Below are 115343 nucleotides of genomic sequence, written 5' to 3'. Positions count from 1 at the left end.
GGGAGATGACGTCATACTCCTATTGTGCCGCGCTCAGGGCGTTGCGACCGGGGTTTTACCCGGTGTTCAGGGAACAATCAGGGTGTTCCCCGAGCGTTGTGGCAGTGGTCGGGCGGTGTAATGGAATCATGAGCAATCCAAACGCGAATCCGTATCAGCCACAGCCGCAGCCTGGTCCGCAAAAAAACAAGACATCGCGACGCTTCTTCACTTGGGTGCGATCCAGTGGACTGGTTCGCGGCGACGACCGGTGGATCGGCGGCGTATGCAGCGGCATCGCTTTACGGCTTGGCTGGAGCCCCACACTAGTACGTGCTTTGGTGATTGTATGTACATTGTTCTTCGGTTTTGGCGCAGCTCTGTACGCACTCGGCTGGTTTCTGATTCCGGATGTACGCGATGGGCACATCTTGGCCGAGGACCTCATTGCCGGCCAATGGGACTGGAATTGTCTTGGATGCTTCCTGTTCCTCGCCGTGGCAATCGTGATTCCAGGTGCGGGGTGGGTTTGTATTGCGCTCGCCGCCTTAGCGCTTTGGCTGTTAGCCAAAAGCGGCATTCGCCAGCAGGAAGGGTACGGATTCAGGGCATCTGCGACGCGACCGGTTTCACAGCCTGTGTCATATCCAGCTCCACAGCCTGTCTCATATCCAGCCGCGCAACCGGTCCCTCAATCTCCTTTGTATTCAGCTCCGCAACCTGTTTCACAACCTGTTTCACGAACCGAGACTAGTGTTTCACAGCCTGTTTCACAGCCTTTCTATCAGTCGGTGCCCGGCGCGGTGCCCGGCGCGGTTCCCAGCGTGATGCCCAGCACAGTACCCAACGGGCCGCTTGCCCCCGACCGTATGAACGCGACGGCCTATGCCCCCACCGAGTCCAAGCGCCGCAAGCCGGCGGGCCCAATCGTGGTCTTGAGCATACTGGGCCTTACCTTCCTCTCCTTTGCCGGTCTGATGGGACTGATTTGGGTAAACGACATGGGCATTATCGGCATTATGCGTCTGAGCACCATCTGGATTGCCGCAGTATGCATAGTGATGGGGCTGGTGGTCATCATTCTCGGATTCAAAGGACGGCGTACCGGTGGTCTGATTCCTCTCGGACTGGTTGCCGGTGGATGCGCGCTCTGCATGACCATCGTTTCAGGCACGTCTGGCGTGTACTACCGTGATTTTGGTGCCAGCGGCATCAATACTGTTGTTTCACTGAGCCAATCTGTCAGTGCGAGAAACAGCGATGGCATGAACGATGTGCAAAAGGATGGCATCTTCGTTGCCGATGCCAGCGATGCCACGTTCGAAACATTGCAGCAAGGTGTGGCGTTCAGCGGTGAAAACTACAACACCGATCAGGCGATCATTGATTGGTCCGATTGGGGCAAGATACATGGGCCGCACACGGTGAAGATGCTGGATGGCAAAATTTCCATCAGTAATTGCCCGGTCGGTACCATCACCATAGCCGCAACACAGGCGCAAGTGCATATCGTTCTGCCGGATTCCTGCACTTACGCCTTCGGCACCGCCGACTCCTACTCCACTTCGAGTGACGTTGGCGGCAAATACGAGATGGTATACAACAACTACATGGGTCTAATAAGCTTTGGCTTCTTCGGAGCTGAAAGCGCCACCAATCCCATGAATGGGCCTGATTACGAATGGTTGGATAAGGGATCCGCCATGCCGGACAACGGCCCAGAACTAAAAATCAATATTCCCTATGCGGTGGAAGCACGTGTCAACGTGGTGTACGCCTCCGATTGGAAAGGCTCCACGTTCCAGCCGCTTGCCGATATATACGATGGCAACAGCACAAGCAAGAACACAACCGAACAATCGGAATGATCAAGCCGTTACAACCAGGAGATGGAATCATGACTGATGAAACCAAGGAATTCGCCTCCATCGAGGATGCGACACCGACCACGGCCATACCTTCCGAAACCGACGCGACCACCGCGACAACAACCATGGTGACCGTCGATGACCGAACCGATACCACGGTGCTGCCATCCGCAGCTGATGATGACGAAACGGCTGTGCTGCCCGTCGCCGACAATCATGCGGATGCGTCGGTCTCGGATGTGGATACGCAGGCGACAACTGCCTCTCCATCGCCCATCGAACCGACCACAGATCGGATTGCCCTGGAAACAGTTGCCGATGCCGTGGAGGGGGATGGTGGGCCGATTCCATCTGCCGATGATGTACCGATGTACGCAGCATCTTCAGCGCAACCTTCCTATGAGCAGTCTCAGACCGCCGGCAAACCATGCCAGCCTGGGGGGAGCGCCAAGAACGTCCAGAATGCTAAGGATGTCAAGAGTGCCAAGAACATCCAGAAACAGAGCATCAGCGCGCCTACTGTGGTATTCGGACTATTAGGCGTGATTATCGGCGTGATCGCGCTGGTTTTCGGGTACATATCTCCGGATCGGATGATTTCGCTGTTCTCGCCGAATCCGCAATTGCTGACGGCTATTATCTGCGCCGTAGTGGGACTTATTCTGGTAATAGTGGCCGTTGTATGGGCCATAGTCGGTGCCGTCAAGAAGAGAAAATAGCGTTACAACCATTGCATTACGGTCCCAGTAGAAGCACATTATGACGGGAGCCGGCCGTTCTATGCTGATGGGGGAGGCATAGTAACTATGAAGCGGATTTCGGCGCGGCGGGTAGCGAGCGTCATCGCCACCGCGATGGCGATGACGCTGGTATTCGCCACACTTGGCTGGGCGATGATGCCGCAATGGAACACACGGCCCTACACCAAGCACATCGTTATCGCTTCTGCCGACACCACCATCACCCCTGCCCATGCGAACATTCCCCACGAGGGGCGATATCGTACGCGTGAAACCCGACTATCCATCAAGACCGGCGATGGCGTCACGCTACCCGCCGTACTACGTGAACCGGTCGACGCTCCCGGGCCACGCCCGGCTTGTCTGTTCATTCACGGGTCCGGTACCAGCGGTGCCGAGGATTTCGGCGATATCGCCAACGCCATGGCCTCTGCCGGTATCGTGACCTTGGTGCCGGCCAAGCGCAACGACAACTACACCGTGCTGCATCGCGACTACCCGCGTTTTGCTCGCGACTACGGGCGTTCGCTCGACGTGTTGCGTGGCATAAGCGGCGTGGACCCCGCCAAAACCGGCATCTACGCCGAATCCGAAGGCACCTGGATTGCCACGATTCTAACCTCGAAACGGCAAGACATTGCCTTTGCCATACTTACATCCGCACCGGTGTTCAATGGACGTGAGCAAATGGCCATGGCTGTCAGCGCCTATACGCATGAGGCCGGCGCGCCCAAGCCCGTGGTCAAAGACATGGCCAAATTGATGTCGCTGGACTACGCGCCATTCGATCTAGCCTATGCCGACTTTGATGCCGACCGGTATCTGAAATCCCTCACCATGCCGGTGCTGGTGAACTACGGCACCTACGATACGGCCATGCCCATCGAACAGGGGGCGCAGCGGATCATCGCCACGGCCAACAAGTCCGGCAACGAGAACGTCACCGTACGCTATTTTGCCGGCAACCATCAGATGCGGGCTGGTGAGGGCTTATTCACCCCGAACCTGCCATTGGCCGAAGGCTATACGCAAGCGCTGGAAAATTGGGTGAACGGTGTGACCGCCGGAACCAAAGCCGATGGATGGGCAACGCCCCAAGTCGCCGGTGCAACGCCTCACCAGCGCTTCGCAGCGCCGCAACGTACCAGATCCGGTATCGTCGGCTCGCTCGGCGTGCTGGCCGGTCTGATGGTGGCAGGGCCCGTGCTGATCGTGCTGGCGGCGATATTGGGTATTGGCTTGACTGTGTTTTCTTGGCTACAGACGTTGCTGGCCGGGCGACGTAGTGTGGCGACTGTGCGTGCCATGCATGCGACGCCGAGTGAGCTGGGGGTCGCCCCGCGGCTCATGTTGCACGGCATTGCCGGCTTATCTGCCGGTACCGGCACAGCGGTGATGGTGATTACTGGGCTGTTGTACGGCTATATGAGCGCCGTAGGCGTATCGGCTGTATTGGTTATGCCTCAACCGCGGCTGTTTGCCGTCGGATGGGTGGTGCTGCAAATAGCGACCATGCTGTTGGTGGTGCTGTTTGCTTGGGAAATGGAACGTGTCTGGTATTGCCGCGCCGATATCGTCGGTGTACGGCGCGTCATATGCGTGATGGTAGCGCTCGGCACTCTCACCACACTGATGACACTGGCATTCTGGGGCCTATTCTCGCTGTAATTCTGCCGATGTGCGCCGGTCAATGGGGCCTGGCGGGCAAGCTGCGTTGGTGGTCTGGGTGTGGGGCGATCGGCAGATTGCGTTGGCCTGGGTGTGGCCGGCCGGCGTACATCAGTCGGGGTGTCCGGTACACAGTGAATGGCTGAGTATTACGCTTGGGAGGCTTCGGCCTCCTCCAAGGTGTCGAAACCGCCGAGCTGGACCGTGTGCAACAAGGTTTCCTCAGTGATATTGCGTTGCAGGCTGGCTGCGGCCCGCTCGCCAATCATCGCTTCGTAACGTTCGAAGGTCTGGTCGGAATACGTACCAAGCTCGCCGCGCAGATAGGTTTCGAATGAGGTGGCAGATGGTGTGTCGTCGGTGGTGGTGAGTACGCGCATCGCCTCGCCGAGCTTGGGGTAGCGTTCGCGGAAATCCTTGGCCCAGGCGACCTGCTGGGCGATGACCTGTTCCTGACGGGCCACGCGTTCTTCAGAGAGACGCGGAATATACGGCTCTATGTTCTTCGTGAAATCTTCCGGCGCGGTGGAGGCCATCATGCGGCCGTATTTTTCGGTCACGAGGTTGCGGCCCACGTGGTCGGCCGCGTCAAGATCAGCGGCATAGCTGGTGAGTAATGGCCGTTCCCATGTGAGGAACTGGGCCAACCGCATCTGGTGGAACACCGGCCAGTTGCCTTGGCATGCCGCGCGTCCACCCTCATTGTTGGTGCGCTGGAACTGATCCCATTCATGGCGCACAATAGCCTCGCGCAGTTCATCATCAGTCAGTTCGTTGGTCATCGACGTTCCTTTCACTAATCCTCTGATGAGGGAGATGGCACGGCGAAGCCGTGACAGAGGGAGCTTGAATCTACAAACTCTTAAGCACCGGATCATCAGAGGCGATGTGGTCCTCGACATACGGGCGCTGCCATTCGAGGAAGGTCTCGCCGGACGTGGTCAGGTGTTCGCGTTTGAGTTCCTTGACGATATCCGCCGCAATCTGCTCCACGATATCGTTGATTTTCTCGATTGCTGTAGCCGCGCCCTTGCCGCCTTCGCCGAATCCGGCCCCGCCATAGCAGGCTGCCGAACTCAATCGCATCACGGTTTCCAACTGTTCGCCCACGTTCGGCAACAGCGCGAACATCGAGCCAGACAGCTTGCGCAATGCTGCGAACTGCCACTTGTAATACGGCATATAGCCCACCACCATCGGCACGTTAACCAGGAACACCAACGAGGCGGTGGCCTGCACGAACTCGTGGATGGACAGCCATGCGGCCGCGCCGTCGCCGCGTTTCAACGAACGCGGCAGATTATATTGACCGGCCTGGGCGATCATGCCCAATCGCTTGGAAATCAAGGCAAGCCGCACGTCGTCGGGCATATCCTTGAACCCTTGGCGTGTTTTGGAGAACTGCCCAGTGGGGTCTGCGAATACTTCGCCATTGGTGGCTGCGGCCAGAGTCGATTCAGCCAGCATCAGCCACTCGTGCGGCGCGGTTTGCGCGGGCGCAGTGCGATACCCGGTGATCGACTCAAAGAAGTCACCGATGCGGAATACGCCGTCACGGCGATTCGCGCCCTGTGCGCGCGGCGTGACGGGGGAGAGCGGTGCATCAATCGGAGTCATCATCGCTTCCGCCACATCAGAGGACGCCGCGCCTGACTCGGCAGTAGCGGCATCGTCCGTAGCGGTGCCGGGGGTGGGTGCGTTTGTCGCATCGGGTATGACGGTGGAGCCTGCACCTGCGGAGGGGAATGTCCCGGAAGCATCGGATCTGGCATGTGCCTCGAACTTCACGCGGCCTTGCGCATCCACGCTGAACTTGCGCGGCAGTGCCTCGTAATCGGCCTCAAGTTGCTCGCCGATGGCCGCGTAATCCTCATCCGTAAGCCACAGGCAGAAGCGCGGGCCGAAATCGTGGTCCTGCGAATACGTATCATCGAATCCGTAGCATTCCGAGCCATGGCCCACCAGACCGGCGGCGATACGCCCGGCATACTGCGGATACTTCGCCGCAATCATCGGCTTGCCCATCTGCGTCCAGAACGCGCGGGCCAGCTTCAGTCCGGACACCGGGCATGCGGAAACGGCCTCGGCCGCGCCCGCAGAACCGGTCGACACCGAAACGGTGGATGGGGAAGATGTCGCGTCCGCACCGGTCTTGTCCTGTGCCGGGCTGTCCGGCAGCCGCGATCCGGACTGGGGCAGCGCGCCTGCATCGCCGGCAACACCCGCATTGTCAACCGTCACCCCGGCCTGCGCCGCCGTTTCCTCGGCCTGCCGCAGATTGTCGGCGGTGATACGCCAGTAATCGGTGTCCTTGCCGTAACATTCCTCGATCACGGCCAGCGCATGCCGGTATCCAGTAACCGCATCCGCATACCGTCTCTCGGCAAAGCACACCTGCGCGAAGCCCGCCAGTGCGGAGGCATAATGCGCGGAATGTTCCAGATGGCCGGTGCGATAGATTTCCAGCGCTCTGGCTGCATGCCAATGCGCACCCTCCAACTTGTGTTCGGGCAGCAGGGTCAACGCCAGATTCGTGTGCGAGCTGGCCACGTCGATATCCGCGTCCGGGTTCACGCTCGAGGCTTCGATAATGCGCAGCGCTTCACGCAACTCCAGTTCCGCCTTGTCGGGCCGATGCGTCTCGCTGTAGAGCATCGACAGATTATTGTGCAGTGCTGCGAGCCTACGGTCGGTGGGTGCCAGCGAATGCCGGCAGACACTCTGCGCCTGATGATACAAATCCTCGGCCTGATCGTATTGCTTGGCCGCGCGCATCGCGGTGGCACAATTGATTAGCGTGGTGGCCCACGCCTCGGATGTGCCGGTGGTCAAGCCCATACGAGCGGCCAGTTCCAGCGCTCGCTGCACGATCCACTGATTCTCCTTGTGCCGGCCCTGTGAGCGATAGAAACCCATCGTTTCGTTGAGCACGGTGAGCAGTCCGGCGTCGTCGCCGGCGTTTTCCGCGTCCACCATTGCCTGTTCCAAGTACGGACCGGCTTCGGTGGCGGCCGCGTGGCGATCGAAAATCGCGTCCAGTCCGTTCAGGAATTGTTGGGTATCAAAGGTTGCGGGCGATTGATCGGCACCGTCCATGGCCTGGTTCGCCGTGGAATCGGCACCTTGTGCTGCGGCCGCCGCATCGGTGTCGTCGGCATCGTCTGGACCATGCGCGAATTGCGCGGCGAATTGTTTGAGCAGTGCTTCCTCGTCCATACCGCCAGACCTCCCTGAATCGTGTCTGATTTCAGTCTATTAATACTGTGAACAAACACGTCAGGGAGTTTGCTGTGAGCTTGGTCTCAGTGTTTTCCTCGTCGAAAGGATTCGAGCTGGCTGTTACTCCCCTTAGTCCGCTGCGCGGCCAGCTCCCCTCAACCGAGGGGAGCTGAGATATGGGGTCTCAGCCCACCTTGATTTCGCGCATGCGGTGAATGGCGTCGGTATCGGTTTCGCAGCGCCACGAGTAGAAGGCCAGCAGCCCTACGGCAAGCAGAGCCAGCGGCATACCGCCCAGACCGGTATAGCGATAGTTCATCGAGAAGGTGGTGAGCATCGCGCCGCCGACAATCGAGCCGATGGCATTGCCGAAGTTGAAGGCCACCTGCACGGCTGCGCCGGCGATGAGCTCGCCGCCGCCTTGGCCGGCTTCGGTCATCAACAGCTGTTGCGGAGCGGAGATGAAGAACAGTCCGAAGGCGATCCAGAAGGTCAGCAAAGCAGTAGTGCCCTGGTTTCCCGGCAGTAGCAAAACCATCAGCAAGCCGATGCAGGAAATCGTCTGACCCAGCGCGGCAGTGCCGGCGTGGCGCCATTTATCTGTGATGCGACCGCCGATAAGACCGCCTATCACCATGCCGAAGCCGGCAAGCATCATCAATAGCGGTACCAGGTTAGACGACCAGCCACCGGTCTTCTGCAGCCAAGGGGAGACGTAGCTCCACCAGCAGAACACGCCTGCGTTGCCGGTGAATACGGCGGCCAGAATCACCCACGGTCCACGACGAGTAAGGAATTTGAACTGACCGGCGATGCCGGCGTCCTTAATCGGCGCAACGAAGGGGATCCATGCCAGAACTAGCACGATGGTCATTGCCGCCCATGCAGCCAGAATACCGAATGCGAGGCGCCAGGATAGGAACTCAGCCATCAAGGTGCCCGCCGGTACGCCGAGCATATTGGCTACGGTTTGGCCGGTGACCATTACCGATACGGCTTGTGCTTCTTTGCCCTTGTCGGCCAAGGTTTTGGCGATGAGTGTGGCGGTGCCGAAAAATGCGCCGTGCGGCAGGCCGGCAATGAAGCGCGCGACAATCAGCGTGGCGGCATTGACCGAGAACGCGGAGGCCAGATTACCGATAAGCGCAATCACCATAAACAATATGATGAGGTTCTTCGGCGGCACCTTGCGGCCGAATACCAGAATCAGTGTGCCGAAGCACACGCCGATCGCATACGCGGAAATGTAATGGCCTGCGGTGGGGATGTCCACGCCGGTGGCGGCCGCGGCCTGCGGCAGAATGCCCATCATCACGAACTCGGCGGCACCGAGAATGAACGCGCCCGAAGCCAGTGCAAGCAGACTCTTCTTCATGGTTCCTCTAACTACTTCAGTATTACTTACAAAAACAGTGCGGCAATCGATTGATTCGAGCGATATATTACGGTGGTCCGCCAACAAATACGGGGCTTGCCGCGCCGGTTTGTCGCTGTGTGCGGCGGGTTGTTTACCGCTGTTCGATCGCTTGGTTTGATTGTTGGGACAGGAAACGAAAAACCGGATTGCTGATTCCTCAACAATCCGGTCCAGTTGTCGGGCTGGCGGGATTTGAACCCGCGGCCTCTTCGTCCCGAACGAAGCGCGCTACCAAGCTGCGCTACAGCCCGTTTGGCAACAGACGTAGATATTACATTGTGGTGGTGGACAATGCAAATCGGCATGTCGCGAGTGTTGCGTGATGATGGATTCGCCATGTGTACAGATCTCTCAAGCCTTGTGCAGAGCCGGTTTTGCGTCATGTGAGCGGGTGTTCAGATGGCCGTGCGGTCTGCCGGGCTCATAATCGCCGGCCTTGCGTACACTGATGAATCATGGCTGAAGTTGTCGAAAATACCGAAAACACTGAGAACGAAACCCCGGCCGTCCCGCAGATGAGCACCGTCGAACGTGCGGAAATGCTGCTCAAGCAGGACGCCACCATCCGCGAGAAGATCAAGTCCGGTGCCACGCTGGACGAAGCCGTGGACCCCTCCAACAAGGAGTTCGGCCCGCTGGCTCACCCCGAGCAGGTGCAGATGCGCGTGGCCAAGCGCGCGATGATGCTTGAGGCCGGCCTCGCCCCCTACCCGGTGCACTTGGACGTCACCGACACCATCGAGGCGGTCCGCGCCAAGTATGACGGCAAGCTCGAGGCTGGCGAAGAGACCGAAGACATGGTCGGCATCGCGGGCCGCGTGCTGTTCCTGCGTAACGCGGGCGGCCTGTGCTTCGTGCAGCTTTCCGCCGGCGACGGCACCAAAATCCAGGGCATGATCTCCAAGAAGGAGATCGGCGCCGACTCCCTGAAACAGTTCAAGCAGCTGGTCGACCTTGGCGATCACCTGTACCTCAAGGGCCGCGTCATCGCCTCCAAGACCGGCGAGCTGTCCGTATTCGCCACTGAGTGGGCTATCGCCTCTAAGGCCCTGCAGCCGCTGCCGGCCCTGCACAAGGACCTGAACGAAGACACCCGTACCCGCAAGCCATACATTGGCATGATCGCGGACGAGAACATCCGCAACATGGTGCGCAACCGTTCCAAGGCGGTGGCCTCCCTGCGCCGCACCTTTGACGACCACGACTTCCTCGAGGTCGAAACCCCGATGCTGCAGACCCTGCACGGTGGCGCGGCCGCCCGCCCGTTCACCACGCACATGAACGCCTTCGACCTTGACCTGTACCTTCGCATCGCCCCGGAACTGTTCCTCAAGCGCTGCCTGGTCGGCGGCATCGATCGCGTGTTCGAGATCAACCGCGATTTCCGCAATGAGGGCGTCGACGCCACGCACGCCCCCGAATTCACCATGGTCGAGGCCTATCAGGCGTATGGCACCTATGATTCCATCGGCCAGCTGGTCAAGGAGCTTGTGCAGAAAACCGCCATGGACGTGTTCGGCAGCCACAAGGTGACGTTGCTGGACGGCACCGAATACGACTTCGGCGGCGAATGGAAGACCATCAGCATGTACGACTCCCTGTCCGAAGCGTTGGGCGAGCAGATCGTACCGAACGGCGGCCCGGACAACCCCGGCACCTCCGTGGAGCACCTGGGCGAGATCGCCGACAAGCTCGGCGTGGAACGCGACGACGTGGAGAACCACGGCAAGCTCGTCGAGCACCTATGGGAGCACTTCTACGAGGACAAGCTGTACGAGCCGACCTTCGTGCGCGACTTCCCGGTCGAGACCTCCCCGCTGGTCAAGGGCCACCGTACCAAGCCCGGCGTGGTCGAGAAGTGGGATCTGTACGTGCGTGGCTTTGAGCTGGCCACCGGCTATTCCGAGCTCAACGATCCGGTCGTGCAGCGTGAACGCTTCGTGGCCCAGGCCAAGGACGCGCTCGCTGGCGACGAGGAGGCCTGCGACATCGATGAGGACTTCCTGGAGGCCCTCGGCGTGGGCATGCCCCCGGCTGGCGGCATGGGCATGGGCATCGACCGTCTGCTGATCGCCCTGACCGGCGCCACCATTCGCGAAACCATCACCTTCCCGCTGGTCAAGCCGCTGAACTGAGACGCGTATGCCAAAAGAGCGGGGCCTTCGAATCATAACGATTCCGATGGCCCCGCTCTTGTTTGACGGTACTGGCTCAGGGGACTGGCCCATGCATCACCGTTCGGGATTGAGAAACCACGTGGCTTCTCCGTCGTGGGTCTTCTCGAAGCGATGGCCGTACCACAGGCTGAGTATCGGGGCGAGTGCGAGATTGACGATGATCGCCGGTGCCGCTCCCAACGCGACGGACAGCGTCGCCGTGTTTCCCGTTGCCTTATACGCGATCACCGATGCCGTCCATGTCAACGCGCACGCGATGAGCGTGATTCTGCTTATCTGGCGATACATCCTCTGTTCCACCCACGCATCGTAGCGTGAGCGTGCTTCGCGATATGCGCGGCTTGTACCCGAATGTGCGGAATCGTGATATTCGGCCCAAGCGAATCCCAACAGCACGATGGCGGCCATTCCTTCTCCCGCCGCGGATGCCCATTCGGCTTGAGACAGGTCGACGATGCACAGCGGAATGGAGGAAAGCGCCAGGAAAAGCAACATGATCGTCCATACGGACTTTGTGCGCGATCGTTTGGTATTGGGTTTAAGCATTATCATCATCTCTTTCGGAACCCGAATCATCCATGTTCTCTGAAGCGGCTGCATTGCTCTTGTCTGCGGGAGGGAACGCCCGAACGAAGTATCCAAGCAATACTATGGTCGCTATCGCGGAGGTGACGGCTCGCCGAAGCCAGCCGTTTTTGAGATCGAGAAAGAACAGCACGGCCGTTGCTATCGCTCCCAGCAGGCAGATACTACCCAGAACATACCGTTTCCAGGTATTTCTGGGGTCTTCCTGTGGCTGGTTCTTCGGTGGAGTCATTGGATGCCTGCCTTATGTCTATGACTGTTATAGGAACAGCATGATTGTCTTAGTGACGAAGTTGGCCCACCAATCATTCATCCCTACCGCCTTGCATGCACTGTAAATGATATGCTCAGTTGTGCCGGTGAAATGGTCGATGTAATCCAAGAATTTGCCGATTGGCCCAATGGCCTTGCGAACCGAAGCGGGGAGTTGGTTGAAGATCCTAAGAATCGCTCTTGCGAGCTTGGAATATGCTCCTCTTGTTGCGGGTGCATGTTCGTCAAGAGCATGATTGCCTGAGATAAGAGCCTCATACAATGTCGTAGCTTCATCATTGGTGATCTGGGTGAGTTCCTCGTCGGTAAAACCAGCATGTCTCAAGGCGTCACGTTGAATTTCAGAGTCGGCTGACGGAACGGCGCTCGATGCGGTTGATGGTTCATCGGCCATTGCCGTAGCCGTACCGGCGGCAAAACCTATTCCGGTGATTAGGGAGAGGGAAAGCAATGAAGCAACTGCTTTTCTGTTTGTGTCTAGATGCATGAAGTAACCTCCTGGATTGCTCAGTGACGCATCAGGCGATGCGTTGGTGACTAATGTAAAGCCAAGAGGTTTGCGTTGCGTAGCGTTGTCGCCCGGCTGGAGGACATGTCGCTCGAAAGGATGACGGAGGTTGCGTAGCGGGCAAGGTGCGGCAATGATTGAGATGACATCGAATATGCTTTTGAAGAGGCGTTATGGACGAAGATGAAGCCGCATCGATTGCGATACTCGACAATGATGATTTGACGTTGGCCGCGTTGCGTACATGGTTGCGCAATAATCTGTTGGGGGCTGAAGTGGCGTGGACTACCGATGACGCCGGACGCGCAGCGTCCGCAGCCTTGTCCGATCGCACGCGCCCCGACATTCTGATCACGGACATGTCGCTGAACGGGCTTTCCGGGGAATGGGTTATCCGCTCGATCAGGGAACGTACCGCCAAAACTCCTATCCTGGCAATTACTTCTTTCCCTTTGGAGGTGTATGCCGAATCGGCGGCCCGTGCCGGAGCGCAGGGCATCATCGCCAAACGTGATTTGAACGCAATCTGCAACGCCATCAGCGTCGTATTGCAGAACCGCACGTGGACTCATGGCGTTGAAAGCGATGTTGCCGAGCTGTTCCTTCCGGCTACGGAGGCCCATCGACGCGCCATGCACGGCGATGAGGGGCGGAAGCCTCGATTGACGGAGCGTGAAGAGGCCGTGATCGGATTGTTTACGCGGGGTCTTACTTCCAAGCAGGTTGCTGATCATCTGGGGTTGACGGAGAATACGGTCAAAACGTATTCCCATCGTATTTTTGCGAAACTTGGCGCTTCCAATCGAGGCCAGGCCATAGCCATATGGATGGCTGATGGAACGAGTGGAAATAATGCTTGAGCGGAAGTCCGAAGAGCATTCGTCGGAAACGGAACAGGGCGATGCATCATCCGACGAATTCGATGCCATCTGGTCCGATCTGATATCATCCGCACGCTCGTCCATGACCATGATGGCGGTAGCGGTGCCGTTGCTGCTGTGCGCGGCGGGCTGTCTGGTGCTATGGAATCTCACCCATAACGATATCTGGGTTGGTTACCTGTGGATCTGCGTTATGATGATGGTGACATATAGCGTATATGTTCAGTGGTCGTCGGCGCGAGGATTCTTGGCTGCGATGAGAAGGGAATCTCGCGGTGCGGCCAAGGCTCCTGGCGGCGTGGAGGACGCGCGTCCCCCACGTAACGATCGGTTGTTCGGCATTGTCGCCGTGATTGTCCCTCTTGTGCTGGTGATCGGCGCATCTTGCATCCACGTGATTGGTCTGGAACCCGAATTCGTCATCGGGGTCAATATCGCGGCGGCGGTGCTGTATGCCTTGTATATCGCGTGGTTCGCCCTGACTTTGGTTGTGCGTGAGGTGAGGCGGATCGTCGCCGATCGGAATCGACGTGTGGATGAGCTCGCCGAGCGTGTGAGGCTTGTCGAACGGGATAATCGCATTGCCAGTCGCATCCATGATTCCGTTACGGGAGAACTGTCGTACATCGCTTTTCTTGCGCAGAACAAACTGCAGGAATCCGCCGCCGATGGTTCGAGGCAGGCGGCTGATTGGAATCGCGTCAACGATACGGCGCAACGCGCGTTGGATGAGATGCATGCGGTGATTGATCTGCTGCGACATGAGGATACCGGTGCCACCGATGCCGGGAATGAAGGTGATGGGTGGACTGCCGGGCAAGTGGGTTCGAAGATTCGGAAGCGTACAACGGATTCTCCGGCTGAACGGATGCGGACCATGATGGCCCAGGGCGATGAGCGCATGAACAGTCTTCGTTTGTATGGGGAATCGAGATTGGATGGCGAGTTCCCTGCCGGCATGGGCTGTGAGGATCCTGCTTGCAAGGAGGTCTTCAATCTGATTGCCGAACTCTATGCCAATATCGCCAAGCATGCGGATCCTGCGCAGCCATATGGCGTATTCGTCACCGTTGCCGCCGAGTCGGTGACGGTCATGCAATACGATTCATGCAAGGAACGTGAAGGTCTGGAGCCTTCGCGGCGAGGGCTGAAGCTGCATCATTCGATCATCGAATCGATGGGCGGGGTGCTGAACGCCAGTTTTGAGGATGGACAATGGACCTTATATGCTCAAATCCCCTTCGGCTCCGTGCACCCGAGCGGGTGACGGCTCCATTGCGCTTGATGTCCGCCTGTGCTGTGATTCTCCGGGAACTCGGTCGGAACCCATACCGGGCGTGCCGTGGCGAAGTCCGACGTTGGAACGCGCAGCCGGGCGATCGCCATGTGGCTCACCCGACAATGGTGGTGTCAGGAAAGCGCAACCGCACGTAGAATGGCGCTCATGCACATATCGACTTGGATTCGCGGCGCTCGCCCGAAGACGTTGCCGTTGTCGGTCGCTCCGGTGATCATCGGGGCCTCGTTGTCATGGCCGGACGTGTCCGGATACTCGCGTGGCGGTGATGCATGGCATGATCCGTGCCCGTTCTTCGGTGGGCAGCATGATCTGGGGGAGATGCGATTCGGCTCGTTGGCCGGCGAATGCCAGCGCTCCGCAGGCTGGTTCGTGCTGGTGGCGGTGCTGTGCGGCTGCGTGGCGCTGTTCCTGCAAATCGCCGCGAATTTTGCGAACGACTATTCCGACGGCGTGCGTGGCACCGACGAGGGACGTGCCGTCGATACGGCGCGATCGTTTGCGGAAGCACCGTCCACGGAACCGGATTCGGCATCGGGAACGCTTCCGTCATCGCGGCGTCGGCAGGGTCCCGCCCGGCTTGTCGCATCCGGCGTGAGTCCCAAGAAGGTGCTGGCCGCGGCCGGAATCAACGCGCTGATCGCCTGCCTGTGCGGTCTGGCCGTCATCGCGTTGACCGGCTATTGGTGGTTCATTCTGGTCGGCATCGCATGTCTGGCGGCCGGCTGGTTCTATGTTGGTGGGAAACATCCCTACGGCTACCACTATTTTGGTGAGGTTTTCGTATACATTTTCTTTGGATTGGTTGCCACTTGTGGCACCATGTTCGCGTTGTCTGGCAATATTTCGGCGAGTGGACTGCTTGGCGGTTCAGCTGCGGGATTGGTCGCGGTTGCTGTGCTGTGCGTCAACAATCTGCGTGACATCGAATCTGACCGCAATCACGGAAAACATACGTGGATGACTGCAATGGGGCTGCGAAACGGCACTATCTTCACTATCGTAATCCTGATTATTTCGGCATTGCTTGCGTTGCACCATCTGTTGCAATCGTCGATATATGCAACCAGTAGCATTCCGCTGATCGTAATAATCGCAGTTATTGCCATACTGTGCGCGGCGCAAATTGCCGCATTATGCGCAATCGCAAGAAAAACCTACCGCAAAGCACTACCGCTCTGTACACTTGCCTCGCTGGCGCTCGCCCTGGTCTACGTGACTTCGTCGATATTGGTTTAGGCGGTGAAATGCCGGGGGCAGCGGATGGCGGGTCGGAAAACAACGATTCCAGCCCGCCGCCACTATTTGTTGTCATGCAGGAAGGCCAAGGTCTCCGAAGCGAGGAACGATATGATTGCAAAGTCGTATTGCCTGCTTATCGACAAAACGATCCCCAGCGCAAAGAGTGACCACACTGCAATCGTCTTCCAGATTCTCATATGTGCTTAATTAAGCGAAGCATTGTTTCTTGATGCCATCGATTCCGAGCAGTTCCGCAGCTAGGGCAGATGCGGCTCCGCCGAGAGCATGTAACTTCTCATAGCTGAAGGATGCTCCGGCTATAATTTTAACCGCTTCCACAACGCCTATTTTTGTAACAGTTTGTGCGGTTGCGTTATCCATTCCTACGTATCGACAGGCACTGTAGATGACTTGTTCTTCTGTACCCGTGAAATGATCGATGGCAGCAAGGAATCCGCTGAGCCCTGTGTATTTTCCAATTGCTTTTCGTGCCGAGGCTGGAAGTTTATTCCAGACCTTGAGCACGCTCTTTGCAACAGCAGAGAGTCCGATTCGGCTTTCTCCTGAGTAGGTTTCAGCATTTTGAGACTGGAGGTCTGAGTATGAAGAGGTCGTATGGGCCGTATAGATCGGCGCAATATCTTCAGCCATTGCAGATTCAGTCCCCACCAGGAGACTGCTGCCGCCGATGATAACAGTGATGAGAACTGCTGTTAATTTCTTTTTGTTATTTCCCATAATTTCTTTCCTTTCATGAACCAAGATAGATCGATGATCGGTGTCAGATATCGTTTTGTCACCTTTTTTCGCGACATGGCTGGCCTGAAAGGCGAAAAAGGTGTTGTATGGTAGCCATGGAAGACGTATTGAAGTTGGGAATCGTCGACAACGATGAATTGACGATTGGTGCGCTGACCGCGTATCTACGTAGACATGAACCCGCCATTCGGATTGCTTGGACCGTGACGGCGGGGAGGAAAGCGATCGAACTCTGTCTGAATGAAAAGAAACGTCCGGATGTGCTTCTTGCTGACATGTCTTTGTCTGATATGGAAGGTGTTGAAGTTGTGCGCCGGATTCGCTTGCGAACGCCATTGATGCCAATACTGGCTATTACGTCGTTTCCCATGGAAGTATATGCTCCGTCCGTTTCGAATGCCGGTGCGCAAGGCATCATCGCGAAGCGTGATCTGAAAAGTGTGGTCCGGGCCATTCATGCGATACATGAGGGAGGGATATGGAATAAAACCGGTCTGGAATGCGCGTTCCATACTTGCGAGCAGGCGCACGCTTTGCTGAATGATGCCACCGACGAGCCATGCGATGTTGCCTCGCTTACCGTCAGAGAAGCGCAGATTTTGCAGCTGTATGCTCAAGGTCACACTTCTGTGCATGTGTCTGAAGAGCTAGATATCTCCGTAAACACCGTTAAAACGCTGACGACCCGCATGCTTCGTAAATTAGGTGCGGCGAGTCGCGGTCAGGCCATTGCCATTTGGCTAGATGGGGGAACGAATTTTGCGTGACTTTGATAATGAGCTGGAGAAACTGTTGCATGAGACGCAGGGAGATGTTGCGTCCGTCAAGTCTTTTCTGATAAAGGCATTGCCGTTGGTGTCTGGTTTCTTTCTTGCAGCTTACATGTATCGGCAAGATGCTGATCCCTTCTGGTTAATGGTGTCGCTGCTGCTTCTTGTGGTGACCGTAGGGTATTTGATTCTTTCAATCATGCATGATGTGGTTCTTGCTTTACATAAGGGGAAGACGCATCGGGACGTATCCGCAAAAGTTTGGCACCGTATGATTATCTCCATGGAGAAAGTGGCTGATAACGACCTGCTCGCACTCTTTTTCGTAATTATCATTCCAGTGGCGATATTACTTCTGCTGAAGGTTGGGGACAGCTATTTACGAGATCAGGTGGTACTGCGATGGCTGCAAAGTTTTGTCTGCTTGATATATCTCACATATTTAGCGATAGTTGTATTCGTTCAGGCGCATCGTGCGCTATTACTTGTTATGAAGGCACGAAATGTGCAAATGCGCCAAATTGAAGAGCGAATGGCCATTATGCGCAAGAATGATGCGATTGCCAGCAGGACACATGACACGGTTAGTAGCGGATTGTCGTTCATTGCATTCACTGCGCAAAAAAACATTGAGGATGGCGCAGCTCCGCAGCGTGATTGGAATGATGTGAATGAAGCGGCGATGAACACATTGGATAATGTGCATAAGGTCATTAGGCTTCTTGCTGCAGGGCCGGTTCCCCAAACGGATGACTTGTCGAAATCGTCTTCGCCTGACGGATGGCATATGTTTGTGGATGCGTGTGCCTTAGGAGATGTTCGTTTGCGTAAACTCGGATTTGGCGGAACATCGAAAGTGGCAGCTGGAACAGCTTGTGTTTCAGCTGACGTGACAGCTCGGATATCGGGGTTGATTACCGAGATCTACACCAATATCAGTAGATATGCGGATAAAAACGTTCCGTATCTTCTGACTATCGAAGAAAAAAATGATGAGGTAATCATCACGCAGGCCAATGGCATTGCAAATCTGACGGTCGATAATTCCGAAGATCGTGGTTCAAGGGGATCCGGGAATGGTCTGCGGATGCATGCCCAATGGATTGACAGTATCGGAGGTGTGCTCAACACCAGCAAAGAGGATGGCGAATGGATTCTTTATGCGAGTATTCCAGTAAGTCGGGAATGATGAATGGGATACCGTTATGTTTGCCCTGATGGTCTTGTTTCCGTAGCTGAACGCAGATGGTTGTGCAACGGAATGTGAGATGTTGCATAAACATAACTCGAATAATCGAGAAAACACTCGTCTTTGGGTGTGCGAGGCGGTAGACTGAACCGTATGACCTACAAACTAGTACTGCTCCGTCATGGACAGAGCGCATGGAATAAAACCAATCAGTTCACCGGCTGGGTCGACGTTCCGCTGACCGAACAGGGTGAAGCCGAAGCCAAGCGTGGCGGCGAGCTGCTCAAGGAGAAGAACGTCCTTCCGGACATTGTGTTCACCTCCCTGCTGCGTCGCGCTATCAACACCGCCAACATCGCTCTGGATGCCGCAGATCGTCTGTGGATCCCGGTTCAGCGTGACTGGCGTCTCAACGAGCGTCACTACGGCGCTCTGCAGGGCAAGAACAAGACCGAGATCCGCGAAGAGTACGGCGATGAAAAGTTCATGCTGTGGCGCCGTTCTTACGCCACCCCGCCGCCCGAGATCGACCCGAACGACCAGTACGCCCAGAACAACGACCCGCGCTACGCCGGCGATCCGGTTCCGGAAGCCGAGTGCCTGGCCAACGTTGTTGAGCGTGTGAAGCCGTACTTCGAGTCCGCTATCGAGCCGGAGCTCAAGGCCGGAAAGACCGTGCTGATTGCTGCCCACGGCAACTCCCTCCGCGCCATCGTCAAGATGCTGGACAACCTGTCTGAGGAAGAGATCGCCAAGGTCAACATCCCGACCGCCATCCCGCTGCTTTATGAGCTGGACGAGAACTTCAAGCCGATCAAGCCGCGTGGCGAGTACCTGGACCCGGAGGCTGCTGCTGCCGGTGCCGCTGCTGTCGCCGCTCAGGGCCAGAAGTGAGCCTAAGCCGCTAACACGGTACAAGTTGTAAGGGGAGTCGCACATATCGTGCGGCTCCCCTTTGCTATGCCTGCCAAATCCCCATGGGGCGGTGATCACCCCATGGGGCGGTAAAACCCCCATGGGGCGGTAAAACCCTCATGGGGCGGTATGCCAGAATGGCTTAATTCCGCGGTTTCACATATCCTTCAAACCGCCCCATGGGCAAGTTACCGCCCTATGGGTGTTTTGCCGCCCCATGGATACGCCGGTGTACCGCCCAAAAGCAACAAAAAACGGCGTCCAGCCGTAGCCAGATCGCCGCTTTCGGGCATCCTCCTCAAACCATAGGAGGACAAGTGTTCAGTTATTCGCCCAATGTGAGGACAGGCCACCAATCAGTCGATGTCGGTGCCTTCATCGCGGGCCGGTTCCTTGGTGGGGTCGAAACCGGAGACGATGTACACCACACGGCGGGCGGCGGACACGGCGTGATCGCCGAGGCGCTCCAGGAAACGGCCCAGCAGCACGATGTCCACGGTCTGCTGGCGGGTGATGTCATCGGACAGCGCCAGATCGAAGGTCTGGTGGTGCAGGTTGTCCAGCTTGTCGTCGGCCAGGATGATGGCCTCGGCGGTCTTGGCATCGCGATCGGAGAGCATAGCCACCAGCTGGTCAGCGGTGTTGTCCAGGAAGTCGATCATCTCGGCGAACACCGGCTGAGCGGATTCAGGAATCGCGGCGGCGGGGTAGGTGCGGCGAGCGGCCTCGGCCACGTGGCGGGCAAGATCGCCCATACGCTCGAACGTGGAAGCCAGACGCATGGTGGAGACGACCACACGCAGATCGGTGGCCACCGGGTTCTGCTTGGCGAGAAGCTTGACGCACTGGTCGATCACGGAGGACTCCAGGGCGTCGATCTCGATGTCGCCGTCAATCACAGTCTGTGCAGCCTCAATGTCCTGGTTCAGCAGGGCTTCCCCGGCGCCGTTGATCGCCTTGCGCACGTCCTGCGCCATACGGTCGAGGTCATCGGCAACCTGCTTCAGCTCCTCGTTGAAAATAACGCGCATTTCTCTAGCCTTTCATGCTTGCTTACTGCAACCTGTACCAGTGTATTATTCCAGTACTTGCTCCCCACTTCAACGTAGGTAATGGCAACCTCAAGTTGTTCTACTGTTCATTGGGTTGTTCACCTGAAATTCATGTTACCGGCGTGCCGGGAAACCGCAATCCCAGCGTGTGGTGTGAAAGAATGGGGGCATGACACAGATGCCGCTCGTCGCCGCGATTGCTCTTATTGTCGCGGCTGTTTTATTTGTGGTGGGAATCATCACGCTCATCGTGGGATTTGCGACACATCGAGTGTACGTGGAATCGCCGCTGGCCGATGATGACGATAATGACGATCTGTCCGACGACACTGCCACGCTGCTGTCCATGCTGCCGGGTGCGTCCGTGGTGGTCGACGAGCACGACGAGGTGGTCCGCTGCAATCCCGCCGCCTACCGCCTGGGTGTGGTGTCGGATGACGCCATTGCCCAGCAGCAGGTGCTGGATGCCATTCACGAGGCGCGCAAGTCCGGTGGCAAGCGCCAGTTCGACTTGACCACCGATACTCCGGAGCGGTACGTCGTGGCCCAGAACAAGGGCGATCACGTCGCCACGCAGTCCGTCCACCGCCCCAACTGGCTGAAGGTGACTGTGGGGCGTATCAACGAGCAGTTCGTTATCGTGTTGATTACCGATGTCAGTGACGTGATTCGTTTCGCTCAAGTGCGTGACTCGTTTATTACCAATGTGTCCGAGCAATTGTTGGGCCCCACCGAAGCTTTGGCCAAACTCGCCGATTCGCTGGAGTCCGGCAATCTGGACGAACAGCAGGTGGCTGCCGATGCCCGCCAGGTGCGTTCCAGCTGCAGCAAGCTCAACCATATGGTGTCCGATTTGCTACTGCTCATACGCGCACAGGAGCCGATTACGCCGTCTTCCGCCAACCGACTGAACGTTATGGAACAGCTCAGGGCCACGGTGGCGCGACTGGAGCCGCAGGCGGCCGCGGCTGGCGTGCAGCTGAACATCAAGGGCGACGATGATCTAGTCATCAATGGTGAGGCGGACCAGATCGACGGTGCCGTGACCAAGCTCATCGAAAACGCCATCGGCTATTCCAAGGAAAATGGCGTGGTCAGCGTGTCCGCATCCAAAGACAAGGATGGCGACCGTGCGGTGATTCGCGTAATCGACCAAGGCACGGGCATCGCTAAGAAGGATCAGGCGCGCATCTTCGAGCGGTTCTATCGGGGTGCGGAACAGAGCAGTCACACGGCGGAGGGTGTGGGACTGGGCCTGGCCATCGTCAAGCATGTGGCGCTGACCCATCATGGCGATGTGACTGTATGGAGCGCGCCCGGGCAAGGCAGTACGTTCAGCCTGACGTTGCCGTTGGCGCAGTGAACTTTATTACTGTCCGAGGCGGCGGTAGTCCCAGCGGTCGAAGTATTCCCAAATCAGCAGTAGCAAGCCAATAATGACACCGGCCACGCACATAATCACCAACGGCATTACGCTGTAGCCCACGGCCAGCAGAATCAGCACGACAATCAACGCCACAATCCATAGACCGGTACCGATGGCAAACACCTTACGCAGGTCCACCCGTACGGGCTTGGGTGCGGGCTTGCGGACGGCAGGGTCAATGAGAGGCGCGAACTTCATACTCATGCACTGTAGTAAGAGTAGGGAGGGGCGTCAAACACCTCTCCCTACGATTTATTCAATCGGTATCAGTTGAGACCGATCAATGTGCATGGCATATATGGTCGGCCATGCGCGGCATAGACCTCCATCACAGGTGCTCGACCACATAGTCGACGCACTTGGTGAAGGCCATGACATCAGCCGGCTCCACCGAGGGGAACACGCCAACGCGCAGCTGATTGCGGCCCAGCTTGCGGTAGCCGGCGGCGTCCACGATGTCGTTCTCGCGCAGGATGGACAGTATCTGGGAGGCCTGGACGCGCTCGTCCAGATCAATGGTGACCACGGCGTTCGAGCGGGCGTCCGCATCGACGACGAACGGAGCGGCGTATTCGGAGCGCTCGGCCCACGAGTACAGGATGGATGCGGACTTGGCGCAACGCGTGGTGGCCCAGGCGAGGCCGCCGTTGTTGTTGAGCCAGCGAATCTGGTTTTCCATCATGATCAGGGTGGCCACGGCGGGCGTATTCAGGGTCTGATCCTTGCGGGAGTTGTTCAGTGCCGTGGTCAGCGAGAGGAACGGCGGCACCCAGCGATGTGCGCCTTCCAGATGAGCGCTTGATTCGACGCCTGCCGCACGATCGATAGCTTCGGGGGAGAGGATGGCGACCCACAGACCGCCATCGGCACCGAAGGCCTTCTGCGGTGAGAAGTAGTAGACGTCGGTCTGGCTGATGTCCACAGGCAAAGCGCCGGCTGCGCTGGTGCCGTCGATGACGGTCAAGGCACCGGCTTCACGACTTCCGGCCACGCGGCGAATCGGGGCGGCCACACCAGTGGAGGTCTCGTTGTGAGCCCAGCAATATGTGTCCACGCCCTCGGTGAGCTCAGGCAGACGGTAAGTGCCCGGCTCGCCGGGGAACAGCACCGGGTCTTCAAGGAAGGGTGCGTTCGCGGCGGACGCGGCGAACTTGGCACTGAACGAGCCATACGTGCCGAAGGCGGCGCGACGGGTGATCAGCGAAGCGCAGGCAATCTCCCAGAATGCGCTGGCGCCACCGTTGCCAAGCGCCACCTCATACCCTTCAGACAGGTGGAAGAACTCGCGCAGACCTTCACGAATCGAAGCGACCAGTTGCTTGACTGGTGCCTGGCGATGTGATGTGCCAAGCAGGGTGGTGGCGCCGGCATCGAGCGCGGCGATCTGTTCGGGGCGGATTTTGCTGGGACCGGAGCCGAAGCGACCATCTTCGGGCTTCAGCGACTCGGGAATACTCAGTGTGATAGTCATGGTTTCAAGGGTAGACCAGTGTTGGGGAATATCGCGGATAATGCTCGGTGTGCGGGATTACTGCGGGGCTACTGCGGAATTCCGGGGTGCCGGGCGGCAGTGGTGGCAATGCGGAATGCAATGCGGAATGCAGTGCAGAATGTACGCAGCACATCATGGCTACGGTGTGTCGGAATGACATGAGTTAGTGATTCTTCCGATAACCGGATAGTGAGGTTCGTGAACGGGCGGAAACAAGGCAGTCTTTCACCCTGCCGCACGGTTACGTAAATCGTTTGACACACCCAGATGGCGGGGAATCGCATTGAGGATTGACCTCTGTTTGTTGTACAGTACTCAATCGTGACGGTCATACGAGGTCATCGCAATGACCCCGCCGAACCCATCCAAGGAGTTAACGTAGTATGAAGCATGCTTCGCATAAAGCGACCACGGTCTCGCGCCAGAAGTTCAGCTTAGCGAAGGCACTGTTTGCCTCCGGCAAGGGTTCTCATTCCGTTCGTGCCGTGCGCGCGGTGCAATCCGCTGGCAGCGACGCCGTTGTTTTGGGGCTTGATCCGGCCATTGCCGAGAAGATCAATGAAATCGCTCCCCAGACTCGTCGTTCCATTCGTGAGGCCGCTCGTGCCGCTGAACACCGTAGCCATATTCTTGCCTCGGCCTCACTGGCCGCTCTGGTCGGCACGGCCGCAGGTGCTCTCGCATTTTCCAACAATAAAGACGCCACGAACTCGTTCGTGGCCGATCCGGCCACGACGACCACGCAGATTAAGCGCATCAGCGATGTGACTGCGGCTTCTCGTTCCGAAGCACGTACTGATCTGAGTTCATCCTCCGTTACCGCACAGTCCACCAATGAAGGCGGTTGGGGGCTGAGCAAATCAGACAGCACCTTGGACGCCAAGCTGATGAATCGCAATAATGCGAACAATCCTGTGGTGTCGGCTCTCATGGATGCCGATGGCGATGCTGTGCCGGCTGGCTTCAACCCGAACCATGCCGTTGGCACCAACTCCAACAACTATCCGTGGGGTCAGTGCACGTGGTACGCGTACCAGCGTCGTGCCGAACTGGGACTGCCTTCCAGCGGCAACTTCGGCAATGGTGGCGAGTGGGCGGCGTCAGCTTCCGCTCTGGGCTATTGGGTGGACAACACTCCTCGCCATGTCGGTGATGCTGTGGTGTTCGCTCCTGGCCAGGCCAATGCCGATGGCACGTACGGCCATGTTGCCGTTCTGGAAAAGATCAATGCCGACGGCTCCATTGAGATCTCCGAATCCAATGCCAAGGGATTGGGCGTGATTTCGACCCGTACGTTCAGCGCCGCCGAAGCCGGTAAGCTCCAGTACGTCCACTACTGATTCATTTCATTGGCTTACATTCGATGATTACTGTTCGGATGTGACGTCGCCCTATCGGCAATCGTTCGCGCGAAATGACATTTCAAGTGTTGCGGCCGCGTATTAGTCCGAACTGACCTATGCCGACACGCCGATATATCCCAATAGCTCCGGGGTGTTTTATTTCTTCCATCCTGTACGAGTTAATGCGCACCGTGTAGGGTGATGGTTCTATGAAGACTAAAACTGTAGCTTCTTCCATTGTTGCCGCGATTGTCTCCTGTGCCTGCTTGTTTATGTTTGTTCCTACAGCAACTGCAGCTGAGGGTGTTACTGTGACTTCCACCAAGTCCTTCCCCTCGTATACCCAGGTGCGCAAAGATCTGACGACTGAAGCCACTGCCACGAGCGTTGAGGACAATGCTGATTGGGGTGGCATTGAGAACCTCGATGTGCCGCAAACGGAATCTCAGGCGGAAAAGGATGCCGCAGCGGCCAAGAAGGTTGCCGAAGAGGAGGCCAAGAAGCAGGCGGAGGCCGAGGCTCAGGCGACTCGGGATCAGGCCAACGCCGCGAGCCGTAATGAGTCTCGCTCTTCTGTTACTTATTCCGATGCCAGTGGTTCGGTTTCCGCTGGTGCCGCTGCTTCCGTTGACCGTGCCTACTCGTTGATCGGACAGAGCATGGACTGCACCGCATTGGTCAGTCAAGCGTTGGCGGCCCGTGGCATTAACTTCCACGGTTGGCCTGAAGAGTACGTCAATGTTCCTGGTGGCCACGTAGTTACAGACGGGTCCCTGCAGCCGGGCGATATTCTGATTTATGCCAACACCGGTGGATGGAACGGTGGTGCACACTACGATCATGTGGCGTTGTATGTCGGCAACGGTCAGGCGGTCCATGGTGGATGGAATGGCCATAGCGTGGCTCTCGCTAGTGCCATGACCGAAAAGCTCACCATCGTGGTGCGTATCCCGTGATGTAGTCTTATTGATTGATATATTGCAGGCCTCGGATGCCAATCGGTACCCGAGGCCTGTTGCGTTCTCCTGCCGAGTGATACACCCGCGACATCATCTTCGAAATGATATTCCTGTTATAAAATCGACCCATGTGTGCTAAGGTAAGGCGCTGATGACGAACGTTAAGAATATTATTTCCACATCAGTGGCGGTTATCGCCACGGGTGCTATGTTTGCATGCGTAGCCCCGTTTGCCTCTGCCGATTCCGCGCAGACGAGTGCTGTGGTGTCCTCACGTTCTTTCCCGAAGGCGAGTTCGGTGAAGAAGAATCTGTTCGCCGAATCCACCTCCACTTCGGTTGACGAGAACTCTAAATGGGGTGGCATTGAGACTCTTGATGTGCCACAGACCGAGTCTCAGGCCGAGAAGGAAGCTGCTGCTGCGGCGGCGGCTCAGAAAGCCGCTGATGAAGCTGCTGCAGCCCAGTCCGCTGCTGCTGCGGCAGCCAGCCGCTCTGAACAGCGTGCGTCGATTCCACAGGTTGACTTGGGTAAGATGACTGGCACTGGCGCTGAGCTTGCTAGCTTCTCGCTGAAGTTCCAAGGCTATCCGTATGTTGCCGGCGGCAACACTCCGGCAGGATGGGATTGCTCTGGTTTTGTACAGTACGTCTTCTCCCAGTTTGGCATCTCCCTGCCGCGAACCTCTGGTGCTCAAGCCACTGTGGGTACTCCGATCGCAAGCTTGGCGGATGCCAAGCCGGGTGACATTCTTGCGAATGGTACTCATGCGGCCATTTACATCGGTAACGGACAGGTGATGAATGCTATGAACCCGGTGCAGGGAACGGCAGTAAGCGGCGTTTCCGTATTCGGTGGAGCTGGATATTCCATTCGCCGCGTGATGTGACAAGAATTATGCGGTAAGCGAATTCGTATTAAGGCACGTCCTTTGGGATGTGCCTTTTTTCGTATACACGAATATCTTTTTGAGCGGAGGATACCGGTCAAACCGAGTGTCGCGGGGTATTGTTGGAGATACGCGGTATTGGTGCCGCGGATACCTTCAAGGAGGTCGTCATGATTAACGACAAGGCCATTCTCGTCGGCGTGGACGGGTCGCATGCCAGTTACAAGGCAACATGGTGGGCCGCGAATTATGCAAAGCACGCGGGGCTGACGCTGCAGATTGTCTGCGCATATTCCCTGCCGAGCTATGCCGCCGTTTCGTTCGATGCCACCTATACGGCGATGGGGGACGATAACGCCGCACATTCCGATGCTCAGGAGATTCTGTCCAAGGCCAAGGCCATCGCAGACGAGCAGGGCGTCGAAGCCGCCACACTGATTGTTACCGGAGATCCGGCATCGGTGTTCGTCGAATTGTCGCGTAACTACAATCTGATCGTCATCGGCAACCGTGGCAAGGGCGGTCTGGCCGAGCGTCTGCTGGGCACCACGTCCTCGTCGCTGCCGGCATACGCCTACTGCCCGATTGTGGTGGTGCCGTACACCGATGATGACGGTAACCTGATGCACCTGAACAACACAATCACCAAGGTGGCTGTCGGCTCCGACGAATCCAAGTGGGGTCTGAAGGCACTGGATATTGCCGCCGACTTCGCCACGTGCTGGGGTGCGGAACTGGACGTGATTTCCGCTGTGCCGAACATGAAGGGCGTGGATGGCGAGGACGCCGTCATGGAGTCCTACAAGGACGATCTTGAGGTGCGTATCAAGCCGTTGCAGGAATCGCATCCTGATCTGAAGATCAACAAGCGGATCGTTTCCGGCCCGGCCGTCAGCGCACTGACCAAGGCCAGCTATGATCACGATGTGGTTGTTGTCGGTTCCCGTGGTCGTGGCGGCTTCACTGGCTTGCTGCTGGGCTCCACCAGCCAGGGACTGCTGCAGCATGCGGCCGGCCCGGTGTACGTGGTGCCGCGCAAGTACGTTGAGGCCGCGGAATCGCGTCTCGACACCGTGCCGAGCTCGCCCGCCGAGATACCCACCAAGTCCTTGGAGGATATCGCCGGCGTCGAAGAGGTACCGGTGCCTGCGGCCGAACCTGAGGTCGCGCGGCAAATCGAGAAGACCATCGATCCCGACAAGCACTAGACTCCGGACGCGATGGGTCCTGCGACGGGGCGTCGCCAAGACGGCCGGGGGAAGGGACGCGGTGCGGCCGCCGTCCCTTCCCCCGGCCTTGCTGTGTTTCCCTAGTGCTTGACAGTGACGTTCATGCGCACCGGGGTCTCCTGCACGTAGGTGTGCTTGACCGTGCACCCCTTGTCGATATGGCGGGTGACGCGCTCTTTGAGCTTGTCGGCATCCTCCTCGGACAGCCCGGCGTCGGAAGCATCAATCACCACCTGCTCCTCGAAACCGGTGTAGGCGTCGTTCTCAGGGTCGTACGTGCCATCCACCACAATCTTGGCACCCTTGCCCTCACCTAGCGTATGTTCGATGGCGAACTGGCTGGACAGCGCGGCGCAACCGGCCAGCGCGACCTTCATCAGATCGCCCGGCGTGAACTGGCCGCGATCCTTGCCGAACTTAATGTGCGCGCCATCGTCGCTGAACGCATCCCACGAACCGTCCTTGTTGCGTTCAACCCACAGTCGCTTACCCATAGCTGCTCCTTTATTTTCAGCCGCCGACGATCTGGCCCATCGCCATGCCAGCGGGGGAGCGCGGCACCTGGCCGCTCTCCCGCATCATTGGACTTCTCTATTATGCCCCTAAGCTACACTGGTGCACATGGCTTTGACCGAAGAACAACTCGCAGATATTCGCTCCCGTATCCCCGCACGTCCCGAAACGGACATTCCGATGCCCTATGAGGACCTGGTGCGCAAGATCCTGACTGAAGGCACGCTGAAGTCCGATCGCACCGGCACCGGCACGATTTCCCTGTTCGGCCAGCAGATGCGCTTTGACCTGTCGAAGTACTTCCCGTTGCTGACAACCAAGACCGTGTTCTTCAAAGGCCTGGCCTATGAGCTGCTGTGGTTTTTGAAGGGTTCCTCCAACATCAACTGGCTGCTGGAGCACAACGTGCATATTTGGGATGAGTGGGCGGACGAGAACGGCGATCTGGGCCCGGTCTATGGCGTGCAGTGGCGTTCCTGGCCCGCGCCGACCCCCGAGGACCCGAATCGCACCATCGACCAGATCTTCAATGTGCTCGACCTCATCAAGCATCATCCGGATTCGCGCCGCATGATCGTCTCCGCGTGGAATCCAGCCGAGGTGGAGAAGATGGCGTTGCCGCCCTGCCACGCGCTCTTCCAGTTCTACGTGGCCGACGGCAAGCTAAGCTGCCAGCTGTACCAGCGTTCCTGTGACATGTTCCTCGGCGTGCCATTCAACATCGCCTCCTACTCGCTGCTCACCATGATGATGGCGCAGCAGACCGGGCTCAAGCCGGGCGAATTCGTCTGGACCGGCGGCGACTGCCATGTTTACGACAACCACGTCGACCAGTTCCTTGAGCAGCTGGGCCGCAAGCCCTACCCGTACCCGACCATCGAGATCCGTAAGGCCGATTCTCTGTTCGACTACCAGTATGAGGACTTCAAGGTCGTCGGCTACCAGCATCACCCCACTATTAAGGCACCTGTTGCGGTCTGATGCCGATTACCATTTCGTGGACAGCGAAGACTGTGAAGGTGACGGACCCCGAGTCTTCGCTGTCCACTACACTAAGGCCCAGTTCCGCAATCCAGGAGGAGTAAGCGAAATGGAGCATGACAGTAGCCGTAGCGGCTATCACGAACCCGAGCCCGGATCTGCCGGGCTGTCTGCCACTGAAGAAGACTGGGGTGACGATTATCCCAAGACCTTCTCGGTGAATCTTATCTGGTCCGAAGCCCGCGACAAGGAAGGTCGCGCCGGTGCCATCGGCCTCAATGGCGGCATGCCTTGGCACTGTGCCGAGGATATGAAGCATTTCAAGGAGCTGACCGTCTCCCATCCGGTGATTATGGGTCGTAAGACTTGGGAATCGCTGGAGGTCAAGTACCGGCCGCTGCCCAACCGCGACAACATCGTCGTTTCCCACGATCCGATGTACCGTGCGCCGGGGGCCACTGTGGTCACCAGTCTTGACGACGCGCTCGATATGGCCCGTCAGGAGGCGATTCCGGACGACGGTCTGGACCGTTCGGAGATTTGGATCCTCGGCGGTGCCCAGCTGTTCGCCGAGGCTTTGCCGTTCGCGGACAAAGCCTATGTGACTGATCTGGCCGCCACCGTGGATGCCGACAGCTATGCGCCCGATATGGCGTCGCTGGTCGAGGCCGGGATGTGGCGGGAAGCCGAAGTGGGCGAGTGGCATACGCCCGCCAAGGAGGAGTCCGGCATCGATTCCTATCGTTTCCGTATCTTGGCTAAAACCAAGTGAGCATGCGAATCCGGCTTATGCCCTTTATAGCGGCATGAGCCGGATTCATATTCATTCGACCCCAACAATACAGTCGGGCCGTGTGCGGCCCGTTGAAGTCCGATTGAGGATTTATTCAAAGCTATGAGCAATACCCAGCCCTACACCGTAATGACCGTCTGCACCGGCAATATCTGCCGTTCGCCTATGGGCGAGATCATTCTGCGTCACTTCTTTAATGAGCGCGGTCTTGGCGACCAGGTGAACGTGGAATCCAGTGGTGTGTCCGACGAGGAGTGGAGCCACCCGATCGACCCGCGTGCCGTGCGCGTGCTACGCGAACGTGGCTATGGTGATGAGATTCCGCGTGACCACTTCGCACACCGCATCTCACGTGAGGAAATCGACCGTACCGACCTGTTCCTGCCGATGACCGCCTCCCACATGCGCGCCCTACTGCGCATGCTGCCGTCCGGCAAGCGCGCCGAAGTGCACATGTACCGCAGCTTCGACCCGAATCTGCCCAAGCCGAAGCCCGGCCGCGAAGATCAGATCGATCTGGTGGACCCGTGGTACGGCGGCAAGCACGAGTTCGAGGTCGCCATCGACCAGATTGAGGAAGTCGTCCCGTACATCGTCGATTGGGTGGCGAAGCAGCTGTAGGAATCGGCCTGTGGCCGATGCTGTGTGTTTCGCAGTCTTACGACTGCGGGTCACCGCTTCGCGCTGCCACCTCCCTTACAAAGGGAGGTGGCAGCGCGAAGCGGGTCGCCGGGGTGCCGAAATGCCGAAGCGGTGTATGGGTGCCGCCCGGCCCAGGTGAGTCACGCCCGGATCAGTTTCTTGCTCCTGAGACGCAGCACGACATCGGCGGAGTCGGCGACGCGCTTGGAATGCGTCACCACGATCACGCATTTGCCGAGCTGATGGGCGGCGTGCTGCAGCAGATGAATCACCTCGTCGGTCATCTCCGGGTCGAGGCTGCCCGTCGGCTCGTCCGCGAGGATCGCGCGGCCCGGGGCGACCAGCGCGCGGCCGACCGCCACCCGTTGACGCTGGCCGCCCGACAGGTGCATGATGTTGCGCTTGGATTCCTCACGGCTCAAACCCAGTTCCTCGAGGATCTTCATATCGGCCTTGGCGCTGACCAGCCGCAGGTTCTCTTCGGGGGTGAGGTAGTCGATCAGGTTATGGTCCTGGAACACCAGGGACACGTGCTCCCGACGGTGCTTCGCATAGCCCGATGCGGCGATGTCCTCCCCCTCGAAGCGGACCACTCCCCGGGAGGGGGCGTCCAGGCCGGCCAGCAGCGACAGCAGCGTGCTCTTGCCGGCGCCGGACGGGCCGGTGATCGCATACATCTTCCCGGATTCAAAATCCGCGCTGACATCCGAGAGAACAAGGATCTTCGCCGCGCCGTAGGCGTAATCGACATGGTCCAGTTGCAGACAGTTAGACATGATTGGTGACTCCTAACGCATAGAGGAAAGAATGGATTTCGGGGATTTGGACAGCACGGCGGCGCATGACACGGCAAGGGCCACGGCGATGACCGCGCATCCGAGCAGCAGGATGAGCGCCGTCTGCTCGGGCGGCAAGGCCTCCACGTGCAACGATTCCAACGGCGCGACGCCCGAATCGCGCAACAGTCGGGAAGACACGTATCCCGACAGCATGGCGCCGGTGCCCAGCGAACACAGGGCGGCGACCGCCGCCATGAGTCCGGTTTCGATGGCGAGCTGTGCGACTATCCGCATCTTGTCGATGCCGAGGGCCAGAAGCGTGCCTATCTCATGGATGCGTGAGCGAATCCAGAAGACCAGCGCCATCGCCAGCACCAGTACGTCCGCGAGGCAGACGGACAGCAGCACCATGCGCACCAGATCACGCACCGTCTGCACGGATTGCAGGACGCCGGAGAGCCGGGCCGAATCGTCGGTGACGTCGTACTTGCCACCGGCCATGGTCTTGGCCCGTCCAACAGCCGCGGACAGGTCCTGCGGATTATCCGACAGGCATCGGATCATGCCGATCTGGTCGTTTCCGGTCAGAGCGGAGGTCACTCGCCTGCCCGAATAGATGAGGTTCTCGGAAGTGTCCGAGGGCAGGGGGCTTTGGGCCTGCACGTTGCCGGAGAAGATCCCGGCCACACGCACCGTGGCGTTGCGTCCCTCCTGCCGGAGACGGAATGTCGAGCCGACCGATAGGCCGTTCTGCAGCGCGAAGTCGCGGTGGACCAGCACATCGTCGCCGTCGCCCGAGATATGGCGGCCCTGCTCCAGGCGGTACAGGCCGCTCTGGAATTCCTCGGACAATGAGGAATCGGTGGTGCCCAGCACGCTGACCTGCATGGCCAGATCGGAGTCCAGCCGGGGGCCCTGCCGGGGCATGACCGGTCGCGCGCCATCCACCTGCGCCAAGGTCTTCGTCGCATAGGCGGTCTTCGTCACACCGGGGATACGCGAGAACCGGCTCGCCTCCTCGGCGCTGATGGGATTCTCGCCGGCGCTGACGGTAAACCCTATGCCCATGCCCGCGCCGATGCTGTCGGACATGGTACGCAGGGCCGTCGAGACTCCGACCTGCGCCACCAGGCTCGTGAAGACCATCAGCATCAGCAGACCGATGATGCCGCTGCGTACCGGCTTGCGCACGATCGCCAACGTGGCACGCTTCCACACATTCATGCTCATCATCGAATCTCCGACAGGTCTCGCGGCGATTTGCGCAGCATCGGCATGCACGCCACCGCGACGCACACCAGCATCACCGCCAACAGGCCGAGCGCCACGTACAGCATGGCGGTCCCATCGACCGACACCGTGAGCGAATCCAGGGTGCGCACCGACATGCTGGATTCAAGATCGCCGCCGACCTGCCCCATGCTGCTCAGCTCCTTCGCCGCGGAGGCGTTCACGGAATGGAGCGCCGTGGTGCCGAGCCATTGGGCCATTCCCTGCGCGCACAGCCAGCCGAGGACGAGGGACGGCAGACCGATCAGCATCATCTCGGCGAGGTATTGGGCGACCAGGGAGGGCTTGCCGACGCCAAGGGACACCAGTATGCCCATCTCCTGACGTCGGTCGTTCATCCACAGCAGCAGCATGAGACTGAGCACGAGCACGGCCGAGACGGTAACGCCGATCAGGGCGCCGCGCATCATGGAGCGCACGCCGCGGGCGGCATGCAGCATGCTCGACGAATACTGGTCGTTGCGCGTGATCTGATAGTTGTTCCAATCCACCGGGAGTTTCTTTGCGGCGTCCATGGTCTTCTCCACGTCAACGCCTTTGGACAGCACGAAGGTGGCGTCCTGGTATATTTCCTTGCCGTTCTTGTACTGGTACAGATCGCGTGTGGTATCCAGATCGGTGTAGATGGTGTTGGCGGTGAGTTCCGCTCGGCTGGATACCTTTCTGGCGCTGTCGCCCTTGAATATGCCCACGATGGTGGTCTTGACGGTCGCCGTCGAATGTGATTCGTTGTCGGCGTCGTAGGCGTTGGCCTTGAGCGTGAGTGTGTCTCCGACTTTGAGCCCGTTGGCTTTGGCGAGATCCTCATGGATCATCGACGTGTACTTGTCGGAGGCCTTCAGATGCCGTCCTTCGGCCATGCCGAGCGTGCGCGACGTGAACACGTTGAGTTTCGACGAATCATTCGTGCCTATGACGTTGGCGGCGTTGCCGAACTGCTGCTCCTTGGTCGCATCGTAATCATCGCCGCCGGGGACCTTCGCCACATTCGCCCCCACGAGATCGGCGGTGGCGTTCTGACGGACCATATACGAATCGACCCCGGGCAGTTGGGCGATCCTGCGCACGTCGGCGGGACGCACCATGCCACCTCCACGAGGCGTGAGCATGCTGCCCTGCAGGTTGCTGGCCAGCACGAACCCGCCGACCGCTTCCTTCTCGATTCGTCCGGCGGCCTGTTGAGCTGCCCGAGAAACCGCGATCGTGGATAGCATACTCGCCGTTATGATGGTCAATACTATAAGGAGCACTATGGTTCGCACTCGTTTTCTGAGCACATAGCGCACCGACCGTGCAACGAACGTCATCAATACCTCCTGTGGGCCTTGGGCTTTTCGCCCAAAATGCGAAACATGCCGCGTTTCGCCGGTTGGTTAGCCGCGACAATACATGATGCACCTCAAGATACGGGGAGAGATACGCCTTGGGCGAAAAACGGAACAGCGGCGAATGTCGGTTATTCTGGATTTTGGTCCATCTCGGGCCGCGTCGATGCGTCGGCCCGAGAGGAATCAGCGCTCGCGCCTCACCTTCGAGGCGGCGAATACGAGGAGCGGCACGTCATAGTGGATTGCACGGAAAGCCCCCTATTCTCATGGTCTCCCTGCCCTAATTAGAACACCTCACTCCGCAGCAATCGCGGCCTTGAGCTCCTCGACCTTGTCGGTCTTTTCCCACGGGAACTCGACGTCGGTACGTCCGAAGTGGCCATACGCGGCGGTCTTCAAGTAGATCGGGCGCTTCAGGTCGAGCTCGTCGATGATGGCGGCGGGGCGCAGGTCGAAGACCTTGCGTACGGCGGCGGTGATCTGGCCGCGCGTCACGCCTTGCTCGGTGCCGAAGGTCTCCACGTTGACGGACACCGGGTCGGCAACGCCAATAGCGTAGGCGATTTGGATCTCGACTTTGTGGGCCAGGCCGGCAGCCACGATGTTCTTCGCAACCCAACGGGTGGCGTACGCGGCGGAACGATCGACCTTGGACGGGTCCTTGCCGGAGAACGCGCCACCGCCGTGGTGGGCAGCGCCACCGTAGGTGTCGACGATGATCTTGCGGCCGGTCAGACCGGCGTCGGCCGCCGGGCCGCCCAGGATGAACGAACCGGTCGGGTTGACCAGCTGGCGGTAGTTGTCATGCGGCACCTTGGAACCCAGCACCTCATCAAGCACCGGGTCAATCACGTGCTTCTTCAGCTCAACAGCAAGCCAATCCTGCGTAACCTCAGGATCATGCTGGGTGGAGATCAGAACGGTGTCCAGACGAACGGGCTTATCGTTATCGTCATACTCAATGGTTACCTGGGTCTTGCCGTCCGGGCGCAGGTGCGGCACTTCACCGGACTTGCGCACCTCGGTCAGACGGAAGGCGAGACGATGTGCCAAGTAGATCGGAAGCGGCATCAGCGTCGGGGTCTCGTCGGTGGCGTAGCCGAACATCACGCCCTGATCGCCGGCACCCTGTGCTTCGTAACGTTCTTCGCGGCTGGCGGCGGTCTCCTGATCGCCAGTCAGACGGGCAACGCCCTGGTTGATTTCGGCGCTCTGCTCGGTGATGGCCACGACCACGCCGCAGGAATCGGCGTCAAGGCCGACTTCGGAAGAGGTATAGCCGATGTTGCGCAGGGTTTCGCGGACCTTGGACTGCACGTCGCAGTACCCCTTGGACGTGACTTCGCCGAAGACCAGGAACACGCCGGTGGCGGCGGAGGTCTCCACGGCCACATGGCTGGACGGATCCTGGGCCAGCAGATCATCAAGAATGGCGTCGGAGATTTGATCGCAGACCTTGTCAGGGTGGCCTTCGGTCACAGATTCGGCGGAGATAAGCCGATGTTCTTCTGTCATATCATCCCTTTCTTCAGGACTTATCGCCCCGCGGGATGCGAGGCACAATGATACGGTGTCAATTTTTACTTGTCACTGCGGAAGCGGGCATAAATAAAGGCCCGTGCCAACCAGCGCGGTGGCTCGAGCCTTACGTCTTGTTCGCTCCTGATGATGAGTTATAGCTGATTGCGATAACTCAGGCAAGCGTGTCGCTCAAAATCAGTTGTGAGAGAACTCTCAAACCATCATTCGGCGACGAACTGTCCAAACAATCCAAACGAATTGTCGGAATCGATCAGTTGCCTTCGTTGGCGTCGTCCTCGCCCAAGGTCTCCTCAAGCAGACCCTCGTCGATCTCGCGGAAGGCGATGGACAGAGGCTTCTCGTTGTTCTGGTATTCGACCAGCGGGCCGACGTTCTGCAGCAGGCCCTCGTTGAGCTGCGTGAAGTAGGAGTTGATCTGGCGTGCGCGCTTGGCGGCGAAAATGGCCAGCGCGTACTTGGAATCGGCGTGCTTCATCAGGTCGTCGATCGGCGGGTTCGCAAGACCGTCGGGTGTCGGGTCAGTACCAAAAGCCATTGTTCTTATCTCCAAACATTGGAAAATCTATCTCAGCCGAAGCAAGTGTAGCCGTTTGGGGGGACTTCTGTCAGCCCTATACCGGACTCTCGCCAGAGGAATGTATTCCAAAAAATATGTGTAAGAAACGTTACGTTTTTGCCAATTCCATTATTCGACTCTTGACAAGCGGCGTGTCCCTCGCAAAGGCTTGAATAGAGCCATGACTGAAATGCGATCTGCAAAAATTATGTCAGGGCGCGTCTTTGCAGGCGCCCGAGCCCTCTACCGTGCTGCGGGCGTCAGCGGAGACGACATGGGCAAGAAGCCCATCATCGCCATCGCCAACTCGTTCGATGAGTTCCTGCCCGGCCACGTCCACCTCAACAAGGTCGGCCGCATCGTTTCCGAGGCTATCAAGGAAGCCGGCGGCATTCCGCGCGAGTTCAACACGATGGCCGTGGACGACGGCATCGCCATGGGCCACACTGGCATGCTCTACTCCCTGCCTTCCCGCGACATCATCGCCGACACCGTCGAATACCAGTGCAACGCGCACTGCGCCGACGCCCTGATCTGCATCCCGAACTGCGACAAGGTCGTGCCGGGCATGCTGATGGCAGCCCTGCGCCTCAACATTCCGACCGTGTTCGTCTCCGGTGGCCCGATGGAGGCCGGCACCACGGTGCTCGCCGACGGCACAGTCAAGAGCACCGACCTTATCGACGTGATGTACGCCACCGCCGACGACAGCGTCTCCGATGAGGAACTGCTCAACTATGAGAAGACCGTCTGCCCGACCTGCGGCTCCTGCGCCGGCATGTTCACCGCCAACTCGATGAACTGCCTGACCGAGGCCATCGGCCTGGCCCTGCCCGGCAACGGCACCATCCTCGCCTCCCACTCCTACCGCAAGGACCTGTTCGAGCGTGCCGCCCGCCAAGTCGTCAAGATCGCGCACCAGTACTACGACGATTCCGACGATTCCGTGCTGCCACGCTCCATCGCCACCAAGGAAGCCTTCGAGAACGCCATGACCATGGATGTGGCCATGGGCGGTTCCACCAACACCGTGCTGCACATCCTCGCCATGGCCCAGTCCGCCGACGTGGACTTCACCCTGGACGACATCGAGCGCATTTCCCACACCGTGCCGTGCATCTGCAAGGCCTCGCCGTCCGGCAAGTGGGAGATTTCCGACGTGCACCGCGCCGGCGGCATCACCGGCATCCTCGGCGAGCTCGACCGCGCCGGCAAGCTGCACACCAACGTGCACTCCATTGACTACCCGACGCTGGAAGCCAAGCTGGCCGATTGGGACATCATGCGCCCGACCTGCACCGAGGAAGCCCAGCAGATGTACAAGGCCGCTCCTGGCCACATCATCTCCCCGGAGCCGTGGACGCACACCACCCTGTTCGACTCGCTCGACCGCGACCGTACCAACGGCGCCATCCACGACATCGATCATCCCGAAATCCATGAAGGCGGCCTCGCCGTGCTGCGCGGCAACCTGGCCCCCGACGGCTGCGTGGTCAAGACCGCCGGTGTTCCGCCGGAGATCTGGAAGTTCCGTGGACCGGCTCTGGTGGTCGACTCCCAGGAGCAGGCCATCGAGGTCATTCTGAACGATACCCTGAAGCCCGGCATGGCGCTTGTGATTCGTTACGAAGGCCCGAAGGGTGGCCCGGGCATGCAGGAAATGCTGTATCCGACCTCATTCGTCAAGGGCAAGGGCATCGGCAAGCAGGTCGCCATGCTCACCGACGGTCGCTACTCCGGCGGTTCCTCCGGTTTGGCCATCGGCCACATGGCGCCTGAGGCTGCCAATAAGGGCCCGGTGGCGCTCATCAAGAACGGCGACATCATCGATATCGATATCGAAGCCCGTTCCGTGAACGTCGAACTGACTGACGAGCAGTTGGACGAGCGTCGCCGTGAACTCGAGGCCGGCGACGGCTACGTGGCTCACCGCAACCGCCACGTCTCCCAAGCGCTGAAGGCGTACGCCGCCTTCGCCCGCTCGGCCGACAAGGGTGCGACGCGTGACCCGGAGCTGATCAACAAGCTCTCCGGTCTCGACTGATCGCCGATTGTATAGCTGAAAAGCCCGGTATCTTCCTCGCGAAGATGCCGGGCTTTTTGCTGTGCTTCCGATGACGGGAGCGATATTGCTTGTTATCGCACGCAGGCGGCGGGGGAGAGGCGTGCGCCTCGGGCCCAGTCGGCGGCGCGCATGGCCTTCTTGCCCTGCGCCTTGACTTGGGTGAGTTCCAGCGGCGTGCTGCCGGTACCAACCCACACGTTCTTCTTGCCCACCTTCAGCTCGCCGGGCTTGAGATCGGCCGGAGTGTTGGGATTGGACTGGTCGGCCGGTTGCGCGGCGAGGATATGCAGGGCGAGGGATTTAGCGGTTGACCCGTCATTATCGGCGATTGGCCCCTCCGCAAACAGTTCGGTCCATGCCCCAGGATGTGGCGTGCAGGCGCGAATCTGGCGGTCGATGGCTCCGGCCTCGTCCGTCCAACTGATGCGGGCGTCCTCCACCGTGATCTTGTGCGCATATTCCAGGCATTCGGCCGGCTGCGCGGTGAATGTGGCGGTGCCTTCGCCGACGGCGGCCAGAGCATCCACATACATGGGTGCGCCTTCTTCGGCCAGACGGTCAAGCAGTTCGCCGGAGGTCTCACGGCCGGTCAGTTCGATGGTCAGGGAAGCGACGATCGGGCCATCGTCCAAGCCCTCGCCGACCTTGAACACGTCGGCGCCGGTGGTCGGGTCGCCTGCCCAAATCGCACGCTGGGCGGGAGCGGCGCCACGCCACTTCGGCAGGTTGGAGAAATGCAGGTTGTACCAGCCCATGGGTACTGCGTCGAGTACGTTCTTAGGCAGGATATTGCCATAGGCGATGACAGCGGCGATATCCGCATGCAGGTCGTTCAACGCCTCCATGAATTCGGGGGAGCGGGGTTTGAGATCGATGACGGGCAGCCCGAGCTCCAGAGCCTTCGCCTTGACCGGGCTGGGCGTGAGTTTGCGGCCGCGACCGGTAGGCGCGTCGGGGCGGGTGATGACGCCGACCACGTCGAAGCGTGGGTCGGCGGCAAAGGCCTTGAGCGAGGGCACCGCCACGTCGGGGGTGCCGGCGAATACGAGTTTGAGCATGGTCCTCCTTGAAATGTCGATGCTCACTGCACGGCCGGAATGTTCACGCCATTGGCGATGAGCAGTTCACGCAGCTTGACCGGATCCTGGAAACGTACGCCACGGATGCCGGCCGCATTCGAGCCGACGATATTCATGGCCTTATCGTCGATGAACAACGCGCCATCGGCATTGATGCCGAACTGGTTCAACGCGGCCTCGTAGATTTCCTTGTGCGGCTTGCGCAGCTTGACAAAACCGGAGACGAGCTTGCCATCAAGCTGCTGCAGAATATCGCACTGTTCCTCGGCCACGTGGAACAGGCTGGATTCCCAGTTGCTCAGGCCCCACACGCCGATGCCGGCGGCCTTCAGGTCATTGACCAGCACGCGCGCGCCCGGCACGATGCCGGTCAGGGAATCGCGGAAGTTCTTGATGTAGTAGTCGAGGATGTCCGCCCACTTATCGCCCTTGTCACGGCGCATGATGGCGATGGCCTCGTCGGTGCTGGTGCCGCCGTCCATCAGGTCGTTGACATCGTAGAAGCCGGAGATGTCGTTGTCGAGGAATTCGTCGATGGTCTTCTGGCTGTAGCGGGGGATGAGTACGGCGGCCGGATCCCAGTAAATCAGCACGTTGCCGAAATCGAAGATCACGTCGGTGATCGGCTTGCCGGCGTTCTCGGCGGCCTCGCCGTCCGCGACCAGCACGTCGTAATCCATATCCGGCTCTCCAGGCCAGCCCTTCATGGTGTCCTCCTTATAGCGATGTTCGTTCTGTAATCATCGTTTCACGTGTTGAAGACGATTAGATCAGGTCTTTGGGATCTACTCGGAAGCGAAGCTCGCCGGGTTCGCGGGACGCCACATGACGAGCGGTTTCCCGGTGCAGTCGGGCCGCCAGCTCGGCTCGCCGACTCTGCGGCACACGGATTACTGCCTTCACCCGGTCGGCCGTGGCTTCGAGCTCCCGGGCGTCGACCGTGTCCGGTTGCGCGATCGGCACCGGGCCCAACATGCCGGGCAGCTCGCCGCAGGCCGTCCAATCGCCGCCCAGGGCGCCGATACGCTGCATCAGCGTCATCACCGCATCACGGCGGCCCCACACGCAGGCGGCGGCCACGGCCGGCGGCATACCGGTCTCCACACGCTCCTCAAGATCCTTGGCTGCAAGAATCCTCGAATCCCAGAGCATCAGCGATTGGGCGATGGCCGGGTCGGTTTCGCCGAGAATCAACGCCTGGCCGCCACGGGAACGCGGCGCGCACAACGACACCGCGCGCATCCACGCGGTCAACGTATCCAACCGAGCATCCACGCCCAACGCATACAGGCTGGTCCAAGCGTCGAGCACGGCCACTGCGCGATACTCATGACCGGATGTTCCCTGCTCGGCACTGATCGGACGCACGCGCGGTTCGAAACCGGGAGTGGCGATGACAATCATCGGCTGGCAAGCCACATCGCGCACCAGACCCTGCGTCTTGCTGGACAAAACTACTGGCACGCCACGGAACAATCCGGCCAGCTCCGCCGCAGTGCCGGCAGCCCCCACCCGCACCACGCGCATACGTTCATGCCCACAGCCCGGACACTTCCAGTTGATGGCGGCAGCCCCGCACCAGCGGCATCGCGGTGTGGAGTCCCGGCGGTCGGCCGGCAGTTGCAATGGTCCGGAACACTTGGCGCAGCGCACCTGACGATGGCATTTCGCACAGCTCAAGGTCTCGCTGACATTGTCTTGCGGAATGGACAACAGCACCGGGCCGCTCTCCAGCGCTTTGGAAAGCACGCGGACAGCTGTATGCGGCACACGTGCGCCGATGGACGGGTCGGCAAGACGCGCAAGCTCATCGCGATTGAGCCAACGTACCCAAGGCGTCGCATCCTTCAGCGGCGAGGCGAGCGGGTGAATCGCGGTGGAATAGCCGCTCACCGGGGTCTCCACCGTATCCGGGCCGGTGTTTTCCCACTGACTTTGCGGGGTGCGCGCATTGGCCATGGCCACGAACACGCCGCCATGGGACTTGGCGCGCAGCCGCATCACGCCACGGGCCTGCGGATATGGCATCATACCGTCCATGTTCTGATAGGCGGCATCCTCCAGAATGGCGAACAGTGCCGGGCCTGCAACCGGCGCATACATCACCGCGCGGGTGCCGATCACCACCTTCACCTGGCCCAACGCCACGGCCAGATACGTGCGATACCGGTCGGCCGCAGGCATGGTCTCCGCATTGAGCACGGCGACGTCGCCCACCCAGCCGCCGGCGGGTGCCGGGGCGAACGGTTTGAGTCCATAATTGCGTAGCATAGGCATCAGGTCTTCGACCTCGCGCATGGTGGGCAATTCAACTACGGCAGCCTTACCGGCACTCAACGCAGTGGCCACCATCCATGCCATGTTTCGTTGCCACTCCTGTGCACCGGGCAATGAATCAAACACAAAAGATTGGAAACGTTGACCGGTAAGCGCGTCATGAAGCACATTGACATCGGCGTAATTGGCGGTCAGACGACGATACCCCTGCGCAGCTCCCTCCGAAACGGTACTGGCAACGGCAAAGGTAGAGCCAGCAGGTTTGGTCCCATCGGGATTGGTGCCACGCCCGGCAAAACCACCCTGCGTATTATCCGGCAATGAGCCGCCGACCGGCCGACGGAACGACGCGGCCAACCGCTGCTCGGTCTCTACCTTGGCCACGCGCGGTGGCACGGCGAAACGCAGAATATTGGCCCGTGTGCCGCCATAGGCTTTGGCAACCAGACCGATATCCTCACGCATCGAAGCGGGAACCAGTACATCGGGGCTCAGCACTCGCTCGATATAGCGAATCGAAGAGCGCGGCGTATCGCTGGTATCGGTGCGTGCCCAGATCACGCCGCTGACCCTCTGACCGCCAAACCGCACGCGCACCAACACACCCGGTTGTGCGGCCTCGCTGTCTTTTTCATCAATGAAGTAATCGAATGTCTGACCGAGGTGGAGCGCCTGCACATCCAGCACGACTTGCGCTATGGGATGCTGCTCGGCCGGCGTATGCTCCGCAGGCGCACGTTTACGCCGCTTGCGGGGAGCCAGCCCCGCAAGCGTCAACTGTTCTGCGCCTGAAGTAGTCATGGCTCAACTATAAGTGCCGGAGCCGAGGTCGGTAAAATTTTACCGGCGTAGGTAATCGAGTACGTGGGTTAGGTCGCGGTCGTTGATGGCTTTGTCGGCGGCGAGCTGGGTCTTTGGCTTGGCACAGAACGCGAGACCCAGACCGGCGGCCTGAATCATCGGAATATCGTTGGCGCCATCGCCCACAGCCACGGTCTGGCTCATCGGAATACCCAAACGGTCCGCCCATGTCTGCAAGGCGTGCAACTTCACGGTCTTGCTCACGATTTCGCCGAGCACCTTGCCGGTCAAGCACCCATCGGCAACCTCAAGCCGGTTGGCAATCCAATAGTCGATATGGCCCTCGGCCGCCAGCATATCGACCACTTCATGGAAGCCGCCGGACACCACGCCGACCTTCCAACCGTGTTCATGCAGCGTGTCGATAAGCTCCAGCGCACCCTTGGTGAAATGCAGCTTGTCATGCACCGTATCGAACACGGAAACCGGCAGCCCCTTCAGCAGCGCCACACGAGCACGCAAGGCGTCGCAGAACTCCAGTTCGCCGCGCATGGCGCGTGCGGTCACTCCGGCAATCTCCTCACCGCAGCCAGCCACCACGCCCAACTCGTCGATAACCTCTTCGTCAATGAGCGTGGAGTCCACATCCATAACCAGCAGGCCGGGCTCGCTCAGCGTCGGCACAAAAACCGCAGAACCAGCCGTGCTCCCAACTTCGCTCTCGGCGGACTTGTCAATAAAATGCACATCTTCTTGCGTCATGCTCCTGATTCTGGGAAAACCTTGGGACAATGCCCTCTATGAGTTTTTCCATGGCAGCCGCCACCATTCTTGCGACCGACCCTACGCCCATCTGCACCACCACCGAACCCGGCCTGATAGGCACCATCACCGACTGGCTGATCATGCTGATGGAAACCATCGGCGGTATCGGCGTGGCCTTGGCCATCGCCCTCGAATCCATCTTCCCGCCCATCCCGTCCGAAGTCATTCTTCCGCTCGCCGGCTTCACCGCCGCACGCGGCACCTTGAGTCTGCCGGGCGCAATCATCTGGGCCACCATCGGCTCCGTACTGGGTGCCTGGACCTTGTACGGCATCTCCCGCTGGGTGGGCCTGCATCGCATCAATCTCGCGGCAGACAAAATCCCCGGCGTCAGCCGCAAAGACGTGAGCAAAGCCAACGACTGGTTCACCAAATACGGCACATGGTCGGTGCTCATCGGCCGTGTGATTCCCGTGGTACGCTCGCTGATTTCGATTCCCGCCGGGTTCAACCGCATGAACTTCCTGCACTTCACCGGCTGGACCCTGCTCGGCTCGGCCGTGTGGAACACCATCCTCGTTTCCGCCGGTTACCTACTCGGCGACCAGTGGTGCTCGATTCAAGGCGCGCTCGGCGTGTTCGAGGACGTGGTCATCGCGGCCGTGATTGTGGTCATCGTATGGTTCGTGGTGCGAAAAGTGCGTACTGTGATACGTAACAGGAAATCCGCCGACGGCAACGAATAGGGTCTGCCGACTGCCATAAGTTGCCGAAAATCCCGGATAGAAGGGAAGCGAAGAACCCGCATGAGCGACACCGAAGATCTCGCCGCGCTGAACGATCGCCTGATGGCCAAGAACCATGCGCTCGCCGAAGCATTGAACCGTGCCGGCAAGGAACTGACCAAGGCGAAGTCACGGCTCGCCCAGCTCGCTCAGCCGCCGCTCACCTTCGCCACCATGGTCAAGGTCGATTCCACCCGCACCGACGCAGACGGCATCCAGCACGCGTCGGCCGAAGTCATTTCCGGCACCCGCCGCATGGTGGTGCCCGTGGCATCCAACGTCAACGCCGCCCGTCTGACCGCCGGGGCCACCGTGATGCTCAACGAGAAGCTCGTGCTGGTCGAGCAGCGCGACGCTGACACCGTGGGCCAGATTCGCAGTGTCAAGCAGGTACTTGACGATGGTCGACTGATCGTTACCGACGCCTCCGGCAATCCCGTGCTCATCCGCCGTTCCGGCGCGCTCGCGTATGCGGGCATCAATCAGGGCGACCGCATCATCGTCGATCCGTCCGTCCGCCTCGCCATCGAAGCGCTGCCCGCCGAGGGCGACAAGGATCTGGTGCTGGAGGAGACCCCGGACGTCACGTTCGCCGACATCGGCGGCTTGGATAGTGAGATTGGTCGTATCAGGGACGCCGTCCAACTGCCGTTCCGGCATCGTGCGCTGTTTGAGCGCTACGATCTGAAGCCGCCGAAGGGCGTGCTGCTGTACGGCCCGCCCGGCAACGGCAAGACGATGATCGCCAAGGCCGTGGCGAACGCCCTGTGCGAGGGTGGTTACGATTCGAATGGCGACGGCTCGATCAGCCCGGCCGAAACCCGCGTTAAAGGCGTGTTCCTGTCCGTCAAGGGCCCGGAACTGCTCAACAAATACGTCGGCGAATCCGAACGGCTGATTCGCCTGATCTTCCAGCGCGCCCGCGAACGCGCCGCGGATGGCAATCCGGTGGTCGTTTTCATCGACGAAATGGATTCGCTGCTGCGCACCCGCGGCTCCGGCGTCTCCTCCGACGTGGAGACCACGATCGTGCCCCAGTTCCTCTCCGAACTTGACGGCGTGGAATCACTCGACAATGTGATGGTGATCGGTGCCTCCAACCGCGTGGACATGATCGATCCGGCTGTGCTGCGACCGGGGCGTCTCGACGTCAAGATTCGCGTCGGCCGGCCCAAAACCAATCAGGCCATCGCCATCGTGGACCATTACCTCACCGACGACCTGCCTCTGGAAAATGGCGTCGACGCGCACGCCTTGTCCGCCGTGCTGGTGCATGACATCTACGGAACCTCCGAACGCCGCCATCTATGCGACGTGCAGGAGGAGAACGGCCAGTGGCATGCGCTCTTCCTGGCCGACGTGGTCTCCGGCGCGATGCTCAAGAACATCGTGGACCGGGCCAAGACCCGAGCGGTCAAGGAATCCATCGAAACCGGCTCGGACGTGGCGCTCACCGTGCCGCTGCTCGCCGCCGCCGTGGAAGACGAATACCGCGAGACCCGCGATTCCATGGCCGACGTGGACCCCGAACAATGGTCGCGCATCAACGGCATGGACCCGATCCGCCGCATCCGCACCGCCGAATAGCTCAAGCTCAAGGAGCGCTATATGACCGTCAAACGAGTGATGGGCACCGAAACCGAATACGCGGTATCCCTGAACACCCCGGACCGCTACAACCCGGTGCAACTGTCCTTCGACGTGGTGAACGGCGCCGCGGACAGCCACAGCAAATCCATCCGCTGGGACTACCGGCAGGAGGACCCGGTCAACGACGCGCGCGGCACTCGCCTCGAACGCGCCGCCGCCCGCCCGGACATGCTCACCGACGCCCCACAACTCAACATCACCAACGTGATCGCCCCCAATGGCGGCCGCGTCTACGTGGACCACGCCCACCCCGAATACTCGGCACCGGAAACCACCGACCCGTTCGAAGCGGTCCGCTATGACCACGCCGGAGACCTCATCATGCAGGCCGCCACCGAACGCGCCCGCACACAGACCGGCACCCCCATCGCCCTGCATCGCAACAATGTGGACGGCAAGGGCTCCTGTTGGGGCACGCACGAGAACTATATGATGGCCCGCTCAGTGCCATTCGACTTGGTCACGCGCCTGATGACCCTCCACTTCGTCACCCGCCAGATCTACGCCGGCTCCGGCCGCGTGGGAATCGGCGAGAACGGCGAGATCCCGGGCTACCAGCTCAGCCAGCGCGCCGACTACATCCATGCCAAAGTCGGTCTGCAAACCACCTTCGAACGCCCGATCATCAACACGCGCGACGAATCCCACTCCACCGACGCATACCGCCGCCTGCACGTCATCGTTGGCGACGCTAACCGCATGGAGGTACCGCAGGCCCTGAAACTCGGCACCACGAGCATGCTGCTGTGGCTGCTCGAACACGCGGACGAAGCCGGATTCGATCTGAACGTCTTCCTCGACGAGCTCGAACTGGCCGACCCGGTCGAAGCCATGCACACCGTCTCCCATGACCTGACGCTGGGCGCAAGCCTGCCGCTGGCCAACGGCGGCGAAACCAACGCATGGCTTATCCAGCTCAAACTGCGCCAAGCCGTCTACCAGGTCGCCGCACTGGTCGAAGGCACCGACACCGCCGGCGAGCCCGCCTGGCCGGACAAATCCACCACATCCATCATGGCGATGTGGCAGCAGGCGCTCATCGACTGCGCCTCCATCCGCCATGCCGCCGACGATGACGAACGCCTGGCCATGACCGGCGAGGCCAGCCGCATCGAATGGCTGCTCAAATGGCAGCTGCTCGAAAAACTGCGCCGCAAAATCACCGCGGCAGCTGCGCCCAGCGTGGCTAACGGATGGAATGATCCGCGACTGAAGGTCATTGAACTGAAATGGGCGGCGCTCGACCCCGCGGACAGCATCTTCACCAAACTCGAACCCCGCACCGAACGGGTGGTGAGCGCCGCCGACATCGCACGCGCCGCCACCGAACCGCCGGCAGACACCCGCGCCTGGCTCAGGGCGAAACTCGTTGCACGATTCGGCGATGAGGTGGCCGCCGCCAGCTGGTCCCGACTCACTGTTCGCGACCCGCGCGCCGCAGACGAGGGCGAGGCTGTCGAATTCTACGGCAATGCCGGCCATATGGCCGCTACCGACCATCACCTGTTCTCCCTCGACATCTCCGATCCGCTCGCCTTCACCAAGGCGCACTGCGAAACCGAACTCAATTCAGCCGAACACGCCATCGATCTGCTGAAGTCGCTGGCCATCAACGCCGAACGATAGACTTGATAGCTATGGAAGAAACACGCGAAGAGACCCCACAGGACCTGCGCAACCTTGCGCTCAAAGTCGCCGGCCTTCTCGAAGAAGCCGGCCAGCATGCCCTCCACGACCAGCTCAATCCGCGTAACCTCGCCCAGTCGAGCACCGAGAACGCGGATCGTGGTCCCCGCTATAAGCTCGAAGTCGACAGCAAGATTATGCGCTTTATGAGCGCCAGAATCGCCGACATCGCCCACTTCGACGGCTTCTGGACCACCCGACCCGCCGAAAGCCGCCCCGGCCAGCGTTACTGGTACATCGGCAAGATCGACGGTGTGATCAACTACATACGCCGCATGAGCGAATGGACGGTAACCGCCGCCCTGTTCGAATTCGGCCCGGACAATGAGCCCAAGCCGATCATCGGCATCGTGCATGCCCCGGCCCTCGGCCTGACCTACCTGGCCGCCAAGGGAGCGGGTGCCGTGCGCATCCACAAAACCGCGGTCGGTGAGAAGCGCGACAAGGTCGTGCCGTCGATGACCTCCTCGCTGGACGGTTCCGTGCTGAGCTACGGCATGTCCTTCCTGCCCGACGAATCGCAGCGCGCGCTCGACGTGGCCTCCTCGCTCGCCGGACGCCCGGCCGACATCAAGCGTGTGGGCCCCGCCTCGCTCGACCTGTGCAAAGTGGCCGACGGCACCTATGACGCCTACTTCGAGCCGATGCTGCACGTGTGGGATATCCCCGCCATCGCCGCCGGCACCGTGGTGGTTTGGGAGGCGCAGGGTACGCTGAGCCGTTGGGACGGCGAACGTATCCACTGGCGTCACGATAACGATGTAGTGGCCTCCAACGGACTCATCATCCGCGAACTGCAGCATTACCTGCAGCAGTATCCGTGGCCCGACTCCATCAACCAGCGATAATTTTTTTGACTCCTCCGGCTCCCCTCGGGTGAGGGGAGCCGTCGGCCGAAGGCTGACTGAGGGGAGTTTGACAGCCCAAAAAGAAGACAACATGCCACAACAATTCGAACAACCTCAAGCACAGCAGGCCGCGACCCAGGAAGACGACGTCCTCGCCACCACGCAGGCCGCCGCCCAAACCGAGTCCACCGACCAGGCCGACGTGTTGGACGACATCCTCGACGACATCGAATCCACCTTGGAAACCAACGCCGAGGAATACGTCAACAGCTTCGTGCAAAAAGGCGGCGAGTGATGCCCCAACTGCGTGACAGCGGCACCCGCTCCCTGCACGCCACGGAACCCGTACCATCCGCCGAGATGGACGGGTTCTGCCGTATTTTCGGCGTCGAAACCGAATACGGCGTGGCCGTCACCGGTGCCGAACACCCCGTGGACGCCGGCCAGGTGGCGATGACCATGTTCCAGCCCATCGTCTCCCGTTCCCGCTCCACCAACACGTATCTGGCCAATGGCTCACGTCTGTATCTGGACGTCGGATCCCATCCCGAATACGCCACCGCCGAGGCCCGTGACCCGCGCGAGGCCTTGGGGCAGGATCTTGCCGGCGAACATGTGATGCGCAATCTGGCCCTGAAGGCCCAGCGCAAGCTGCGTGAATCCTACAGCGAACACGCCACGATCCACGTGTTCAAAAACAACGTCGACTCCGCCGGCCACGCCTTCGGCTGCCACGAAAACTACCTGGTTCGCCGCTTTGTGCCGTTGGAGACCATCGAACACCAGCTGCTGCCGTTCCTTATCACCCGACAGCTGTACACCGGTGCCGGCCGCATGACACCGGATGGCTTCCAGATCACCCAGCGTGCGGACTTCCTGGACGAGGCCGTCTCCTCGGCCACCACCCGCTCCCGCCCGATGGTCAACACGCGCGACGAACCGCACGCCGACCCCGACTCCTTCCGCCGGCTGCATGTGATCATCGGCGACTCGAACCGTTCGCAATGGTCCACATGGATGAAGCTCGCCGTCACGCACCTTGTGCTGTGCGCGATCGAAGATGCCTTCCGCCTCGGCACCCCGTCCGGTTTTGAACACTGCGCCTTCGCCGACCCGGCTGCGGCCAATCGCACCGTCAGCCGATTCCTCGACGACCCGCACGCCGAACTGACGCTCGAATCAGGCGAATCCGTGTCCGCACTGGGTCTGCAGCGCCGGTATTATGCGGCGGTCAAGGCCTTCATCGAAACCCATGGCGATGCGCTGGCAAGTTCGCTGCCGGCCACCACGATCGACACGATTATGGGGGAGTGGAGCCGCGTTCTGGACGCGCTGGAGCGTGGTGCATACGATGCGCTCGCCGACCGCGTGGACTGGGCCGCCAAGAAGCGTCTGTTCGATGCGCTCAAACGCCGTCGCCCGGACGTCACCTTCGCCCAGATGGAACAGCTTGAGCTTGACTACCACGACATCGCCAATGGCCGCCTGTACGGTTCGCTGACTTCCCGCAACCAAATGCGTGAGCTGCTGACAGGAGACGACGTGGAATACGCCGTGCACAACCCGCCGACCGACACCCGTGCCGCCCTGCGTGGCCGGTTCGTGGACGCGGCCCTGAACGTCGGAGCCCAGTTCTCCGCCGACTGGACCCACCTGACCCTGACCGCCCCCGAACGCCGGGAAGCCATACTCCTCGATCCCTTCGAGGCCGAGCCCACCCCGGAATTCGAGCAGCTTATGGAAGCGCTGTAGATTCCACAGGAGTTCTTCACCAGCAAACCATTCAAGCTGGAGTCCGACAACTCGCTTTCCGTTGATGCGGCCGCGGAACATCTGCTGAGGCAGACAGCGCAGCGGCAAAGGGAGAATCCGGGCAACCATGTACGTCGGCACCGTCCTGCAGCCCTCCTGTTTCGCCGCAACTGACTACACCGACGGGTTCGGGCGTTTCATCACGAGAACGCCATTGCGATGCACCGTATACGCGCCGCCGTCACTGCCCCGTTCCGCCCGGAACAAGACGATCGGCTCCCCGGCGATGTCGCGCAGTTCGACATCCGATTTGCCACGTGTCAGATAGAAGTCGAATATGGCGTCGTCGGATTGACGCACGGTGTGCAGAACGTCAGAGGTCACGCCGCTGGCGGGCGACCGCAGGTTGGCTTCCGGCTGCCGGCCATCCTGTGGTCGCGCGGCAAGCCAGCCTCCCACGAATCGCGTCAGATCGCTCACGCCCAGATCGCAGCCGAGGAAATACGCCTCCCCTTCGCCGTACGTGTTGCGGGTGATCGCGGCCGTGCCGTCAAGCTCCCACTCATTCGCTTCTTCGCCGGCATACGAGGCAAGCACCTGCACATGCGGTCCGGCGATGGTCACGTCGTTCTGCCACAGGCGGGTCACGGCACCGTCCATCGTGGACGAATCCCCGGTGGATGCCAGCCAAATCTCGCTCGGCTCGCCTTCCGCCTCGGTACCGAGAATGTTGAATTCCTCGCCACGAACGCCCAGCATCGAGCGCAGCAGTCCATCGCCCGCACCGGGGTATCCGCCGAGCCACGTGTGGAAGCGCTCGTCGAGCAGGCCGGTCGCGTAACCGACCACCACGCGGCCTCCGTCCTGTACGAAACCGGCCAGCCGTCGCGTATCGGCGTCGCTCAGCATCAGCACGGTCGGCAGGACGATGGTCTTGTATGAACTCCAGTCGTAGGCAAGCGGCACGATGTCGGCGCGGGCACCCGCGTTCAGGAACGCGCGGTACCAGTCACGCACGTCATGCCAATGGTTGAGTTTCATGCTCGGCAACGTCTCGGAGCGGGTGGCCCACTCCGATTCGGCGCTGAAAAGGATCGCCGTGTCTGCATGCGCCAATTCGCTTCCTTGGACACCGGCATCGGCGAGCGCTTGCAACGTCGCGCCCAGTTCGCATACCTGACGGAACAGTTTCGTGTCCTCGCCGGCGTGCGGAACCATGGCGGAATGGAACGCTTCGGCGCCGAATGCGGATGCGCGCCATTGGAAGAAGTTGATGGCGTCGGCGCCCATGGCCACGTGGGCCAGGGAGTCGCGCACCGTTTCCCCGTTGCGTTTGCGGGTGTTCAGAGGTTTCCACTGCACCGCCGAAGTGGAATGTTCCATGACGTACCATGGTTTGCCGAGCGCCAGCGAATCCACGAGCGCGTCGGAACAGGCCAGCTCGTCGAGGTGGGATTCGCCTTCGTGGAAGTAGTGGTCGTTCGACACGAAATTCACTTCCTCCGCCCAAGCGGCGTAGTCCATGCAGCATTGGTCGGTGGAGACCATGAAGTTCGTGGTGAACGGCTTGTCGGGGCAGATTTCGGCGATCGCGTCACGTTCGGCTTTATAGAAGTCGAGCAGCATGTCGTTGCCGAACCGTTCAAAATCAAGCTTCTGACCGGGATTGACCATCGAGTCGGCGCCCATGAATCGCGGGATGAGGACTTCGTTGAAACCGGTCATCTCCTGTCCCCAGAACGTGGTGCCCCACGCTTGGTTGAGCGCGTCGATGGTGCCGTACTTGCGGCGGCACCATGCGCGGAAGGCTTCGAGCGCATTGTCGGAGTAGTCGTCGCGGTTGTTCCACCCGTATTCGTTGCCCATATGCCATGCCGTCACATACGGGTTGGTGCCGTAGCGTTCGGCGAGTTTGCGGCATAGGGTTAGCGCGTATTCCTTGAACAACGGGCTGGTCGGGCTCCAGGATTGGCGCGAACCGGCGTTGACCGGGTGACCGTACTTGTCTCGCGGAAGGACCTCGGGATGGTTTTCGTAGAGCCACAGGGGCGCGGTCGCCGTCGCGGATGCCAGATCGACCGCGATGCCGGCCTGGCCGAGCTTGTCGATGATGCGATCGAGCCAGTCGAAATTCCAATGGTCTTCGGTGGGCTGGAGGCGATCCCAGCTGAAGATGGCAAGGGCCACGGTGTTGACGCCTGCCTGGCCCATCAGGCGGATGTCGTCATCCCAGATTTCCTCCGGCCATTGGTCGGGATTGTAGTCGCCGCCGAAGGCGATGCCGCGTCCGTCCGCGGTCAGTAGTTTCGGCCATGCGAAGTCACGTCGCGCACGCACGATTACCTCCTTTGGCAGGTGGTGCAGGGCCACGGCCCATATCGGATACCAGCCGATACTAGCTGATGGATACTCCTGGCCGATAGGCGACACACCGCCGGTTCCGGCCTTGTTTACTTGCCGATCTTCCTGACCATACTCGATGGAGTCGGTCAGGGAAAGAATGGCTGTTACCATGATGAACGTACCGGAAACGTAGAAAAGCATCGGCGTGACTTTGATTCGACAAGCGAGCGGCCAGTAGTTGGGCTCTGCATCGGACCCAACTACTGGCTGCTCGCTCGTCGACAGGTTTGTACACCGGTAATCGGTTAGTGCGAAAGGTGATGCTCGCGCTTTATGAGCACAAGCATGCCGGCCAACAAGATCGTCATCATTGCGATGACGGCGACCGGGACCACATCAGCACCAGTGGAAGCTGTTGCGTCCGGGCCGGCATTCGTCTGTCCCTTGCCATGGACATCGCCCTTCTGCCCTTGCTGGCTTCCGGATTGCCCGCCTTGGCTTCCGGTCTGATTGTCGGCACCGGGCTTGGTGTCGGGCTGTTCCGGCTTGGGGAACGCGGCATTGTATACGGCAGCGAGTCTGCCTGCCAGAGAGCCACTATCCGACGGATCGCCGAATTGCGATTTCACATTATCCGGCAATGCGGCCAGAGCAGTATATAGTTTCCGTACTTCGCTCGCCGGCGTCTGACCGTTCAACGCACCGATACCGCGCACCAAGGAGATCACCGACTGCTGCGTGTCATAACCGGAGGAATGTTCGTAACCGGCGAATCGTTTGGCGAAATCGAACGATCCGTCATAGGTGTTGCCGATACCGGTCAGGAAGTTGACATCGAAGAACGAACGCTCGGCCGTGGATAGCGATGCCGAGTATGGCGAATACGTACGCATCGCGATCTTGTTGTTCGCTTCATCCATGCCGACGTACTGGAAGAACGCATTGCCGCCGTTATACGCGAATTGATAGTCGGACAACAGCCCCAACACTGGATTGCCGGCGTCATTGGTCAGGGTCACTTGTCCGGATCCGTGATTGTGACCGGAGTACATCATGAATACCTGGTTGTACCGCTTCACGATGTTCCATATTTTTGAGCCGGCACCTTCATCGTCACCGGCTTCACCGTTGTATCCGGAATCGTCATCGAGGGAGATTTCATTCGGACGTGAATCGGAGCACTTGAAGATATCGTGGCTCACCACCACAGTCGGGTTGTTCGGGTGCTCTTTGAGCACCTGCTCGAACCAGCGCATATCGTCATTGCTTGCCGAAGACGAGTTGCTGACCACCGCGCCCATGTCGATGTTCATCACCAGATACTTGTAGGAGCCGTTGTCGACCAGATGGTATGAGGACAGTCCATCGGGCGAGTATGCAAAACCGTGTTCCTTTTGGTACTTGCCGAAATCGGAGTCGGGTCCGAAGTGTTTCAGATAGTTGTCCGCCTTGCGCAAGCTGGGCACTCCGTAGCCATGCCGGCCTCCATTGTAATCATGGTTGCCTGGCTGCTCCAGGAAGGGGACGCCTACTTTCTGCATACGCCCGAACACCTTGGACGATGCCTGCCATTGCGCGTCACTGTTCCAGTTGTCCACCACGTCACCGAGGGACACGATGTTGGTCAAGTTGAGGCTGGAGGCTTCCGAATCGAACTGGTTGATGGCTCGGTCCATCACCGTAGGCACCCAACGGATGGCATTCTGCGTGTCCGGCAAGAAAGCCATCGTATGTACGCTGGGGTTGTCCAGCACAAAACGATCGTTGGTACCATAATCCTTGAGATAATCGGTCGGGTTGGGCACGATCCAGTTGCCCCGTGCCAACGCACCGCGGGAGAATCTCACCTCCTGCAGGTTGCCGCGCAGGAACTTGTCAAAGTCATCCTTGTTGTATTGGCTGGTGTCGAAAGTATCGTTGTAATACGACGAGCCGATACGGAAGCGACCATCGGTCGGATCGGCATACAGACCGTTGCCGTTCTTGTTGATATTGCGGAATGCTTTGGCACCGTTGGTGTATGTCACCACGTTCGTGCCATCGGATACGACGGCGATGTGATACCAAACGCCACCGTGATCCATGGTGACACCCCAGCTGGTGACGCCGTTGTTGGGATCATCGGTGTTCATGGTCGACTCATTGTCCTTGTTGGCGGCCTTGAACTGGGTTTCCTTGCAGTTGGAGACCGACAGGCTCATCGACCCCATCTCGTGTTCATCCATGTTGCTGTTTGTGGATTGCCTGGCCGCAAGCCCCATCCACGAATCGGTGCCGGCGTTGAAGTCATCGGGAAGGTAGTACACGAACTCCATGGTGTATCCGTTGGCAAATTGCTCTTTGTTGATGGGAGCGTCGCTTGCGGTGATGAAATCCGCGCCTTTGGGGTCTCGCCGCTCGGGATGATCCTTCTTATGCGCCAGATCGCTGTCACCGTTGAGTTTCAGGCTGCCACCACCGTCACCGTTCATCGAATTCGACGACCAGTTGACATAGTCGCTGAGCTTGTAATCGTTTTTCCCGTAGGTCTGCATATGCAGATCGTTGCCGTTGCCCGACATATCCTTGATGACCAGGTCACCACCGTCGATGGAACCGGCGGAATGCGCCTGCTGGAATTTCCAATCGGCCACCACATCCAATGGGGCGCCTTCACGTTCAAACGCTGCGGCGGAGGCTACCGTACCCGGCGCTGTGAACACGGCAAGCGCTATGCACGCCACCGCTGGTTTGATGATATTGCGTATTCTCCCTATATGCATGACCAGGTTCTCCTTAGCACCTATTTCAACGACGATGCGAATGTGCCGTTGCAATGCACCTACGCATCATGGCCTTCATAAGGCTATCCGCCGCTTTTCGGAGACGAGGGCTGATTCAGGCACTGTTCATGGTGCGCGCATCAAATATCATTCGTCGTTCGGCTGATGTTCAACGTGCGATGAACCGTATGGACTTGTTACGGATTGTCCTTGTACCGGTCGAGTTGCCGTGTTGTGGACGTACCGTCTACTCCGGCTTCGGCGGCCTCCACGGTCTGCGCCTCATCGTCGACGATCTCGCCGGAAGCGAGCTTGGCGTCGAGCTCGTCAACGATCTTCGCGTGCATCTTCTCGTCGATCTTGACCTTGAACGGGCACAAGGACCGGAGGGGGGATGCCGACAGGGAATAGAAGACTTGCGCCGCAGATGACGAATCCCATGGAGATATGCCTTGCCGATGAAGTGAGGAAGGCGCTGCGGGCGGAATGCTGTGGTGCCGCCCTGGTACTTGCTCTCACCATCTCGGACGCTTATGGGAAGATCGCTTTTCCGGAGGAAAAGGTAGGGAAAAGATACAAGGAATGGTATCGAAGATATTGCGGATACGGCTTCGGCTCGAGATAGACGGAGTCCTGAAACGCGCCGTCTCCGACGAATTCAAGACCCCGTCGGACGATTTCGTCAAACAACCACAAACGCCCCGGCGCTCATAACGAGCGACCGGGTACGTTTCATATCCCCTGCGTCATGCCACGATGTGGTCGTGTAATAGGTTCCTGTAGTCCTTAGGCTTCTGTTTTCTCTATGCTTGGTCGTCATAGGTCTGTTCCTCCGACGGTGCGGCTCTGCGAATGAAATCACCCATGCCGGGAACGGTGAATGCCAAGAGCCCACGTTCTGGCGCATATGCCAGCCCGGAATCGATGATGCCTTTTCTGACCCGTACGACATCCGCAGGCGGCCGTCCCAGTCGTTCCGCGATCTCCGCCGAGCTGCACACGCTTTTTTCGAGCGAGGCCATGGCCCTCATGTATTCCCGTTCCAGTGGGCGGGCCCGTTGCCAGCGTGATTCGTATAGGCCGCTGTCCAGTGATGCCTGCGCTATGGGTTCGCCCTTGATGACGGCGGACAATGGGATTGGCGATGATTCGGATTCATCGAAGGCTGCAGAACCATATGCTTGGATGAAATACGGATACCCCTTGGAGAGCTCTATGAGACGGTTCAGGGCATCGTCGTCGAATCGCACATTGATCTTGCTGATGGTCTTTTCGAAGCATTCCCTGGTCTCGTCTTCAGGGAGCCGTCCGATTCGCTTGTACTGGAACAGGCGTTCGGCGTAGGAGCGTGATTTGGTAAGAACGCCGGGAAGGTTGGGCAGTCCCGCCGCGATGACGTAGAAGGGCAGATCCTCCTGTCCCATGCTGTGCTGCAGTCCGATGATGGTGCCCATCAGGTCGCTGGACATCACTTGGAACTCGTCGATGAACAGGAACAGGCCCGATCCTTCCTTTTTGAGTTCGCGGCATAGTTCCTCGACCATCATTTCGAGTCGCAGCGAGTCGCTGGATATGCCTTTGTCCTCGTTGCCGAACCCGATTGACGTTTTGATTACCCCGAGTTCGAGGGAAACCTCGTTGACGTGTTTGAGGGAGTCGAGCATTTTCTGTCGGAGCGTTCCTCTTCTCTCTCGCAGTATTGCTTTGGAGATGCCGTCGAAGAGGAGTTCGTAGTCGTGGGTCTCGTTTCCCGTGGCTTCCATGCGGACGGTAATGAGTCCCTGGCTGGCGGCCATGTCTTTCATTCTCAGCAGGAGCACGGTCTTGCCGACGCCTCTCAGCCCGCTGTAGACCAGTCCGCGGTCGGAGTATCCCGCTTTTGTTCTGGCGATGATTCTGTCCATGATTTCGAGTTCCTGCTCGCGTCCTACGAGTTCCTTGGGTTGTCTTCCCGCTCCGGGCGCGAATGGATTGAGGGCGTGCATCGCTTCTTTGCGTCTGGCTGAATCCACGGTGTTCATGTGCGGTTCCTTTGGCCTTCCATAAGTTCTAGGTAAAAATATACACTTATATACACATATATACATGAATATGTGAGTTCAAGCGAACTGATGCTACGCCGGCTCGTCCCCGTCCCCATCAAACTTGTGCTCATCCTCGTAGGCAACGATGCCCATATCGCCTCGATGGAGTTTCTTGAATGTTTCAGCCACTCGCGCCTGCTCATCATCGACACAGGGCGCTCGCGGCTAAGCATGTCAGCGGACTATCCAACGCAAGGCTCGAGGCCGTGAACAACAGGATCAAGACCACCATCAAGATCGGCTACGGCTACCGGAACCTCGACAACCTCATCGCCCTGGTCATGCTCAAATGCGGCGGACTCAACCTCCAACTCCCCGGACGCCAATAGACAGTAAGCAAGACAGATGATTCACACCCACACAAACACCCGAAGAGCCCCTTTAATCATGGGTGAGTATGCACGTTGGATCCGTAAGGCCGTTCCCAAGTGTTGGCCACGTGGTCCGCTTTGTGATTGTATGGGACCGACTCCAGCTATCGATTGTGCGACCCTCCTGATGATTTTATTTGCTTCGTTACTGCGTATTCTGCACTCCACATGTGCGAAACGTTGGAATTCCGCCAAAATTTTATTTGCCTGGTATTTGCTTGGGCGGGGTACACTGGATGGAAAAGAACTTGAGATAACGACTTGGCAGAGGGGCCGCGGAAAGGATAAGCATCATGCCGGAAGATTACGTTGAACTGGTGAAACAACTCATCGGTCACGTTTCGGAGACGCAGACGATTGAGTTCAAGGATTCCAATGCCCGATTCGAGATGATTGGCCGTGATATTGCGGCACTTGCTAATTCCGCAATTGTGGAGGGGCAAGATTATGCGTATATGGTATGGGGTGTTGAGGATTCGACGCATGCCATTATCGGGACATCATTCGATCCGCTGACGGCAAAAAGGGGCAATCAGGAACTAGAAATTTGGCTCCGTGTAAAACTCTCCAGCAATGCTGAGTTCCGATTCCTCTCAGTCGATGTAGATGGCAAACATGTCGTTGTGCTGCGTATTTGGCCGGCAGTCGGTTATCCGGTGTCGTTCGATAATGTCGAATATATTCGTTCAGGAACCTCGACCCAACCTCTGCAGAAAAATTCCCAACGTGAACAACGATTGTGGGATTTGACTCGATCAGGAGCATTTGAGGATCAGATAGCATTGCGCTGGCTAAGCCGCGATGAAGTGCTGCATAAAATCGATTGGGCTCGTTACTTTACTCAGACCGGTATTCCAGTACCGGAAGGTGGGTCGTCCATACTTCATTATCTCGTTACAGATAACATCGTTAAGACGTTAGATAGCGGGCAATACGCTGTAACCAATCTCGGGGCGTTGTTGTTCGCGGCGAATATGGATGATTTCGAGACTGTCTCGCGTAAGGCCATTCGCATTATTCGCTACTCGGGCAAAGATCGGATTGCGGCGACTCGTTCCAAGATTTTCCTACGTGGATATGCCGATATTGACGGTGTCATGGATTACATTCAGGCGTTATTGCCGGGGCAAGAAGTGATTGATAAGGGATTGCGTGTAACCATGAACGGTTATCCTGAATTGGCGATTCGTGAACTCGTGGGCAATATGCTCATTCATCAGGATCTTACGATACGAGGCGGTGGTCCTCTCGTGGAGGTTTTTGATGATCGTGTTGAATTTTCTAATCCAGGTGCATCCCTGATTCAGGTGCCGAGGCTGGTTAATGATCCTCCTCAGTCACGCAATCCGCGACTGGCAAAATTGGCTCGTAGGCTGCATATATGTGAAGAAGCCGGGTCTGGCTGGGATAAGATTATTCGTTCCTGTGAACTGATGCAGTTGCCTGCGCCAGAGATTCAGGAGTCTCGCGGTGATGCGCCGAGTATGCGGGTCCGTTTAATGCAGCGGCGCCCATATCGGGATCTTACGGTTGATGAAAGATTGCAGGCATGCTACTGGCATGCTTGTCTGCAGTACGCCAATGGTAATGCGCTGACTAATGCGTCTTTGCGTGAGAGGTTCGGACTATCCACATCATCCAGCTCTCAAATCTCAAGGCTGATTGCTGACGCCATATCTGACAGGTTGATCCGCCCGGTGGATGCGGATGCCGCCAATAAGAAGATGCGGTATATACCGGCATGGGTACGAGAGTGAGCAATCGTTTATGCTGATTCGGTGATAGTGCTGCCGTAGCTCTAATGGACTTTTTTATTTGCTTCGTTACTGCGTATTCTGCACTCCACATGTGCGAAACGTTGGAATTCCGCCAAAATTTTATTTGCCTGGTATTTGCTTGGGTGGGTCGCAAAGCGCGGTTGCGACACGATTCTTAGTGGTGGTGCCTTATGGCATCGGGCTTTCCTTGCAAATCGAGGTAAGGAAACTGGCCCTTAACCCGGAATCTGAAAAAGTAAAAGGTCCCTGACTGAGTTCACCAGCCAGGGACCTTTCTGGTAACAACTGAGGTTGAGGAAACCTCGGCAGTTGGGTCCAACGGGGCGAAAGTCTGTGGCGCCGCCTAGAAGATTGCTCCGAAGTTGGCGCGACCTTTCTGCTAGAAGACAGCATACCAGTATCCATCGAACCTTTCCCGTACACTGGACAGACCAAACCAAGGAGCTGTTGACGTGGCACCTTGGCGGAACAGCCGGAATCTTTTACGGGTTCCGGCCCCTCGTCTGCAATCAGGGCACCATTTCAAGGCAGAAGAATCAGGCGGCCTTTTTGCGGCCGCGGCGCTTCATGGTGCCGGCGGTGGCGTTGGCCACGTCGAAGATCACGGTCTTGCTTTCGGGGTAGGCGGTACCGTTGACGGACTGGTAGGCGATTTCGCCTTCCGGTGCCTCGGGCAGAGTGAGGTATGCCTTCACTGCTTCAATGAGCGTGGCTTCCTTGACGCTTACCGAAGCGGCCTGCTTGCCTTCGGGCTTGCTGAACTTGATGGCGTTGCCGGCCTTGGCGGTGGCCGGGGTCACGGCGATCTGCCTGGTCTTGTCGTTGATCAGCACCTTGACGTACGCCGGGAATCCGAGCGCTTCAGCGGTGGCTTTGTTGAAACGAATGGCGGAATCGGTGACGGTCAGAACGGTCTTGCCCACCGGCTTGACCAGCTGAACCTCTTCGAATCCCTGAAGCAATGAAGCCATGATTGCTCTCCTTATTGCATTGGTCACGTGTCTTTTTTTACGTCGCTAATTGTAGCCAACTAATTTAGTATTATACAAATCTATGCATGCATGATTGCATAATTACCGTAGCAATAACATGGAAACCCCGGGAATCATCGACTCCCGGTTCAGTGGTATTCGCGAACTATGCTTCAGCGTCTACCGTCCATTATGTCAGTCACGTCAGCGACGAGTGGTGCTCTTGCGGACGGCGAACAGGGCGATGCCCGCGGCGGCAAGCAACGCAATGGCCACACCGCGGCGATAGCGGCCAGCACGGCCATAATCTTCTTCTTCATAACTTCGAACCTCCACAATAGAACCGGTTAAAAAAAGTTCCTCTGACGAGGACGTCAGCCACAGGCTCTGAGGGAGAGACAAAAGAAGGGCGTCAGCAAGAAGCTGACGCCCTCTCAACATTTCAACATTCCCAAAGAAAACTCAGTACGATCCAGTCCCCTTAAACACTGCCACCACAGTCTTCAACAGAATCACGATGTCTCCCGTAATAGACCAATCCTGAATATACGACACATCCGCATACTCCGACTGTTCCTGAGTCAAATCGCTGCGTCCGGAAATCTGCCACGGTCCAGTAATACCAGGCTTAACCAGCAGTCTCGTGGAATACAGCATGTCATATCGCGCGACTTCTTCAGGCAGCGGCGGGCGAGGCCCAACCAAGCTCATATCGCCCTTGAACACGTTAAAGAACTGCGGGAACTCATCCAGCGATGTTTTACGAATAAAGTGACCGATCTTAGTCACGCGTGGATCGTCCTTGAGCTTGAAGATAAAACGATCCTCAATGCCGCGTTCCTTAGCCAATTTCGCCTTGATTTCGTCGGCATCAGTGCGCATGGAACGGAACTTGTACATGGTAAACGGCTTGCCGTAAATGCCGATGCGCGTCTGCGAATAGAACACAGGGCCGCCGTCTTCCCGCTTGACCTTGTATGCCACCCATAGCATGATGGGCGAGCTCAAGATAATGGCGATACCGGAAAGCACGATATCGCACACACGCTTGAGGATGCGGGTAACGGTTGAGTACTGCGTCAGTCGTGCAGTGACTACTGGCATCGTCGGATCGTTGCGGAAATGCAGGTCAGCGCCGCTCAAATCAGCCACAGAGGTAGTGAGGGCCAATTCAATGCCCATGGATTCCACGGCCAGGGACAATGTACGCATGGTCTCAGAATCACGGGTAAGTACATCAGCTACCAATACGGTACGTGCCTTCATACCCTTTGCGGTTTGCGGCAAATGCGAGTTGAGTGGCAACACCTTCAGTCGTGACTCAGCATCGTTGGCAGGAGTGAAAGGCACCGACACCAAATGCTGCGCCTGATCCGGGTCATCCTCGTTCTTGACTGAAGCCACTGGGCACACCGCAATTGGCGCGTAGCCGAGGCCACGGCATTGGCGCAATTGTTCGACCGTCCGGTGGATACCTTCCGGAGATCCGATAACCACAGTCGGGTAGTTGAATTCGCCATTCATGCGGTTGCGGTGCAGCGCGCGGCGCATAATCCAACGCTCGATAATAACCAACACCAGTGAAACCAGCGGAATGAACACATTCAACGACCGGGGAAGATTGAGGTGGAACAGGTACCCCAACGTGCACAGCATAATGAAATCGATGAACGCAGCGTTCAACAGCTTGGCGTACAGGGCATAGCCCTCACCCATGGTGTGCCGTTCATAGGAGCGTGCGGAATACAGACTGATGAGCCACGATACGCAGGTCAACAGCAGGAAGCTAAAAACGCCGTATTCGCCGGGACCAATGCTCTGCACATAGGTATAAGCGAAAGGTCGGAGCAGGAACACGATGTACGTGGCCACAATGGTCATCAGCAGATCAAGCACGACCAAGGTCGTGTTATAGAGATATCGCCACTTCGGCACAGAATGGCCCATCAATGGACGTATGTTCGTGGTGTCGTTATGTGTGGAGCTGCCGTCCGGTGTAGAGGAGAAGTAGGTGCCGTCAAAGAATGTCGGCGCAATGTCACATTCGGCAACGGGGGAGAACGAAGCCGAGGCCCGGCTCCCGCTCACCCGTACTTTGGGCATTGCCATGGTCGCGGTGCTTGTTGCCTGCGACTCTGCTGCTGTGCCTCTGTCCTTCGGCATGATACTGAATTCTTCCTCCATCGTTCCCCAAAAACCGCAAGGAACATTCATTCTTTTCTCTTACTCTCGCCCACCCTAGCACGAATGCCGCCCCCCCCCCTATAGCAAAATCCGCCCAAAAAGCGAATCCCTTGTAACATTCATGTGAAGATGAAGTGGTGGTGGGCGGACGAGGATTGGCCGCAGTCCGGTGTATCGGACTAGAATGGTGCGCTAGTGGTTTGTACGCAGGCCCGCAAGGTAGCGTTGTAAGTATGAAGAAGGACTGAGCCCATGCACATTATGTTCGTCTGCACCGGCAATATCTGTCGTTCTCCCATGGGCGAGCTGCTACTCACCCGCTACCTTTCCGGTACCACAGTGCAGGTTTCCAGCGCGGGCACGCATGGCTTGCCCATGCACCAGATTGACCCCAACAGCGCCCTGCTCATGGAGAGCGTGGGCATCGAACCGAGTGGGTTCCGCTCTCGACGCCTGACACAGCCGATGGCCAAGTCAGCTGATCTGATCCTGTGCTTTGAAAAGGATCAGCGCAAAGACATCGTCACGTTGGCTCCCACTGCTGTGAAATACACGTTCCTATTGGGTGACTTCGCAAACATGTGCGAGTACTGCGCACGTAACGGGCTGGTCAAGGGCTTGACCATTCAGGAACGCTTGCAGTCAGTGATTGACTCTGCTTCCATTATTCGGCCCATGCTTCCCGAACCCGAGGATATTGAAGATCCGCACGGCAAGGAATACGCAAAATTCCGTACTGCCGCCGAGCAGACAAACAAGGCGCTGCGCACCATCCTGACCAGCATGCGCAAGCACTACCGCGTTGAGGAAGCCCCAGTACGGCCTCAAATTACGCGTCAGTATGCTTATACGGTATGAGTGTTTATTTGTGATACGGGTATCTATACTTCATACTTCCAGATGCGGAAGATAGTCTCGTTCAAATATATCGACAATGACGACCTTGACAGCAAGGTATAGTTTTTCTGCCAATCCGGCAGCGCTTCGTATATTGAATTCGTCGGCAGTTCTCATGAGCTGCGGAAATACAGGGTTTGCGGTGGGTTGCAAGGAATCTGCTTCTGCTTCGCTTCGTGGGACAGCATCATTGCGAACAACAACAAGAGCAATACATTGATTGCGGCTCACGGCGAGATTAATAAGTCCCTCATATTCCAACATGAGTACTGAGTCATAGAGCTTTTTCTCAATATTCGTGGCCGGTTTTGACTTGAGTGTTATCTCGTTGGTCTGCCCGTTTTTAGCTACGACATTGCCGTTTTTATACTCCACAAAGAATAAACGCTCACAATGCTTGATTGCATTGAGTCCATCGCACGAAGCCGGCCGAATCATGTCTGGGTGCCGTGTCTGGAATAGTTCTGCATACTTGTCGAAGTTGTATTGTTGTTGTTTGCTTTCAGAGACCGAGCGACAGACGTTTTCATCAAATGACAATAGATCAATAGTCGCTAGCTCTGTGTGCATGTAGATCCAACCATCATGAACTGGCGATGTGGGCTCGGCCTTGTGGCATAATCAGAAAATGAGAACATGTCGGTAAGAAATATATGAAGAACTGGTGATAGACGTATGGCCATTCCTGAGTATCCTCTGATTAGCGTTATCGTACCGGTCTATAACGTGGAACGTTATCTTGACCAATGTCTGGACAGCCTTGTTAGGCAGAGCTATGCCAATCTTGAAATCCTGGTTGTTGACGACGGGTCCACGGATTCATCGGGGGAAAAGTGTGATACGTGGGCTGAACGTGATTTTCGTATCCGTGTGATTCATCAAGCCAATAAAGGTTTGGCTGGTGCCCGCAACGCCGGACTTGACGCTGCTCGAGGGGACTATATCGGTTTTGTGGACTCTGATGATTACACGCTCCCAGACATGTTCTCTACCCTGATGCGGAACATGCGGGAATTTGGAGCGGATTTGTCCATCATCTCCTATGAACGCGAAAATCCGGATGGTAGTGTCTATAGCAATGCTTTATCCGGTCAGAAAATAGTGATGACCTCCGAAGATGCGTTCAAATACGTCAACATACACGGATATTTTTATGTGGTCGCATGGGACAAGCTCGCCAGAAAGGAGTTGTTCGATGGTCTTCGCTATCCGCTTGACGCAAAGTATGCCGAGGATTCCCCGGTAACTTATCAGCTGCTTGATCGCGCCGAACGAATTGTCTATGATTCCACACCGTTATACCGATATCGTATGACGGAAGGAAGCCAATCCCATGGCATTACCGATAAACTCGCGCAATCCACCAGCAACATGCTGGAACTGGTGCGTAAGAAGTATCCTCAAGATGAGCCGTATGCCGCATATGGTCATCTGGAATCTATCGTAGGTACATACAATCGCATTGTTCTAGCAGGTAAACGCAAGGAATGGGCTGAATTCGAGCGATTTGCGCGGATCAGATTACGTGAGTTGATGCCTTTGACGAAGGCGGCTGGACTTATGTCAAAAGTTCAATCGCTGCAGTGGAGGTTGCTCGTCATTTCACCGGTTATATATATATATATATCGTTGTTACAAACGCAATCATTCTGAAATTTCGGCACATTAAGTAGGTTGCAATGAATACTCTCTTTATGTTGACGTGCATGATTCTTATTTTTATCTTTACTTATTTTGTCCCGGATAGGATCTTCGTCAATCCTATTGTTTTATTTTGTCTTCCTATGATTGTTTCGGTTATGTATGGGTTGCAATATTATTCAGGGTGGAGATTCAATGTTTCTTCGAAGACAATGTTTTTGGTCATCTCCTCTTTTCTTGTTTTTTGCTTTGCGGTTTTTCTAGTTTCGATCTTCATTAGAGATCGTGGTTTTAGAAGGAAAAGTGATGAATATAATGAAATAAATACAGTTTTCCTGCTTAGAGATAATGTATACTTATTATCGTGAATACTTCGAGTGGAATCCTTCGACTGCAACGTTGGTTTCCGAGCTGGTTTGCTTTGATTCGAAAGGTAGGATAACAATATGACTGCGAATCAGAGGATTGTTGTTGCCGTAGTTTCGCATAGGCTATATCGTATGCCGTCTTCTGCTTGAAAAAAAAAAAAGCATGTGGGTGCCACTTTGCATCCGGATACACTGCCCGATTGGGTTCAGGACAATGAGGGTGAGAATATCTCGGACCGCAATGGTAAGTATTCGGAGCTGACTGGTCTGTATTGGTTGTGGAAAAACTGCGATGCCGAGTACATCGGTTTGGTGCATTACCGCAGATATTTCGCTACTCGCAGTTGGTTAGGACGTCGAGCCCACGACCGTTTCGACAGGATCATCGGCGGCGAGGAGCTTGCTCAAGTGCTGCAGAACGCTGATGTAGTAGTGCCGCATCGCCGTAACTATGTGATCGAAACGGTCCATTCGCATTATGCACACACATTGCCGGCTGAGCATCTTGATGTTGCTCGAGATATTATCCAGGAACTCTACCCACAATACCTTGCTGCGTTCGACAAGATGATGGGTGGAACAACGGCGCATATGTTCAATATGTTCATAATGCGTCGAGATCTGCTCGCCGATTACTGTGCATGGCTGTTTCCAATCCTGTTTGAACTTGAGCAGCGCACTGACGATTCGGCCTATGACTCCTTCAACCTGCGTTATCCAGGACGCATTTCAGAGATGCTGCTGGATGTGTGGCTTTCCGAACAGTTGCGCCAAGGTGTTCGAGTAACTGAGCTTCCCGTTGTGTCGCCCGAGCCGGTTGATTGGCCCGCCAAAATAAGTGGATTCCTTAACGCCAAGTTTTGCGGCAAGAAGTATGGGAAAAGTTTCTGACAAACCTGCTGATTCAACCTACTGGTCTGGTGATTCATGAGTGGAAAATGGAAGATGACTTGACTATTCATTTTCAGTCTGCATTGCTAATCTGTAATTATGTAGTCATATGACGAAGGATATGATATGGATAAGTTGAGAAATGATAGACGTATCCGCACTAGGGATGATTTAAAGTTTTTTTTAGCATTGGATCGTGCATCTTACGAATTGACGAATCAGACGTTGCGGGAAAAACTCCAAGAGGAATTTCATCTCGGTCACACAATGTTAGGTTATTGGTTTCTGAAGAAGAACCGAAAACTGGAGTATTGGGCTAATAATAGATATCGTTCACCCTTTCACCATCTAATTTATGAGATTAAAGCTCTACGTTACATGTTCTTGGAACGTCGATATGGCGTTATTGTTCCCGTTAATGTTATTGGTCCAGGAGCCAGATTTTGGCACTTTGGACAAGGAACCATAATTATTAATGGTCGTGCAAGTATTGGCATGGGTTTTTCTGCTAGCGCAAATTGCATTGTTGGTCATGCAAATGATGAGGTTCCAGAGATCGGTAATTTTGTTGAGATGAGTGTTGATAGTAAGATTTTAGGTGGCGTTACTATCCCGGATGACGTTGTTGTGGGTGCAGGAGCCTTGGTCATTAAAACAGTGGAAAGTGAGGGTAGTGTAATGGGGGGGGTGCCAGCAAAAGTGCTTTCGCACCATGTACTTGATGAGCACGAGAGACGTAAACGTGCAGTGCTCATTGAATTGGCGAAATGGTGATGTCAGTTTTCTCTGAAAGGTTTTTTATGCGTCATGCATATATGATTCTTGCTCACACAGGGTTGCAGGAACTCAGATCATTGATTCATGCACTTGATTATGCGGAAAATGATATTTTCGTCCATATTGACGCCAAGGCCCAGTATGGGTATGAGCAGTTAGAAGATATAAAAACCAGCATGTCTGCAGGATTGTTTTTCATTACACCTCAGATCGATACGACATGGGGCGGTTCTTCGCTGGTATTGGCGCATCTTGCCTTACTTAAAGCAGCATACGCAAATACAGATGGGAGATATCGTTATTATCATACGCTTTCAGGCTTGGATTTTCCAGTCAAGAGTCATAATTATATCATGCATTATTTCAAAGAACATGATGGTGAGAACTTTATGAGCTGTGATTTCGATGATTCCGCTCCTAGTCATATACAGCTTCGGTGTGATCAATATCATTTCTTTCAGGATTCCCTTATTGGTAAGAAACGAAATATATGGAAGTATATCGATTTCGCGTCTTGTTATGCGCAACGAGCGATTGGTATTCGACGTTTTAAAGGAAAACGCATCCTGAAGGGTTCAGAATGGTGGAGCATCACCGATGAACTGGCTGGGTTTTATGTTAGACATGCTGATGAAATCGCGAGTCGTTATCGTTGGACGTATTGTGCGGATGAATGCTTCCAGTTTACAGAAATAGAAGATACTCCTTATATAAAAACCATTTCTCCGCGTGGAAATCTTAGATTCATTGAATGGGAGCAAGTCACTAGACGTGATCGCTCACCGAGAGCCCTGACTATAGATGATTTTGAGACTTTACAGCAAAGTGATATATTGTTTGCTCGAAAGTTTATCTATCCTCAATCGAAGGAATTGGAAGAAGCCTTAATTCAGAGTGGTTTTGTTGCTGATCAAACGAGAAATTAGCAGTAAAGATTTGTATGATTATTTTTGCAGTTTTAATCAGTGTAAGTATATTTTTTGATTTAATATCTCAATATAGTCACATCTCAACTTCTGTGAGGAAACTATTACTGACGATTGTATTGCTTGCTGCTGGAGTTATTTCTGCTTTCCGTAAAGGCATTGGAACTGATTATCAGCATTACATTGATATCTTTGCGTGGAGTAATAGTCCAGGTATCAACAGAACATATGAGGAGGCGGGATTTCTTGCTTTCAATAGATTGTTGTATGCATATGGCTTCACAGCTCGTGCAGTATTTGTATTCACAGCATTCTTGTTGATCTTTTCAATTTACTATTTTACAGTGAATATAGTTCCTGAGAAGTATTGGCTCTTCTTCGCATTTATGTTTCTTGCTGGAGGGACATATTTTTCATCAATGAATATTCTACGCCAATATATCGGTCTTTCTTTTGTGCTCATAGGATTTGTTTTTAACCTGAAAAAACGATATTTATTTGGTATTGCTTTTTCCATGGCAGCACTCGCTTTTCATAGAGTGTCTGCTGTGTTCTTTGTCGTATATATTTTGTCTTGGATAGTTAAGCGTTTGAAAAGCAATCAATGGGTTATCGTGACTTATGCCGTGGCGCTTGTTTTACTCTTGGGAGGTGTCGGGCCTATTGCCACTTTGATCGTTAAAATTGTTCCAACATGGCGGGGATATGTTAATGTAGTTAATGTTTCCGGAATTGATTGGTTAGCTATGCTTAAGTCCATAATACCAAATATTCTCATTTTATATAGTTTTCTTAGAAGAGACAGTTTAAATTCAGAATCGACTTTTGCGAATTCAACCGTTAAAAATCTTAACGATAACACATTAGTGTATGTTAGAACAGGGTCGGTCATTTTCGGAGCTTTGGCCATTGCTTTTCCCGGTAATATGGTTTTAACTAGAATTACAGAATTATTTTCTGTATTTTTATTTGCTGAAATATGCCATATTGTAAAAGATGAACCCAAAAAAACTAAGCCGCTGCTCTGGTTTGTGATAGTCCTTTACTATATGTTGCTTACTGTGGTTACCATATTTATTATGCATGGAAATGGAATTAATGGATATGAATTCTCAATTTCCATTTGATTATAGTAAAGTTTGAAAGTGAGTTTTATGTCTACCTGTTTGATTTCTATAATAATTCCGTCATATAGAACTGAAGCACAAGTGTTACAACGATGCCTGGTTTCAGTTAATAGACAACGATTTGATGATTCAAATATTTGCATAGAGTGCCTAATTTTGTTTGATGGCAAGCCTGATCCATCGCTTATAAAAATGATTCGTCAGATTTCTCTATCTGATTCTATTGTTTTTAAACCAGTAGTTTTGTCTCATTCTGGGGTCTCTACGACACGAAATCAAGGCATTAAATTGTCGCAGGGAAAATGGATCGCCTTCGTGGATGCGGATGATGAATTACCTGATAATGCTTTGAATACGCTTGTAGAATATGGTGATAAGTATAATTGTGATATTGTGCAAGGAAGTTATATCACAAAGTTGGCAGCATCGACCGAACATCATATCTACCAACCTGAATCAGTTCTTTTTGAACGGAAAAAACTCGAGGAATTGAGGTATGATATTCTTTCCCCTGACCAAGGACTAGGTTTGGTGTGGGGTAAACTATTCCTTCGTTCATTTCTTATAGATAATAATATTCTCTTTGATTCGTCAGTTGCTGTTGGTGAAGATACAGCTTTTGTGTTTTCTGCGGCACTTGCTGCAAAACGTGTGGGATCTATTCCACAGGATGTGTATCGCTATTATCGCAACATGGGATCTGCTGTCACTGCATTTCGTTCCGATTATGTTGACAGAATCGTGACTTCGATGAGAGCAATGAGGAAGCTGATCATCCAGTCGAACCACCCGGAATATATATCGGGACTAAATGATTATGTGCTGTTTCATTTACTTTTGATTCAACTTCATTATTTATTTCATCCTCAGGCACCATGGACGGAAGCAGAACGTAAAGCCGAATATCGTAGAGTATTAGCTATGACGGTGTTTGCTGAACCGCTGCGATTGGGCGGTTTTCAACGGTTCGGATTAGCTAAGCGAATTTCGCTCTCGACTCTTCGTCACCATTGGTTTTTGGCCAGCAGATTTATTGCTTGGATCAGGCGTCTTCAGATAAACGGATTGTGATGTAATATAGTATATATTGAGGCATGACTAAGTGGAGGGTCGATGATGGAAACAAATAATAGTTTAGTGTCGATTATTGTTCCAGTCTATAATGTAGTAGAGTATGTTTTTCGGTGTCTAGAAAGTCTTGCTGCTCAGACATATTCACCAATTGAGATTATTGTTGTCGATGATGGTTCGACTGATGGCTGTGCTAAAATCTGCGACGATTTTGCACGGGATAAAGAACAATTTACGGTGATTCATCAGTTTAATGCTGGACTATCGGCGGCTAGGAATACAGGTTTAAATTATTGCCACGGTAAGTATATTACATTTGTTGATAGTGATGACAGTGTGGAGCCAGATTTTGTAAGCGAACTTCTGAAATGCATAACAGAGAAACGGGCAGATATTGCTGTTTGCGGTATCGATGTATTGAATGAATCAGGTAAGAAAGTCGATCATCAAGTTCTTCGGCCGCATGTGCTTACTTCGTTCGAGGCAATGGATTGTCTGGCTAAGCGTGAAAATGGTCTTTATACTGTGGTTTGGAACAAACTTTATAGCTCTAATTTATGGAGAGATTTACGTTTTCCGGAAGGTCGGCAGCATGAGGATACTTTTGTGATGCATAGACTGTACCATCAGGCTAATTGTGTGGCATTTACTGATAAGGTTTTGTATAATTATTTGTTACGCTCACAAAGTATCATGCACAAGGAATATAGTGTCAGTAACCTAGATGAGGTCGAGGCCTTCTGTGATCGAGTCGATTACTGCCGAGAGCAAGGTGTAATGGGGGCTTGCATGGATACGGCGATGTATTTCGCTATTGGTGCACTGGCACATGGGTATGCGGTATTGGACTGCAAGGATGGTGAGATACAGCGACGTCTTCAGGAATGTCGTTCATTGGTGCTTTATGCATATGAAGGTTCAAAGCATTGGTTGTCTCGAAAAACAAAATTAGTCATGTTCATTTTTAGGTTATCTCCTTGGTTGTTTGTAGGTTTTTATCGCATTCATTTGCTCATGAAGAAATAAACTGACGAAGAATATGTGTATATAGTTTTAAGTATTATATCTTAAATTTGCTGTGTCGACTATCTTGAGCGAAGCTGTAGCAACATTGTTGACGGATACTATTGAATAGAATGGGTGTGTATTGAATTAACTATATTTTTCCTGAGCGATGATGTGACTTTAATAAGTTATGTGTGTAAACCTCAAGTTTTGACATGTTGATCCCATGCCTACTTTTATATTGATAGGTTTTAGTTTAATAGATAGGAACTCTAGATATTTGATGCTTTTGTGTATGTTCTATATCATGTTATTATGGCAAGATTGCTAACCCCTTAGCGAGAGATTAAAGTTTTGATGCAGTAGTTATAGACTGTGAACCACGGAATACTTATCCGGTACTTGAAAGATACGAAGACATGTACATTATCGTATCTATGATTTTTCGCTCAAAGATTTTTACAATTATGGACAAAAAAGCGATTATATCAGGTCAGTATGCCATTGATTTATGGAATCAATATTGTGTAGATGGTCCATGTAAGTTACTGGCAATACATGAGCGTATTTATTTAGAGCAGTGCAAAGGGGTGGCGTGGGCTGATGGCGAAGAATAGTTTGCAGCAAATCGAGTGCCTTTCTGAGAGCTTTTACAATGAATCTGTAAAGGTGTTTAGCGAGTGAGGTTGAGTTATGGGAGATAAGAAACAACTGTTTGTGAACATGGTCGCGAGCTTGGTGAATTTCGCAGTTTCCGTTGGAATCGGTTTGGTGCTCACACCATATATTGTGTATAACATTGGTGCCGAGGCTTATGGATTCGTTGGTCTAGCGAATACTTTTGTGAGTTATGCTCAGTTGCTTACCATCGCTTTGAACTCAGTGGCCGGACGCTTCATCACGGTTGCATACCATGAGAGGGATGATGCAAAGGCAAACGGGTATTATTCGTCCACGCTTGCAGCGAACGGCGTCATGGTCATCGTATTGATGGCTGCTATGATTCCAGTGGTAGTGTTTCTTGACAAGATTGTGAACATATCCCCGCATCTCGTGGGTGATGTGAAGGCCCTGTTCATCTTCATATTCCTAAATTTCATGCTTTCGGTTATCGCCACGGTGTATTCCGTCGCCACGTTCGTGAAGAACAAGCTGTATCTGAGCAGTATTGCAAATCTCGCATTTTCCATGGTACGAGTAATCGTCATGGTTGTTCTTTTTGGTATTTTGCCGCCAAAGGTCTACTATGTGGGATTAGCCGTATGCTTGGCGACCGCGGTGATGACGTTGATGAATCGTTCGTATACGCGTGTGCTGCTTCCTGATATTTCCTTCCACAAGGAATCGGTGTCGTGGACGAGCATTCGGGAGATGTTCGCGGCAGGAGTTTGGAATGTAGTGACTAAGCTGCAGCAGATTATGATGTTCGGATTGCAGTTATTGGTAGCGAACTTGATGATTAGCCCATATCTTATGGGTATGTTCTCTATCGCTCAGACCGTTCCAAATCAGATCAGCGGACTGGTGGTCACCGTATCGAGCTTGTTTTATCCCGAGCAGACGAAATACTATGCACAGGGCAGGCATAAGGAGCTGATCGAGGGTCTTAAATCGGGTATGAAAGTGACTGGATTCTTCACAAATATTGTTTTCGTGGCGGCGCTTGTGGCCGGATATGATTTCATGAGTTTGTGGCAGCGCGGCCAGGATACGGGGTTGTTGTACCAGTTGCTTACCCTCACCATGTTGGGATTGTTGGTTTCCGGTGTCGCCGCGATGTTGCAGAATCTGCCGTTGATTGTCAACCGTATGAAGAAATACTCCATCGTATGGCTTGTCTACAGTGTGTTGTCCATTGTGGTGCTGGTTGCTTTCATTAAGGTTCTTCCGAAGTGGGGTATCTTTTTTGTTGCGGCGATTCCGAATTTGTTCGAGATACTGGCAAATGTAACGTTCGTGCCCATATATGCCTCCAGATGTCTGAGCGTCGGAAAATTCGAGTTCTATCCCATCTATATCCGTTATTTTGTCTCCACTACGGTGGCTTCCGTGGTTTGTTGGGGTATCAGGCATGTATTTGCACTGGTCGCCAGTGGTTGGGTTTCGCTGATTCTGACGTGCTGCCTGTATGCGTTGGTCACAATGCTTTTGGATGTAGTGCTGTTGCTCGGAAAGAAAGAACGCTCCATGTTGGTGGGTATGCTGAAGAAGAAGCTGCATATCAACTAGCGAGGTGGTGGCGTTTTCTTGGACTCCCCGACCGGGAGGAGACCCCCCCTAGGGTGGTATACAGCAAGGAACAACGCGACCGCGTCCACAGCTCTGCGTTTCGATTCCTCGGGAACCGGGACATGCCTCAGTTTGCGTTGGCCGGGGCATGTGCCCATCAATCCACGCCGTGAGCAGCGTGTCCTGCTTTTCGAATGGCCCGCGCCGCATCGTGCGCGCTAGGCTGTATACCACCCTAGGGGGGGGTCTCCTCCCGGTCGGGGAGTCCAAGAAAAGGGGCTGCGGACATTTTCTTGGAGACCGAACGCAAGGATTTGGTTGTGTTCACTCCCGAGGAACGCAAGCGGGCGGTGGAACTCTATCTCACGACATCAACGACGACCGCCGAAGCGGTCGAACATCTCGGTCATCCGACCAGACGGCGCCTGGAACGCCGGCCGGCGAAGGATCCCCGTTACGTCGGCCATATGGCGAAACCCATCATCCCCTGGAAACCAGGCGGAAGACGATCGAACCGGTATCGGGCGGCATGCGCGGAAGCAAGCCGACCGGCGGCTCGGCGCGGGCGTGAGCGCCGTGGCCCATTGGGCCAAGGCGCATCGCGAGGGCGGCATGGCCGCGTTGCCGCCCAGGAACGGGAACGCCGCGCAGGACGGCGGGACACCGTCGAGGCCGCGGCGCGATGACTCCTCCGGCGATGACGGAGACGTGTGTATTCTGTCAAATCGAGGTGGACGCTTGGGGCTGGTGCCGTTTTGTTGGACTCGTCGTTGATTCCATCACCACTAATCATGCCACAAGACCGAGCTCGCGTCGACGATCCATGATGCTCATGCCGAACTCCGTCTTGATCCGCCTGTCCCGGTACCAGACCATGTAGTCGTTGAGCATGTTGATGAACCCGTCCATCGAGACGCCCGCGAAGCTGCGCTTGTGGAAGAACTCCTGCCTGGGACGGCCGAAGAATCCCTCCGCGGCCGCGTTGTCCGGAGAACAGCCTTTCGCGCCCGTCGAACGCGTCAGGTTGTTGTCCTTGCAGATGCGGATCCATTCGGGCCACCGGTAGTGGCAGCCGCGGTCACTGTGGATGATCGGCTTCTCTCCGTCCTTGAGCGTGGAGCAGGCGTCGGTGAGCATGCCGTTGGCCAGCTCGGCGTTCGGGCTCGTGCCGATCGTCCAGGCGACCGGCATGCCGTCGTAGCAGTCGATCACGGGCGACAGGTAGGCCTTTACCGCGGGGATCGAGAATTCCGTGAGGTCCGTGACCCACAGCATGTTCGGCCGCTCGGCGTGGAAATCGCGGTTCACCAGGTTCTTCGGCGCCTTGGTGAGCTCGCCCTTGTACGAGCTGTACCGCTTCGCGCTCTTGAACAGGGGCACCAGGCCATGTGAGGTCATCAGCCGCATGATCCGTTTGGCCGATACCCTGACGCCCATGCTTTTCAGCTCCAGGTGGATCCGCTTGTACCCGTAGCGGCGTTCGCTGTTCTCGAACGCCTCGCGCACGAGCTCCGGCAACGGCGCGTCTTTGTCAGGACGTTTCATGGACTTGAGCTGGTAATGGTACGTGCTGCGCGCGATGCCGACCACGGGCAGCAGGCTTCTGGCGGTCACGCCGAGCTTCTCACTGGTCTGTTTGACGAGGATCGTCTTCTCGCGGCTGGCCGGGTTTTCCGGGTCTGCGCCCGGCTCTTTTCCCAACAGCTCCAACGCGCCCTTCCGGATCGCGATCTCGATGTCGAGTTCCCTCTTCTCCCGTCGTTGCCGTTCGACATCGGCGTCCAACTCGTCCAGACGGGCCTGGAGCTCCGCCACTTTCCTCTCCATCGACGCCAACGCATCCGCCGGACCGGCCGCGTCCGACGCGTTCGGAGCCACGGTCGGCTTGACGGACGGCTCCTTGGATTCCACGACGGTCCTTCTTTTCCCGGATCCGGACACAGTCGCCTCCTCGGATTTCGCGAGCATCTGCCGTTTCCATTCTCGCACAGTCGCGTCCTGCACGCCCAGTTCGGCGGCCGCCTCACGCGATTTCAGCCGTCCGGACGCGACCGCGACCACCGCCTCGCGTTTCAGCTCCTCGGGGACCGGACCGTGCCTCAACTTGCGTTGGCCGGGCGCGAGCTCGTCGATCCACGCCATGAGCAGTTCCTTGCTTTTCGGATAGCCGAGCATCCGCATGGTGCGGCCGGGCCGTCTGCCGTATTCGAGGTAATGGTCCACCGCGGCCCGTTTCTGCCCGTCCGTGTACCGCCTGTAGCGTTCCCCGCGCCCGGAGGGAACGCCGGTGCGCTCCTCCTCGAGCCGGTCCGCGTACCACGACAGCAACACGCCCTTGCTGGGATAGCCGAGCTCGCGGATCACGTCGGCGGCGCAGCGTTCGTATTTGATGTACAGGTCCACGGCTCTGTCGCGCTGCTCCCTGCTGTACTTCGCCATGAGGGGGTTCTCCTCCCGGTCAGGGAGTCCAAGAAAACGTCACCACCTCGCTTTCAGCACTTAATCTGAACACCTTCGGCGTTCAACTTGAACACCATCGTCGGCTGGTTCCTTGTTTTGTTGTTTGTCTGGTTTATTTCATGAGGGAGTGTCTGTTCCGGTAGGATTCGCCGTGGAAGCGGATGATCCCGCCGTGGTGGACGATGCGGTCTATGACCGCGGCGGCCATGTCCCCGTCTCCGAACACGTCGCCCCACCCGCCGGACTCGAGGTTCGAGGCGGAGATGACGCTGCGGGTCTCGTAGCAGTCCGCGCCGGCCTGGAACAGGAGCCTGGCCCCGTCGATGTCGATGGGCAGGCAGCCGAGCTCGTCGATGATGACCAGCCCGGCCGTGCCGATCGACTTGAGCTCGGCGTCCAATCTGTTGTCGTCCTTGGCCTTCCTCAAGCGCATGACCAGGCTGGAGGCGGCGAGGAACCTCACGGGTATCATGCGTTGGCATGCGAGCATGCCGATCGCGATGGCCAGGTGGGTCTTGCCGCAGCCGACGTCGCCGTGGAGCACGAGGTCCTCGGCCCGGTCGACGAATTCCAGGCTTTCCAGCTGTTCGCGGCCCCGGTCGGCGGGGAACGAGGCCATGCCCCCGGTCGTAGCCGTCAAGCGTCTTGTTCTGGGGGAACCCGGCCTGTCCGGGCAGCCGCCGCCGTTTGGATCTGGCCCGGCTGGCGTTCTCGGCCTCGAACAGGTTGGCGAGGAAGCCGGGCCGGCCCGGGGTCGCGTTCTCGATGGCCTTCCCGAGCACGCTGTGGGTCAATGGCGGGTTGCGCGCCAAGGTCATGACCTGTCCGGGTGTGGCCTTGTCGACCACTCCGCCGCCGCGCTTGCGCGGCTGGCCGTCGTGTGCGCTCATGCCTGTCCCTCCATGTATTCGTCATGGTGTTTCGGATCCTGGCCGCCCGAGGAGCCCTTGCCCTCGAGGACGCGTCGGGCGCATGTGGCGATTGCGGCCCGGTCGATGGTCCGTCCGGCGTCGATGACGGTCTCCACCGCTTTGACGGTGGCGGCGAACCCGCATTCGGCGGCCACGGCGCGGATGTCGTCGAGCAGGTTGGCCCGCACGCGTCCGTCCATGCGGTCGAGCAGGGACCGCACGGTATCGGGGCAATCGTTCCTGATTGGGCTTTCGCCCCATATGCGCGGCTTGCGCGCGATGATCGCGAGCAGGCTCGTCGGATCCGCCTGGGTTTCCGCCGATTTCCCCCACACGCGTTCCAATGTGACGATGTGCCCGCCATCGGGATCGCGAAGCTCGATCTCGAAGACGCGCACCCCGGCCTGCAAACGCATCGAACGCCATCTCGGGCCGGCCAGATACCGGTTCGCGTCGATGACGACGGAGCCGGTCTTGTCGGCCTTCACGCTCCTCCAGTCACACGGGTCGAACCGCACGCCAGGCAAGGGCAGCATGTGGTCCTTCTCCGCCTCGAACAGTTCCCGAACCGGAACGCCATGCCGGTAGTGGTCCGATCCGGCGATGCGTTCGCACGCGTCCAGCCACACGCGGGCCGGCGCCCGGAAGCTCTCGGCCGACGGCATCGGCACCATCGGGTCGCGTCCCGCGAAAGCCGACCGCGTTCTCCACGCTGCCCTTCCCGTGGTCGGAATACGGGTTGCAGAACCGGGGTTCGAACCCGTAATGCGCGCGGAACAGGGAGAACAGGCGGGTCCGGGCGGCCGTGCCGTCGGTGTTGCGGTGGCCCACGCCGGTGGCGTTGTCGAACACCACGACCCCGGGCGTCATGCCCGTCCTCTCGAACACCTCCAGCAGTCCCTGGCACACGCATTCCGCGGTCTCGCCCGGCAATGCCGCCACCCGGCGCATGTTCGAGTACGGGAACGACACCGCCAGGAAATGCACGACCCGTTCCACGCCCGCGACCACGGCCCGGGCCTGGCCGAAATCGACCTGCGCGCTTCCCGGCGCCCACTTCGATTCGGCGAAGCCGTCCGACTGCGCTCGATGCTCTTGCCTCCAACGCTTGACCCGGCGCTGCACCGACGAGTACGGGCCCGTGAACCCGCATTCCGCCACGAGCCGCTCGTACACGCGGGTCGCGGTATGGCGTTGCTTGACCGGCATGCGCAGGTCGGCGGCCGGCCATCCGTCCACGATGGCCGCGTACCCGTCGTCGACCAGCGACCTGCCCGGTCGGACGGCATTCGATGGCCTGGGTGAATAATCCCCATGGTTGGCGTACTTGACCACGGTCGTACGCGATACGCCGAGCCTTCGTGATATCTCCTTGTGGCTCAGGCCTTGGCGGTCGAGCTGCCTGATACGCTGTCGGACACACACCGGTGTCGTCATTTCCTTTCCTCCCGAGAACCATCAGTTTGGTTGACAGGCACTCGGGAATCCATCAAGGAACCGGACGATGCCGGTGTTCTCGTTCCACCGGCATCACCGCCGCCTGCAATGTCCAAATTGAACGCTCAAGGTGTACAGAAACAAGTGCCGACAGTGAACACCTTTATTCGATCACACACAGTGGGTCGCGGAGCAGGCTTGTTGGTCTGGCTGGCGTTCCTGTTCCTGGGCTGCATCGCGGCCATGCCGCCCTCGCGATACGCCTTGACCCAGTTGTGGACAGCTCCGACGCTTACGCCGAGCAGTTCGGCGGCCTGCTTCTGCCGCATGCCGTCCGGCACCGGTTCGATCGCCTTGGTCCTCATCTCCGGCGGGATGATTGGTTCCGCCATATGGCCAGCATACCCGGGATCCGCCGCCAGCCAGCGTTCCAAGCACTGCCTGGTCGGATCGCCCAGATGCCTCACCACCTGGGCCGTGGTCATCGGCGTGGTGAAATACAGCTCCACCGTACGTCGCCGTTCCTCGGGACCGGACATATGATAATCCTTTCGTTCAGTCTCCAAGAAAACGTCCGCAGCCCCTTTCTCCCGTTTCACTAATGGGCACATCGATTCGTGATCTTGCAACGCAGATGCCATTTTTAACGGCATAGCATTCAACGAAATGTGGTCCTTGAAAATCTGCATGCTCCCGCAGTGGCGCATCCAATGTGCCTTCTGTGATTTGTCCACGAATGCAATTTCTTTTAAATGCTTCTTCTCCGCAGTTCCTTACTTTCCAGTAAATTTCATAAGGAGATTTTACGTCACATCTGACGATATGAAAATCAAGCTGTTTTCTCGGAAGGAGGGGAAGATGCTTAAAGAGCATGTCTCGTAGACTTTTAGTGCGCCATCCATCTTGAGTGACTTTGCAATCAATTTCGAGATAGTTGCTAATGTCGATGGTGAAAAGATCTTCGATAAATTCCTCATTGTTAGTAATAGAATATTTCTTTAAAAGTTTGCGTTCATTCTCTTGGTGAATAGAATCAACCATACATTTGGCTATTGTTTTTCCGAAAAGTTTGATGAGAGCTTCTTCTCGGTCTGATTCGGATGACGCAGCTCTTAATATGTTGAGAGCTTTTTGTGACTTAGGGACAAATGCTCCTTTGTCATCGTTGGTTACTTGTTGGTTGCTACCGATTGCATGCCAATAGGATTGATTTCTATTGACAAGAGAAAGGTTCTCAAAAACGTCAATAAACAAATCATAAGAATTAAGTGGAATAGAGTTTTTCTGGTCGAAGTATTTCCCGACTAGCGTGTCAATGAGGAGTCCTTTGAAGTGAAAACCTACATTGTTCTTCCAAATGCGAAGAGCGTTACAAATATGAAGTGCAGCATTATCGGTTTGTGCAAATAAGGTTGTGCATGCTTCTTGTTCCGGTATAGGATTAGTTGTTTTCCATGAACCACCATTATGACTATCGGGATATTTGAAGGATCCATCAGTTTGTCTGAATGCAGGCACAAGATCAACTGTAAAATTTTTGGATTCAAAGCTGATGACAACTGCTTGTCCGTCGCCCCTAACATCAGTCTTAGGGTATCGCTCCTTGACCGCTTCCTTGACTTTCTGAAGAAGAGTAGATTGCCCGTTCGATTTATACGAGTCAAATGTATGGAATACATCCTCAGGTAAGTCGAAAAGGACATCAAGATCGCTTGTTCCCGGCACGGCAGTGCCTCTTCCTATTGATCCAACTATGATAAGATGCTCATTTTTTGAATCAATATGGTAGAAGGAGTCATTGAGTTTCTTTCCGATACAGTCTAATACACTTTGATATTCATTAAGAGAATCAAGTTTAATTGATTCAAAGAATGCATCAAAAGTGGCTGTTTCATTCATCTGTGTTCTTCTCCTTTTTATATGAGGAAGTGAGTTCTGACGATGATCTTAGGAATTCTTTCTCGGCTAAGTATTTGGCAAAGAAATTTGTTGAAGGAGCCTTAATGCATGCGGAAGTATAAGCGTCTGAAAGTTGAAATACTTCAGTGAGTGTTTCATCGACGGAAATGTTGTCAGTATTGATTTTGACTTGTAAGTTTTTGATACATTCGCGAATCGATAGAAATTCTCTAGCAGCATGGCGTTGCTCTGTTGCGCGTACGGAGAAACGAAAGCTCTTGGTGAGAAGAGTTGAGAACAGTGAGATTGCAGCTAGAATCGCTGCTGCGATTCTGAGGGATTGGTTATTGGAAAATACTGCCGCCAAAATCCCGGATCCAGAAAAAGCAGTCGTTAGGACAGAAATAAACGTTAAAAGACGATCGGTAATTTCGAATGTATCTGCTACTTTCTCATGTATTTTGTGAGTCCATTCGGTGCCATATAGAATTTGGTCTAAGCGCTTATTTATGATCTGCGTTTTTTCTGTCATATGTTTCTCTTTCTTGGAGCAGAGGTTGAATAACATGCGGATGTGTGATTTTCCTATACCAATTATTTAATCTTGGGACAGGGCCATGTTTCTTCTTTCAGCTCTGTTTATTAGATTTCAGCGTCTCAATCACTTTCGGCATATCGGTCCAAGGGGCGTATTCCTGCTCGTGATATGGCGTGAGCCTGTTGCGCCCCTGACTGTTCTCCGCTGTGTTGTGCCGGGCTGCGTTGCGTGTGGCGGCATCGAGATGTTCGCTGTCGATGAGTTCGTCATTGACGTATTTGTTGCGATTCCCTCCAACGATGCCGGCTTTTGCCGCAGCTGACTCGACATCGGGCGTCAGTGTGTAGCTTGGTGGACAAGCCTTCATATGGTCGAGCAGCCAGACCTCGAAGCAGGGATTGGAAATGATGAGCTCGATCCCATTGTCCTTGCAAGTTTTTGCGGCCTTGCTGTGGTCGTGAAAGTCGTCAACATCGACTACCACCCAGATTTTTTCATAGCAATCTGTGGAGATATCCCGTTCATCCTCTTTCTTCAACTTGCATGCAAAATCCGCGAGCTGTTCAGGACTTTCGTTCTTCTGTTGGTAGTCGATGACAACGTCATATATGGACTCAAGCTGCTTGAAATACTGTCTTTCGGTAACAGCTCCGCCAGCTACGACAAGATAACGCTTCTTGCGTGCTCTGCGGAAACGTGCAGACTTGCGACCATGCGCGGGAACGCCTCGCTTCTTCGCCATCAGTCATCGTCTCCATTCATGATCTGTGCGAACACGGTATGGAAACTGGGGTTCGGTGTGGCGCCATATACACCATTGAGGTAGTTCTTGCCGATGTTCTCTTCCTTTCGAATACCAAGTTCCGTTACCGGGAAGAGTTCCGAGGCGCCGTCTTTATCTTTCTCTACAAGCCATATCTGATCGGGTTGTAGTAGGCGGTTCGACGAACCCGACTGATTGATCAATGACACGTCATGGGTCGTGAAAATGAGCTGGGAGCCGTGGGGATTCGTTGCCGGATCGGTGTACAGCGCCACCAGCTCTGCTACCAAGGTTGGGTGCAGGCTTGTGTCAATTTCGTCGATAAGTGTGACCGTGGGCCTTGATAGCTGACGAAGGGCAAGCGAGAAGAACGACAGCGCGGCGACAGTGCCCCTGGACTCGTTATCCAAGCCGAAGCCGGCAGAGGATGAATCTTCGCCGGTATGAGTGAATTGCAACTGTGTCGCGTTTTTGATGTTGAATGCTTCCTCTAGCTTTCCCTCATCAGCTCCGATCTGAGTCTTCATCTGCTCTTTGAACTGATGCCAGATATCCGAGGGGATGTTCGCCGGAACGCTTTTCACATCGCGGATGCCAAAATCTGCGTACTTGATCAGAGATGTCAGATGCTTCGAAAAAGGTGTCTTGTTCTTGAATTGGTCAAGCAATATGGGCTGTTCCTGTTCGAAAGCGTTTGCCACGCAATACGCCATATCATTCTGGAAAAACGAGAATACAGGTTGGACACATTCGATGCCGGCTGCGGCGGCCGCCGAAAGCAGGAGAGCGTTGGGGCGGAGTCCCACTGTCTTTCGCACTTGCGTTCTAGGTCCTTTGAAAGTGGCTCCGAATTTCACCTCGTCGTTTCCGGTGCGGGAGAACAACAGTGAGGAGTGAGTGGAGAGACGTCCTCCCATGTCCTTAAAGAAGGTAAGCTCTTCCTCTAATATGTGCTTATTGTTATAGCGGAACCAGTACTGGTATTTCAGATGGTTCTCGGCTGTGAACTCCAGGAAGAACATCGATGGTTCCTCGAATGGGTTCTCTCTCAGTAGGAATGGTTCCCTAAGAATATCGCTGTTCGCATCACCTTGGCTGTAGCTGTTTGTCACCATGCTACGCATGGCGCACATCGCCTTCAGGAAATTGGATTTTCCTGATGCGTTGGCGCCGTATATGGCTGTGATTGGAGACTGCCGTGAGTCGTTGGATTCCGTGAACCTTTCGTCGCGAGTCATAGAGAAAGATTGCTCGTCGCGGAAACTCCTGAAATTCGAAAAGCTAAAATCAATCAGCATTGGGTCGCCTCGTAAATGTGTTTTACTCTTTTGATACTGAGATTATAACTAGAAATGTCCATTTTTGCAATTTTCTGCTAAAAGTGATGGTTTTATGAGCGTGTCCACAAATCTATACATTTTCTGGTTTCACTTGGCATAAGAAGGTGCAACCTGTGCCTTACGTGTGCGATTTTCATTTCAGAATTGTTTATTTTCCGTGGAAGCGGTGAGATTGGCTTGCGTGTTCAGGCGAAAGGATTGATTGGGTGGATGCCTTGTCCCACAGCAGGTCAAACCAGTGTCCGCGCCGCTTGCCGAGGGTGACGGCGAATAGTGCTTGGCGGATGAAGTCGAGCAGTGTGCAGGTCGCGTAGCTCGCCAGCAGGATGCCCAGAATCTGCAGGATCGCCAATGGCTGCTGGTACAGGTTCTGCAGGTTGAACAACCGGACTCAGAGCAGTTTCTCGGAGGCGGCGTAATCGGTAATCAGGTACACTGCGAACGCGGATTACGCTATCCGGTTGATGGCACGGCTGTGGAAGGTGGCGCGGTCGAACAGCAGGAACATGCCGAAGCCCACCATGATGACGGGCAGCTTCCATGACCCAGTGATGTAGATTCCCATGCTGTGCCCAAGCAGAGCAACGTTGCAGATGCGGCGGTGTATAACAGGAAGAATCCGAGTCTGATACCAACCATCAGCCAGATTTGTTTGGTCGTGAAAGGTTTCATATACCACTTATAGGCGGAATCTCCAATCTAACGGGTGCTGCACTTTCAATTAGACAACGGGCGTATGCGCACTCTTTATCGGCATGATAGAGAGTAGCGAATTGTGATTCTCGCAATCTAAAGGGAATTGATGTTGTTTTTTCCTCGATTCATTATTGTGCAGACAGCCCATATGAACAGTGGAATTGCATAGAATGCGTATGATTCAAACTGAATATATAGGTATGCGAGAAGAATGAACCAGCATATGTTCCGTCGGCTCCATCCATGATGGACCGCTACATGTGCTAATACCAAGAGCAAGAAGGTCAAAAAGCAAAATAGGCCAAATTCGGTAATGAAGCTGGCATAGATGCTCATTGTGAAAGTATCCGCTGGGGGATTTGCTAAACTGTCGATTTCGGTATTGGGCGCACCGCCATTGGCGTCATACCATTGGCGGGCACCGGCGTAACCAGTACGCACTGCATTAGAGATATTGCCTGCGCCCCATCCAAACATGAAGTGAGGTAGATCATGTTTCCATGACCACATGGGAGCGAGCATATGGAAGATTCTTGCACTCATCGATCCGTCACCAGCAAGTAATCCATTGGTGACTAAAGAGTTTAGACGCGGATTGATGATAATTGCGCTCAATCCACCTGCTCCAAGAAGTCCTAAAGCACCGACGAACCCAGCTGTTGCCTTACGTGAGTGGAAGTTGATTGTCGCTATCAGCCAGATAAATGTAGCTACCACTGTATCCAGTATGATTCGGGTGCCGGAGCCCATCGCAATTGCTCCAGCGGCAAATATCGGTATCAATATGCCAATCTTGCGGTCGCGGGTCAGCCAGAAAACTGGCAGGAGTACGCCGAACAAATGCATGCCGATATAGCTAGGTTCTGCGAACATGAATTGAGGACGAAAGCTCGCATAGTTTCTATACAGAGCACCCCCAAAATATGCTTGTACTGGCTGCCAGTTCAGATGTCGTTCTAAAGCGATATATTGCAGTATCCCAATGAGGAATGCCACTACATATGCGGTGAATAGCGTAGTTAACAATGTTCGTACAGGTACACGTTTAATGCGGATCGCGATGTCGAGCGAAGCCAAGCACGCCAGCCCTAACAATATGGAGATGAATGACTTTGCGGTTGCGTTGGCGTGTATTCCATATGACTGCCAGCCGTATACGGATGTGAGCACTAGTAGCAGGGGAAAGAGGAAGAACGGCAGGAAGCGGCGTGCGGTATCGCGCAAGTATCGCCAGTTGATGATTGTGTACAGGGTGAACAACCAGGGGGAGATTGGCGTCCAATAGGGGAGTGGAATGCCAATTTTTGTGCCATCAAATGGCAGCATGGCCACTGCGGCAAACATCAACATGTCTGATGGGGTGATGGTGATACGAGTCAGCGTCTCGGTCATTGCCCCACGCTGTAGCGCGGGGCAATGACCGGAGTTTCTGCGTTTTTCTTGAACTGACTTGTTGCCGAGCTGCGTATTGTTCGGTGTGGACATACTTGGTTCCCTCCCATATCCTCCGTGAGAACTGTACCAGTTGCATGTGTGGGTGAGGTGATGGGGGTTCGGCCAACCGTTCACTTTCATGAAGTACTTTTAAACTCCCACCAAGTAATTGGCAGTCGCTTACAAAATTCGAATCCTTGCAGCAAGGATGCCATAATATATTCCTTCAAACTGCATAAATAGTATTGACAATTTTGATTGTAATGAATGATAATTTGAATTACAATTTTATATATCACATTCTCAATTTCAATTCATAATATGGAATAGGGAAATAGTGTTGTCGCAAAATATTTAGTGAGAGTACATTGTGATTGCGATTGTGTACAGTTATTCTGCAGTCGTATCAAGGGTTTTGGTCATTGTTCACAAGGATACAAAAGCTCGAGAAGTTCCCCGGTAGGTGCTAAATTATAGACCATCTGTGAAAATTTCCCGAAGAGGTAAGGAAGAACATTGACCATCGCTGATTTGCTGCAGATTGTTCGCAAGCATCTCGCGTCTGCGATTATCTCGTTTGTGGTGGTGTTTGCTGCGGTTGCAGCTGTCACATTCATCATGCCGCCGAAGTACACGGCTACGGCTGAAGTGTTCGCCACGTATGCCGGTCAGTCCGGCGAGACGCAGACCACCAACGATATGAGCTCGGGTGCCAATTATTTGAATACCCAGATCACGACGTATCCGGAACTGGTGAAGACCGAAGCCGTGCTCCAGCCCGTCATTAAGGACCTCGGTCTGGATATGACCACGACCGATCTTGCCGATGTGGTGACCGCTACGAACCCCACGAACACATTCATGGTGGACATCTCGGCGGAAGTCGGCGATCCGCAGCAAGCGGCCGACATCGCCAACAGCGTGGCGAAGAACCTGGCCGATCAGGTTTCTTCCGACCTGTACAACAACTCCTCTTCCAGCGGCTCTCCCATCAAGCTCACGGTAGTGCAGAAGGCTCAGACTCCTACCGGGCAGAGCTCCCCGAACATTCCGCTGTATCTGGCCGTGGGCCTGATTCTCGGCCTCATCGTAGGCATTGGCGTTGCCCTGCTGAAGGACATCCTCAACACCAAGGTGGACTCCACCGACGACGTGCGCGAACTGACCCACGCCTCTTCGCTGGGTACCGTGCCGCAGGCTGCGATTCTTGACGACAGCCGCCCGGTCGTGGTTGCTCAGCCGGCCGGTAGCGAGGCCGAGGAATTCCGTCGTATTCGCACGAACCTTTCGTTCCTTACCACCACCGCCACGCAGGGTCATGGCCGACTGCTGGTCATCACCTCTACCGATCCGTCCGAAGGTAAGACGACGGTTTCCTGTAACGTTGCCGTGGCTCTCGCCGAGGAAGGCAAGAGTGTGCTGCTTATCGACGCCGATTTGCGCCACCCATCCGTGGCTCACAAGTTCGGCATTGAAGGCCACGTGGGCCTGTCTCACGTGCTGTCTCGCCAGGCGTCCCCGGCCGATGTCATTCAGAAGTATTGGAAGCCGAACCTGCACATCATGTCTGCCGGCAAGCGCCCGGCTAACGCCAGCATTCTGCTGAACTCCGACCTGATGAAGGAAATGGTCGAGCAGGCCCTCACCCAGTACGATTACGTGATCATCGATACTGCTCCGCTGTCCGTTGCCAGCGACGCCACCGTATTCGGTCGTATGGCCGGTGGTCTGGTGCTCGTGACCGGTAAGGGCGTTGTGGAGAAGAAGGAGCTGAGAAGCACCGCTACGGCTCTGCAGACCGCCGAAGTGCCGATTCTCGGCTTCATCTTCAACTTCGCTGATCCGAAGAAGATGCACTCGAAGAACTATTACTACTACTATTACGAGGACGGCAACAAGCGCAGATCTCATAAGGGCGCCAAGAGCAAGGGCTAGGGCAAGAAGGAAGGCCGCAAGTAGTAGTTTCGGCGTTTGCCTATTGTCTTGCAATATGAACCGTGCGGTACTTCTGTGTCGCACGGTTTTACTGTTAAAGGACTGAGTTGTTTGGGTGCATGATGCTGGCTGTATATCGAATAGTAAAGAATTGTGACGTTCTTGAGTACCAGCTGGCACACTTGGCATGGGGCTGTATAAACTGACAGTTTGGAATGACTTCAATGACGCAAAGGAATGAAAAGAGCATGGGAACAGACGAACGCCCTGAACCGAACGCGGAATCTGGTTCCTCTACGTCGCCGGCTCGCGGCGATATCGTCGATACCTGCTGGGACATACCGCCTATCTCGTTTGTCGATAACGCAGGCAGCGCTGCGTCGGGTGACGGCAACAGTACTGGTGCTGTTGCGGATGGCTCTCAATCTGCATTCCCCAGCTTTGACGAAGTAATGGAATGGCCCGCTGCGGGCGCGGCGAATACTGATGGCGGTACCTCTCCCTTTTCCGATGCGGCGGCTACTCCTCCGATGACTTTTGCGGCGCCTGATACTGCGGAGAGTACTCAGTCGCCTCAGCGGGATGACAATGCGACGCTGTCGCTTTTTGCGCCGGTTCCTGAAGCCAAGCCGCAACGTGATAGTGCCACAGACGATCTGAGCATCGATTTCAGTGCCATCGAGCAGAACCCTGAACCGGTGGAGGAGCCGGAGGGAGACCGCGCGGCAGAGACTCCTCGCGGTGGCAAGGGCGGCAAGAAGAGGACCAAGGGCATTATCATTTCGGTGATTGCTGCGCTGGTGGTGATTGCAGCGATCATTGGTGGTGTATGGTACTGGCGTTCCAGCGAGCAGCGTCAGGAAAGCCATCAGCTGCATCAGGATGCGTTGACAGCATGTGCTGAGGCCGTGGACCAGAATTCCACCGCTCAGAAGGCGCTGGCCAAGGCGTTGGCCGACGCCAAGAGTGCTCAAAGCATTACAGCTGATCAAGTGGCTGACGGCGCGACCGTGGATGCGTTGAAGAAGGCAGTTGCTGCGGTAAAGAACGTGGAAGCGGTGGAGTGCAAGACTTCAGCTTCTACGTCGGACCTCAAGGAATATGCCAAGACAGCCACTAGCCAGACCAAGACCGCCAAGAAGAACGCCACTGCGATTACTGCCGCGGCAAAGGCCGTGACGGACAGCAAGAACGCCAAGGATCAGGCTAACGCCCAGCAGGCGTTGCAGGGCAAGATTGCCGAGGCTCAGACTTTGCTGGACAACAGCCTGTATGCCGTCGACGATAATTCAACGCGAGTGACGCTGGAAAGTGACATCGCCAACGCCAATACCGTGCTGTCCCAGCAGGGCACTGACGTAAAGGCCATGCAGGATGCCGTCAACACGCTGACTGCGTCCATGGATGCAGTAAACACGTCCATGGCCAACTACAGCGCAGCTGTTGAGGCTCAGCAAGAAGCAGCGCGGCAGAAAGCTCTGAATGATTATTATGCACGATTAAGGCAGCAGCAGTTGTTGCAGCAGCAACAGCAAAAACAACAGCAAAAACAACCAGACGATGAGGGGGTCATGCGGCCGAAACCGGAAAATGAGCCGAAGCCGTAAGTGATTGTGCTCTAGCCTAATTGTCAAAGGAACCGCGAATAACAGTAGCGCGCATTTCCACCATTTGCTGTTGCGAACCAGCTCAATATACGCGTGCTTTGTGCCGCTATGCCGTCACGGATTCGCATAATCAGTTCGAATTTATTTGCGGTTTGTTCGCCGGTGGCGGATTGCTCCAGCTGTTGTGCCAGTGCAAGAGCTTCCTCAGAAACTTGTAGGAATGCTGGCAATGTGCTCAATGCATATTCGAGAAGTATATTACCGAGCGTCTCCCAATCGGATTGTCCTGTACATGCTTCGGCAAATCGATGCCAGTGACGTAAATCGATACGTTCCCATGAATATTCTCCTCCAATGCGCATCGCAAGTTTACGTTCTTTGCGCTGTGTATCGTAGGCAAAATACGATGCGATATCGTATAGCGGTGCAAGATGGGGTGTCCCGCCGATTGGTTCCAAAATAGCATAATTCTTGGCATGTGCATCTCCGCCGGCAATGATGTAGTTGAAAACCAACGCTTTGAAGAAAAGATGTACGCTGTCCTCTGGCAAACCATTGTCGCGCATGAAATGCACGATGTCAGTGGCTCCTGGGCCTCCCTCTGATTCATACTTTTGGTCGGTCGTAACACTCATCGCTTGGCATAAATCCTCCTGATGAATGCGCTTCACGATTGCGGGTGCGACGCTGTTGTCGACAATGCGATCCCATCGTTCGCTGACTATTGCCGGAATGCCGCCGAAAAGACAATAGTCGGATTGTGCAACGGGAATTCCGAGTTTCTTTGCGGTATTAAGACATATGTATTCATTGAATGCCTGTTCGTGCAGACTACTTACTCCGGGTTTGATGATGTGAGTAGTGGCGGCTTTGCCTTCGGCCTCATACCATTGTCCATTGGTGAATCTGACGGCGAGTTTGTCATGTGCGCCGTTTAAAGACCAATGTTCATCGGGGCTTTGCCAGGAAGGCGGCTGTTCCCCTGTTATTTTTTCGAGTCGTTGTCCGATTTGTTCTTTGCTGATTGGCGTAATCGTTTCTGTGATTAGAGAGTCTGATTTTTCGGGAATGAATTGCACCCCTCCACCACAGTCAAGGCCAACGGCGGTGAGTAGCGAAAAAGGATTGCGCGCATTAACGCCATGTAAACGTGCTATGCGTTGCCTGACTGCTGGGTCATCAGGAAGGATCCCATCAATATACGCTTCGACTGCAATGCCCTTCCATGGTGCTGCGCGGCGCGGCATCGATAATGATAACTGCGCATTGCTGGGGCTTGATAAGTCATAGGTGAAAGTATGATTGCCGAAAAGATCCTCTTGGAGGACTCCTAAGTGGATGCCTTCCAAAAAAACGTTAAGCATCTTGATTTTTGTCATCGTATTCCTCGCTGTCGTTCGGTTCGTCTGCCCCTGTAAGGTCATATGCGTCGGATGCTGAGGATAGGTCATGCAATGTGTCGAGATATTGTCGCACTGGCAGCGAAGATATGGATTTCAGTTGAAGCTGATATTGTTTGAGCTGCTCTTGGAATGATGGTAACGAGGTCGCTTGTTCCGCAATCTGCTTGGCCAGTTTTGCCATGCTTGGTGTATTGGTTTGGCTCAATGCATCTGATGTTTCTGCGAACGTATTCTGATTGCTTGCGAGAGATGCATGCGCTGATGGGTACGGGGCTATGTCCTGTGTGGAGGGCACTTCGTATGACACGGTAAAAGTGACCTCTAGGGCGTTGCATAATGCAAGGATTCGGCTGAGGCTGGCGTTTTCGATTTTTCCTTGTTCTAATTGGTTGATCCAAGGACGGCCGAGACCGGTTTGTTGGGCGAGCGCTGTCTGCGTGAGTCCTTTGGCGATGCGTGCGTCACGTAGGCTGATAGCGAGCTGACGGGGCGACCGTATGATACTAGAAGCTTTCATTGATCCACCTCGATGTTAGTGATACCGAACATTACTGTCATTGTTCGATCATTCTAACATTACATATGAATATTGTGTTGTCTATCTCTAACATTTTATAAAATGTTAGAGATAGACAACACAATTATTATTCGGCTGATAAGGCGCAGAAATGCTGATGCCGGTCCCCGATGATTGGGAACCGGCATCATGCGCATGAGTTCGCTCGGCGTTTGGGCCGGGTTTCACTCAGCCTTCTTGCGGCGCGGAACCTGTTGTGTACGTGTTGATTTGGCTGGCTTAGTAGCTCTTGTGTGCCTGCCAGTACGCGTACGCGCCGGAAATCGAACCATAGCGGTCTTTGCAATAATTCACAAACCACTTGAACTGGGTCTGGTAGTTGGTCTGCCAGTCTGCACCTGCGGAAGCCATCTTGCTGCCCGGCAGCGCCTGCGGCAGGCCATAAGCACCTGAAGACGGGTTCGTGGCGGTGGGGCTCCAGCCGGATTCGTGGCTGATGATGAAGTTGGCGGCGGTGAAGTCGGCCTCGGAGTAGCCGTTGGAAATCAGGTAGTCATGCGCCCAGGACTGAATCTCGCCGGCCGGCGTGGTGGTGCCGAGGCTGGCGGCGCTGGGCGAAGACACGGTGGCGGTACCCACCAGAATCACCTTGTCGACCGGTGCCTTCTTGACCCATGAGGTGAACACGTTGGAGGAGACGACCTTATCGCCGGAGCGGGTCACCAGAGACGTGGTCTCCAGCACACCCTTCTCACCCTCGGTCTCGACCTTCTCCTGGCCATTGGGCAGGCTCGAGGTCTCCTTGCGTACTTCATTGAAAGCGATATCGGTGTCGGTGGTCTCCACCGTGGTGTTGGCGCGGTCGATGGAAATGACCGTGGACTCGGTGACCTTGGAATCCAGGCTTGGGCTCACGCTATCTTCCGGATCGAGAACGATATCGCCGGTTTCCAGCACATCCTTGACGGTGGTCATGCTGTCTTTTTCGCCGAGGACCACGCGGGACTTGCCGTTGACCTTGACGGTCACATAAGTGGTGCTCTTGAGCGCACCACGGGAGGCCGAGCGGGAAGCTGCGCCGTCGGTGGCGGAGAATGAGGTTGGGGTGATGGGATGCGTAGCGGTGCTCGACTGATAGAAGTCGCGAGATATAACGCCTGCAGTGGCAATGAGACCCACTGCGGCTACGGCCGCTGCGATCTTCGCCCACTGACCCCGAGATAGGGTCTTGACGATTGAGGTTCGCTCAGCGTGCTTCGACATTGCGCTCCTTGGTTGGGTACACACTGCTCTCCATCATAGGACGTTGAGTGGATGAATAAAAAATCCGTGGTGGGTGTTCGACCCGCCACGGATGGCATATGTAGTAGTTAGCAGTGCAAGGAAGCGCTATATATGGGCTTTTTCCGTGCTTCCGCTGCCGCAGCGTGATAAGGCTTACTGCTGCTCCTGCGCTGCCTGCTGCGCTTTGGCGGCGGCCAGATCCAGCGCCTTGGCCTGGGCGATGAGGTCGTCCAGATCGGAGGCCTGCAGCGCGCCGGCCTGCTGGAAAATGACCTCGCCCTGCTTGGCAATCATCAGCGTAGGTACCGCCTGAATGCCGGCGGCCTGAGCCAGATCCTGATTGGCATCGATGTCCACCTTGACGAAAGCGATGTTCGCATTCTCCGGCTCGTTGGACGCAGCCTCGAAAATCGGGCCGAATGCTCGGCACGGACCGCACCAAGTGGCCCAGAAGTCAACGAACACGATTTCGTTGTCGGTAATGGTCTTCTCAAACTCAGCTGAAGTGATGGCGGTTGTGGCCATTGAAGTTCCTTCCTCAAACACAGTGCTTGATGCTGTGTACCAGTTTCCCAGCACCACCCAACATTTCGGCAAAAGTTTGTGCCCCAAGCTGAATGGATTGCGGGCGCATGGAGGCGATGAGGCGCTTTGCTGAGAATTCACAGACAATTTTTCGGTGAATTGTGCCCATGTTCATCAATGCGCGCGATAATGAGACCATGCCAGTCATGAATGATGAAGTGCCCGACGAGGGCGATTACGATGCCGGCCGTGGCCGCGGCGAATTCGACAACATCACGCCCGAGGACTTCATTCACGGCGACGGTTCGGGCCACGGCAACCCGCCGGGATGGCTGGGGCCGGCCGACATCAACCGGGCCCGCCACCAGATGCCCATCGCGTACGTGGAGATCGTGCCCGTGCGCACCGATGAGATGGGCCGCATTGCCCAGGTCGGCTCGTTGCTGCGCGTCGCCGAAGACGGGTCGATCGAGCGTACGCTGATCACCGGCCGTGTGCTGTATCACGAAACGTTGCGCGAGGCCATCGCCCGCAATGTGGCCAAGGATTTGGGCGATATCGCCTTGCCGCTGCTGCCGGTCGGGCTCCAGCCGTTCACCGTGGCCGAATTCTTCCCTACGCCGGGACTAAGCGAATACTACGATCCGCGCCAGCACGCCATCGCACTGTGCTACGTGGTACCTATCGCTGGCGACTGCAAGCCACAGGACGAGACGCTGGATGTGGAATGGGTGGATCCCAAGAGCGACGTAATGAACACGTTCGTGGCGCAGATGGTCAACGGTCATGGTCGCATCGTGCGGCAGGCGTTGGCCTGGGCCGGAATCTGACAGTTGTTCTGCTTCCCGCTGGTGGGGATGGCGCGTGGCGACGGAGGGCGGTCCGCGTTGAAACCGCTCACAGCCGACTGAGCCGACAGCTCCGCCAGTGGGGTGTGAATGTGAAGGAGTAACGACAATGGCAATCGAATTGGCCAATCATATCTATCGCGATGGCGAAGGCGTGCCGGTGGTGCTGATGAACGCCTACCCGGTGGACCACCGCATGTGGGACGTGTGCGCGAAGGCGCTCGCCGACTTCGCCGACCTGAACGATGTGCCGGACTTCCCGATTTGGGCGCCGGATATGGCAGGCTCCGGCGCATCCCCGGTTCCCAGCGAGGTCGATTCCGGCCCGCGTATGGCCAACGGCGCGTACAGCGAGGCGCTGGATCGCCTGGCCGGAGCCTACGTGGACCTGATCAAGGCCGCCGGCTATGAGCAGGCGATCTGGGTCGGGCTGTCGATGGGCGGCTACGTGGCGATGGACATCCAGCGCCTGTACCCCGAAACGGTGGCCGGACTGGCCTTGTGCGACACGATGGCCGCGTCCGACGGTGTGGGCGGAGAGAACCGACTGAAGATGGCGGACGCCGCCGAACAGACGAACTCGGTCGAACCGGTCATGCACTTCGCGCAACCGGCCGATGGCGATTCCACCGTCAAGAAGACTCCTGAATTCATCGCGACCATGACCAGCTGGATCAACGAACAGAACCCGGCTGGTCTGGCTTGGCGTCAGCGCATGACCTATGGCCGGCCCGAATTGGGGGCGGTGCCGGAAACGATCAGCGCGCCGAGCCTGGTGGTATCCGGCGAACTGGACCCCTCCAGCAACCCGAGCGTGATGCGTCCGCTCGCCGAACGAATCACCGGCGCTGAATTCATCGACATTCCGGACTGCGGCCATTTCAGTGCCGTCGAACATCCGGATACCGTGGCGCGGGCGCTGCTCTCGCTTGTCAGGCGCGTGCAGAGCGCGCAGAAGAACGCATAGGAGACCTCGATGACCGCTGGCATTCATTTCTCGCCTCTGGCGCTGACCCATGCGCTGCCGTTCCTGCCGCTCGCGCAAGGTGACATCGACTATCAGGTGGACCGGCGAAGCGAACCTGGCCTGATCGACGAGCTGCTGGCCGAGCCGACCACCAAAGTCGTGCTTACGCGCGGCGGACTTGTCGCCGTACCGCGCGGCCAAGGCGAGCTCGTGGACTATGAGAACGTGAAAATGCGGCTCGCCACGTTGCCGGGCGCCTATGTGTCCGCCGAACTGGCACGCTACCCCGAAGCGGTCGCCATGTTCCTCGGCTCCTATGTCGGGGCGCGCGGCGAATCCGTGGTCGCCGTGGATATCACGCGCGTGCCGGAAGCCGGTGTTCCCGGTGTTGACGGGATTGCTGATGTTTCCGGTGCTGCCGGCGGCGTGCTCGGCACCCAGGATTCCGGCACCGTGGACGGCGCGCTGGGCAAGAACGGCATCAGCGGAGGTGCTGCCGCCGGAATACGGCAGCCGGGAGATACCAAGGGCAATGGCGGCGTAGCCGCAGCCAAAATCGCCGGGCCGCTCGGTGTACCGGATTCGGCCGGACAAGGTGCGGACGATGCCTTCGATGATTCGGTCGGCGCGCCCGTACAACCCTTGGTCCCGAAGCCCACGCTGTTGCAACAGGCCGTGACCCGGTTCGACTGGGTGGATCTGCGCGGGTTCGCCCCTCACGCCAACGCGCGCGAGGCTGGGCAAGCCACCAGTGCCATCACCTTAAGCATCTGGCACAGCCGCCAGCGGTTCTGTCCCACCTGTGGCGCGGCGGTCCGGCCGGCGCTCGCCGGATGGGCGCAGCGATGCACCAACGAGGCGGACGGCAACCGTGTGCTGTTCCCGCGCGTGGAGCCGGCGGTCATCACCGCCATCGTGGACGGGCACGACCGTCTGCTGCTGCAACACAACGCGGCATGGAATGATTCGAGGCTGTATTCGGTGTCCGCCGGATTTGTGGAGGCGGGGGAGAACCTTGAACACGCCTGCCGCCGCGAGGCCATGGAAGAGACCGGCATCGAGCTCGGCGAGGTGCGGTACCTGGGCTCGCAGCCGTGGCCGTTCCCGGCTTCGCTGATGATGGCGTTCAAGGCACATGCAATCACCACCGACGTGCATGTGGACGGCGAGGAGACCATGACCGCGCGATGGGTCACACGCGACGAATACACGGCCGAGCTCATCGCCGGCCGTATGGCGGCGCCGGGCCGCGCCACCATCGCCCGCTACATGATTGAGGAATGGCTCGGTCGCGAGCTGTGACGGACCGCGAAGATAGGTTAGGCTTATGACTATGAGTGATGACAACGAAAACGAACAGCCGCTGAACCTCGACATTCCCGACCATCTCGAATACTCCGAGGAGCATGCGTGGGTGGACCGTTCGGTCGACCCCGCAATCATCGGCATCACCGAATACGCCGCCGACCAGCTTGGCGAACTTGTGTTCGTGGATCTGCCTGAGCCTGGCGCCCGTGTGGAGGCCGGCGACGAGATCGTGGAGCTTGAATCCTCCAAGGCCGTCCAGCCGTTGATCAGCCCCGTGGCGGGTACGGTCAAGTATGTGAACCGTGACGTGGCGGACGACCCGTCCGTGGTCAACGGCGATCCGTACGGCGAAGGCTGGCTGCTGAAGGTCGAGCTTGACGACGATGAGCCGGAGCTGCTGAGCGCCGACGAATACGCGAATGTCGTGCGGTAGTTCTACCCATGGCTCCCCCTGAGGGGAGCTGGCTATGAAGCGGACTGAGGGGAGTTTCCATATGTTGGGGGACTCCCCTCAGTCGCCCATGGCGACAGCTCCCCTCAGAGAGGGGAGCCAAGAAAATGAGGTGTATGGCCTATATTGGTGTCTATGAGAAGCCCACGCGAGGATTTTGAGGCGGCAGGCAAGCGACTGCCTTGGGATGCTGCTGCTCGCAATGCAGCGCTGTCCGCCACTGCGCCAGTCTCTGACGTCAAGGCATCCGCCAAAGGCGCCGACAATGCCAGCAATGCTGAACATTCCGATGACATGCCCACCGTGCCGATTCCCGCACGCAAGGCTGCCACGACGTTCGACACCCCCTCCAAGCATGAGCGCATCGAGGTCAAGCCGCCGATCACCCGATTCATACGTCGTGCCATCACCCGCGTGTTCGGCGTATGGTCACACATCTCCACTCAGGTGGTGCGCCAATGGGGCTGGTATCCGCGAGTGGAACCCTATGTGGGTTATGGCACCGGCGATTACTCGCGCCTGATCTGCCGCACGGTATACGCCCCCAAGCATGCGCAATCCGGCGAACTGATCCGCGGCATCCGCGGCATGCTTGCCGTGCCCGCGCCGCGCACCCACGTGCAGGCCAGCATTGATGACATGCCGCTGAACACCGTGCAGATCGGCGTCTCCGAGGTCTATGACAAGGTGGACCGCACGCGCGATCTCGGCAGCGAATACGCCATCTCCGATTCCGCCGGATACCTCGACCTCGTGGCCGAGCATCGTCTGGTGCCCGGCATCCATCGCGTCTCCTACAGCGTGGCCAACCGCAAACCCGTGAGCGCCAACCTGTACACCATCCCCGCCAGTGCCAAAGTCGGCATCATCTCCGATGTGGACGACACCATCATGATCACGCAGGCCCCGGTGCCATGGAAGGCCGCGTACAACCTGCTGTTCCTCGACCCCAAGAAGAAAGCCTCCGTGCCGGGCATGAGCGTGCTGTTCACCCGCATCGCCGACTTGTTCCCCGGCGCACCGTTCTTCTATCTTTCGACATCGCCTTGGAATGTGGAGAGTTCGATTCGCAACTTCATCACTGACCATGGTTTTCCCGAAGGCCCGCTGCTGCTGCGCGACCTCGACCCGAGGCCCAAGACCTTCGTGCCCACCGGCCCCCAGCACAAACTTGAGTTTGCCGAACAACTTATGGCCGACTTCCCGGACATGAAGTTCATTCTGGTGGGCGATGACGGGCAGAAGGACCCGACCACGTACGCCACCATCGCCCGCAGATATCCCGGACGTGTACTGGCGATCGTCATTCGTGAGTTGAGCCCGCGCGAATCAACCGGATTGGCGTCGGTGACGGGGCTCACCTCGACCCAGCCGACTCCGGTAACCGATGTACCAGTATTCACCGGCACCACCGGCTCGAACATTCTGAAGACCATGCTGCCGTATCTGAAGACGGTGTTGCGATAAGCGAGGCGTGATGAACGCCGAATGCGTCCCGGTGTGGTGCCTCGCCTATAATCGCGTGGTATGACTGACGAGAGCACAAACGCCGCGGCCGCGATGCCGCCTTATGCCAAGCGCGAGCCGAAGCGCCGCGAATTCCACGGTGACGTTTTCGAAGACGATTACGAGTGGATGCGAGACAAAGACTCCGATGATGTGCGCAGCTACGTAGCTGCCGAAAACCAGTACTGCGAGCGTCGCATGGCGCATCTGGCGGATTTCCGGCATACGTTGTTTGAAGAGCTGAAATCGCATGTGGAAGAGACCGATATGTCGGTTCCCACGCGCGTCAATGATTACTGGTACTTCACCCGCACGCAGCAGGGCAAACAGTATGGCGTGCAATGCCGCATCCCCGTGTGCGATGCCGATGACTGGGACCCGCCGGTCGTGGATCCGCAAGGCGCGCCCGGCTCCATGCCCGGTGAACAGGTCGTTTTTGATGCGAACAAGGAATCCGAGGGGCATGACTTCTTCCGGCTCGGCGGCTTGGATCTGAGCAAGGACGGCCGTTGGATGCTGTACGGCGTGGATGTTGCGGGAGACGAACGATATGATTTCCGCATCCGCGACCTTGCCGGGCTGGAGACCGGGGAGCCGGTCAGCGAACTGCCCGAACAGTTCACCGGCATTGGCAGCGCATGCTTCACGCCGGACGGCCAATGGGTGTTCTGGGTGGAATTGGACGATTCCTGGCGGCCGCTCGCCGTGTGGCGGCATCGTGTTGGCACGGCGGTCGAATCGGATGTGTGCGTGTACCGAGAAACCGATGAACGGTTCTGGGTGGGCGTCGGCATCAGTTTTGATGAGCGCAATATCGTGATCGGCACCGGTTCCAAAACCACCACCGAAGTGCTGATGCTGCCGGTGGCCACGCCTGAAGGCGAATTCCAAGCCTTCATTCCGCGTCAGAACGATATTGAATATGATGTGAGCTTTGCCTGTTTTGAAGGCGCGGGGGAGAACGGTGCGGATGTGCCACTCGCCGTGGTCTATCACAACGCCGCCAATCCGAATTTCGAAGTCGACGTCATTGACATGCGTGGCCATGAGCCGCCGTACCGACTCGGTGAAGGCGTGTGCATTGCCGCCGGGTCGCCGTACGGCTGTGAACATGGTGAGCCGGATAAGCCGATTACCGAGGCATACTTCAACGCCGCCAATCCGGCGATATTGCAGGGTGCCCACGGTCTGGGCATCGAAGGCATCGCGTTGCATCGCAACTTTGTGTCCCTGAGCTACCGTGCCGACGGCCAGCCGCACGTGGCATACATGACCAAGAGCGCGGCTGCCGCCGACTTCCTGGCCGGACGGCCGTGGCGGTTTACGGAACTGCTGCCGCCTGCCCTGGAGGACGACTGGGACATGGTTGCCGCCGATCGCGAAGGCTTCACCGGCGATCATGGCGAAATCTTGTGGACCGAAGATGAGGCCCCCACGGATCACACGTCATCTTCCGATGGTGCCAGCGACGACCACCTGCCCGGTGAGACCCGGCGCTTGTACACCATCGGCGTCGGCGGCAACCCATCGTATGAGGCGCCGCGCATGCGCTACTCGTTCGCCAGCTACACCCGCCCGGGCGAGCTGCACGAAATCGATCCCGCCACCGGTGAAGATGCGCTGCTGAAGCGAGCCACCGTGTTGGGCAACTTCAATCCACGCGATTACATGGAACGCCGTGTGTGGATTACCGCGCGCGACGGCGAACGCATTCCTGTTTCCCTCGTCTGGCACCGCGATTGCCCGGCGCAGGATTCGCCGATGTTCATTACCGGATATGGTGCATACGAGATTTCCTCCGATCCGGGGTTCTCGGTCTCTCGTCTGAGCATGTTGGATCGCGGTGTGCTGTACGCCGTGCCGCATATTCGTGGCGGCGGCGAAATGGGACGTGCCTGGTATGAACAGGGGCGCAGACTGAACAAGAAGCATTCCTTTGAGGACTTCGTGGACGCCACACGCGCGCTGCAGAAGGCGCATTTGGCTGATGCTTGGCGCACCGTGGCCAATGGCGGATCCGCTGGCGGCCTGCTGATGGGCGCGATTGCCAATATGGCGCCCGAATGCTACGCCGGTGTTGAGGCGGATGTGCCGTTCGTGGACGCGTTGACCTCCATTCTTGACCCGGACTTGCCGTTGACCGTCACCGAATGGGACGAATGGGGAGACCCGTTGCATGACCCTGAGGTGTATCAGTACATGAAGTCGTACACGCCATACGAGAATGTGCCGGTCACCGTGCTCGAGGGCGGCGACGACGAGGCTGCCGGTGACGGCAGTGCTGATGGGGCTGCCACCGGCGCGCTCGCCGCCGCGCAATTCCCGAGAATCTTCATTACCACCTCGATGAATGACACCCGCGTGCTGTACGTCGAGCCGCTCAAATGGCTGGCCCGTCTGCAGTCCGCCGGCGTGGACGCGGTGGCCAAGATTGAGGTCGAGGCCGGTCACGGCGGTCTATCCGGGCGTTACAAGCAATGGGAAGAGGTTTCCTATGAGAACGCTTGGTGCATGGATGTGATGGGGCTCGCTCATTAGGTCATTCTGTCGTTCATTAGGTCGGTGTCCTCTTCTATGTGGGACTGAAATGCCGCCATTTCAGTCCCTGAAATGAACCCACGCCGACCTAATGAACACTAAAATGACCTAATGAATGTCTCGACACGATACGCATGTTGGTTGTGTCCACTAGCTGAGCGGGTTCGGGCCGGCAGGTGGTCGCGCGAGTAGGCTCCTTGAACTATGGCAAAGACATATAAGATCGCCGTTATTCCTGGCGACGGTATTGGCAAGGAAGTCACTCCGTGGGCTCAGAAGGCTTTGGAAAAGGCCGCTGAAGGCGTAGCTGACTTCGAGTACGAGAACTTCGACTTGGGTGCCGAGCGCTATCTGCGCGATGGTGCGATCCTGCCCGAGGACGAAGAGGGGCGCATCAAGGCCAACGACGCGATTCTGCTCGGTGCCGTGGGCGATCCGCGTATCAAGGCCGGCATTCTGGAACGCGGCCTGCTGCTGAAGCTGCGCTTCGACCTCGACCAGTACGTGAACCTGCGCCCCTCCAAGCTGTACAAGGGCGTCACCTCGCCGCTCGCCAACCCCGGCGACATCGACTTCGTGGTGGTGCGTGAAGGCACCGAAGGTCTGTACTGCGGTGCCGGCGGCGCGGTGCGCCGCAACACCCCGCAGGAGGTGGCCACCGAGGTGTCCATCAACACCGCATACGGTGTGGAGCGTGTGGTGCGTTACGCCTTCAAGCTTGCTATGAAGCGCAAGAAGCACGTCACCCTGGTGCACAAGAAGAACGTGCTCGTCAACGCCGGTGATATGTGGCAGCGCATCGTCGACAAGGTCGGCGAGGAATACCCTGAGGTCACCCACGACTACCAGCACATCGATGCGGCCACCATCTTCCTGGTCTCCGACCCGAGCCGTTTCGATGTGATTCTCACCGACAACCTCTTTGGCGACATTCTGACCGATGAGGCCGGCTCCGTGGTGGGCGGCGTGGGCTACTCCGCCTCCGGCTGCATCAACGCCTCCGACGAGTTCCCGTCCATGTTCGAGCCGATTCACGGTTCCGCTCCGGACATCGCCGGTCAGAACAAGGCCAACCCGACCGCCGCCATCCTCTCCGCCGCCATGCTGCTCGAGCATCTCGGCTTTGATGATGCGGCCAAGAAGATCCATACCGCCGTCGAAGCGGACATCGAGGAGCTCGGCTCCACCGTGCGCTCCACCGACCAGGTCGGCAAGGACATTCTGGCCCGCATGTGACCTCAAACTTGGCTCCCCTTCAGAGGGGAGCCAGAAAACTCTCTATACTGAGTTGCATGCAAATACGACATGGGGAATGCAAAACCGTTGGCGGCAAACTAGTCGCCGTGACCGTATCCGTCGATGATGACGGCACCGCACAGCCATGCCATATCAGTGGTGATTTCTTTATTGAATCAGTTTCGGATGCCGAATCTCATGCTTTGTTGCATGACCTGGAACAAGCGCTAATTAGCGATGATTCATTGCGGTCCGTATTGGACGCTCATCCAAGTTGCCGAATTATCGGCACCGATGAAGTTGCCATCAAAACCGCATACAGCCGAGCCGTAAGCAGCAACTTGCCCCCGCTGGCGGGGGCTCCCGCGCAGCGGGTGGGGGTGGTCAGCCCCGATGCGCCGAACATCCCAGCATCCATCAATACACAAACCAAACAGTCCGACAAAAGCTCTGAATACCGGGAGCGTTGGAACGCCCTCAAGCCTCAACTCACCGTGATCCACGACCATCCGCGTACTCCGGACGAACAAATGGCCATTGACGAGACCTGGGCGCGTGAAGTCGCAGCAGGAACACGACAGCCGACCATCCGATTATGGGAGTGGGTGGGCCCGGCTGTGGTCATCGGCCGTTTCCAATCGGCCCAGGACGAGGTGAATCTGGACATTGCCAAGCAGCTCGGCTTCGACGTGGTACGCCGTTGCACGGGTGGCGGAGCGATGTTTATCGAACCGGGCAACACCATTACCTATTCTCTGTATGCACCGCTCGATTTCGTTCAGGGCGTAAGTATCGAAGAATCCTACCGGCTCTGTGACTGGTGGCTGGTCGAAGCGCTGCGCGAACTTGGTTTGGATGTGCGGTTCACGGGCCTCAATGATATCGCCTCGCAGTACGGCAAGATCGGGGGAGCGGCGCAGCGGCGCTTCCCCGTAGGCTCAGGCGGCGCGGTGCTGCACCATGTGACCATGGCATATGACATCGATGCGGCCAAGATGAGCCGTGTGCTCAACACCAGTCGCGAGAAGATGTCAGACAAAGCGGTGAAATCAGCGGTCAAACGCGTGGACCCGATGAAAAGCCAGACCGGCCTCAGCCGGGCGCGGATCGTCGAACACCTCATCGACTGGTTCTCCGCATGAGCGTCCGCGCCGAACGGGCGCGTTACAAGCCGAACGGGCGCGTTACAATATGACAGTCGAGGTCAGGCACGGGACGATCGATAAGGATGGTGCGATGAGCTTGGAAACGCCAAACGCTTTTGCTGACGAGGAGAACATCCTGCTGCATACGGCATTGTTCAAGCAGGTATCGCCAGCCGAAGCCGAGGAGCTGTTGCCGCATTTGAAGCGTGCGACGTTCGATAAGGGCGACTATATCTTCTCCGAAGGCGATACCGATCAGCGCATGTATTTACTGGAGCAGGGGCGCGTCAAGCTGATTCGCACTTCTTCCGATGACCGCGTGCAACTGCTGTCCATCCACGCGCCGGGCGAAGTGCTTGGCGAGATTCCGGTATTCGACCCCCATGGTGGCCCGCGCACCGCGTCAGCAGTGGCCATGAGCCATGGAACGCGCGTGGTCTGGCTGGAGCATGATGCCCTGTTCGCATGGCTTGATGAGCATCCGCGTGTGGCCATCGACATGTTGCAGGTCATGGCCAACCGACAGCGCGGCAACAACGAACGCATCTCCGACTTGGTATTCATGGATGTGCCGGCGCGTCTGGCCAAGATATTGCTCAACTTGGGCTCACGTTTCGGCGAGCCGGTGGAACAGGGTCTCAAAGTGCCGCATGACCTGACTCAGGAAGAGCTGGCCCAACTGGTGGGCTCCAGTCGTGAGACCGTGAACAAGGCGTTGATGGACTTTTCCAACCGCGGATGGATCGCACGTGACGGCCGATCGATCATCATCTTCCAGCCAGGTATGCTGATTCGACGCTCGCGGCGCTGACCGTTCGGCTGACTTCCAGCCGATGTTACGCTAGTGCGGTTCTTGTGATGATATGTTCACGGGAGCTGACCGTAAGCCCGGTTGGTAGGGCACCCCATTTAGAATGGGGCCCATGCCCAAAAAGAAGTCCCTCACTCTCCAACGTGTGCTTGTTCTCCTCTTGGCCTATATCATGCTTGCCGTCTGCGGCGGCGTGGCGGCCAGTGTGTTGTTTGTACCGGGTGTGGTCGGTGCCAATAAAGCCGCCAAAGCGGTGATCCCGTCGCTCAAGGTAGAAAATGTGGACTTCGATGTGACCAGTCTGCCTCAGAAGTCGACGATGTACGCGCGAGACGGTTCCACCGTTATCGCGACGTTCTACAACCAAAACCGTATCGTCGTGCCGCTGAAGAAGATTTCCAAAACCATGCAGCAGGCAGTGGTGGCGCGCGAAGACCGTCGATTCTGGACTCACGCCGGCGTCGACGTGCAGGGCGTGATGCGTGCGTTCGTGCAGACCTACCTCGTCAAAGGCTCCCAGCAGGGTGGTTCGTCGCTGACCCAGCAGTACGTCAAGAACGTGCTGCTCATGCAGGCGATCGAGGACGACGACCCGATCGCCCAGTACCATGCCACCGAAGACACCGTCGCCCGCAAGATCCGCGAGATGCTGATCTCCGTGCAGATGGAGAAGAAGTATTCCAAGGCCGAGATCCTGCAGGGCTATCTGAACATCGCCCAGTTCGGCAACAACCTGTACGGCGTGGAGACCGCGGCCCAGCGCTACTTCAGCGTGTCCGCCGCCGACCTGAACGTGGTGCAGTCCGCCACCATCGCGGCCATCACCAAGAACCCGAGCCAGTACGATCCGCTGGTCGAGGAGAACCAGAAGGAAAGCGAAAACCAGCGCAACATCGTGCTCAAGCTGATGCTGCAGGAAGGGTACATCACCCAGGACCAGTACACCGAAGCCGTGAACACGCCGCTGAAGGACACGCTGAAGGTGCAGTCCGTGAACGTCGGCTGCCAGGACACCGGCGACTATGCGTACTTCTGCGACTTCGTGGTGCGCCGCATCCAGAACTCCGAGGAATTCGGCAAGACCCGCGCCGAACGCAACAAACTGCTGCAGGAGGGCGGCCTGAAGATCGTCACCACATTGGATGTGGAGGCGAACTCCATGATGATGGACACCGCGCGCCGCACCATTCCGCCCGATGATCCCAGCGGCATGGAGATCGCCATGGCCGCGGTCAAACCGGGGACCGGCGAGGTGCTGGGCTTCGGCCTGAACCGCCACTATGACGCCACCCCGGCGGCCGCGAACGACCCGACCAAGACGAGCCAGAACTACGCCGTCGATCTGGTGGACGGCGGCGGCTCCGGTTGGACCATCGGCTCGTCCTGGAAGCCTATCAACCTCATCGCGTGGATGGAGGCGGGCCATTCGATCAACGACAACCTGCAGACCACCACGACGTACCCCACGACCGACTTCGCCTGCGACAACTACAAGGGCGGCGCCGATTCGTGGAACGTGTCGAACGCCATGGGCGCCGGCACGGTGAACCCGGAAAGCCCGTTCCTCGGTCTGGTGCGATCGCACAACACCACCCAGGCCTCCATGGGCGCCATCCTCAAACTGTGCAAGGTGGCGGACACCGCGACCGAACTGGGATACCATGACGCCGCCACCGGCGAGACCATCGACAAGACCCCGGTGTACACGCCGTCCATGATGATCGGCTCGGTGAACGTGTCCCCGCTGACCATGGCGAGCATCTTCGCCGTATACGCCTCGAACGGCGTGCAGTGCAACCCGATCGCCATCAACAAGGTGACCGGCAGGGACGGCAAGGAGTTCAAGGTCCCGTCCGCGAACTGCCATCAGGCGGTGGATAAGGACATCATCCAAACACTCGCTTATACCCTGAACCAAGGTACGGTACGGCCGGATGGTGCCGGTTGGTCATTCAGATTGGCTGACGGGCGTAAGTCGTTTGGTAAGACCGGTACCAGTGAGGATCTCGCGGTGTCCGGTGGATCGTTCATTCCTAATCAGATTGCGGCGTTCGCTGTGGTCGGCGACGCACAGAACCCGTACACCAACCGTATTTCCAACATTGCCATCAACGGCCGGTACAACAGCTATTGGGATGGTTCGACAATCGCAGCTCCGGCCGTTACCAACTTCTTCAATAGCTACATTTCCAAGAAGAAAATACCGATTGACAACGATTACGGCCAGCCCGTCTCGAAGTACACCACGACTGGCAAGTATCTGGGCATTGGTGGACGAACGTTCAGCGCGCCGCAGACCACTACGAATGGCAACAGCCAATCGCAGAGCAACAACAATCAGTCTCAGTCGCAGAACACTGGGCAAAACAACACCCAAACCCAGGGGCACTGATCCAGAGCAGTTGTGAATGATGGCCAGTGATTGGTGATTGGCGTTTGACATTTGGTGATTGCAGGCCGGCTGAGTCTACGTAACATGGCCGATTGCGATACCCAGATTACGTAGTTTGCGGGCGTTACCTGTTTCAGGTGACGCCCGTTTTACAATACTTAATGACAACGCCAGCGCGTTCATCGAATATTCGCCATGAACGCGCATCGGAAAGGGGAACGATGAGCAACGACGATCTGACGCATGAGAATTTTGATTTTCGTGGATTCGACGTGCCGGATCTCAAAGCGGTGACGATGGCTTCGTCTTCGGACGGCGATCAGTCCAAGCAGCCGAAGACCAAGCACGATGATGCATCGAAGAACCGTAAGCACGGTAAGAAGAAGTCAAAATCCGACGCACGGTCCAAGAAGCGGGCCGGCACGGGCAAGACGAGCGAATCGTTCGATGATTATGAGGATTATGAGGGAAGGGAAGCTGTGGGCAAGGCAGATAAGAAAGCCAGCAAGGACCGTCCTGGGCTGTTTGCGCCAATGACGCTGCGCGAGGTGACCGTGCGTAATCGTATTTGGTTGCCTCCGATGTGCACGTATTCGTCGTTCGCCCGCGACGGTAGGCCCACGCCGTTCCACTACCAGCATTACGTGTCTCGCGCGTTCGGTGGATTCGGCATGGTGATCGTCGAATCCACCGCCGTGGCTCCTGAGGGGCGTATCACGCCGTGCGATCTGGGCCTGTGGGAAGACGGGCAGATTGATGCTTGGCGCTGGATCGTGGACGGTATTCGCGAGGCGGGTGCGGTGCCTGCCATCCAACTCAACCATGCGGGGCGTAAGGCTTCGACTGGTTGTTTTGCCGTTGGCTACGACGGTCAGAGTGTGCCGGAGGCGGCGGGCGGCTGGCCCACCATGGCACCGTCTGAAATCGCGTTCGGCGGGCTGCGTACGCCGCGCACGCTGTCCGTGGATGAGATTCATGGTCTGGTCGGCGCGTTCGCCGCGGCGGCGGGCCGGGCGTCGGCCGCCGGCTTCCAAGCGATTCAAATTCATGCCGCGCATGGCTATCTGATTTCTCAGTTCCTTGACCCGCTGAGCAATGAGCGTGATGACGAATATGGTGGCGATTTGACCGGTCGCTCTCGGTTCCTGGTCGAGGTCGTGGATGCCGTGCGTGGGGCCGTCCCTGAGGGCGTGCCGGTTCTGGTGCGCATTTCGGCCACGGATTGGGCCGCTGGCGGTTGGGATTTGGACCAGACCATCGCACTATCCAAGGTGCTGAAGGAGCATGGCGTCGATGTGATGGACGTGTCCACTGGCGGCATCATGTCGGGAGTGTCGATTCCGGTCAAGCCGAACTATCAGGTGCCGTTCGCCGAGCAGGTCAAGTCCAAGGCCGATATTCCGGTGACCGCGGTGGGTCTTATCACCAAGCCGAAGCAGGCGGCCAAGATTCTGGCCCATGGCGAAGCCGATGCCGTGGAAATTGGCCGCGCCGCATTGCGCGATCCGTACTGGCCGTTGCGTGCGGCCAACAAGCTGGGCATACCGTCCACAGAGGTCCCCTACGCCCCGCAATACGTGGCCGGTGCGTACTAAATCCTCATGGGGCGGTAACTTTCCCATGGGGCGGTAACCCAAAACGGCGGTATTCTGCGGAATGTGAAATTTGGCTAACCGCCTCATGGGACAATCACCGCCCCATGAGGGTTTTACCGCCCCATGGGTAATAGGGCAATATGTGAGTTCACTCCACGTCTACGCCGACGGCATCGGAGACGTGCTCGAATCCGTCACGGCGCAGCAGCTGGGCCAGACCGCGCTTCAACACGGTAATCTGCTGCGGGCCTCGGTACATCAGCGAGCTGATGAACATGACCAAGCTGGAGCCGGAACGAATCTTCGCATAGGCTTGCTCGGGGGTAAAGACGCCACCGATGCCGGCGATAGCGAACCGGTCGCCATACTCTTTATACACCTTGCGAATCAGCTCGGTGCTGGCGTTGGTGCACGGGCCGCCGGACAGGCCGCCCTCCCAATCGCGCGGAATCTCGAGGCCGGTGCGGTCCTTCTGCAGATTGGCGATGGACAGCCCCTGCACATTGTGCTCGGCCAGCACATCGAGCAGCTCCTTGTACTCGCCCCACGGCTTGTTCAACGGCATCTTGACCAGCGTGGGCTGCGGGCGGTCGATCTTGTCGAGCGCCGTAAACAGACGGTCGAGCGCTTCCGGAGTCGTGGTGAACGGTTCGCCGACGTGCGTGTTCGGGCAGGAGACGTTGACCTCCACCATCGCGGTGCGGCCGGCGGCGCGGCGCATCGAAATGCAGTAATCCTCAATGCCTTCGTCCAAATCGCCGCACTGGTCGTCGTTGGTGCGGGCGATCGACACAGACAGCTGCATCTGGCGGGCCTGAGTCCAAGCCTTCTCGGCGCGCTCGATGACCTTGTCCGAACCGATGTTGGCGAGGCCGACGTGCACCATCATCGAATCGTATTCAGGCAGACGGTGGAACCACGGCTTGGCGTTGCCCGAGCAGGGACGCGAGGTGGTGGAGCCTACGGTTTCGAAGCCGAAGCCGGCGTGGTCCAGCACCACGGGCATGTCGCAGTTCTTGTCGAGGCCGGCGGATAGGCCGAACGGGTTGGTGAAATCGACGCCCATCACATTCGTTTCCAGAATGGGGTCGGTGTAGTCGAGCATAAGCTGCTCGGCGAGCAGCAGCGGCGGGACGTTCTTGACGACATGACAGAACTCGATCATCTGATCGTGTGCCTCATCGGGGCGGTGGTTGAACACGAAGTTCGGTTTGATGATGTGCTTGTAGCCGAAGGTGAACAGATCGGTGGTGGCTTTGTTGACGGCGTCGTGCCAGAAGCTTTCAGAAACGTAAGTCATACCGCCTATTGTCTCACGCTTGGGCCGGTGCGGCTAGGCGATCCCTACCTAGGCGAATTGGGGAAGGGGTTACCGCGTGTCGAGGCACACGCAGGCGTCGGCTCGGCGGAAGATACATGAATCGGGACGCACCAGGTATCAGGCGTGACTCTCCGCTGAGCAACGCGCGCGGGAGAGTCGTCGGTCGTGAGCTATCGCGCTGGTGGCCGCTGTGAGAATATCGGCTCGCGCAATGTGCGATTTTGCGTGGTTTTGCGGAAATGAACACCTGAATTGCCCGGAATTTTCGAGAAATTGTCCCCAAAACGCTCAAGCCGGTTTGGTTTGTGAGCTTTTGTGTGCGATAATGTTCACATGATTTCGTCACAACGTCAGCACCTCATCTTGAGCAGGTTGCGCACACGCGGGGCAGTGCGCATTACGGCGCTATCGAAGGAACTGGGTGTGTCAGCGATGACCATCCGCCGCGATATCGCCGAACTTGCCGACAAGGGACTGCTGAAGCGCGTCCACGGCGGCGCGGTGACTACCAGTACTTTGCTCAGCGAACCCCTGTTCTCTGTCAAGTCCCAGATGGATATCGGCCTGAAGGGCGCCATCGCCCAGGAAGCCATCCAATATGTGGCTCCCGGCGACGTAATCGCCATCGGCGGCGGCACCACGGCCTATGTCTTCGCCCAGCATCTGCTCGAATCACAGCAGTCCAGCGGCATCACCATCCTCACCAATTCGATTCCCGTGGCCGAGCTGGTCCAGGCCCTCGAATCCAAGGATGTGGAGGTGATCGTCACCGGCGGCGTGATCACCCGATCGAACTCGCTTGTCGGCCCGATCGCGGACAAGGTCGTCGCCTCGCTGCGTGTCAACACCGTATTCCTCGGCACCCACTCGGTGTCGATTCCCCGTGGCTTCCTGATGCCGAATTCGCTGGAAGCCGCAACCGATATGGCGATGATGGACATCGCCGATCGCACCATAGTTTTGACCGATCACACCAAGTGGAGCTGCACATCGCTGTCGCTGTTTGCGCGCTTCGACCAGGTGGACACGGTCATTACTGACGACGGGCTCGACCCCGACTCCGCCGCCAAAACCAAGGATTTGGTAAAGGAACTCGTGCTGGCCCACCAGAGCGAGACCATTGAGGAAAGTGAGTAAACCTATGGCTGATTTCGCCAACTACACCCCCGGGGAGTATGCGAAGGAGCACATCCGCATCACGCCGACGACGCTTGCCGACGGTCGTGACTTTTTCTACCTGGACGACGACCCCGAGTTCGTCTCCGGTGCCAAGACCCGCGAGCTCAAGGACCCGCGCCCGCTGGACTACCGTTTCGCCCCGCACCTGGACGCCGACGGCAACGAAGCGCCGTACGCCGCCCCGCAGATGCGCCGTGACCCGCTGACCGGCGACTGGATCCCGATGGCCACCGCCCGTATGAACCGCCCGATCACCGCCGGTCCCGGCGCCACCGCCAAGGGCAACCCGCTGGCCGCCCGCAAGCCCGGTGACCCGTACCAGGACGGCGAAGTGCCGGACACCGACTACAACGTCGTGGTGTTCGAGAACCGCTTCCCCTCGATGGTGCGCGTGCCCGGTGTCTCCGAGGACGTGACCTACGTTGACGGCAACCCGCTGTGGGAGAAGAAGCTCGCCGCCGGCCGCTGCGAAGTCATCTGCTTCGACCCGAACGAGGAAGGCCTGCCGGCCGATTTGCCGGTCTCCCGCCTGCGCACCGTGGTTGAGGCTTGGGCCTTCCGTACCGCCGAAATCTCCAAGATGGAAGGCATCGAGCAGATCTTCCCGTTCGAGAACCACGGCCAGGAAATCGGCGTCTCCCTCGCCCACCCGCACGGCCAGGTCTACTGCTACCCGTTCATCGCCCCGAAGATGGAGAAGGAACTCCAGCACACCGAGGCCTACCACGAGAAGACCGGCGGCAACCTGCTTAAGGACATCATGAACGCCGAGCTCGAAGCCGGCGAACGCATCGTGATGCGCAACCACAGCTGGGTCGCCTACGTGCCGGCCGCCGCCCGTTGGCCCCTCGAGGTCCACGTGGCTCCGGTGCGCGACGTGCTCACCCTCGACCAGCTCAACGACGAAGAGCGTTGGGACCTTGCCTCCATGTACTCGCACCTCCTGAAGCGCGGCAATGCCTTCTTCGACAAGGGCGACGGCAAGGGCATGGATCTGCCGTACATCGCTGCCTGGCACCAGGCCCCGATCCACGACGCCCGCCGCGAGAACTACCGCCTGAACCTGCAGTTCTTCTCCTTCCGCCGCGCCGCCAACAAGATCAAGTACCTCGCCGGCTCCGAATCCGGCATGGCCGCCTGGATCTCCGACACCACGCCGGAACTCATCGCCAAGCGCTTCCATGAGCTCGGCTCCATCGACATCGCCGACTGATAGAAAGAAAACACCAATGTCTGCTGTTGAATTCATTGAGCCGCTGACCCATGAGGAAGGCGTCTCGCAAGCCACCAAGCTGTTTGTGGACACCTACGGCGCTGCGCCCGAGGGCGTGTGGGCTGCTCCGGGCCGTGTGAACCTGATCGGTGAACACACCGATTACAACGCCGGCCTGTGCCTGCCGATCGCTCTGCCGCATCGCACCTTCATCGCCCTGAAGCCGCGCGAAGACACCAAGGTTCGCGTCGTCTCCGGCGTGGCTCCCGACAAGGTCGCCGAAGCTGATCTCGATGGCCTCAAGGCCCGTGGCGTGGACGGCTGGTCCGCCTACCCGACCGGTGTGGCCTGGGCGCTGCGTCAGGCTGGTTTCGACAAGGTCAAGGGCTTTGATGCCGCCTTCGTCTCCTGCGTGCCGTTGGGCTCTGGCCTGAGCTCCTCCGCCGCCATGACCTGCTCCACCGCTCTGGCTCTGGACGACGTGTACGGCCTCGGTTACGGCGATTCCGACGCCGGCCGTGTGACCCTGATCAACGCCGCCATCAAGTCCGAGAACGAGATGGCCGGCGCCTCCACCGGCGGTCTCGACCAGAACGCCTCCATGCGTTGCACCGCCGGCCATGCGCTGCTGCTTGACTGCCGTCCGGAGCTGACCCCGCTGGAGAACGTCTCCCAGCAGGAGTTCGACCTCGACAAGTACAACCTCGAGCTGCTTGTGGTCGATACCCAGGCTCCGCACCAGCTCAACGATGGTCAGTACGCTCAGCGTCGCGCCACCTGCGAGGAAGCCGCCAAGATTCTCGGTGTGGCCAACCTGCGTGTGACCGCCGACGGCATCTCCAAGGCCGATGACCAGTTCCAGGCCCTCAAGGAAACGCTTGACGCCCTGCCTGACGAGACCATGAAGAAGCGCGTGCGCCATGTGGTCACCGAGATCGAGCGCGTGCGTTCCTTCGTGCGTGCCTTCGCCAACGGCGACATCAAGGCTGCGGGCCGTCTGTTCAACGCTTCCCACGATTCGCTGGCCGCCGACTACGAGGTCACCGTCCCCGAGCTGGACATCGCCGTAGACGTGGCCCGCAAGAACGGCGCCTACGGTGCGCGTATGACCGGCGGCGGCTTCGGTGGTTCCATCATCGCTCTGGTTGATAAGGGCCAGGGCCACGAGATTGCACAGAAGATTGCTGACCGCTTCGAAAAGGAAGGTTTCAACGCACCTCGCGCCTTGCCGGCGTTCGCTGCGGCTTCCGCGAGCCGCGAGGCCTGATCGCGGAAGCTGATGCAAAAACGCGCGTTGGCGCACGTCCATGAAAAAGGACGTGCGCCAACGCGCGTTTTTGCATGATTTACTTGTGGGCCAGATGGTGCACAGCGTATCCCACGACGATGGCCAGCAGGCACGATGCCGAATGCTTCATCCTGGCTCCCAGGTGCGGCTACTGTTTGGTTTGGTGCTGTCTGATCGTATCCGTGCGCTTCTTCTTCCTCCTGAAGGAGGGGAGCACCTTTTGTAAGTAGTGGCCGACTTGGTGGCCGTCATGTTCGGCTACGCTTTTGTGCGTACAACGGACGGGTTGTACGTGTATTTGATGGAAAAAGATACGTTATACGAGTAACGGCGTGTCGCGATGTGGGTGATTCCGGTGTTCTGCGAGAACGGCAGTATGGAGCCGAAGTTTACGTTTGCGGCGCTGGGTGGACTGGTCAATGAGAGTGTTAACTATTGAGATAAACGATTAACGTTTGACATTAAACGATTAACGATTTATAGTGTTGACCACCGCAAAGCAATAGCCACAAAGTAAGTGGGCGGCGGAAATTTCGCCGGTGCTTCTCGTATCGGTGCGATGAGGAAACATCAAGGAAGAAGGAGCCTAATCATGGCACGAAGAAGTGTTCGCCTGTTGGCATCAATAGCTGCAGTCGCGACTATGGCCACGACGTTTGCCGCCTGCGGCAACAAGCAGGCCACCACAGACGAGAACGGCAAGCCAATCGTCAACATTCTGGTTCGTCGCAACGTGACCGACCATCCGATGCAGGACACCCAGTACACCAAGGATCTGGAAGCCGCCTGCGATTGCACCATCAAGTGGCAGGAAGTCTCCGACAACGCTTGGGGCCAGCAGAAGAGCGCCAAGATGGCCGCCGGTGAATTCCCGGACATTGGCTTGAGCTTGTTCAGCATGGTGGATGCGGCCAAGTACAGCACCTATTTCGAGGATCTCAAGCCGCATCTGGACAAGATGCCGAACGTCAAGAAGTTCCTCAAGGCCCAGCCGGGCGCCGCGAAGTACGTTACCGATGGCACCAAGATCGCCATGCTGCCCTCCGACCGCGGCAAGGGTTACGAGGTTTCCGGCACTCACATGTTCATCAACAAGACCTGGCTGGACAAGCTGGGACTCCAGATGCCGACCACTTGGGACGAGCTCGAGAACGTGCTCGATGCATTCAAGACCCAGGATCCGAACGGCAACGGCAAGGCTGATGAGGTGCCGATGAATATCCGCAGCCTCGGTTTCGGCCTGTGGAGCCCTCTGGCGCTGATGAACTCCGAAGGCGTGGTCACCTCCTTCATGGGCGGCGGCGCTTCCGAACAGGGCTATTATGTGGACAACGGCAAGGTTAAGAGCTATTACACCTCCGACGCGCTCAAGGACGTCGTCTCCTACCTGCACGGACTCATGGCCAAGGGCCTTATCCCGAAGGATGTGCTCACCCGCGACGCCTCGCAATACACTTCGCAGACCGTCAGTGACGGCAAGACCGCGCTGACCGGCGTCTCCTTCGGTTGGTCCAACTACGCCGAATACGGCAACGCGCTTGGCGACCAGTACGTCACCCTGCCGCCGCTGAAGAAGGACGCCTCCACGCCCGACTCCCAGGTCAAGTGGGATTATTCCCAGGACGCCTGCCGCTGGGCCTACTCCGGTTCCGGCCTGACCGTCAACCCGAACGCAGCCAACCAGGACGCCATCTACAAGGTGATCGACGCCATGTACGGCGAGAAGCTTTCCGTGGCTGGATTCTTCGGCTCTATTCCAGATATCGTCTCCGATGACGGCGACCACCAGTACACCATCGACAAGGCTAAAGCTTACGCCGAATATCCTGATACCCGCGCCGTCGCCCTGCAGGACCGCTTCGGTGGCTGGATTCGCGACGACGTGAAGATGGTCAACGACACCAACGCCGACCAGGTCACTGCGTCCGACTTGGCCATTCGTGAGGCGCGCAACCGCGTCGACGGCGTCAAGGATGTCGTACCGATTTACGTGCGCCCGAATACCGAGGACTCCAACACCCTGCAAAACAACAACACCGCCATCTCCAACTACGCGAACAACCAGATTGCGAAGTGGGTCCAGAAGGGCGGCATCGACAAGGAATGGGATGCCTACGTGAAGAAGGTGTCCGAACCGACCCTCGGCCTCGACGCCAACATCAAGATTTGGCAGAAGTGGTACGACAAGTACACCAAGTAGCCAAGTAATACCGCGGGGTCCATCGCACGGGTTCGTTTCTCTCCCGTGACTGCCGCCGGACCCCGCATTTTTGTTCCCTAGCAATCATCCTAAATTGGAGACCAACATGAGTGCACAAACATCGCAAGGCGTTGCTGCACGGACCGTGGCGATGGAAGCGGCTCCCGACCGCAAGAAACCAGGTCTGCTCGATCGCATCGCCGACCATTTACGTCGCTACTGGCAGTTGTGGATTCTTTCCGCTCCGGCATTGTTCTTCGTGGGACTGTTCTCCTACGTGCCGATGTGGGGCATCCAGCTCGCCTTCCGCGAGTTCGATCCGACCAAAGGCCTGACCGGCGGCAAATTCGTCGGTTTCAAATACTTCCTGGAATTCTTCCACAACCCGCTGTTTGGCGAGATCATGACCAACACCATCCGCATTTCCCTTTGGACACTGGTCATGGGCTTCATCTTTCCGATTATTCTGGCCCTGCTGATCAATCAGATCGGTTCTAAGAAAATTAAGGGTTTCGTGCAAACGATCACCTACATGCCCCACTTCATCTCCGTGGTGGTCATCGTCTCCATGCTCAACATCTTCCTGACTCCTGGTACCGGCATTCTCGGTCGCTTCTTCGGTGATGAATCACTGATGGGCTCCACCAGCGCCATCACCGCGGTCTATTGGATCTCCGAAGTCTGGCAGCATGTTGGTTGGAACTCCATCATCTACCTGGCTGCGCTCGCCGGTGTGAACACATCGCTGTACGAGGCGGCGAAGATCGACGGTGCAGGCCGTCTGCAGTTGATTCGCTACGTCGATATTCCTGCGATCATGCCGACATGTGCGATCCTGCTCATCATGAACATGGGCTCCGTGCTCAACGTGGGCTTCGACAAGATCTATCTGATGCAGAACCCCGGATTCAACTTGTAAGTGCAACGGCTGGTTTCGGGTCGGTTTGTTTTGATTGTAGCTTGGCCATCTCCTCGTCCCATACCTCGTTGGGCGTTTTGTAGCCGAGGAGCTTCATGGGGGTGTCGTTGATCTCACCGACGATCGCGTCGAGCTCGTCCTGCGTGAGATCCTCGAAACTGGTTCCCTTGGGCAGGTAGCGGCGGATCCTGCCGTTCCTGTTCTCGTTGCTGCCACGCTGCCAGGAACTGTACGGGTCGGCGA

The 115343-nt window shown here is 57.0% G+C and carries 97 protein-coding genes, 1 tRNA gene, 3 pseudogenes and 1 riboswitch (1 of these 102 running past the window's edge); of the genes and pseudogenes, 55 read left to right on the top strand and 46 right to left on the bottom strand.

Features of this window, described 5'->3' with window-relative positions; all coding sequences use genetic code 11:
- A protein-coding gene (locus FYJ31_RS05395; protein WP_154536191.1) for an ATP-binding protein crosses the window boundary here: on the bottom strand, positions 1 to 15 show its beginning. The gene continues 1269 nt to the left of window position 1, outside the view; only the first 15 of its 1284 coding nucleotides appear in the window; the start codon lies at positions 13 to 15; the stop codon falls past the left edge of the window.
- A gap of 113 nt (positions 16 to 128) precedes the next feature.
- On the opposite strand from FYJ31_RS05395, the gene FYJ31_RS13295 reads away from it, so the two are divergent.
- From FYJ31_RS13295 to FYJ31_RS05380, 3 genes are all read left to right on the top strand, one after another.
- Positions 129 to 1847, top strand: coding sequence for a PspC domain-containing protein (locus FYJ31_RS13295; protein ID WP_154536190.1), 1719 nt, complete (start codon positions 129 to 131; stop codon positions 1845 to 1847).
- A gap of 29 nt (positions 1848 to 1876) precedes the next feature.
- A complete protein-coding gene (locus FYJ31_RS05385) occupies positions 1877 to 2566 on the top strand; it encodes a hypothetical protein (protein WP_154536189.1) in 690 nt (229 codons plus the stop codon).
- 87 nt (positions 2567 to 2653) lie between these two features.
- Entirely contained in the window at positions 2654 to 4255 is a 1602-nt protein-coding gene (locus FYJ31_RS05380) for an alpha/beta hydrolase family protein (RefSeq protein ID WP_154536188.1), read from the top strand.
- Between the two features lie 149 nt (positions 4256 to 4404).
- On the opposite strand, the gene FYJ31_RS05375 is transcribed toward FYJ31_RS05380, so the two are convergent.
- The 4 genes from FYJ31_RS05375 to FYJ31_RS05360 all read right to left on the bottom strand — a co-directional run bounded on the left by FYJ31_RS05375 (position 4405) and on the right by FYJ31_RS05360 (position 9142).
- Positions 4405 to 5037, bottom strand: a complete 633-nt coding sequence (locus tag FYJ31_RS05375; protein ID WP_032745446.1) for a DUF4125 family protein — start codon at positions 5035 to 5037, stop codon at positions 4405 to 4407.
- Between the two features lie 70 nt (positions 5038 to 5107).
- The gene (locus FYJ31_RS05370) at positions 5108 to 7471 is read right to left on the bottom strand and encodes a DUF4037 domain-containing protein (protein ID WP_154536187.1); all 2364 of its coding nucleotides are present in this window, start codon (positions 7469 to 7471) and stop codon (positions 5108 to 5110) included.
- A gap of 187 nt (positions 7472 to 7658) precedes the next feature.
- Positions 7659 to 8849 carry an MFS transporter gene (locus tag FYJ31_RS05365; RefSeq protein WP_154536186.1) on the bottom strand — a complete coding sequence of 397 codons (1191 nt, stop codon included), beginning with the start codon at positions 8847 to 8849 and terminating at the stop codon, positions 7659 to 7661.
- A 219-nt stretch (positions 8850 to 9068) separates the two neighbouring features.
- A tRNA-Pro gene (locus FYJ31_RS05360) sits at positions 9069 to 9142 on the bottom strand.
- A gap of 204 nt (positions 9143 to 9346) precedes the next feature.
- On the opposite strand from FYJ31_RS05360, the gene lysS reads away from it, so the two are divergent.
- On the top strand, positions 9347 to 11026 hold the full coding sequence (gene lysS, locus FYJ31_RS05355; protein WP_154536185.1) for a lysine--tRNA ligase: 1680 nt from the start codon (positions 9347 to 9349) through the stop codon (positions 11024 to 11026).
- Between the two features lie 96 nt (positions 11027 to 11122).
- On the opposite strand, the gene FYJ31_RS05350 is transcribed toward lysS, so the two are convergent.
- Genes FYJ31_RS05350 through FYJ31_RS05340 form a run of 3 tightly spaced genes read right to left on the bottom strand, consistent with a single transcriptional unit; the run spans position 11123 to position 12413 of the window.
- Positions 11123 to 11563: a hypothetical protein gene (locus FYJ31_RS05350; RefSeq protein ID WP_154536184.1), complete on the bottom strand. Its 441-nt coding sequence runs from the start codon at positions 11561 to 11563 to the stop codon at positions 11123 to 11125.
- A 43-nt stretch (positions 11564 to 11606) separates the two neighbouring features.
- Complete coding sequence (locus FYJ31_RS05345) at positions 11607 to 11885, bottom strand: hypothetical protein (protein ID WP_032745439.1); 279 nt, start codon at positions 11883 to 11885, stop codon at positions 11607 to 11609.
- A gap of 27 nt (positions 11886 to 11912) precedes the next feature.
- Positions 11913 to 12413, bottom strand: a complete 501-nt coding sequence (locus FYJ31_RS05340) for a hypothetical protein (RefSeq protein WP_032745438.1) — start codon at positions 12411 to 12413, stop codon at positions 11913 to 11915.
- Between the two features lie 248 nt (positions 12414 to 12661).
- Between FYJ31_RS05340 and FYJ31_RS05335 the strand changes: the two genes are divergently transcribed.
- The 3 genes from FYJ31_RS05335 (at position 12662) to menA (ending at position 15851) form a co-directional block, all read left to right on the top strand.
- The gene (locus FYJ31_RS05335; protein WP_195839448.1) at positions 12662 to 13294 is read left to right on the top strand and encodes a response regulator transcription factor; all 633 of its coding nucleotides are present in this window, start codon (positions 12662 to 12664) and stop codon (positions 13292 to 13294) included.
- Positions 13287 to 14582, top strand: a complete 1296-nt coding sequence (locus FYJ31_RS05330) for a sensor histidine kinase (protein ID WP_195839447.1) — start codon at positions 13287 to 13289, stop codon at positions 14580 to 14582. The genes FYJ31_RS05335 and FYJ31_RS05330 overlap by 8 nt, the downstream gene beginning before the upstream one ends.
- 177 nt (positions 14583 to 14759) lie before the next feature.
- Complete coding sequence (gene menA / locus FYJ31_RS05325; protein WP_442778610.1) at positions 14760 to 15851, top strand: 1,4-dihydroxy-2-naphthoate octaprenyltransferase; 1092 nt, start codon at positions 14760 to 14762, stop codon at positions 15849 to 15851.
- Positions 15852 to 16061: 210 nt separating this feature from the next.
- Here the strand turns inward: menA and FYJ31_RS05320 are convergent, their stop codons facing one another.
- Complete coding sequence (locus FYJ31_RS05320; RefSeq protein ID WP_154536181.1) at positions 16062 to 16592, bottom strand: hypothetical protein; 531 nt, start codon at positions 16590 to 16592, stop codon at positions 16062 to 16064.
- 107 nt (positions 16593 to 16699) lie between these two features.
- On the opposite strand from FYJ31_RS05320, the gene FYJ31_RS05315 reads away from it, so the two are divergent.
- The 3 genes from FYJ31_RS05315 (at position 16700) to FYJ31_RS05305 (ending at position 19466) form a co-directional block, all read left to right on the top strand.
- The gene (locus tag FYJ31_RS05315) at positions 16700 to 17380 is read left to right on the top strand and encodes a response regulator (protein WP_154536180.1); all 681 of its coding nucleotides are present in this window, start codon (positions 16700 to 16702) and stop codon (positions 17378 to 17380) included.
- Entirely contained in the window at positions 17373 to 18572 is a 1200-nt protein-coding gene (locus FYJ31_RS12760; RefSeq protein ID WP_229773857.1) for a hypothetical protein, read from the top strand. Before FYJ31_RS05315 ends, FYJ31_RS12760 begins: the two co-directional genes overlap by 8 nt.
- A 153-nt stretch (positions 18573 to 18725) precedes the next feature.
- Entirely contained in the window at positions 18726 to 19466 is a 741-nt protein-coding gene (locus tag FYJ31_RS05305; RefSeq protein ID WP_007052347.1) for a phosphoglyceromutase, read from the top strand.
- A 377-nt stretch (positions 19467 to 19843) separates the two neighbouring features.
- On the opposite strand, the gene phoU is transcribed toward FYJ31_RS05305, so the two are convergent.
- Positions 19844 to 20518 (bottom strand): phosphate signaling complex protein PhoU, encoded by a 675-nt coding sequence (gene phoU / locus FYJ31_RS05300; protein ID WP_012578414.1) that lies wholly within the window; start codon positions 20516 to 20518, stop codon positions 19844 to 19846.
- A 190-nt stretch (positions 20519 to 20708) separates the two neighbouring features.
- On the opposite strand from phoU, the gene FYJ31_RS05295 reads away from it, so the two are divergent.
- Positions 20709 to 21902: a sensor histidine kinase gene (locus tag FYJ31_RS05295; protein WP_154536179.1), complete on the top strand. Its 1194-nt coding sequence runs from the start codon at positions 20709 to 20711 to the stop codon at positions 21900 to 21902.
- A 6-nt stretch (positions 21903 to 21908) separates the two neighbouring features.
- On the opposite strand, the gene FYJ31_RS05290 is transcribed toward FYJ31_RS05295, so the two are convergent.
- Positions 21909 to 22163: a DUF2530 domain-containing protein gene (locus FYJ31_RS05290; RefSeq protein WP_013141263.1), complete on the bottom strand. Its 255-nt coding sequence runs from the start codon at positions 22161 to 22163 to the stop codon at positions 21909 to 21911.
- 130 nt (positions 22164 to 22293) lie between these two features.
- Entirely contained in the window at positions 22294 to 23436 is a 1143-nt protein-coding gene (gene serC / locus FYJ31_RS05285; protein ID WP_154536178.1) for a phosphoserine transaminase, read from the bottom strand.
- Positions 23437 to 23840: 404 nt separating this feature from the next.
- Here serC and FYJ31_RS05280 point away from each other — a divergent pair, with 404 nt between their 5' ends.
- The 4 genes from FYJ31_RS05280 (at position 23841) to FYJ31_RS05265 (ending at position 27856) form a co-directional block, all read left to right on the top strand.
- Positions 23841 to 24797: a CHAP domain-containing protein gene (locus tag FYJ31_RS05280; RefSeq protein WP_154536177.1), complete on the top strand. Its 957-nt coding sequence runs from the start codon at positions 23841 to 23843 to the stop codon at positions 24795 to 24797.
- Positions 24798 to 25009: 212 nt separating this feature from the next.
- Entirely contained in the window at positions 25010 to 25756 is a 747-nt protein-coding gene (locus FYJ31_RS05275) for an NlpC/P60 family protein (RefSeq protein ID WP_154536176.1), read from the top strand.
- Between the two features lie 154 nt (positions 25757 to 25910).
- A complete protein-coding gene (locus tag FYJ31_RS05270) occupies positions 25911 to 26648 on the top strand; it encodes a C40 family peptidase (RefSeq protein WP_032745427.1) in 738 nt (245 codons plus the stop codon).
- 170 nt (positions 26649 to 26818) lie between these two features.
- Entirely contained in the window at positions 26819 to 27856 is a 1038-nt protein-coding gene (locus FYJ31_RS05265; protein WP_032745426.1) for a universal stress protein, read from the top strand.
- 101 nt (positions 27857 to 27957) lie between these two features.
- Here FYJ31_RS05265 and FYJ31_RS05260 read toward each other — a convergent pair whose 3' ends face one another.
- Complete coding sequence (locus FYJ31_RS05260) at positions 27958 to 28371, bottom strand: OsmC family protein (RefSeq protein ID WP_007052358.1); 414 nt, start codon at positions 28369 to 28371, stop codon at positions 27958 to 27960.
- Positions 28372 to 28570: 199 nt separating this feature from the next.
- On the opposite strand from FYJ31_RS05260, the gene FYJ31_RS05255 reads away from it, so the two are divergent.
- The 3 genes from FYJ31_RS05255 (at position 28571) to FYJ31_RS05245 (ending at position 30785) form a co-directional block, all read left to right on the top strand.
- On the top strand, positions 28571 to 29371 hold the full coding sequence (locus tag FYJ31_RS05255) for a thymidylate synthase (protein ID WP_077323863.1): 801 nt from the start codon (positions 28571 to 28573) through the stop codon (positions 29369 to 29371).
- A gap of 109 nt (positions 29372 to 29480) precedes the next feature.
- Positions 29481 to 30143 carry a dihydrofolate reductase gene (locus FYJ31_RS05250; RefSeq protein WP_154536175.1) on the top strand — a complete coding sequence of 221 codons (663 nt, stop codon included), beginning with the start codon at positions 29481 to 29483 and terminating at the stop codon, positions 30141 to 30143.
- A 123-nt stretch (positions 30144 to 30266) separates the two neighbouring features.
- Positions 30267 to 30785 (top strand): low molecular weight protein-tyrosine-phosphatase, encoded by a 519-nt coding sequence (locus FYJ31_RS05245; protein ID WP_154536174.1) that lies wholly within the window; start codon positions 30267 to 30269, stop codon positions 30783 to 30785.
- A 161-nt stretch (positions 30786 to 30946) separates the two neighbouring features.
- Here FYJ31_RS05245 and FYJ31_RS05240 read toward each other — a convergent pair whose 3' ends face one another.
- The 5 genes from FYJ31_RS05240 to rpoZ all read right to left on the bottom strand — a co-directional run bounded on the left by FYJ31_RS05240 (position 30947) and on the right by rpoZ (position 36280).
- The gene (locus FYJ31_RS05240) at positions 30947 to 31582 is read right to left on the bottom strand and encodes an ABC transporter ATP-binding protein (RefSeq protein ID WP_012578404.1); all 636 of its coding nucleotides are present in this window, start codon (positions 31580 to 31582) and stop codon (positions 30947 to 30949) included.
- Positions 31583 to 31594: 12 nt separating this feature from the next.
- On the bottom strand, positions 31595 to 32818 hold the full coding sequence (locus FYJ31_RS05235) for an ABC transporter permease (RefSeq protein ID WP_154536173.1): 1224 nt from the start codon (positions 32816 to 32818) through the stop codon (positions 31595 to 31597).
- Complete coding sequence (locus tag FYJ31_RS05230) at positions 32815 to 34182, bottom strand: ABC transporter permease (RefSeq protein WP_154536172.1); 1368 nt, start codon at positions 34180 to 34182, stop codon at positions 32815 to 32817. Before FYJ31_RS05230 ends, FYJ31_RS05235 begins: the two co-directional genes overlap by 4 nt.
- A gap of 315 nt (positions 34183 to 34497) precedes the next feature.
- Positions 34498 to 35718 (bottom strand): methionine adenosyltransferase, encoded by a 1221-nt coding sequence (gene metK / locus FYJ31_RS05225; RefSeq protein WP_032745419.1) that lies wholly within the window; start codon positions 35716 to 35718, stop codon positions 34498 to 34500.
- Positions 35714 to 35773, bottom strand: a riboswitch (SAM riboswitch). It overlaps the preceding gene by 5 nt.
- 222 nt (positions 35774 to 35995) lie before the next feature.
- A complete protein-coding gene (gene rpoZ / locus FYJ31_RS05220; protein WP_012578400.1) occupies positions 35996 to 36280 on the bottom strand; it encodes a DNA-directed RNA polymerase subunit omega in 285 nt (94 codons plus the stop codon).
- 202 nt (positions 36281 to 36482) lie between these two features.
- Between rpoZ and ilvD the strand changes: the two genes are divergently transcribed.
- Positions 36483 to 38345 carry a dihydroxy-acid dehydratase gene (gene ilvD / locus FYJ31_RS05215; RefSeq protein ID WP_154536171.1) on the top strand — a complete coding sequence of 621 codons (1863 nt, stop codon included), beginning with the start codon at positions 36483 to 36485 and terminating at the stop codon, positions 38343 to 38345.
- A gap of 92 nt (positions 38346 to 38437) precedes the next feature.
- Here ilvD and fmt read toward each other — a convergent pair whose 3' ends face one another.
- From fmt to serB, 4 genes are read right to left on the bottom strand one after another with little or no spacing between them, the layout of a single operon-like run.
- Positions 38438 to 39424 (bottom strand): methionyl-tRNA formyltransferase, encoded by a 987-nt coding sequence (gene fmt / locus FYJ31_RS05210; protein ID WP_154536170.1) that lies wholly within the window; start codon positions 39422 to 39424, stop codon positions 38438 to 38440.
- A gap of 23 nt (positions 39425 to 39447) precedes the next feature.
- A complete protein-coding gene (locus FYJ31_RS05205; protein WP_154536169.1) occupies positions 39448 to 40152 on the bottom strand; it encodes an HAD family hydrolase in 705 nt (234 codons plus the stop codon).
- 58 nt (positions 40153 to 40210) lie between these two features.
- The gene (locus FYJ31_RS05200; RefSeq protein WP_032745412.1) at positions 40211 to 42523 is read right to left on the bottom strand and encodes a primosomal protein N'; all 2313 of its coding nucleotides are present in this window, start codon (positions 42521 to 42523) and stop codon (positions 40211 to 40213) included.
- Positions 42524 to 42562: 39 nt separating this feature from the next.
- A complete protein-coding gene (gene serB, locus FYJ31_RS05195; RefSeq protein ID WP_195839446.1) occupies positions 42563 to 43285 on the bottom strand; it encodes a phosphoserine phosphatase SerB in 723 nt (240 codons plus the stop codon).
- A gap of 50 nt (positions 43286 to 43335) precedes the next feature.
- On the opposite strand from serB, the gene FYJ31_RS05190 reads away from it, so the two are divergent.
- The 6 genes from FYJ31_RS05190 to pafA all read left to right on the top strand — a co-directional run bounded on the left by FYJ31_RS05190 (position 43336) and on the right by pafA (position 50009).
- Positions 43336 to 44034 (top strand): DedA family protein, encoded by a 699-nt coding sequence (locus FYJ31_RS05190; protein ID WP_007058574.1) that lies wholly within the window; start codon positions 43336 to 43338, stop codon positions 44032 to 44034.
- 60 nt (positions 44035 to 44094) lie between these two features.
- Positions 44095 to 45660, top strand: coding sequence for a proteasome ATPase (arc, locus tag FYJ31_RS05185; RefSeq protein ID WP_144099030.1), 1566 nt, complete (start codon positions 44095 to 44097; stop codon positions 45658 to 45660).
- Between the two features lie 21 nt (positions 45661 to 45681).
- The gene (gene dop, locus FYJ31_RS05180; protein ID WP_154536167.1) at positions 45682 to 47349 is read left to right on the top strand and encodes a depupylase/deamidase Dop; all 1668 of its coding nucleotides are present in this window, start codon (positions 45682 to 45684) and stop codon (positions 47347 to 47349) included.
- 11 nt (positions 47350 to 47360) lie between these two features.
- On the top strand, positions 47361 to 48257 hold the full coding sequence (locus tag FYJ31_RS05175) for an inositol monophosphatase family protein (protein WP_012578391.1): 897 nt from the start codon (positions 47361 to 47363) through the stop codon (positions 48255 to 48257).
- Positions 48258 to 48348: 91 nt separating this feature from the next.
- Complete coding sequence (locus FYJ31_RS05170; RefSeq protein WP_154536166.1) at positions 48349 to 48552, top strand: ubiquitin-like protein Pup; 204 nt, start codon at positions 48349 to 48351, stop codon at positions 48550 to 48552.
- The gene (pafA, locus tag FYJ31_RS05165) at positions 48552 to 50009 is read left to right on the top strand and encodes a Pup--protein ligase (RefSeq protein ID WP_154536165.1); all 1458 of its coding nucleotides are present in this window, start codon (positions 48552 to 48554) and stop codon (positions 50007 to 50009) included. Before FYJ31_RS05170 ends, pafA begins: the two co-directional genes overlap by 1 nt.
- Before the next feature lie 174 nt (positions 50010 to 50183).
- Here the strand turns inward: pafA and FYJ31_RS05155 are convergent, their stop codons facing one another.
- From FYJ31_RS05155 to FYJ31_RS05140, 4 genes are all read right to left on the bottom strand, one after another.
- On the bottom strand, positions 50184 to 52553 hold the full coding sequence (locus FYJ31_RS05155) for a beta-galactosidase (protein ID WP_229773856.1): 2370 nt from the start codon (positions 52551 to 52553) through the stop codon (positions 50184 to 50186).
- Positions 52554 to 52657: 104 nt separating this feature from the next.
- Positions 52658 to 55114, bottom strand: a complete 2457-nt coding sequence (locus FYJ31_RS05150) for a LamG-like jellyroll fold domain-containing protein (protein ID WP_154536164.1) — start codon at positions 55112 to 55114, stop codon at positions 52658 to 52660.
- A gap of 197 nt (positions 55115 to 55311) precedes the next feature.
- Complete coding sequence (locus FYJ31_RS05145; protein WP_162010633.1) at positions 55312 to 55461, bottom strand: hypothetical protein; 150 nt, start codon at positions 55459 to 55461, stop codon at positions 55312 to 55314.
- Positions 55462 to 55917: 456 nt separating this feature from the next.
- On the bottom strand, positions 55918 to 57135 hold the full coding sequence (locus tag FYJ31_RS05140; protein WP_154536163.1) for an ATP-binding protein: 1218 nt from the start codon (positions 57133 to 57135) through the stop codon (positions 55918 to 55920).
- A 179-nt stretch (positions 57136 to 57314) separates the two neighbouring features.
- On the opposite strand from FYJ31_RS05140, the gene FYJ31_RS05135 reads away from it, so the two are divergent.
- Positions 57315 to 57527, top strand: a complete 213-nt coding sequence (locus tag FYJ31_RS05135) for a transposase (protein WP_154536162.1) — start codon at positions 57315 to 57317, stop codon at positions 57525 to 57527.
- Between the two features lie 335 nt (positions 57528 to 57862).
- On the top strand, positions 57863 to 59326 hold the full coding sequence (locus FYJ31_RS05130) for an ATP-binding protein (protein ID WP_136500869.1): 1464 nt from the start codon (positions 57863 to 57865) through the stop codon (positions 59324 to 59326).
- 557 nt (positions 59327 to 59883) lie between these two features.
- Here FYJ31_RS05130 and FYJ31_RS05125 read toward each other — a convergent pair.
- From FYJ31_RS05125 to FYJ31_RS05115, 3 genes are all read right to left on the bottom strand, one after another.
- Positions 59884 to 60318 (bottom strand): hypothetical protein, encoded by a 435-nt coding sequence (locus FYJ31_RS05125; protein WP_143723599.1) that lies wholly within the window; start codon positions 60316 to 60318, stop codon positions 59884 to 59886.
- Positions 60319 to 60522: 204 nt separating this feature from the next.
- Positions 60523 to 60759, bottom strand: a complete 237-nt coding sequence (locus FYJ31_RS05120) for a hypothetical protein (RefSeq protein ID WP_154536161.1) — start codon at positions 60757 to 60759, stop codon at positions 60523 to 60525.
- Positions 60760 to 60780: 21 nt separating this feature from the next.
- Positions 60781 to 62502 carry a sugar transferase gene (locus FYJ31_RS05115; protein WP_154536160.1) on the bottom strand — a complete coding sequence of 574 codons (1722 nt, stop codon included), beginning with the start codon at positions 62500 to 62502 and terminating at the stop codon, positions 60781 to 60783.
- 252 nt (positions 62503 to 62754) lie between these two features.
- Between FYJ31_RS05115 and FYJ31_RS05110 the strand changes: the two genes are divergently transcribed.
- Positions 62755 to 63360 (top strand): arsenate reductase/protein-tyrosine-phosphatase family protein, encoded by a 606-nt coding sequence (locus FYJ31_RS05110; RefSeq protein ID WP_015512401.1) that lies wholly within the window; start codon positions 62755 to 62757, stop codon positions 63358 to 63360.
- Positions 63361 to 63390: 30 nt separating this feature from the next.
- On the opposite strand, the gene FYJ31_RS05105 is transcribed toward FYJ31_RS05110, so the two are convergent.
- Positions 63391 to 63969: a hypothetical protein gene (locus tag FYJ31_RS05105; protein WP_154536159.1), complete on the bottom strand. Its 579-nt coding sequence runs from the start codon at positions 63967 to 63969 to the stop codon at positions 63391 to 63393.
- Positions 63970 to 64074: 105 nt separating this feature from the next.
- Here FYJ31_RS05105 and FYJ31_RS05100 point away from each other — a divergent pair, with 105 nt between their 5' ends.
- The 9 genes from FYJ31_RS05100 to FYJ31_RS05060 all read left to right on the top strand — a co-directional run bounded on the left by FYJ31_RS05100 (position 64075) and on the right by FYJ31_RS05060 (position 73434).
- On the top strand, positions 64075 to 65052 hold the full coding sequence (locus FYJ31_RS05100) for a glycosyltransferase family 2 protein (RefSeq protein WP_229773855.1): 978 nt from the start codon (positions 64075 to 64077) through the stop codon (positions 65050 to 65052).
- A 521-nt stretch (positions 65053 to 65573) separates the two neighbouring features.
- Positions 65574 to 66299: a DUF4422 domain-containing protein gene (locus tag FYJ31_RS05095; protein WP_326831181.1), complete on the top strand. Its 726-nt coding sequence runs from the start codon at positions 65574 to 65576 to the stop codon at positions 66297 to 66299.
- 126 nt (positions 66300 to 66425) lie between these two features.
- Positions 66426 to 67073: a hypothetical protein gene (locus FYJ31_RS05090; RefSeq protein ID WP_154536158.1), complete on the top strand. Its 648-nt coding sequence runs from the start codon at positions 66426 to 66428 to the stop codon at positions 67071 to 67073.
- A 26-nt stretch (positions 67074 to 67099) separates the two neighbouring features.
- On the top strand, positions 67100 to 68002 hold the full coding sequence (locus FYJ31_RS05085) for a beta-1,6-N-acetylglucosaminyltransferase (protein ID WP_195839445.1): 903 nt from the start codon (positions 67100 to 67102) through the stop codon (positions 68000 to 68002).
- Positions 68003 to 68016: 14 nt separating this feature from the next.
- Complete coding sequence (locus FYJ31_RS05080; protein WP_154536156.1) at positions 68017 to 69129, top strand: EpsG family protein; 1113 nt, start codon at positions 68017 to 68019, stop codon at positions 69127 to 69129.
- A gap of 27 nt (positions 69130 to 69156) precedes the next feature.
- Positions 69157 to 70200 (top strand): glycosyltransferase family 2 protein, encoded by a 1044-nt coding sequence (locus FYJ31_RS05075; RefSeq protein ID WP_154536155.1) that lies wholly within the window; start codon positions 69157 to 69159, stop codon positions 70198 to 70200.
- A gap of 42 nt (positions 70201 to 70242) precedes the next feature.
- Entirely contained in the window at positions 70243 to 71226 is a 984-nt protein-coding gene (locus tag FYJ31_RS05070) for a glycosyltransferase (RefSeq protein WP_154536154.1), read from the top strand.
- 398 nt (positions 71227 to 71624) lie between these two features.
- Positions 71625 to 71822 carry a hypothetical protein gene (locus tag FYJ31_RS05065; RefSeq protein ID WP_154536153.1) on the top strand — a complete coding sequence of 66 codons (198 nt, stop codon included), beginning with the start codon at positions 71625 to 71627 and terminating at the stop codon, positions 71820 to 71822.
- 76 nt (positions 71823 to 71898) lie between these two features.
- The gene (locus FYJ31_RS05060; protein ID WP_154536152.1) at positions 71899 to 73434 is read left to right on the top strand and encodes a lipopolysaccharide biosynthesis protein; all 1536 of its coding nucleotides are present in this window, start codon (positions 71899 to 71901) and stop codon (positions 73432 to 73434) included.
- A 789-nt stretch (positions 73435 to 74223) separates the two neighbouring features.
- On the opposite strand, the gene FYJ31_RS05055 is transcribed toward FYJ31_RS05060, so the two are convergent.
- The 10 genes and pseudogenes from FYJ31_RS05055 to FYJ31_RS05005 all read right to left on the bottom strand — a co-directional run bounded on the left by FYJ31_RS05055 (position 74224) and on the right by FYJ31_RS05005 (position 84963).
- Positions 74224 to 75873, bottom strand: a complete 1650-nt coding sequence (locus FYJ31_RS05055) for an IS3 family transposase (RefSeq protein ID WP_154536151.1) — start codon at positions 75871 to 75873, stop codon at positions 74224 to 74226.
- A gap of 133 nt (positions 75874 to 76006) precedes the next feature.
- Positions 76007 to 76712 (bottom strand): annotated as a pseudogene (gene istB / locus FYJ31_RS05050) (IS21-like element helper ATPase IstB).
- 68 nt (positions 76713 to 76780) lie between these two features.
- Positions 76781 to 78242 (bottom strand): annotated as a pseudogene (gene istA / locus FYJ31_RS05045) (IS21 family transposase).
- Positions 78243 to 78367: 125 nt separating this feature from the next.
- On the bottom strand, positions 78368 to 78781 hold the full coding sequence (locus FYJ31_RS05040; RefSeq protein WP_012578361.1) for a helix-turn-helix domain-containing protein: 414 nt from the start codon (positions 78779 to 78781) through the stop codon (positions 78368 to 78370).
- A 16-nt stretch (positions 78782 to 78797) separates the two neighbouring features.
- Positions 78798 to 80141: a nucleotide-binding domain-containing protein gene (locus tag FYJ31_RS05035; protein WP_154536149.1), complete on the bottom strand. Its 1344-nt coding sequence runs from the start codon at positions 80139 to 80141 to the stop codon at positions 78798 to 78800.
- On the bottom strand, positions 80134 to 80673 hold the full coding sequence (locus FYJ31_RS05030; RefSeq protein WP_177189958.1) for an SLATT domain-containing protein: 540 nt from the start codon (positions 80671 to 80673) through the stop codon (positions 80134 to 80136). Before FYJ31_RS05030 ends, FYJ31_RS05035 begins: the two co-directional genes overlap by 8 nt.
- A 97-nt stretch (positions 80674 to 80770) precedes the next feature.
- Positions 80771 to 81421: an RloB family protein gene (locus FYJ31_RS05025; protein ID WP_154050310.1), complete on the bottom strand. Its 651-nt coding sequence runs from the start codon at positions 81419 to 81421 to the stop codon at positions 80771 to 80773.
- Positions 81421 to 82740 (bottom strand): AAA family ATPase, encoded by a 1320-nt coding sequence (locus FYJ31_RS05020; RefSeq protein WP_071478041.1) that lies wholly within the window; start codon positions 82738 to 82740, stop codon positions 81421 to 81423. Before FYJ31_RS05020 ends, FYJ31_RS05025 begins: the two co-directional genes overlap by 1 nt.
- Before the next feature lie 190 nt (positions 82741 to 82930).
- Positions 82931 to 83167, bottom strand: a complete 237-nt coding sequence (locus FYJ31_RS05015) for a hypothetical protein (protein ID WP_154536148.1) — start codon at positions 83165 to 83167, stop codon at positions 82931 to 82933.
- Between the two features lie 404 nt (positions 83168 to 83571).
- Positions 83572 to 84963, bottom strand: coding sequence for a hypothetical protein (locus tag FYJ31_RS05005; RefSeq protein ID WP_154536147.1), 1392 nt, complete (start codon positions 84961 to 84963; stop codon positions 83572 to 83574).
- 465 nt (positions 84964 to 85428) lie between these two features.
- Between FYJ31_RS05005 and FYJ31_RS05000 the strand changes: the two genes are divergently transcribed.
- Both FYJ31_RS05000 and FYJ31_RS04995 read left to right on the top strand, forming a co-directional pair.
- Positions 85429 to 86847 carry a polysaccharide biosynthesis tyrosine autokinase gene (locus tag FYJ31_RS05000; protein WP_154536146.1) on the top strand — a complete coding sequence of 473 codons (1419 nt, stop codon included), beginning with the start codon at positions 85429 to 85431 and terminating at the stop codon, positions 86845 to 86847.
- Positions 86848 to 87071: 224 nt separating this feature from the next.
- Positions 87072 to 88454, top strand: coding sequence for a hypothetical protein (locus FYJ31_RS04995; RefSeq protein WP_154536145.1), 1383 nt, complete (start codon positions 87072 to 87074; stop codon positions 88452 to 88454).
- A gap of 23 nt (positions 88455 to 88477) precedes the next feature.
- On the opposite strand, the gene FYJ31_RS04990 is transcribed toward FYJ31_RS04995, so the two are convergent.
- From FYJ31_RS04990 to trxA, 4 genes are all read right to left on the bottom strand, one after another.
- Positions 88478 to 89833 (bottom strand): type II toxin-antitoxin system HipA family toxin, encoded by a 1356-nt coding sequence (locus tag FYJ31_RS04990; protein ID WP_154536144.1) that lies wholly within the window; start codon positions 89831 to 89833, stop codon positions 88478 to 88480.
- The gene (locus FYJ31_RS04985; protein WP_012578347.1) at positions 89811 to 90374 is read right to left on the bottom strand and encodes a helix-turn-helix domain-containing protein; all 564 of its coding nucleotides are present in this window, start codon (positions 90372 to 90374) and stop codon (positions 89811 to 89813) included. The genes FYJ31_RS04990 and FYJ31_RS04985 overlap by 23 nt, the downstream gene beginning before the upstream one ends.
- 279 nt (positions 90375 to 90653) lie before the next feature.
- On the bottom strand, positions 90654 to 91637 hold the full coding sequence (locus FYJ31_RS04980) for a G5 domain-containing protein (protein ID WP_154536143.1): 984 nt from the start codon (positions 91635 to 91637) through the stop codon (positions 90654 to 90656).
- Between the two features lie 174 nt (positions 91638 to 91811).
- Positions 91812 to 92183 (bottom strand): thioredoxin, encoded by a 372-nt coding sequence (gene trxA / locus FYJ31_RS04975; protein WP_003828388.1) that lies wholly within the window; start codon positions 92181 to 92183, stop codon positions 91812 to 91814.
- Between the two features lie 167 nt (positions 92184 to 92350).
- Between trxA and FYJ31_RS04970 the strand changes: the two genes are divergently transcribed.
- From FYJ31_RS04970 to FYJ31_RS04920, 11 genes are all read left to right on the top strand, one after another.
- Positions 92351 to 93013, top strand: coding sequence for an NUDIX hydrolase family protein (locus FYJ31_RS04970; RefSeq protein ID WP_174772844.1), 663 nt, complete (start codon positions 92351 to 92353; stop codon positions 93011 to 93013).
- A 127-nt stretch (positions 93014 to 93140) separates the two neighbouring features.
- On the top strand, positions 93141 to 93998 hold the full coding sequence (locus FYJ31_RS04965) for an alpha/beta fold hydrolase (RefSeq protein WP_154536141.1): 858 nt from the start codon (positions 93141 to 93143) through the stop codon (positions 93996 to 93998).
- Positions 93999 to 94007: 9 nt separating this feature from the next.
- On the top strand, positions 94008 to 95300 hold the full coding sequence (gene nudC, locus FYJ31_RS04960) for an NAD(+) diphosphatase (RefSeq protein WP_154536140.1): 1293 nt from the start codon (positions 94008 to 94010) through the stop codon (positions 95298 to 95300).
- Between the two features lie 25 nt (positions 95301 to 95325).
- Complete coding sequence (gcvH, locus tag FYJ31_RS04955) at positions 95326 to 95739, top strand: glycine cleavage system protein GcvH (RefSeq protein ID WP_012578342.1); 414 nt, start codon at positions 95326 to 95328, stop codon at positions 95737 to 95739.
- A gap of 153 nt (positions 95740 to 95892) precedes the next feature.
- Positions 95893 to 97224 (top strand): App1 family protein, encoded by a 1332-nt coding sequence (locus FYJ31_RS04950; protein ID WP_162859310.1) that lies wholly within the window; start codon positions 95893 to 95895, stop codon positions 97222 to 97224.
- Between the two features lie 60 nt (positions 97225 to 97284).
- On the top strand, positions 97285 to 99801 hold the full coding sequence (locus FYJ31_RS04945; protein WP_154536139.1) for a S9 family peptidase: 2517 nt from the start codon (positions 97285 to 97287) through the stop codon (positions 99799 to 99801).
- A gap of 204 nt (positions 99802 to 100005) precedes the next feature.
- On the top strand, positions 100006 to 101037 hold the full coding sequence (locus tag FYJ31_RS04940) for a 3-isopropylmalate dehydrogenase (RefSeq protein ID WP_012578339.1): 1032 nt from the start codon (positions 100006 to 100008) through the stop codon (positions 101035 to 101037).
- Between the two features lie 56 nt (positions 101038 to 101093).
- Complete coding sequence (locus FYJ31_RS04935; RefSeq protein ID WP_077424343.1) at positions 101094 to 102179, top strand: lipoate--protein ligase family protein; 1086 nt, start codon at positions 101094 to 101096, stop codon at positions 102177 to 102179.
- 94 nt (positions 102180 to 102273) lie between these two features.
- The gene (locus FYJ31_RS04930) at positions 102274 to 102993 is read left to right on the top strand and encodes a Crp/Fnr family transcriptional regulator (RefSeq protein WP_032744837.1); all 720 of its coding nucleotides are present in this window, start codon (positions 102274 to 102276) and stop codon (positions 102991 to 102993) included.
- Between the two features lie 103 nt (positions 102994 to 103096).
- A complete protein-coding gene (locus tag FYJ31_RS04925) occupies positions 103097 to 105385 on the top strand; it encodes a transglycosylase domain-containing protein (RefSeq protein ID WP_012578336.1) in 2289 nt (762 codons plus the stop codon).
- A 221-nt stretch (positions 105386 to 105606) separates the two neighbouring features.
- Complete coding sequence (locus tag FYJ31_RS04920) at positions 105607 to 106980, top strand: NADH:flavin oxidoreductase/NADH oxidase (RefSeq protein ID WP_195839444.1); 1374 nt, start codon at positions 105607 to 105609, stop codon at positions 106978 to 106980.
- A 148-nt stretch (positions 106981 to 107128) separates the two neighbouring features.
- On the opposite strand, the gene FYJ31_RS04915 is transcribed toward FYJ31_RS04920, so the two are convergent.
- On the bottom strand, positions 107129 to 108280 hold the full coding sequence (locus FYJ31_RS04915) for a quinone-dependent dihydroorotate dehydrogenase (protein ID WP_154536138.1): 1152 nt from the start codon (positions 108278 to 108280) through the stop codon (positions 107129 to 107131).
- A gap of 354 nt (positions 108281 to 108634) precedes the next feature.
- On the opposite strand from FYJ31_RS04915, the gene FYJ31_RS04910 reads away from it, so the two are divergent.
- The 5 genes and pseudogenes from FYJ31_RS04910 to FYJ31_RS04890 form a co-directional block, all read left to right on the top strand.
- A complete protein-coding gene (locus FYJ31_RS04910; RefSeq protein WP_012578333.1) occupies positions 108635 to 109438 on the top strand; it encodes a DeoR/GlpR family DNA-binding transcription regulator in 804 nt (267 codons plus the stop codon).
- A gap of 4 nt (positions 109439 to 109442) precedes the next feature.
- A complete protein-coding gene (galT, locus tag FYJ31_RS04905) occupies positions 109443 to 110693 on the top strand; it encodes a galactose-1-phosphate uridylyltransferase (protein WP_154536137.1) in 1251 nt (416 codons plus the stop codon).
- A 16-nt stretch (positions 110694 to 110709) separates the two neighbouring features.
- Positions 110710 to 111960, top strand: coding sequence for a galactokinase (gene galK, locus FYJ31_RS04900; protein ID WP_154536136.1), 1251 nt, complete (start codon positions 110710 to 110712; stop codon positions 111958 to 111960).
- A 613-nt stretch (positions 111961 to 112573) separates the two neighbouring features.
- Positions 112574 to 114181, top strand: coding sequence for an extracellular solute-binding protein (locus tag FYJ31_RS04895; protein WP_012578330.1), 1608 nt, complete (start codon positions 112574 to 112576; stop codon positions 114179 to 114181).
- A 106-nt stretch (positions 114182 to 114287) separates the two neighbouring features.
- Positions 114288 to 115082 (top strand): annotated as a pseudogene (locus FYJ31_RS04890) (ABC transporter permease); the annotation flags it as partial.
- A gap of 7 nt (positions 115083 to 115089) precedes the next feature.
- Here the strand turns inward: FYJ31_RS04890 and FYJ31_RS04885 are convergent.
- On the bottom strand, positions 115090 to 115343 hold a 254-nt coding region (locus tag FYJ31_RS04885; protein WP_195839443.1), incomplete at its 5' end, for an IS30 family transposase.

Source organism: Bifidobacterium sp. WCA-178-WT-4B (assembly GCF_009696495.1).
Taxonomy (GTDB): domain Bacteria; phylum Actinomycetota; class Actinomycetes; order Actinomycetales; family Bifidobacteriaceae; genus Bifidobacterium; species Bifidobacterium infantis.
The sequence above is the reverse complement of the archived record's forward strand: the minus strand, read 5'-3'. Positions and strand labels throughout refer to the sequence as shown.

Excerpts from the sequence above, each read along its gene's own strand:
- FYJ31_RS04895 (WP_012578330.1), top strand. The coding sequence starts at position 112,574 with ATGGCACGAAGAAGTGTTCGCCTGTTGGCATCAATAGCTGCAGTCGCG.
- FYJ31_RS05235 (WP_154536173.1), bottom strand. The coding sequence starts at position 32,818 with ATGATGAGCATGAATGTGTGGAAGCGTGCCACGTTGGCGATCGTGCGC.
- FYJ31_RS05365 (WP_154536186.1), bottom strand. The coding sequence starts at position 8,849 with ATGAAGAAGAGTCTGCTTGCACTGGCTTCGGGCGCGTTCATTCTCGGT.
- FYJ31_RS04930 (WP_032744837.1), top strand. The coding sequence starts at position 102,274 with ATGAGCTTGGAAACGCCAAACGCTTTTGCTGACGAGGAGAACATCCTG.
- FYJ31_RS05190 (WP_007058574.1), top strand. The coding sequence starts at position 43,336 with ATGGCAGCCGCCACCATTCTTGCGACCGACCCTACGCCCATCTGCACC.
- FYJ31_RS04985 (WP_012578347.1), bottom strand. The coding sequence starts at position 90,374 with ATGAAAGCTTCTAGTATCATACGGTCGCCCCGTCAGCTCGCTATCAGC.
- FYJ31_RS05295 (WP_154536179.1), top strand. The coding sequence starts at position 20,709 with ATGACACAGATGCCGCTCGTCGCCGCGATTGCTCTTATTGTCGCGGCT.
- FYJ31_RS05370 (WP_154536187.1), bottom strand. The coding sequence starts at position 7,471 with ATGGACGAGGAAGCACTGCTCAAACAATTCGCCGCGCAATTCGCGCAT.
- FYJ31_RS05040 (WP_012578361.1), bottom strand. The coding sequence starts at position 78,781 with ATGTCCGGTCCCGAGGAACGGCGACGTACGGTGGAGCTGTATTTCACC.
- FYJ31_RS04935 (WP_077424343.1), top strand. The coding sequence starts at position 101,094 with ATGCAAATACGACATGGGGAATGCAAAACCGTTGGCGGCAAACTAGTC.
- FYJ31_RS05290 (WP_013141263.1), bottom strand. The coding sequence starts at position 22,163 with ATGAAGTTCGCGCCTCTCATTGACCCTGCCGTCCGCAAGCCCGCACCC.
- FYJ31_RS05115 (WP_154536160.1), bottom strand. The coding sequence starts at position 62,502 with ATGGAGGAAGAATTCAGTATCATGCCGAAGGACAGAGGCACAGCAGCA.
- FYJ31_RS05105 (WP_154536159.1), bottom strand. The coding sequence starts at position 63,969 with ATGCACACAGAGCTAGCGACTATTGATCTATTGTCATTTGATGAAAAC.
- FYJ31_RS05125 (WP_143723599.1), bottom strand. The coding sequence starts at position 60,318 with ATGGCTTCATTGCTTCAGGGATTCGAAGAGGTTCAGCTGGTCAAGCCG.
- FYJ31_RS05175 (WP_012578391.1), top strand. The coding sequence starts at position 47,361 with ATGGAAGAAACACGCGAAGAGACCCCACAGGACCTGCGCAACCTTGCG.
- trxA (WP_003828388.1), bottom strand. The coding sequence starts at position 92,183 with ATGGCCACAACCGCCATCACTTCAGCTGAGTTTGAGAAGACCATTACC.
- metK (WP_032745419.1), bottom strand. The coding sequence starts at position 35,718 with ATGACAGAAGAACATCGGCTTATCTCCGCCGAATCTGTGACCGAAGGC.
- FYJ31_RS05065 (WP_154536153.1), top strand. The coding sequence starts at position 71,625 with ATGTACATTATCGTATCTATGATTTTTCGCTCAAAGATTTTTACAATT.
- FYJ31_RS05340 (WP_032745438.1), bottom strand. The coding sequence starts at position 12,413 with ATGCATCTAGACACAAACAGAAAAGCAGTTGCTTCATTGCTTTCCCTC.
- FYJ31_RS05260 (WP_007052358.1), bottom strand. The coding sequence starts at position 28,371 with ATGGGTAAGCGACTGTGGGTTGAACGCAACAAGGACGGTTCGTGGGAT.
- FYJ31_RS05020 (WP_071478041.1), bottom strand. The coding sequence starts at position 82,740 with ATGCTGATTGATTTTAGCTTTTCGAATTTCAGGAGTTTCCGCGACGAG.
- FYJ31_RS04910 (WP_012578333.1), top strand. The coding sequence starts at position 108,635 with ATGATTTCGTCACAACGTCAGCACCTCATCTTGAGCAGGTTGCGCACA.
- FYJ31_RS05245 (WP_154536174.1), top strand. The coding sequence starts at position 30,267 with ATGAGCAATACCCAGCCCTACACCGTAATGACCGTCTGCACCGGCAAT.
- rpoZ (WP_012578400.1), bottom strand. The coding sequence starts at position 36,280 with ATGGCTTTTGGTACTGACCCGACACCCGACGGTCTTGCGAACCCGCCG.
- menA (WP_442778610.1), top strand. The coding sequence starts at position 14,760 with ATGCACATATCGACTTGGATTCGCGGCGCTCGCCCGAAGACGTTGCCG.
- fmt (WP_154536170.1), bottom strand. The coding sequence starts at position 39,424 with ATGCTCAAACTCGTATTCGCCGGCACCCCCGACGTGGCGGTGCCCTCG.
- FYJ31_RS05280 (WP_154536177.1), top strand. The coding sequence starts at position 23,841 with ATGAAGCATGCTTCGCATAAAGCGACCACGGTCTCGCGCCAGAAGTTC.
- lysS (WP_154536185.1), top strand. The coding sequence starts at position 9,347 with ATGGCTGAAGTTGTCGAAAATACCGAAAACACTGAGAACGAAACCCCG.
- FYJ31_RS05375 (WP_032745446.1), bottom strand. The coding sequence starts at position 5,037 with ATGACCAACGAACTGACTGATGATGAACTGCGCGAGGCTATTGTGCGC.
- FYJ31_RS04945 (WP_154536139.1), top strand. The coding sequence starts at position 97,285 with ATGACTGACGAGAGCACAAACGCCGCGGCCGCGATGCCGCCTTATGCC.
- FYJ31_RS04970 (WP_174772844.1), top strand. The coding sequence starts at position 92,351 with ATGTTCATCAATGCGCGCGATAATGAGACCATGCCAGTCATGAATGAT.
- FYJ31_RS05110 (WP_015512401.1), top strand. The coding sequence starts at position 62,755 with ATGCACATTATGTTCGTCTGCACCGGCAATATCTGTCGTTCTCCCATG.
- FYJ31_RS05250 (WP_154536175.1), top strand. The coding sequence starts at position 29,481 with ATGGAGCATGACAGTAGCCGTAGCGGCTATCACGAACCCGAGCCCGGA.
- FYJ31_RS05035 (WP_154536149.1), bottom strand. The coding sequence starts at position 80,141 with ATGAATGAAACAGCCACTTTTGATGCATTCTTTGAATCAATTAAACTT.
- FYJ31_RS04940 (WP_012578339.1), top strand. The coding sequence starts at position 100,006 with ATGGCAAAGACATATAAGATCGCCGTTATTCCTGGCGACGGTATTGGC.
- FYJ31_RS05060 (WP_154536152.1), top strand. The coding sequence starts at position 71,899 with ATGGGAGATAAGAAACAACTGTTTGTGAACATGGTCGCGAGCTTGGTG.
- FYJ31_RS05150 (WP_154536164.1), bottom strand. The coding sequence starts at position 55,114 with ATGCATATAGGGAGAATACGCAATATCATCAAACCAGCGGTGGCGTGC.
- FYJ31_RS05070 (WP_154536154.1), top strand. The coding sequence starts at position 70,243 with ATGATGGAAACAAATAATAGTTTAGTGTCGATTATTGTTCCAGTCTAT.
- FYJ31_RS05320 (WP_154536181.1), bottom strand. The coding sequence starts at position 16,592 with ATGGGAAATAACAAAAAGAAATTAACAGCAGTTCTCATCACTGTTATC.
- nudC (WP_154536140.1), top strand. The coding sequence starts at position 94,008 with ATGACCGCTGGCATTCATTTCTCGCCTCTGGCGCTGACCCATGCGCTG.
- FYJ31_RS04950 (WP_162859310.1), top strand. The coding sequence starts at position 95,893 with ATGAGAAGCCCACGCGAGGATTTTGAGGCGGCAGGCAAGCGACTGCCT.
- FYJ31_RS05005 (WP_154536147.1), bottom strand. The coding sequence starts at position 84,963 with ATGTCCACACCGAACAATACGCAGCTCGGCAACAAGTCAGTTCAAGAA.
- FYJ31_RS05055 (WP_154536151.1), bottom strand. The coding sequence starts at position 75,873 with ATGGCGAAGTACAGCAGGGAGCAGCGCGACAGAGCCGTGGACCTGTAC.
- FYJ31_RS05275 (WP_154536176.1), top strand. The coding sequence starts at position 25,010 with ATGAAGACTAAAACTGTAGCTTCTTCCATTGTTGCCGCGATTGTCTCC.
- FYJ31_RS05255 (WP_077323863.1), top strand. The coding sequence starts at position 28,571 with ATGCCCTATGAGGACCTGGTGCGCAAGATCCTGACTGAAGGCACGCTG.
- galT (WP_154536137.1), top strand. The coding sequence starts at position 109,443 with ATGGCTGATTTCGCCAACTACACCCCCGGGGAGTATGCGAAGGAGCAC.
- FYJ31_RS05345 (WP_032745439.1), bottom strand. The coding sequence starts at position 11,885 with ATGACTCCACCGAAGAACCAGCCACAGGAAGACCCCAGAAATACCTGG.
- FYJ31_RS05170 (WP_154536166.1), top strand. The coding sequence starts at position 48,349 with ATGCCACAACAATTCGAACAACCTCAAGCACAGCAGGCCGCGACCCAG.
- gcvH (WP_012578342.1), top strand. The coding sequence starts at position 95,326 with ATGACTATGAGTGATGACAACGAAAACGAACAGCCGCTGAACCTCGAC.
- FYJ31_RS05230 (WP_154536172.1), bottom strand. The coding sequence starts at position 34,182 with ATGACGTTCGTTGCACGGTCGGTGCGCTATGTGCTCAGAAAACGAGTG.
- pafA (WP_154536165.1), top strand. The coding sequence starts at position 48,552 with ATGCCCCAACTGCGTGACAGCGGCACCCGCTCCCTGCACGCCACGGAA.
- FYJ31_RS05090 (WP_154536158.1), top strand. The coding sequence starts at position 66,426 with ATGGATAAGTTGAGAAATGATAGACGTATCCGCACTAGGGATGATTTA.
- FYJ31_RS04920 (WP_195839444.1), top strand. The coding sequence starts at position 105,607 with ATGAGCAACGACGATCTGACGCATGAGAATTTTGATTTTCGTGGATTC.
- FYJ31_RS05030 (WP_177189958.1), bottom strand. The coding sequence starts at position 80,673 with ATGACAGAAAAAACGCAGATCATAAATAAGCGCTTAGACCAAATTCTA.
- FYJ31_RS05155 (WP_229773856.1), bottom strand. The coding sequence starts at position 52,553 with ATGCTTTTCTACGTTTCCGGTACGTTCATCATGGTAACAGCCATTCTT.
- FYJ31_RS04965 (WP_154536141.1), top strand. The coding sequence starts at position 93,141 with ATGGCAATCGAATTGGCCAATCATATCTATCGCGATGGCGAAGGCGTG.
- FYJ31_RS05205 (WP_154536169.1), bottom strand. The coding sequence starts at position 40,152 with ATGAAGGGCTGGCCTGGAGAGCCGGATATGGATTACGACGTGCTGGTC.
- FYJ31_RS05270 (WP_032745427.1), top strand. The coding sequence starts at position 25,911 with ATGACGAACGTTAAGAATATTATTTCCACATCAGTGGCGGTTATCGCC.
- serC (WP_154536178.1), bottom strand. The coding sequence starts at position 23,436 with ATGACTATCACACTGAGTATTCCCGAGTCGCTGAAGCCCGAAGATGGT.
- FYJ31_RS05265 (WP_032745426.1), top strand. The coding sequence starts at position 26,819 with ATGATTAACGACAAGGCCATTCTCGTCGGCGTGGACGGGTCGCATGCC.
- FYJ31_RS05085 (WP_195839445.1), top strand. The coding sequence starts at position 67,100 with ATGCGTCATGCATATATGATTCTTGCTCACACAGGGTTGCAGGAACTC.
- FYJ31_RS05385 (WP_154536189.1), top strand. The coding sequence starts at position 1,877 with ATGACTGATGAAACCAAGGAATTCGCCTCCATCGAGGATGCGACACCG.
- FYJ31_RS05130 (WP_136500869.1), top strand. The coding sequence starts at position 57,863 with ATGCCGGAAGATTACGTTGAACTGGTGAAACAACTCATCGGTCACGTT.
- FYJ31_RS05305 (WP_007052347.1), top strand. The coding sequence starts at position 18,726 with ATGACCTACAAACTAGTACTGCTCCGTCATGGACAGAGCGCATGGAAT.
- FYJ31_RS05075 (WP_154536155.1), top strand. The coding sequence starts at position 69,157 with ATGTCTACCTGTTTGATTTCTATAATAATTCCGTCATATAGAACTGAA.
- serB (WP_195839446.1), bottom strand. The coding sequence starts at position 43,285 with ATGACGCAAGAAGATGTGCATTTTATTGACAAGTCCGCCGAGAGCGAA.
- FYJ31_RS05140 (WP_154536163.1), bottom strand. The coding sequence starts at position 57,135 with ATGAACACCGTGGATTCAGCCAGACGCAAAGAAGCGATGCACGCCCTC.
- FYJ31_RS05315 (WP_154536180.1), top strand. The coding sequence starts at position 16,700 with ATGGTAGCCATGGAAGACGTATTGAAGTTGGGAATCGTCGACAACGAT.
- galK (WP_154536136.1), top strand. The coding sequence starts at position 110,710 with ATGTCTGCTGTTGAATTCATTGAGCCGCTGACCCATGAGGAAGGCGTC.
- FYJ31_RS04915 (WP_154536138.1), bottom strand. The coding sequence starts at position 108,280 with ATGACTTACGTTTCTGAAAGCTTCTGGCACGACGCCGTCAACAAAGCC.
- FYJ31_RS04980 (WP_154536143.1), bottom strand. The coding sequence starts at position 91,637 with ATGTCGAAGCACGCTGAGCGAACCTCAATCGTCAAGACCCTATCTCGG.
- FYJ31_RS04990 (WP_154536144.1), bottom strand. The coding sequence starts at position 89,833 with ATGACAAAAATCAAGATGCTTAACGTTTTTTTGGAAGGCATCCACTTA.
- FYJ31_RS13295 (WP_154536190.1), top strand. The coding sequence starts at position 129 with ATGAGCAATCCAAACGCGAATCCGTATCAGCCACAGCCGCAGCCTGGT.
- FYJ31_RS05135 (WP_154536162.1), top strand. The coding sequence starts at position 57,315 with ATGTTTCAGCCACTCGCGCCTGCTCATCATCGACACAGGGCGCTCGCG.
- dop (WP_154536167.1), top strand. The coding sequence starts at position 45,682 with ATGACCGTCAAACGAGTGATGGGCACCGAAACCGAATACGCGGTATCC.
- ilvD (WP_154536171.1), top strand. The coding sequence starts at position 36,483 with ATGACTGAAATGCGATCTGCAAAAATTATGTCAGGGCGCGTCTTTGCA.
- FYJ31_RS05080 (WP_154536156.1), top strand. The coding sequence starts at position 68,017 with ATGATTATTTTTGCAGTTTTAATCAGTGTAAGTATATTTTTTGATTTA.
- FYJ31_RS05120 (WP_154536161.1), bottom strand. The coding sequence starts at position 60,759 with ATGTTGAGAGGGCGTCAGCTTCTTGCTGACGCCCTTCTTTTGTCTCTC.
- FYJ31_RS05350 (WP_154536184.1), bottom strand. The coding sequence starts at position 11,563 with ATGTTGCTTTTCCTGGCGCTTTCCTCCATTCCGCTGTGCATCGTCGAC.
- FYJ31_RS05025 (WP_154050310.1), bottom strand. The coding sequence starts at position 81,421 with ATGGCGAAGAAGCGAGGCGTTCCCGCGCATGGTCGCAAGTCTGCACGT.
- FYJ31_RS05100 (WP_229773855.1), top strand. The coding sequence starts at position 64,075 with ATGGCCATTCCTGAGTATCCTCTGATTAGCGTTATCGTACCGGTCTAT.
- FYJ31_RS05380 (WP_154536188.1), top strand. The coding sequence starts at position 2,654 with ATGAAGCGGATTTCGGCGCGGCGGGTAGCGAGCGTCATCGCCACCGCG.
- arc (WP_144099030.1), top strand. The coding sequence starts at position 44,095 with ATGAGCGACACCGAAGATCTCGCCGCGCTGAACGATCGCCTGATGGCC.
- FYJ31_RS04995 (WP_154536145.1), top strand. The coding sequence starts at position 87,072 with ATGACGCAAAGGAATGAAAAGAGCATGGGAACAGACGAACGCCCTGAA.
- phoU (WP_012578414.1), bottom strand. The coding sequence starts at position 20,518 with ATGCGCGTTATTTTCAACGAGGAGCTGAAGCAGGTTGCCGATGACCTC.
- FYJ31_RS04925 (WP_012578336.1), top strand. The coding sequence starts at position 103,097 with ATGGGGCCCATGCCCAAAAAGAAGTCCCTCACTCTCCAACGTGTGCTT.
- FYJ31_RS05240 (WP_012578404.1), bottom strand. The coding sequence starts at position 31,582 with ATGTCTAACTGTCTGCAACTGGACCATGTCGATTACGCCTACGGCGCG.
- FYJ31_RS05330 (WP_195839447.1), top strand. The coding sequence starts at position 13,287 with ATGCTTGAGCGGAAGTCCGAAGAGCATTCGTCGGAAACGGAACAGGGC.
- FYJ31_RS05200 (WP_032745412.1), bottom strand. The coding sequence starts at position 42,523 with ATGACTACTTCAGGCGCAGAACAGTTGACGCTTGCGGGGCTGGCTCCC.
- FYJ31_RS05145 (WP_162010633.1), bottom strand. The coding sequence starts at position 55,461 with ATGCACGCGAAGATCGTTGACGAGCTCGACGCCAAGCTCGCTTCCGGC.